This is a genomic window from Paenibacillus sp. JNUCC 35 (genome assembly GCF_058269095.1).
Window position 1 is genome coordinate 172079 of record NZ_CM177771.1, and the last position, 115343, is coordinate 287421.

Sequence of the window (115343 nt, forward strand, 5' to 3'; positions counted from 1 at the left end):
CAAATAAAGGCAGCCCCGAATCCTTATGAGAAGCTTACCCTATCGAATAATGATGTATGGATTGATGCCTCTAGCGCCCATTTTATTCGGACAATAGAAGATATCAAACATCAATATCTCAAGCAGGGTGAAAATCTCTTTATTGCTCCGCATACTCCTGCATTGTACCCCATACTGAATCTTAAGTCCCCATTATGGGATATTTATTTGCTGTTCCCTGAAACCGAAGATAAGCAGCGCAAACAGATTGAAGAGTTAAAGGAGAAAAACGCAGCCTTGGTTATTCTCGGGGATATTGCTCTGGATGGAAGGGACGACATGCGTTTCCGAAATACTCACCCCATCCTGTGGCAATACCTGATTAGCCATTATAAACCAATATCCGCTGAAGAGATGCCGCCGAATTATACCGCAATGCGCCGTTTAGATAGATAATGAGATGAACGGAGATACATTTAATGATCCCATTTAACAAACCCTTAATCACAGGACAAGAAGATTCATACATCCGTAAAGCGATAGAATCAGGGAAATTTGCAGGAGATGGACCTTTGACCCGACAATGCAGTAAGTGGTTAGAAGATACTTTAGCCTGCGACAGGGCGCTTCTCACCACATCTTGCACGCACGCGCTTGAGATGGCGGCCATGTTGTTGGATATTGCCGAAGGTGATGAAATTATTGTTCCATCCTTTACGTTTGTCTCCACCACCAATGCTTTTGTCCTTCGAGGAGCCAAACTGGTATTCGTAGATATTAGACCGGATACATTGAATATGAATGAGCAGTTGATTGAGAAAGCCATTACCGATAAAACCAAGGCGATTGTCCCTGTCCATTATGCCGGCGTATCCTGTGAAATGGACACAATCATGAAGCTTGCAAATCAATACAATCTTGTTGTTATAGAAGATGCAGCCCATGCATTAATGAGCCGTTATCGAGGCAAATACTTGGGTACGATCGGTCATTTAGGTTGTTTCAGTTTTCATGAATCGAAAAATTACCAGTGCGGAGAAGGTGGAGCACTGATTATAAATGATAAAAGATTTATGGAAAGAGCAGAGGTAATCAGGGAGAAAGGAACAAACCGAACCCAATATTTGCAAGGAGAAATAGATAAATACACGTGGGTCGATATCGGTTCCTCGTACTTACTAAGTGAATTAAATGCCGCGTTTTTGTTTCCTCAACTGTTATTGGCCGATCATATAAATGCAGACCGATCTAGAAGTTGGCAAACCTATTACGATGCATTAGAAGAGCTAGTGGTTGACGACAAACTTATGCTGCCGGTTACTCCTAGGGGCGTTAAGCATAACAGCCATATCTTTTATGTGAAAGTCAGCAATCAAGTAGTTAGAAACGAATTAATGACCTATCTCAAACATAATGGGGTTTCTACCGCTTCCCACTACATTCCTCTGCATAGTTCCGACATGGGGAAAAGGTACGGATTCTTTCATGGAGAGGATATTCATACGACCAGCGAAAGCGAAAAAATATTGAGGTTGCCTATGTTTTACGGTTTGAAACAAGAAGATATTCATTATACGGTGAGTTTAATTAAACAATACTTTAAAGTACCAGGAGAAGCGCGAATAGAAAATAAAGGTCAAGGAGTCATGCGATGAGAAAGATAGACGCCTATTGGGAAAAGCGGAATTTCGATAAAAAGGTATTGGAAATTGAATGGGATGCAAACGATTCAACCGATCGTCTGGCTGAACTCGACGAGGATGAATATTCAAACTATGAGTACATTGTCGCAAAAGTGCCCAAGCGCAGAATGGACCTCGTACATGGCCTTGAGGAAGCCGGGTTTCGCTTTATGGAAACTCAAATGGAAATGACCATGAATTTAACGAAGCTCTCAGAACCATCCCGATTCACGAAAGCGATTTCCAATCACATTCAATTTCAAACGGTAGATACAATAGAACGTTTGGAAGAGCTGCTATCGCGTATCGATGAAGATCTTTTTGTAACCGACAGAGTGTCGCTTGATCCTGTATTAGGTATTAATTTGGCGCACAAACGTTATGTTAATTGGATCAGGGATGGATTTCTCGGTGGAGATGCTTTAATTATCGAAGCGATATTAAAATCAAAAAAGATAGGGTTTTTTTATTTTACTAATAGAAATGATAAAACCATCCACGCGGTATTAGTTAGCGTGTACAATAACTCCAGAAGAAGAGGTGTTGGGTTAAGTTTCTTGGAGGAAATTCGTAGCTGGCTGGCTGAGGCAGGGTATACTAAAGCTATGACAAGGGTTTCATCTAACAACATTGAAGCGCTAAGAGCTAATTTATTTGTCGGTTTTGAGATCAAGGAGATCTATTATATATTAAGAAAAGTAACAAATTAGATACGTGGGAAATAGATCAAAAATGGACCCTATCGAATTATCTGTAGTTATCCCCGTTTATAATTCAGAAGATACAATCGGGATTGTAGTGGAATCGATTCTTTGCTTATACAATGCTTTATTTTCATTAGAGATCATTCTTGTTAACGATGGGAGCAAAGATGCCAGTCATCAAGAATGCGAGAACCTAAGTGATCAGTATGCGAATGTTGTTGTTATTCATCAGGAGACAAACGGCGGCCAACAGCTTGCACTGATGACGGGACTTAGACGTTGCCAGGGGAACCTTGTGGTTCTAATGGACGACGATATGCAAAATCCACCGAGCGAAGTCATCAAGCTAATCCATAAGATTAACGAGGGTTACGATGTTGTAATTGGCCAAAGGAAGGTCTATAATCAATCTTTGCTTCGAAAACTTGTATCCAATCTGAACCAATTTTTTGTGTTCATGAGTACGAAACGGAGGATTTCGTTCACTAACTTCTTAATCATGAGAAGAGCTATCGTTACGATGATTATTAAGGATGAATCGCCTAAACCTGTTATTCAGGGGCTAATACTAAGAAGTACAACTAATATTGCAAACACATTAACGGAACACCATCAGAGGAAGAACGGAAAATCGAATTATAATCTAATAAAACTATTTAAACATTGGTTAACTATAGTACGTTATTACATGCCCCCGTTTGTGAAGTACTTCCTTTTCATGTTGATAGTCATTGTGGTCTTAGGGGTAGCAACTGGCGTATATTTCACAATAAATAATTATTTTAAGAATTAATTTCGTTCTACAATTTGCGAGCAGCGAAACCGCTTTGGTTTGCTTTCCGATTCGCTCGCTGCCGGTGCTGTCGAATGTAAGAGTTCAATGAATGTTATTTATTAGGGGCCAGTATCCTGAGTCTATATTTGGCGGTGAGATAAATGGATCGATTGAAGCACAGCGGATTTTATAAGCTAAAATTCTTTGTAACACCAGAGGAATTTAAGGGCGTCTTGGAACTCTTTGAGCCAAAACATGCACAATTCCATCTTACTAATCATGCCCGGACAAAACATGATCAACATCAAGTGGTTGAGGCTTACAAAACGTTTTATCAGTATTTTACAGCACAAGAAAAGCCGAATTACTCCCCTTTCTTCGTATACTCTATTTCTTTTGCCGCGGGCAATGAAAGCTCCGGATTCTTTGCAAGAAATGAAGGGATCAGCTTTCCCTATCACGGACAGTGGGCAGAAGATGAATTACCGTATGTCATGCTGTCCCTTCCCAAAGGCTTTCAAATTAATTTAGAGGATGAAAAAGGAGAATATTATATATACGAGGATATCCGGGAACATCAGCCGTTAACTTATGCGTTTTTTGATGAAATAGCGAACGGTATGAAAAAAATCACAAAGCCGCTTCGTTTCTCGGCCTACGCGGCAGATGCTTTGCAAGAGCAGAAACCGTCTGTTCGTATAAGCACAAATGCGGCGAATGATATGACGAACTCTTGGATTTTCAAGAAATATAAACTCGTTATGAAGGGCAAGCAATAGACATCTTCTACAAAAGCCTTTCTAAAAAAGCCGCGTTACGCGGCTTTGAATAAGATGCCGTCGGCCGTTTTAAGCGGCGGCATCCGGCGTTTATTTTCCGGCGTCTATAGCCGCTCCGACAGAATCCGAACCACATTTTCCATATGTTTAGTCCAGTCCGAATCTCCATCCCTCAGTTCATACAGCTCGCGATCTCCGCCTTTATTATCGAGCACCTGCTGAACCAATTGCTTCAACTCGCGCAGATCCTCTGTCTCCCAGACAATTTCCTTTAAACCACTTAAGTTCTCGTACTTTGTTTTGCCGTTTTCGATGTAGGCGCATACAATTTCAGCCAGAGCAATGGCTGTGTTATCGTAAAGGAAATCCTCCTCTTCCGGATCCTTCGAAAGTAATCCGATCTCCCTGAAATGAGTGATTAGATCCTTCAACTTGACCGATTTGCGGTCCGCCGTATATTCGGTTAACGCATGAAGAACGTCCAATCCTTCGTCACTTTCCAGTGATGTTATTCCCCAAGCTCCCATCGTATTTCTCACCTTTCATTGTGTATTTCTGCATGCAATCCCTTGCTTAACGGAGATATACCTACTGCCTCGAATTTTTGCTCATTGTCTATCGTCATATCCCTTATTCAGAAATGGAAAAATGACCCTGTATAGTAAGATTAATTTAATCAAGAAAATAAGTCTATATTTTTGCCCTAAAACTTGCCGTTACAGACAACGCGCAGAGCCTTATCACAAGGTGACGCAAATTTTCCGTCCAGGATATAGGTACCTCCTTTTTGCGGTACTTTTACCTTCTCTTTGGTATTCTAAAGTTAAGATTCTGCGCTGCTAGACTACAGCGGAAACTAGAAGTACTCACAAAAAACAGCAACCAAACTCCTTAATTCTGCATAAACTGAGTTAAGGACTTGGTTTTTTTTGTTTTTATGGCTTTTGGAAGTACTTAATGGTAGATATTTTAGTGTAAAAATAATTATAATAGAGTAGATAGGGTTATAGTGGAGACAGAATCGGTTTGTTCTTAGGTGAGGCCTTGCTTTTTTTTACTATTTAAGCAGGCGTGCCTGCTCTTTTTTTATAAATATAGAGGATAAGGAAGGTTATCATGAAAACAGACGTTATCTTAATCGGTGCCGGGGTCATGAGCGCGACTCTGGGATCGTTATTGAAAGAGCTAGTGCCGGAATGGGAAATCAAAGTGTTCGAAAAACTCGCAAAGGCAGGAGAAGAAAGCTCTAACGAATGGAACAATGCGGGTACGGGGCATTCCGCCTTGTGCGAGCTTAACTATACTTCCGAAAAACCGGACGGGTCTGTAGATATCAGCAAAGCGATACAAATTAACGAACAGTTTCAGCTTTCCAGACAGTTCTGGTCTTATCTTGTAAACAGCCAGCTGATTCGCAATCCGCAGGACTTTATTATGCCGATCCCTCATATGAGTATGGTGCAGGGGCAAGAAAATGTAACGTTTTTGAAAAAGCGGTTTGAAGCGATGTCTAATAACCCTTTGTTCCAAGGGATGGAATTTTCCGATGAGCCTGAGAAATTGAAGGAATGGATTCCGCTTATCATGGAAGGCCGTACATCGAGTGAACCGATCGCGGCTACAAAAATCGACTCTGGGACGGACGTCAACTTTGGCGCTTTAACGCGTATGCTTTTTGACTACCTGCAGACCCAGAACGTGGAGATGCATTACAAACATAGCGTGGATGCTATTAAACGTGCCGCCGACGGATCGTGGGAATTGAAGGTGCGCAACCTCGATAACGGCAGCGTCGAACGCCATACGGCGAAATTCGTCTTTATCGGCGGCGGCGGCGGAAGCCTGCATTTGCTGCAAAAGTCCGGTATTCCCGAAGGAAAGCATATTGGCGGATTCCCGGTAAGCGGGCTCTTTATGGTATGCAACAATCCGGAAGTTATCGAACAGCACCATGCCAAAGTATACGGCAAAGCCAAAGTCGGAGCTCCGCCTATGTCGGTTCCGCATCTGGATACACGCTATATCGACAACAAAAAATCGCTGCTGTTCGGGCCTTTTGCCGGCTTCTCGCCTAAGTTTTTAAAAACGGGTTCCATGTTTGATTTAATCACGTCGGTGAAACCGGATAATGTCTTGACGATGTTAGCGGCCGGCGTCAAAGAGATGTCCTTGACTAAATACCTGATCCAGCAGGTACTGTTATCGAATGAAAAGCGCGTGGAAGAATTGCGCGAGTTTATCCCGAACGCCAAAGGCGAAGACTGGGATATCGTCGTAGCGGGCCAGCGTGTGCAGGTGATCAAGGATACGGAAGCCGGCGGCAAAGGCACCCTTCAATTCGGTACGGAAGTTATTACGGCCGCTGACGGCTCGATTGCCGCGCTGCTCGGCGCTTCTCCGGGGGCTTCTACTGCCGTTCACGTGATGCTGGAGATCTTGGCAAGATGCTTCCCGCAGCATATGAAAGAGTGGGAACCGAAAATCAAAGAAATGATTCCTTCTTACGGTGTGTCACTCTTGAACAATCCCGAGCTTTTCCAAGAAATTCTCACGTCAACGGCTCAGACGCTAGGTCTGGTCGAAAAAGAACTGGTTTATAGCTGATTACCTATAAGGAACCTTTGATCCGTCCTTGGATCGAAGGTTTTTTTTGCATTTGCGGCAGGAGAAATAGGAATCGGATGGACTCGCCTTTTCAAGTCGTATACGTAAGGGGAGGTGGTAGAAGCAATTCCCATATGTAGTATAATGGAGCCAGACTGCATTGAATCTAAGTTGAAAAGTTGTGACACAGGGGGGAAGATGCATGTATCTGGTATCTCGGCCAAAGCCGCTGTCTGACGGCATCAATCAAGCGTTTGCAAAAGAAGAGGCCGTTTCTTTTCCACCGGGCTATCTCCGGTTTTTGCGGTCCTTCGGCGAAGGGACCTATAGCGGATGGATGAATGTGCAGCTGCCGGACCCGGAGGTGCTTAAGCCTTTTGCCGAGTACGGGTTATGGGAGCATGACGCGGACAGCCCGATTACCGAGCGGCAGATCGGAGAGTGTGTCGCTATAGGCACGACGGTGGACGGCGATTTTCTGGCGGTGCATCCCCGGACGGCTCAGCTGCTCTGGCTGCCGCGGCATGGGGAACAAGTGACGGCGATTCCCCTCCAGGCACGGGAGCGGGAAGATGAAGCGACGTACGCTTCGGTGCTGGACGAAATCTATCGTGAGGTGTACGGATGCGGCCGGGAGGGAGCCGTTTATTACGAACCGTGGACGGGGTCCCGGGACCATCTCTTTTTGCGGCTGCTGCCGGGACAGGATCAGCTTTCGCTGCCGGAACTGGCCGGAATGTGCCGAGCGGCTTTTTCGCCGGATCTGTCGCTTGAAACCGACTATTCTTGTTACCTCTTCTATCAGACACTGGGCGGTTATGTGAGATTTAATTATGCCAACAAGCAAGAGGTGGCCGTCATGTATGAACAGGACGCAATACAGGCGTTCGCCGCTATAAAGCAGTGGCTCGTGTCAAAAGGATGCGAACCGTATCCGGAGAATAAATAAAACTTGCAAACGGCAGCAAGAGGAGGTCTCCATGGAACTATCCTTTTATTTAGATACACATGGAACGTGTGTGAGTCAATTGAGAGATGAACTGTTGCCGTTAGAAGAAGCGGCGAAAACATGGGAATTTCCGTATGCCATCGTTGTTGTATTTCGTGTTTTACCCGAAAGCTATGAACGAAGGACATTCAGACGTTTTGACAGCGGAGACAACTTGCTGGGATTAGATATCAGCCTAATTTATGAGCAGTATCTGCGAATGTCTAAAAACGAACAGCGTGAGGCTTTGGGTATTTATTTCTATAACTATTTGTCGGAGTCTGTTGCTAAATACAAGAAGCACGCGGATAAGGACACTCAGAATCGCTTCTTGGCCCAGGTGAAGAGTTGGATGCTGGAGAACAACTGGCTACATGGAAAAATAAATAAAGCGCGGGAGCTTCTTGCACAGGACAGGGGACTTTATGAAGTCAGCCAAGAATTGAAAATGCCCTTAGAAGAAATTGAGTATATCTTGCTGCGTATGAATGACTACGAGCCTGCAGACGTTCACCCGGACAACAGGAACATCATGGCTGAATAGAGTGACAGCCGACTTTGGAGAATCTGTATCGGGAAATCGACGCCTTCACTTAGCTTAATTTTAGACTACGCACGTCAATAGGGGGATTCAAAAAGGTATGGTTGAGAAAAAAGTCACCTGGTTGGAGCTTTTTTATGATCTTCTTTTTGTCGCGGCAGTCTCAAAAGCAACTCATGTCTTACTGCATGCAGATCACGGAGTCATTCCCATTGAGTATTTAGTTAAATTTGTACTGATTTTTATCCCGATCTGGTGGGGGTGGGTAGGACAAACCCTCTTTGTAAACAGATTCGGTCAAGACATCTTTATACACAGAATATTAAGCATTCTGCAGCTCTTTTTTATTTTAATTATGACAGCGAGCTTATCTCCTGATTTTGATCAATACTATATTCCCTTCTTTATAGGATATATAGGTTCGAGAGTACTGACCGCCATTCAATATCTGTTGGTGCATAGGTCCAAAGCCGCTCATCAACAATCGACGGCTTCTTATTTGGGGACCCACTTTTTGATCGGAATATTGATATCCGCTTGTTCGCTTTTCTTTGACTCATGGATCCGGTATGCCGTTTTGTATATGGGAATTGCCGTCGATATTGTACTTCCCCTAATCGGGCGAAAACACCTGGTAAAAACACCTATACATACCCCTCACTTATTTGAACGTTTTGCCTTATTTACGCTCATCCTTTTGGGCGAATCCGTGGTCAGTATTCTAGCCGTGCTGCAGTTCAACAGCTGGGATCTGTCATCCGTTTTGTTTGTCGCGTTTACAAGCGCGTTAGTGATTTCCATATGGTGGCAGTACTTTGATAATGTTGAAACCAAAGTGAGTAAGGAAATACAAACGGCCGGCCAAACGATTATTTATGGACACTTATTCATTTACTTATCCATGAGCATGATCGCCGCTGCTATTCAGTTGTTGTATCAAGAGAAGCTAAATTATTCTTTCATGTTGGTTTTTGTATTCGGGTCCGTTCTTCTTTATTTTTTCTCCACCTCTTTGGTTTTCCACCTGTACAGACCCAAACATCTGCGTTTGAGGCCCAATCATTTGGCCGTATTATTGGGAATATTGGGCTGCTGTATGGCATTTGACTTGATTTATCATGTACCTAATTATGCGATCGTCGGGGAGATTATGGTCTTCTTTATCGCGTATGCGAAACTGACAACTTGATTTATGGAACTATCAGGAATCCCTCAAAAAGGTAAACCATCCCGGAATAGTTAAATTCGCGGGATGGTTTTTTTTACAGCGGAGGTCAACTTTCTTGCGCGTTGCATCGCCTTACCGTGGCAAAATAAAGCAGGGCAGCGACGGGGAAAGCTATTCCAATCCATAACGCGGCACTCCAGCCCCCCGTGGCGTATATCCATCCCCCGATTGCGGATCCGATGGCACCGCCAAAAAAGAAAATAGCCATAAAAAGCCCATTCAGACGACTGCGAATTTCCGGACTCAGTGAGAAGAGCGTGCGTTGCTCCTTGGACCGAATATAAGAGCAACATTTCAAAATTTATCTTGTGCTATATTCTTATTGAATTCGGACAAGGAGATGAGAGCATGAGGAAATTGGAAGGTAAAGTCGCTTTGGTAACCGGAGCAAGCAGGGGAATCGGCCGCGGCATCGCACTGCGTCTGGCCCAAGAGGGGGCGTTCGTCGCCGTGCACTATGGACAAAGACGGAATGAAGCGGAGGCAGTGGTTCAGCAGATCGGTCAAAGCGGAGGGAATGCGTGCGCGATCGGTGCCGATCTGAGCACTCTCGGCGGCATTGAGCACTTATTTACAGCGCTGGATGAGGCGATCCGGGAACATACGGGCGGCAGCGGGTTCGATATTCTGGTCAATAATGCCGGGATCGGGCAAATTCTCGGTCTGGAAGAGACGACGGAAGAGTCTTTTGACGAAGTGATGAAGATTAACGTCAAAGCTCCACTTTTTGTTACCCAGCATGCTTTGCCGCGTATGAAAGAAAACGGGCGCATTATTAACGTTTCTTCTTTCGTAACGCGCGTAGCCTCTCCAAGTGTGTTTACCTACAGCATGTCGAAGGGGGCTATCGACACATTTACTCTTCTTCTGGCCAAACAGTTGGGGAACCGCAAGATTACGGTAAACGCCATCCAGCCGGGCATCATTAACACGGAGATGAATGCCGGGACGCTGCAGGATCCGAACGGGCAAAAAAATGCGGCCGGCCTTTCCGTCTTCGACAGATGGGGAGAACCCGATGACATAGCGGATGTTGCCGCTTTTCTCGCTTCGCAGGACAGCCGCTGGGTAACCGGCCAGTTGATCGACGCAAGCGGCGGATCGCACCTGTAAGTAAACAGGTGCGACGGGAATGGGCATCCGGCTTTGCGGCCGGGCCCTCATTCCGCTGGAAGGTTTGGCAGCGAAGAGGCGCTGCATTCGCTTGCCAAACGCATTTTCCATGAAGGTTCGTCCAAATTTTAAAGAACGGTTTGCCCCATATCCCGCAACACCATCTCCAGAATTAGCCTCGTATCCCGTTTAAGTTCGCTTTTCAGCTGCTCCCGGATAAAGGGGACAGCGGGTCCGCCGAGCCCGAGCAGCTGCTCGTACGCTTCGTAGTCGGTTTTCCAGAAGCTATAAGGGCTGCCCTCGGCGCTGAAGGCGTACGCAGCAGGCGCATCCAACGAATAAGCCTCTCGCTTCCCGGACTAATGGCCCCAACCGTGCCCATGGCAGAGTCCCCGTTGTTTTTTGCCAATTACTTTTCTATATTTAACATAAGACTTTGGGTAGGAGAGGGTAATGGATGATCCAACTGAAAGATATCGGGAAATTCGAGAAGCTGCCGGAAATCGCGATGCACATTTACCAAGGAAATATGCCGGCTTTGGGGGAGGCCATTGCAGCAGGTTGGGATATCGAAGAGGGCATCGAACTGAGCAAGTATACCACGCTGAGTCCGCTCGACTTGGCGCTTATATCGGGGAGACTGGACGTTGTAAAGCTGCTGGTTGAGAACGGCGTCAACCTGAATGTCCCTCATAATCCGGCCTTTCTGCGGGCTGTCCGCTATTGCAAGGAAGACATCGTCCGCTACATTGCAGGGCAAGGCGCTAAGACGGACAAGCTCAATCATATCAAGTCAGGTGCATATTCTCAGGCCTATTATGGAAACAAAAACAATATTCCGCTCCTCCATGAGCTGGGATTGGATATAAAGAAGCACGGCAGCGCCGTATTGCGCCAGGCCGTGTCGAACCATGATCTTAAGACACTCGCGTATTTACTCGATCATGGGGCGGACATTAATTACAATAAGGCGGACCAAGTTTATCCTTACCAAGCGACTCCTTTAACCGTTGCCGCGCGAATGGGCAATGCGGCGATGGTCAAGTATTTGATTGAACGCGGCGCGGACGTTACGATAACGGAAAAGGACGGCGACCGGGCGTATACGATTGCGGTCGAAAATAAGGATGCCGCTTTGGCCGACTATTTGAAATCCCTGGAGCCGGCAGAGCTTCATGATAGAGAGAACAAGAAATATGAGCTGAAAAAGTATAAGCTGACCGATGAACTGGTCACCTTTCTAACCGGGGATAAGCTGCGCCTGGAGCTGGCGCCAAATGACTATGACATCGGGTATATCGACTTTTTCACCTTGACCGATACGATTGAAATGAAAGTCGGCCGGCAAAAGCTGCTTCGTCTGTCGGCCGATATCGACAATTATTCGGATCTGCAGCTTGTGTGGAATTCGAAGAAAAAAGGCTCTATCGGCTGTTATGACGTGGAGCATCAGGAGTATGCGGATTTGTGCGGCTTTACAGAATTCCTCGCGCAGCCTGAAACTTACCTCATCCAATTTCTTGAGGGAGAGCTGCAATAATGGACCGCTATTGGCACCACCTGCAGCGGAGCATGTGTATGTAGGGAGCTTTTTTTGTGCCCTGATCGCGGACATGATCCGCCGGAAAACCTCACCAATCAGCGACTGCCGCGCCCTGCGGACGTCGCTTTTTTTTATATTCGAATAAGGCCTGTGTTGTTTATCTTTTCCAAGTCGTAATACTTTCGCCCTGTTTGCATGCCGGGAAGTATGGGATGATGGATTCATCAAAGGTTCGGAGTCACGGACTGTGAACCTTGAACTTCAGGCTATTGCGATCCTTCCTTCTACTTCATTGGGCGAATTAGGGTCGCAGCTTCCCTGAAGGATTTCTATCGCGAGAGGAGGCGTCCAGGCTATCATATTCCTTCCTTCTAAGGGTTCTTCCAATGACAGTAGGGATGTGGCTTTCCTGGACTCTTTTTATGAACATAAATAACATCTATTTACGCAGAGCGGGCAAAGTGATTGTGGAGCAGAGAGAAGGCGAGGACCGTCTTTCTAAGGCTTATTTGGCTGCTGCCGTGAAAAATATCGAATCTCTTGGATTTACGTTCTCCTATCGCTTGATGCGTGCCGTGTGCACCTTATCCAAGGAGCAATTTGAAGCGTTCTATCGCAGGCTGATCGGCGATCTGAAACGGCTGGTCGGCGCCCATGTGGAGTATAAGCCGATGTATCCCGGCTTTCCGGCGCAGGTGATGGAGGAATATGATGCGGAGCTTTATTTGAACGCCGTTTATCATTATCTAACGCTGGAATTGCCTGAGTATGAGACGGCGGGAAGACCTCCACTGCGGGATGAGGCAGACCTGAAAGTAATTGATCTTGGCAGCAAAGCGGAGTTTCATGTCATGATAAGCCGGCTGATTCAAGCCAAGACATCCATCTCCGAGACGGACAAGGAAGATATTGACGCGGCTATAGAGTGCGCGGACCCGGATGAACTGGACGCAATTCTTCCGTCCGAGATCCCTTTCAAAGAGAATGCGGCCTTCGTGGCGGCTTCCTTATTAAAGCATGATAAAGCCGGCTTGGAGCGGGTCGGGCGATACTTTAAAACCGCAACGGATATCCTTCGTCTGGCCGCGGCCTGGTCGGATGGCGATGTCAGTCTCGCCGAGCCCGCGCGTTTCCGCAAATTTAAGCGCAGCGAGAGACGGCTGCTGCTAGGATTGCTGGAACGCTGTCACTCCATTACGGAAGATATGCTGAGATACAAGGATCGCTGGATCCGGCTGGGAGAAATCCTGCATCCTTCCGAGTATAAGAACCGTTTTACGCGTTGTAAGGAGGCTTTCGGAGTTTTACGCAATAACAAGCCCTTTGCGACCTTCGGCGGGAGCGTGGAACTTGCCTTCCGGTATGGGCAGGTGTGGACTTTGATCGATCTGCTCATGCAGCGCCCGGGTGAATTTGCAAGAAGGCTCGATCAGCTGCTGCGGTCCACCGAACACACGGAGTATGTCGTGCTGGCATTCGGCGAAGTGGCCGATCAGGTATCGACGCCCGTGCTGCTGCAGGTGAAGAATCATTTTGCCCGCCGCCATGAGCGTCCCGAGCTGCGCGTCTTCTTCCCCAAAGGCAATGCGGCCAAAGCGTTTGCGATTCCCCATACGCTCCCGGAAATCAACGAAACGGCATGCCAAGCCATCGTTGAATTGTGCGAAAAAACGCTTATTCAGCGATTTGCCGATCTGCCTCCCTTAGGGAAGACCCATGTCGATAAACGTTTGAAGGACTATCCTGTGCCGTTCTCCCAAAGATCCGCAAGCAAAGCTCTGCGTACGATTGTTCGGGGAAGCCGTGTGCCGATGGCGGAGGGGGACACGATCCGTTTCTTCAACTGGTGGAAAGAAGGAATCGTGGACGGCAAGCCTACGGGCCGGGTGGATATCGACTTGTCCGCAGTCATGTATGACCGCAACTGGGAGTATGTGGAGCACATTTCGTATACGAATCTGCGATCCTCCAAGTACCAGGCTGTCCACAGCGGAGACATCGTGTCGGCTCCTCAAGGAGCCTGCGAGTTCATTGACCTGCACATTCCTTCCATCGTCGATTACGGCGGACGTTATATTGTGGCTTCCCTGCATTCCTTTACGGAACAGCCGTATTGCGATTTGCCGGAGTGCTTCGCAGGCTGGATGATGCGCAAGAAACCCGGTTCCGGGGAAATCTTCGAGCCTTCGACGGTGGTCAACAAAATCGACGTCACCGCCGACACGCGAATCGCCATTCCCGTCATCCTGGATTTGGTGGAACGTACGGTCATCTGGACGGACTTGTCCCTGACGAAACAACCTCACTACTTTAACAATGTGGAGGGAAATCAGAAGGGAATGGTCTTGATAGGCAAAGCCATGACAACTTTACGAAAGCCGGATTTGTACGATTTATTCACCCTCCATGCAAAAGCAAGAGGGGAAGCAGTTGATACTGCGGACCAGGCAGAGGCGATATTTTCGGTGGATGGCGGGGTCACTCCGTACGATATCGAGCAGATAATGGCGGAATATATAGGTTGAGTCGAAGCGCTAACGCCGAGGAAGCCGCATGATGGATTAGAAAAAGGATGTAAAAGGGGAGCAAACGCTCCTCTTTTTGCGTTTTTGAGGCCGGTTTGCAAGGACAGGAATCCAAATCTTGAATTTATAATGAACTTTTCCATTGTTCTCCGTTGCAGGCGGGCTTGTGGAATTAATCAGCCAGTGAATTCATCATCCGGAGAAATGAGGGACCTGTACATGAAATTACAAGGTAAAGTCGCCATCATCACAGGCAGTGCCTCGGGAATCGGCCGCGGCATTGAGCTTGCCATGGCTAAAGAAGGCGCACATGTCGCCATTGTCGACGTGAACGAGCAGAAGGGGCAAGAAACCCTTGCGGAAGTCAATCAACACACGGAGGGATGCCTGTTTATCAAGGATATTTCCGTCAAAGAAAATGCCAATGCAATTGTGGAAGAAGTGGTCACAACATTCGGCAAGCTGGACATTCTCGTTAATAATGCGCATGCTTCCAGACAGGCTTCTTTCGTAGAGACGACGCAGGAGCTATTGGATCTATCTTTCGGAACCGGCTTCTACCCGACGTTTCATTTCATGCAGGCCGCTTACCCTGAGTTGAAAAAAACGAAGGGCAAGGTCATCAACTTCGCTTCGGGCGCGGGTCTTGACGGACAAGTGACGCAAACCTCTTACGCGGCCGCCAAGGAAGCGATTCGCGCCATTTCCCGCGTTGCCGCGAACGAATGGGGTCCGGACGGCATCAACGTCAACCTGATCTCGCCGATCGCACTGACGCCGGGCGTGGAGCAATGGCGTGAGAGCGCCCCGCACCTGTACGAGGCGATGATCGAGCGTATTCCGCTTCGCCGTCTCGGCGATCCGGAGCAGGATATCGGCCGTGTCGCCCTATTCCTGGCAAGTGACGACTCGAATTATATTACCGGCCAAACCATTATGGTGGACGGCGGTTCAATCAAACTACGTTAGGAGCCATGCAAAATGGGACAATTGGATAACAAAGTAGCGATCATTACCGGAGGAGCTTCGGGCATCGGCGAACGCATGGTGGATCTTTTCGCACAGGAAGGCGCTATCGTTATCGCAGCGGACATCAATGAAGAGGCGCTTGAGAGAGCCAGCCGGAAGCAGAATGTACACGGTATGAAACTGAACGTGGCTTCGGATGAAGACTGGGCGGCGCTTGCGAAAGAAGTAAACGACCGCTTCGGCAAAATCGATATCCTCGTTAACAACGCGGGCGTCTCTTCGGAAAAACCTTTCCAAGAAATCGACGCGCAGGATTGGCAGAAAATGCTCTCCATTAACGGCTTCGGTCCGTTTGCCGGTATGAAACATGTTACTCCGTACATGGCTGAACAGAAGCAAGGCTCCATCGTCAACATTTCTTCGTACACGGCTATGATCGGCCAAGGCTTCAACCACTACTCCGCATCCAAGGGTGCGGTACGCGCTCTGTCCAAAGCGGCTGCCGCAGCATTCGGCCGTCAAGGCATCCGCGTGAACGCTCTGTTCCCGGGGATCATTGAAACTCCGATGACTCAAGCTCTGAGCACTTCCAAGGATCTGCTGGGGCGTTTGATTCAAATGACGCCTCTGCAGCGCCTGGGACAGCCGGACGACATCGCCAAGGCGGCTTTGTTCCTGGCCTCCGACGCTTCTTCGTATATTACAGGTTCCGAGTTAGTGATTGATGGTGGATACTCGGCTCAATAGCGTGTAAGATTATGACAGTCCTTAATTTTCATTAGGGGCTGTCGTTTCTTTTATCAAGGAGGATTTTATGGAAGAGCAAACGGTTTTCGAACTTATACATAACATGGACAAATTCACCAACGGTCTGATTATCCAGTGGAACAAAACATTCAATGAGGATCTCGGGGTTTCTCATGTTCTTGTGCTCGGTCATCTCAAGCAAAACGGGAAAAGCCGGCCTTCGGACATTGCGAAAATATTGGGCCTTACTCCGCCCACGCTCAGTTATTTATCGGAAAAGCTCGTCGCGAAGAAATTAGCCGTCCGAATGGTGGATGAGTCCGATCGCCGCATTATTTATTTGGGCATTACCGACACAGGCGCCGAAGTCCTTAGGCGGGCCACTTTGGAGGGAGAAAGACTGCGCAGAAATTTATTCGAAAAATTAACCGACGAGGAGAGGGCGGAACTGGCGAATCTATTTAAAAAGCTGAACAGCTAAGATTACATCGCGGTAAGCCTTAACATAAGCAGGGATAAGCGGCAAGGGAAAATTGTCCGCTGCGTGGTCCGGAAACATAAGTTCGCTAGGCAATGGAGCTTTATGACTTAGTCTTGGATGGTGACAGAACAGCAGCTATGAAACAACTATTGCTCAAGTATTTAACCCGATATACGTCGCTTAACGAAGAAGAAAAACAGGCTGTCCTTGATGAGATTCTTATTAAAGAATATAAAAAAGGAACCGTGCTCCTTAGACAAGGAGATGTTCCCACGGCCTGTTATTTCGTGTTGAAGGGATGCGTAAGGCAGTTTTCGGTGGATGAAGAGGGAAGAGAGATGACCTCGAACTTTTATACGGAAGAACAAGCCGTCGCGATTTTCAACCATCATAAACCGGATAAATCATCCGAGTATACCTTTACGTGTCTGGAAGACTGCGTTGCGGTTGTCGGCGAGCTGAATATCGAACAAGACATGTACGCCAAATACACCCAGTTGCAATCCATGACACGCAGGATGATCGAGGAAAATTTCGGTCACATGCAAGAAGAATTCGCCGCATTTATCGCTTCTACACCGGAAGAACGTTTCAAAACGTTGGCAGTGAAACGTCCTCATTTGATCAATCGTGTGCCCCAACATCAATTGGCAAGTTATCTCGGCATTACCCCGGAATCCTTAAGCAGGATTAAGAGGCGGGTGCATCACGATAAGAGTTAAGAAGAGTTCACACCTTACACAGAGCCTTTTCCCCCTTTTGCCAGAAGCCATACTCCAAAGCCCAATTCCCCTGCAACCATAGGGATCATAAATACAACATTAAGCAGCATCGTAAGCGTCTCGTTGTCCGGAAGTAACAGGTTGCACAGGTGAGTGGCCATATAGCCTAGGGAAGCAATCAACAATAAGATGCCGATGACTTTAGGTATCCGGTCAGATTTGAAAGCCAGAATGCCTACAATCAGCAGATGCCCGCCGAAAATAATCAAACCCATAGACCAGATCAGCCCGAACGCTTCCAAGTACATCATCACATAGGCTTGAAGCTGCTCGGTATTAACTAAGGATAAGTAGCCGGCACGGCCGGAAAGCAGCAGCACAACGATTAAATTCAGCAGGGCGGTCCCCAAAACAGCCGTGTAGGCAAGACGGAACCATGCACCGAGCAAGGATAGATTTTTATGAACAGGCTTAAGGAAGATGTAGAAAGCCCAGGCGACCGCAATGTCACAGATCAGAATGATGACCCAACCCAAAATTTCCGCTTTGAAAAGGTTTCTCGATGATGTGACGGCTTGAAAGGTGAGGCTTGCATCGCCTTGCGCCACAAGGCTTTCATGGACAAAGCCATAGGAAAAAAATGCGGCAAGCGTCATAACGATCAGTGCGATGCCGGCAGTCAGAGCGGCTGTTCGCTGTTCCTTTAGCTCTATTCTTGAAGGAACCATCCCATAACCTCCTTTAGTTTGCTGTATGGATTTCATTGTAATAGGCCGGATGGGAAGGTTCATTGACTTAAATCAAGGGTTCTTCTCCTTTCGCCCAAAAAATTTTGCGGTTGAACGATTATTTCGCTTGCAGCTTACGCAGCGTAAGCTTTTATAATACAACTACCGGTATGTAGCTAGCGCTAAAGAAGCGGAGATGATGCATGAAGAGGCATTGGAAAGTAGGAGACCTCGCCAAGTTGACGGGTCTTACCGTACGTACGCTGCGTTATTACGATCAAATCGGTTTATTCTCTCCATCCGCCCAGACGGAATCCGGCCACAGGCTGTACAGCGAGTCGGACTTGTCGCGCTTGCACCAGATCTTATCGCTTAAGGAGCTGGGCTTATCTCTGGAGGAGATTAAGTCGGTCCTAACCGGCGGGCAAATCGGCCCGCTTGAGATCGTCCATCTGCAGATGGACCGAATCAAAGAGCAGATCAGGCGGCAGCAGAAGCTATTGGAGCAGCTCGGGCATGTATCCAAGCTTATGCAGGGAAAGGCGCAAGTAACGGTAGAGGATTTCACAGACCTTCTGCAAGCGATGCAAATGGGGTTTGAAAAGCCTATCATTGAGCGGCAAACGAGCTGGGAACGACATTTGGACCGGTTGGGAGACTTCCTTGCCGGGGAGAGCGGAATGCCGAAACTTGAGGAGGACAAACAATGAACGAACGATTCGTCAAACATGCGACCTTCGTCGTCGAGAGAGTTTATGCCGCTTCGCCGAAGCGGGTTTATCACGCCTGGTCCGACCCGGACGCCAAAGCGAAATGGTTTTCGAAGCCGGACGTCTTCGACTTTCGGATCGGCGGACGCGAGTACAGCAGCGGCGGACCGCCGGAAGGTCCGGTCTTTACCTTCGATGCGAACTACCAGGAGCTTGTTCCGGACTGGCGCATTGTCTATACGTACACTCTGGATTCGGGGGACACGCGCATCTCCGTCTCGATCACAACGATCGAGCTGATTGCGGTGGAGGGCGGCACGAAGCTTATTTTCACGGAGCAGGCCGCGTTCTTTGACGGACACGATACGCCGGAGGTGCGGGAACACGGTACAAATGCGATGCTGGACTCACTGGGCAAGGTACTGGAAGGGGAGGAATGAGCATGGTGATCGGCGAAAATGAACTTGTTACCACGCGCGAGTTCGATGTACCCCAGGAGCTTGTTTTTCGGGCATGGACAACCCCCGAACTGTTAGCCCGGTGGTGGGGACCGAAGGGCTTCACGAATACGTTTCACGAGTGCGACATCAGGCCGGGCGGCACGTGGACCCTCACCATGCATGGACCGGACGGCACGGACTATCCCAATCAGAGCGTCTTTGTTGAGATTGTGCCGTTCGAGCGGGTCGTGCTGGATCATTTATCCGGCCACGAATTCCGGTTAACGGGAAGCTTCGAGGATCTGGACGGACGCACCAAAGTTACCTTCCGCCAGCGTTTCAAGCTAAAAGAGGACTTCGAAAAGGCCAAGCCTTACTGTGTGGAAGCCAATGAACAGAACCTCGACAGAATGGGCGAGGTGCTGGCGGAATTGGCCGGTTAGTTTTGCAAAGGTATGTCGGTATATACCAGAATACAGAACCGGCACATATGCGATGACTTTAAAATTGTCGCCGTTCACGCTCCCTGTTGGGCCGCGGGCGGCGATTTTTATTTCAGTAACTGGGAGCCGGAGGTGGAAATCTGACAGCCTATCAAGGCGAATTTTTCGCGAATAGACCCGTTAAGATGAACCATGTGACCCCAATGTTGATTTTACTCATTCCGCATTACTTAAGCAGTGTAAGTGTCACCTCTACCGAATTATCAACAAATGATCGCTCTGGACGAGACTTAATCAGTACGGTTAGTCCAATTAAAGATACGAGTAGTGCCTGCGATAGGGCCTTCGCATTTACCCCGATTTCGAGCTCACCTGATTGTATACCTCGTTCTATGGTTTCTTCAAATATGACAGCTAGGTACATTTGATGTTCCCTTGTAAGAATTTCAAATTTCTCATCATGAGGCGCAAGTTCGACCATAGTATTGATGCAAAAGCATCCTTTTCTAGGGTTTTCTGCATACTCCTCAACAATCACATCTTCAAAAAAAGTGCGAAATCCTTCTTTTACCGATGGATTGCTTTGAAGTTTGGCTCGGATAAGAGAAGCGCGGGTCATCGTGTATTTGCGCAGCGCGGCTTCGAACAATTCTTTTTTGCCTCCAAATGCTGAGTATATACTGGGGCGTTGAATTCCCATTCTGGAAGTTAAATCGCTCAAGGAGGTAGCTTCATATCCCTTTTCCCAAAATAGCTGCATAGCTGCATCTAACACTTTATCTTCGTCAAATTCGCGGATTCGTCCCATAATTAGTCCCTTTCGTTACTCTTGTTTTTTTCTTAATTGCACAATAATTCTGGTCATAATGCAGCTGTTAACGGCCTTTATTTACGTACCATACAGTATGATATTATTTTATAATTTTCCGTTTGTATTGTCAAACGAACGTTAGTTTATGTTAACAAGAGAAAATAAAAAATGAGGTTTGGTAAAGTGAATATAAATATATTTGTTGACAACATTCATTTTCAAGAGTTATATTTACTGGGAATTATATCGTACCGATAAGTATGATATTTTTCGATGGTTAAAAATTAAGGGAAATAGGATGTGTACAGAATGGAGGCTGAAGTAAAAGTAGTAGTTAATGCGGATTTAAAGGCGAATTCGTCACAGGAGACGATTGTCACATCTGATTCAGTTCAGGGTTCTTACATGCCTCGTTATGTGGCTCTATTGTTTGCGGCTGCCTGCGGGTTGTCTGCCGCCAATATCTACTTCGCACAACCGGTACTCGATAAATTATCGAGTGAGTTCAGTATTGACTATTCAACCATTGGGATTCTCATTACCATCACTCAGATCTTTTATGCAGCGGGACTGCTGCTGCTGGTACCGCTTGGGGATTTACTGAACCAACGCCGACTGATTATCGGGCAGATGCTATTATCCATGGTAGCTCTGCTGATAGTTGGCACTGCCTCCTCCAGCACAGCACTATTCGCAGGGTTGGCATTAGTCGGACTGCTTGCCGTTGTGACCCAGACAATTGTGGCATTCGCGGCTACAATGGCTTGTCCTGCCGAACAAGGACGCGTCGTTGGCGTAGTAACAAGCGGAATTGTGATTGGCATTCTTCTTGCTCGAACCATTTCAGGAATATTAACAGATATTGCGGGTTGGCGTTCCATATATTTGGTCTCTGCTGCGTTGATGTTCCTTATGGTTTGTGCATTATTTAGGGTGATGCCAAATGTTGAGCGTGGAGTCAAATCACTGTCCTATCTCCAACTGCTTAGGTCAGTGTTTGTGTTGTTCGCACAAGAACGAATATTACGCATCCGCGCTATTTTGGCTCTGCTGATTTTTGCTGATTTCAGCATTTTGTGGACTTCGCTAGTACTGCCTCTTAGTGCGCCGCCACTATCTCTTTCGCACACTGCAATCGGGGCGTTTGGTCTCGCGGGAGTTGCCGGAGCGTTGGCTGCAGCACATGCGGGGAAATTGGCCGATCGAGGTTACGGACAAAGAACGACAGGCACAGCTCTCATTCTATTGTTGGTGTCATGGCTGCTAATCTGCTACGCAGAAAGGTCGCTGTTCGCATTGGCCATTGGTATTATTCTTCTTGACTTGGCGGTTCAGGCCGTTCATGTCACTAATCAAAGTATGATCTTGGCACTGCGTACGGAGGCGCGCAGTCGGCTCACTGCCGGGTACATGGTTTTCTATTCCATCGGCGGTGCCATCGGCTCTGTCAGTTCGACCCATATATATGCCCGCTATGGCTGGGACGGAGTATGCTTGCTTGGAGCCTCTGTTAGTGCTTTAGCTCTTCTGTTCTGGGCAATGACCCGCCGAGCTGCGGCTGCCGCATTAAAATAAAGCTTGTGTGTTTTTTTGTATTTACATATTCAAATATACCGATATGATGATTTGAATCATTTAGCTTTACATCCCTTACTTGAAAAAGACCGGGATAAGGGATCGCAATCTCAAAGTTATGGACAGAGAAAACTATTCGAATAGGAGAGATTGACCGTGGAGATTGGGATTACTTCGTTTGTAGAAACAAAGCCGGACATTCAGACCGGTGAGGTGATGAGTCACGCACAGCGATTGCGTGAAGTTGTTGAGGAAATTGTCCTTGCTGATCAAGTGGGACTTGATGTGTTTGGCATAGGTGAGCATCATCGGCAGGATTATGCGGCATCTTCACCGGCACTTGTGCTGTCTGCGGCTGCATCACAGACGAAACGGATTCGGCTGACCAGTGCTGTGACGGTGCTTTCTTCAGCTGATCCGGTGCGCGTTTTTCAGGATTTTGCTACGCTGGACGGCATTTCAAATGGACGTGCGGAGATTATAGCGGGCCGAGGTTCCTTTATTGAATCTTTTCCACTGTTTGGCTATGACTTGAATGACTATGATGAGCTGTTTGAAGAACATCTGGCATTGCTCCTTAAAATACGAGAGTCCGAAAAAGTAACCTGGAAAGGCAAGCATCGGCCAGCAATTAACAATTTGGGCGTGTATCCACGGCCCGTCCAGAATTCTTTACCGGTTTGGATTGGCAGCGGGGGCAGACAGGAGTCTGCTATCCGTGCAGGTCTGTTAGGACTGCCCTTGATGCTGGCGATAATTGGTGGAAGACCGACGGATTTTGCACCGCTTGTGCAGCTTTATAAGAAGGCAGCGGCGCACGCCGGTCATGACGAATCGCAGCTTAGGGTCGGGTCGCACTCGATAGGATTTGTTGGAGAGAGTACTGAACGTGCTGCAGATACATTTTTTCCTTCTACGATGGCAGGTATGAATAGATTAGGCAAGGAGCGGGGCTGGGCGCATTATGATCGTTCCAGCTACGATGCCGCGCGCAGCTTTGAAGGTGCACTGTATGTCGGCGATCCCGAGACGGTTGCCCAGAAGATCATTCATCTTCGCAAACATGTAGGCGTTACACGCTTTATGCTGTATGTTCCATTAAGCACGATGCCGCATGCCGAGGTGATGAGAGCCATTGAGCTGCTAGGAACCGAGGTAGCCCCCCGAGTTCGGGAGGAAATAACCAAGTGGGAAGCTGAGACGGAAAAAAGATCAACATTCAATTATAGGAGTGATTCGAATGGATTTTGAAAGTCGGGTATTGCCAGAGTTAAGGCCGATAGTAGCCGAATTTCCTGGATTTCAACTGGAGGAAAATTTAGAACTGAGCAGAAGTTATTTGTCGAGTCCTCCCACCCAGAAGTCGGAGCACGTACGCACGACAAGCCGGATGATTCCGAGCATAGCAGGCGAGATGCTGGTCAAAATCTATGAACCTTCCCAGCGAACTGGCGCAAAGCTTCCGGCCATGCTGTGGATTCACGGGGGAGGCTATGTGATGGGTCATCCGGATATGGACGACGCTTTGTGCGAACGCTTCGTGCAGGAGGCTGAATGCGTCGTCGTATCGGTTGATTATCGACTTGCTCCCGAGCACCCTTACCCGGCTGCCATCGATGATTGTTACACCGCATTGACATGGATGACGGACGAAGCTGAGCTGCTGGGCATCGACTTGGAGCGTGTTGCGATTGCCGGTGCAAGCGGGGGCGGCGGTCTGACCGCAGCGCTTGCTTTAATGGTTCGCGACAAAGGAGGGCCGTCCCTCATCTTCCAAATGCCGCTGTATCCGATGATCGACGACCGCAACATTACGGCTTCAAGTCTTGAAATTACGGCTGATAACGCAACCTGGAACCGGGCGAACAATTTGGCGGCCTGGAACATGTACTTGGGCGATCGTACCGAAGACAGCGAGGTGTCCTCACATGCGGTGCCGTCGAGAGCGGAAAGCTTGGCGGGGCTACCGCCGGCCTACACTTGCATAGGCCAGCTCGATCTGTTCCGAGATGAGACGATTGAATATGTCACGCGCCTGGCGCAAGCGGGTGTAGACGTCGAATTTCATCTATATCCCGGCACATTCCACAGCTTTGAAGTGATGGTTCCGCAAGCGGAAGTAAGCCAACGCGCCAGCAGAAGTTATGTGGACGCGATTGCAAGAGCGCTCAATCCTTAACGGAGTAAGCTTCGTACAGCCGGCAACAGAATGAAGCTGGTGAAGAATATGTTCAAGAAACTGACGGGAAAAGAGAATGACGAATCCGATCTAAATAAAACCGTCGAATTGGATTAGGGTTATACAGAAACAGGCTCCTCACAATACGGATAGCATCCCTTTTAAGTAAAAAGTGCTTAACTAGCACTTTACCGTTTACTTAGAGGGGATTTTTTATGGGGAAATTAAGATGACCTATTACAGAAACAACGGTTGAATCTCCAGTTACAGGAGGATTTATACTTTGAGCTGCAAGCAGCCAAAACTGTAAATGGAGGGTTTTCTCTTATGAGGTCTTTTGAAATGCTGATTACCGTCTTTAATATCTTATTGCTCGGTTGGTCAATAATGGCCAAGAACAAGCCGCGGCGCGTGCTGCTTATTGGTTCCGGAATTTCCGCCCTATTGGCGCTGACGCAGGGGCTTACCGAGGGCATGCGTTGGCAAATGATCCCGGTCTATGCGATGACCTTAATCCCAGTCGCGATTTTTGCTGTAAGGTACAGGATCAAACCGAAGGAAGAGGAAAAGAAGGCAGCCCGAACCCGCCGGATCATCCTGATTACGGCGATTGCCGCGCTTTATTCTGCCGCAGCCGTGGCACTGCCCGTCCTGCTCCCGGTATTCACGTTCGAGAAACCGTCCGGCCCGTACAAAATCGGAACCGTCTCCTATCATTGGAAAGACGATAGGCGAGAGGAGACCCATACTCCCGATTCCGGCGATAAGAGAGAATTGATGGTACAGATTTGGTATCCGGCGAACATGAACGCAAAGGGAAAAACGGCTTCTTATGTGTCTCATGCGGATATTTTTGCAGATGGATACGGCAAAGCGCTTCATCTGCCTAAGCTGTTATTTACGAGCATCGGATTGGTTAAAACTCATGCGATTGAAAAAGCGGAACTCTCCGATAAGGAAAAGGCCTATCCCGTGCTCGTGTTTTCGCATTCCTTAAACGGAACCAAAAATCAAAATACGTTCGAGGTCGAACAATTGGCCAGTCAGGGTTATATCGTGGTAGGCATTGATCATACTTACCGTAGTACAACATCGGTTTTCCCCGATGGCCGCGTTGTAAATTTTGTCCCTCAAGAAGGGAATACGGTCGCCTATTTAGATAAAATAAACGAGGAATGGGTGGAGGACGCAAAGTTTGTGGTCGATCAAATCGAGCGGCTTGCCAAGAACGATCCGGACAATCGTTTTACCAACCGAATGGATCTGGAGAACATGGGCATGTTCGGTCATTCCTTCGGCGGAGCGACAGCCGTCCAAATGCTGATGGCGGATTCCCGGATTAAAGCGGCGATCAATATGGACGGCGGATTATACGGCGAGCTGCGGATTCCGGCGGAAGGACTGAGAAAGCCGTTTCTGATGTTTAGCGCAGACGACACGCTTTCCGGTACGAAGAATATGAGCGATGAGAATATCACTTCTCAGGGCACGACAAGAGAGGAACTGACTAAGTTTTTTGACGAAACATTAGCGCGGTATAAATATATAACCACTGGCGGAAATTACTGGATCAAAATGAATGCCATGAAACATATGGGCTTCTCCGATATGTATCTGATTTCGCCGATGTTTGAAAAGATGGAAGGGGTGGAGGTACGAAAGGCGCACCGGCTGATTAACGAATACTCGCTTGATTTCTTTAACCATTATTTAAAGCAAAAGCCGTTTAATCTACTGGAACAGACTATCGGCGAACATCCGGGGTTCACGCTGGAGAAAGGCTGAGCCTGAATTTCCGCCGCGGTTAGCGAACGGATGAGGGCGAATAGCCCTCGTCTTCTCGTTAAAGGGCTACATCTGTTCAAGCCTCCACTTTATACCTTGAAGCAATAAGAGATTTCCTTGAGAAAACAAGCGGAATTTAGGGCTCAAGAGGGAGCATAGCGTATTGAAGCGTTCGATGCGCTCCGATCGGGTTCTCTGTGAATATTCGGCAAAGTAGCGAAAAAATTCTTCTTGATCAACCGATTGCTCCGAGTTCGCATACAGCATGGCCGTATCCTCTACAATGGCCTGTACAAAAGGACTTTCGGCAGATAATTTGCGCTTCAAAGCCGTATTTAACCGGGTGTGTATTCCCTCAAGGCTCTTGACCCATGCGTCCGCACCCAATCGAGGTTGATGGACCATATTAAAAAACAGAAACTCATCTTGTCTAAGGTCCGAAATAAACTCAGGATCGTTAATAAGCTTCTGTAACTCGTTCCAAGCAACGGTTTGTTTGGCTGATGTTTTCGTCTGATTTACAATGTACTTGTTAAAGTTATAAAGAAGCGAACTTCTCCATTCCGCAGGAATGCCCTCTAAAAATTTGGATTCTTCCACTCTTTTTGCGATGAAACGGCTTCGCTTCTCGTTATTGATGACCCGTTCACGGACCAGATCATAGACATACTGTAGGGAATCCCCTTCATTCTCCTTCGCCAAGCGCAAAATCGAAATCATATTCGACAGCGTGCTTACCTGTAATTCCAAGGACTCGATCTGCCAGTCCAGCGCTTTATCAACGGGTGTTTCCCGGGAGATGATCTGCCTTATTTCATCAATTCCAAAATCCAAGTAACGCAGAGTTATCGTCAGCTCTAAACGCCATATATCTTGCGTCGTGTATAACCGGTGCCCTCCCTCTGTGTAGGTAGCGGGCTTTACTAATCCGACCTCATCGTAGTAACGCACGGTTTTGATTGTGGATCCGATTATTCTGGCCACGTCCCCGATCGAATAAGTCCGCTCTTGGTCTGTAGAATCAGAAGCTTGTTGCTTCTGCGAATCCGTGCCGTTTTTGGAATGCAAGCCACTCACCTCCGAAAAGTTAGTTTACTATCTCCTGTAACTGGAGATTCAATGGAAGTATACGGGTCTTGTTAAAATAAACCGTTCCTTAAGATTATAACCGAACAGAAGGTTGTTGCTCTGCTGAGGGGAATGCAGTTCCTCGCCATTAGGTCCCTTATTGGGACACGCGCTGTTTTGTGGTTTAATGGAGGTGACGCCTAGGCGTTTGCACAATAGGGAGGGATTTTCCCGGATGAACAAGATCATGATCGTCGAAGACGATCCCAAAATAGCGGAATTGTTGAAGTCGCATATTCAAAAATACGGGGACGAAGCGATCGTGGTGGATGATTTCCAGCGCGTGATGGAATCGTTTGAGGAGCAGCTCCCGCAGGTCGTACTGCTGGACGTCAACCTGCCGAGCTACGACGGTTACTACTGGTGCCGCCAAATCCGGACGGTGTCCACGTGTCCGATTATTTTCATTTCCGCCCGGAACGGGGAAATGGATCAGGTGATGGCGCTGGAGAGCGGGGCGGACGATTATATCACGAAGCCGTTCCATTACGAAATCGTGATGGCCAAGATCCGCAGCCAGATCAGGCGCGTCTACGGTGATTATGCGACCAAGGAACGCATTGTGGAACGGGACGGGCTGGTGTTGTATCCCGAGCGGATGGAGCTGCGGCTGAAGGAGCAGTCCACGCTTTTGACGCGCAAGGAATCGCTGCTGATGGAGACGCTGATGCATCATTGTCCCCGGATTGCCAGCCGGGAGACTATTCTCGACAAGCTGTGGGACGATTACAGCTATGTCGACGATAACGCGCTCAGCGTCAACATCACGCGGCTGCGCAAGAAGCTGGCGGAACTCGGCATTGACGATGCCATCGAAACGCTGCGCGGCGTCGGGTACCGGCTGCACCTCACATGGAAGGGCGAAACGAAGCGATGAGGTTGTTTGTACGGGACCATGTGCCGCTTATCGGGTTCAGCCTAGTGCAGATGCTGGTCATTCTGCTTATTTGCTGGCTGGACGGGTACAACCATCTAGGGACCGCTTTGTACGCGCTGTTTCTCGGCCTTTGCGTGCTGCTTGTTTATCTGATGTACCGCTATGTCCGGCTTCGGGCGTTTTACCGGTACATCTCCGATCCGAGCGACGTCCTGCCGCGGGAGCTTAAGGTAAGCCGTGCGCCGCTTGCGGCGTCTTTAACGAAGATTCTGGACGACCAGTACCGCGCGAATAAACAGCGGGAGCACGTGTGGGAAGAAAAACAGCGGCAGCACCTGACGTTCATGAATCAATGGGTTCACCAAATGAAGACCCCGCTATCGGTCATCCAGCTCATCACGCAGAACGGCGACGACGAGCGGTTTGCCAGTATCGCGGAGGAGTCCGACCGGCTGCGTCACGGGCTCGAAATGGTGCTTTATATGGCACGGAGGGAGACGTTCGCCCAGGACTTCCATATTTACCGGGTGCAGCTGAGAGAGCTTGTGAACGAGGTCATTCAGGATAACCGGCGGTCGTTCATTCGGCATTATGTGCATCCGGAGCTTCTGATTGACGAGAGCGTCACGGTCGAGAGTGACGCCAAGTGGCTCCGGTTTATCGTCCAGCAGCTGATCTCGAACGCCATTACTTATTCGGCCGGCAGCAGGACGAAGGTTGCCTTCAAGGCGCATGCGCAGGATAAAGCCGTCATTCTAAGCGTCACGGATCGCGGCGTCGGTATACCCCCATCCGATTTGAAGCGAGTGTTCGATCCGTTTTTTACAGGCGAAAACGGGCGGAAGTTTAAAGAATCGACAGGCATGGGCCTGTATCTGGTGAAGGAAGTGGCGGACCGCTTGCATCACCGGGTGGAGATCGAGTCCGAGACCGGCAAAGGGACGACCGTCCGCATCATTTTTCCGTATGCGACCGAATAGGGCGAATAGTGAGCGATCACTCTTCGCCTTTTTGTGTACAGACCGGTGTGTATGCTTCGCGGAGTCTTACATCCCTGTAAGATTGGCGCAAGATAGCGATATAGGAGCGGCGGATCGCTTGGGGTATGCTAGAAGCAAGAAGGGACGTGTTTCGCTTGGATATTTTGAAAGTGACGAACTTATGCAAAATTTACAATGAAAAGATGCCGTTTGAGGCGCTGTCCGATATTAACCTGACGATTGAGAAGGGGGAGTTCATCGGCATCATGGGACCTTCCGGAAGCGGCAAAACGACGCTGCTCAATCTGGTGTCGACCATCGACGAACCGACGTCCGGGGAGGTTTGCGTGGACGGCAACTATCCGCACCGGATGAACGCGGACGAGCTGGCGCTGTTTCGCAGACGCAAGCTGGGCTTTATTTTTCAATCGTTCAATTTGCTGCCTACACTGACCGTGAAGGAAAATATTTTACTGCCGCTTACGCTCGAAGGAGTGGCGCTGGATCAAATGAAAAGTCTGCTGGAGCCGATCGCGGAGCAGCTTGGCATTACGCCGGTCCTGGATAAGCGGACCTATGAGATTTCCGGCGGACAGGCCCAGCGGACGGCCATCGCGCGCGCGTTGATTCATTCGCCGAAGCTGGTGCTTGCCGACGAACCGACAGGCAATCTGGACTCCAAATCGGCCCGCGATGTCATGGAACTGCTGACGACGATGAACAAGCGGCAGGAAGCGACGATGATGCTGGTCACGCACGATGCGATGGCGGCAAGCTACTGCGACCGCGTGGTATTTATCAAGGACGGCAGGTTTCATAATGAGATCACGCAGGGAGGAAACCGCGAAGTCTTTTACCAGAAGATCATCAACGCCCTTTCGCTGCTAGGAGGCTACAGACATGACTTTCCGACAGTTCGCGTTTAATAACGTCATCCGCAACAAACGGGTCTATCTGGCGCACTTCTTAAGCAGCTCGTTTTCCGTCCTTGTTTTTTTCGTCTATGCCCTGCTGCTGTTTCACCCCGATTTGCAGGGAGAGCTGAAATCGACGAGCAGAACGATCAGTGCACTCGCGACCAACGGCATGCGCCTCTCGCAAGTGATCATCTTCATTTTTTCGTTTTTCTTCTGCCTGTATTCGGCCGGCACTTTTCTGCAAACCCGCAAGCGGGAATTCGGCATTCTGATGATGCACGGCATGTCCCCGCGGCAGCTGCGCCGGCTCGTTTTCATCGAGAACTTGTTTATCGGCGGAGCCTCGATTGTAACGGGTATTGCCGTGGGGCTTATTTTCACAAAGATGATCCTGCTCGCCATTGCCAAGCTGCTCGTCATCAAGGTGGGCTTGACCTTCTACATGCCGGTGCTGGCCATTGTTACGACCGCTGCCGCATTCGTTCTGCTGTTTGGCGTTGTCGCGCTGGTTACCTCCCGGATCGTGAAAGCCGGCCGGCTCGCGGATTTGTTCCAGTCGGATGAAAAGCCGAAGCCCGAGCCTGCGCCTTCACGGCTGCTGTCGGTCTTGGCGATTGTCCTGATCCTGGCCGGATACGGCGTTGTGATGTTTTACGTTTACAGGTACTTTCACTCGTTTTGGCTGCTCTTTGCCGGCGTCGGCTTGGTGGTCGCAGGCACATACTTCCTGTTTACGCAGCTCAGCGTGTACGCGCTCCGGAGCTTGAAGCGGAAGGACCGCGTGTTCTTCAAAGGGACGAACCTGCTGGTTTTATCGCAGCTGGCGTACCGTATGAAGGACAATGCGACGATGTTTTTCATGATCACGATCGTTTCGGCGATTGCCTTTACCGGAATCGGTACAGTGCTCGCCATGAGTCATCCCGGACTGAAAGAGATGGAGAATCCCTATGCCTTCACGTACAAAACGGACCTAAGTGTCCAAAAGGAAAAAGAAGTTGTTCCACGGATCAAGAAACAACTCGATGACCACGGCTTCGCTTACGACTTAAACGTTGTCCATGCTAAGCGGCTGTGGGGGCGCCTGGTCCTCGTCAAGCAGAGCGAATTCAATGCTCTGGCCAAAACCTTGGGACTGCGCGATACGGAGGAACTGGCGGAAGGGGAAAGCCTGCTGCTGCCGGGCAGCCTCTTTCTGGCTACTCAAATTAAAGAGAAGAAGGAAATCGTACCGGACTCAATCGACCTTGCAATAAGTGAAACCTGGCGAAAGAACGTAATGGTAAAGCAGTACGTGCCGACGGTCATCCTGCCGGATGGCCACTACACCGTTGTCGTTTCCGATCAAGTCTTTGATACCGCGCCGGAGATTGAAGACACGCAGCTGCATTTTAACTTTTTCTACGTGGCCGATTGGCAGAATACCCGGGATGTCGCGAGCGTGTTGACAGAAGAGATCGGCAAGGATGAACTCGGCCGGTTCGAATTCGATGCGTTAGTGCTGGACTGGCTGTCCGATAAGCAGACCAACGGACTGCTGTTCATTATCAGCGCGATGGTAGGCGTCGTATTTTTCACCTTTGCCGCTAGTTTCCTGTACTTCCGGCTGTACGCCGATATGGAACGGGACCGGGAGCAATACCGGATGATCGCGAAAATGGGCTTGCTGAACAAGGAGCTGCGGCGGATTGTGACGAGGCAGCTGCTGCTCATGTTTTTCCTGCCGATCGTCATGGCGCTTGTACACAGCGGGGTAGCGTTTATCGCTCTGCAGCATCTGGTGGATTTCTCCGTCTGGACGAATTCGGTGCTCATTTTCTTGTCCTTCATCGGGATTCAGGTTGTTTATTTCTTGCTTATCCGCTGGCGCTATTTGCAGCATATGTATCCGAAAAACGGATGAAAGTCAGGCAGCTCCGCATCATGCGGGGCTGTTTTTTGTAGGAAAGATCTCTTTGCCGGACACCTGTCCCGAATCTATCGGATATTCTTCTCAAATTCAGAACCTTTTCAAAGGTAGTTTCATATAAAAAAGATTTGAAATTTTGTCCCGGATGAGAGAATAATGAAGTAAGCCTCTTCCAGCTTGAGGCGGAAACAGAGACAAGCACAACGTTCACGCCCGCAAGGTACACAGGGTTACATAGAGACGGCTCACTTCAGCCCATAGGCGGCAGGGAGTGATTCGGGTACAGAAAGGGTAATATACGTTTATAAAAGGACAGGACTTTACGAGGAGGCGCAGCCTTGTGCAGAGGCGTGCTCCTATCTGCCAACCCGTTAAGCGATCCAACTAAATGATCGAGAACAGAAGGAGATAAGATGACGGATAAAAAAGCAGGACCGGAAACCGGTTGGAATTTTGACAATAGTTATGCCCGTCTGCCGGAAATATTTTTTACCAAGACGAATCCGACTCCAGCAGCTTCGCCGGATTTAGTCATTTTTAACGATGCCCTGGCGGCATCTCTGGGGTTGAACGGTCAAGCGCTTAGAAGTAACGAGGGGACCGAAGTGTTTGCCGGCAACCGGATTCCCGAAGGCGCGGAACCGCTGGCCCAAGCTTACGCAGGGCATCAATTCGGGCACTTTACGATGCTGGGCGACGGGCGTGCCGTGCTGCTCGGAGAGCAGATCACTCCCGGCGGCGGGCGGGTGGACATCCAGCTCAAGGGGCCGGGCCGGACGCCGTATTCCCGCCGGGGCGACGGCCGGGCGGCTCTCGGGCCGATGCTGCGCGAGTACATCATCAGCGAGGCCATGCACGGGCTCGGCATTCCCACTACGCGCAGCCTGGCTGTGGTGACCACCGGCGAGCCGGTCTACCGCGAAACGGAGCTGCCCGGTGCGGTTCTGACCCGCGTGGCCGCGAGCCATCTGCGCGTCGGGACCTTCCAGTTCGCCGCAAAATGGGGCTCTGCCGAAGATCTGCGGGCGCTGGCCGATTACACCCTGCAGAGACACTACCCGGAAGCAGCCGCCGCAGGCAGCGGGAACCACTACCTGTCGCTGCTTCAGGCCGTCATCCAGCGCCAAGCGGCGCTGATTGCCAAGTGGCAGCTTGTCGGCTTTATCCACGGAGTGATGAACACCGATAACATGGCCCTCAGCGGGGAGACCATTGATTACGGTCCCTGCGCCTTCATGGACGTCTATGACCCCGAGACGGTGTTCAGCTCCATCGACACGTACGGGCGCTACGCTTACGGCAATCAGCCGCACATAGCGGCCTGGAACCTTGCCCGGTTCGCCGAAACGCTTCTGCCGCTGATTCATGCCGATCAGGAGCAGGCCATCAAGCTGGCCGAGGAGGCAATCGCGCAGTTTGGCGTGCTGCATAACCGGGGCTACCTTGCCGGCATGAGGGCGAAGCTCGGCCTCTTTAACGAGGAGGAGGGAGATGAGTCCCTCATAGAGGATCTCCTCGGTTTGATGCGGAAGCAGGGGGCCGACTACACCAACACGTTCCTTGCCTTAACGTTCGGCAAGCTTGAAGACACGACTTTGTCCGGGGCTGAAGAGTTCACCCGTTGGCACGAGTCGTGGCAGGCGAGACGGGGCAGGCAGCCGGAAGCGGAAGCCTCCTCGCATGAGCTGATGCGGAGCAGCAACCCTGCCGTAATTCCCCGTAACCACCGGGTGGAAGAGGCGCTGGAAGCCGCGGTGGAACAGGGGGATTACAGCGTAATGGAGCGGCTGCTTGGCGTTCTGGCGAACCCCTTCGCGCATTCGCCCGAACAGGCCGCTTACTCCACGCTGCCGGAGGCTTGCGACAGCCCTTACCGGACGTTCTGCGGCACGTGACCGCTGACGGGGTAAGGCTTGTGCGGCCCGTTGTTTAAACAATCGGGCCATAGAAGGCCGTAAAAAGCATCGTTCTTTCGAACGGTGCTTTTTTGTATGCCGTCGTACGGATGGAGGCACCACCGGAAAACTCTCGGCTGCCGTCTTCTTATCGCCGTAAGCTTAAGAATCCAAACTCCGGCGGCTTACGAATTAGAATCAATGAGCTGCGAAAAATGGTAAATGGAGAGCATAAAGAAGACGCCGGGCCGCCGGCGTCTTCTTCCTGATTCATCTTCTCGAAATTATCATTAGCCGGACTCAACGCGCTTTCTCGGAAGCCTGCTTGGCCTTGCTCTGGTCGATCGTGAACTCCGCTTTCCAGCTTCCTTTCGTGGCGCCGATACGGTCGATACTCACGTTCAAGCGGATAGATTCAGGCAGCTTGGCTCCGCTCGTGACGAAAGCAAGTACGCCCTCCGGCTGGTCTTTCTCGGCGATGCCCGTATTGATCACTTTTCCGGCCGCGTCCGTCAAGGTGAACGGAAGCCGGTCCTTTTTACCTGTGCCGATAAAGCTGAGGACCGTAAAACCGTCCAATCCGTTCTCCTGGTAGGTCGGATTCTCGACCTGCTTGCCGTTCTTCTTGCCGTCATAGAGGACATTCAGGCCGCGGGTATCGAATTCGTAAGGAACGAGCTTCCCGTCTTCTCCGGTGATCTTATAGTGCACGAGCACTTTGCTATCCTCTACGTATACTTCGGAGAACTGGACGGTGAGGCCGTGATCGGTAATTTTCTCGTTCAGCGGAACGGATAAGCCTTCGGAAAGGGCACGCTTGGTGCCTTCGTTGACCAGCCCGTTGATGTTGGCGGATTCTTTGAAGAAGTAAGATGATCCGCCCAAGGAGGCGAATACACTCGTAGGAATAAGGATAGCGGCGGCGATACTGAAAGCGACAAGTCTTTTTTTCATGGGTTTGGACTCCTTTTTCTTATGAAATTCGAGGAAAGACTGGCGGACGCGCCGATCCACTTCTTGCGGAACTTCGGCGTTTTCGATCTGATCTTTCAGCGCTTTTTTAATGTTTTCTGGAATAGACATTCGGATAAGCCTCCCCGTCCAATTGAGTGTCGAATTTGGCGCGCAGTCGCTTTAAGGCCAGATGAACTCTGGATTTTACCGTGCCGGGCGGAATCGCCAGCAGTTCGGCAATCTCATCGTACGTATACTCGTAGAAGTAGCGGTATATAATGACCACCCTGAGTTTATAAGGCAGCCTGTTAATGGCATCCCGCACATCCTGCCGGAGTTCGTTACCGGCCAGAGCTTCATCCGGCGTTTCCACATGCGGCTCTTCGCTCAGACGGGAAGTTTTGTCGGTCAGACGGAATCGTCTCCAGAGCTGCCGGCGCCAGCTGTTGACCTGCCGGATGACAATCCCGTTCAGCCAGAAATGAAAAGGGCGGTTTCGGTCATAGCCCGGCAAAGCGCGCCAAAGCTGGCAGTAAATTTCACTCACGATATCGTTAACGTCTTCTTTATTGGAGACGAGCACGGCGACGGTTCCGTAAACTTTGCGCCGGGTCATGCGATAGATCTCTTCCATCGCTTCCTGATCCCCGCCCGCCAGCCGGTCGAGCCAATGTTCGAGCTGTTCATCATTCATTCGAGGGCCCCCTGAACTTGTATACATGAGAGATTGGCTCTTCGGACCGAAAAGGTTCACTGATTTTAGAAAAATTTTTGCGAAAGGGTAAAAAGGTTGGCCGTAGGGGGCCATTGATGGGGATGCAGACTTGCCGGAACCCTAATAAATAAACAATATATACTTACCATTTAATAGTATAATTACAAATAATCTGGATGTATGTTGGTTAAGGGAATAGATGTGTTTAAGCAACTGCGCCCAGAGGAGGATAAACGATGAAACACTTGCTTTTTACCGGCCTTCTTCTAGTTTCACTTGCTGCATGTTCCGAAAAAGTGATTTTGGACAAAGAAACGAAGGAATCCGTTGCCGAAATGTCTGCAGACAATCATACGCTCATTAATCCATTAAGTGACGCCATGGATCGCGGACAGCATGAATTAGAGAAGAATGTGATGGTAGATGTCTCCGCTTATAAAGACGAGGCTGTGAAAAGAGGAGACATCGTTTACTACGGAGATAAAAATATATCCAGGGTGATCGCACTTCCAAATGAAAAAATAAAAATAACGAACGGACAGGTTTATATTAAGGGGGTCAAGCTGGATACGTTTTACGGAGCTGCCCGTATACGGGGGTATGATTATAAAGCGTTCCAAAATAGTGACATGGAGGAGCCGGCCAAACAAAATTTGATCGATGAAATCTTTAAGAAACAGGCAGAAGAAATCACGCTTAACGGAGATGAAGTATTCGTCATCGGGGATGATTGGTCCAGGAGCAACACCTCCACTTTCCGCAGTATAGCCCTGAAAGATTTAAAGGGCAAGGTTATTGGAGTTTGTACAAAGTGCGGCACTCCTTAACGTATAGTTAGACTGAAATACCCCACTATTAAATGAGGAACCGATAACCGTAATGAAAAAACAACCGCTTCCCGGGAGCAACCAAATGATCATCGCTCACAGTTTCCCTAACGAGGTTAGCTTGGATCGAATGGCGAAGAATTCGAATTGCCGATAAAATGAATCACTTATTCCAGCCCTTTACGCAGATTGATGCCACCATTAGCCGAAAATTCGGCGGCACGGGCCTTGGCTTGTCGATCTGCAAAACACTGGTTAATTTGATGGGCGGAACTATTTATGCCCGGTCGAACGTCGAAAAAGGAGCGGTCTTCGTGTTCACCATCCAGACCGGCATCCCTGCGGGCACGTTAAACAACCCGCAACATTAAAAGCACCCCTTACAAGTTCACGGTTCTCCCCGGAAAGGGAACGATCCGTGATCGGGTAAGGGGTGCTGTCTTTTTCGGAGAGTAATCGGGGCAAGTCAGTTCCGGGCGGAATTACTCCTGCCGGAATGCGCCTGGAGACACGGGGTTCGGAATTCGGGCTTGCTCCAGGAATTGAAGCAGCTCCTCGTTGAATTTCTCCGGCTCGTCGAACATCATGGCATGCCCGCTGCCCTCGAAATGCACGATGCGGGATTGCGGAATACCCTGGCGGGTAAGCTCGGCCAGCTCGGGCTCGCAGATTTTGTCCTTCTGCCCGTGGAAGATAACCGTAGGTACCCGGATATGCAGCAGATCCTCTCTCAAGTCCTCGTCGCGCAGCGAAGCGGCGGCATGGACAGTGCCGTGATGGGAAGCCTGGAAGCACAGGGATTCCAGCCATATCATCATGGCGGCTTTTGTCTTCGTGTGCGTAAACTTCAGCCCGAATTTGCTCAGCATTTTGGGACGATCCTCGTGCGTGGCGTCGATCATCTGCTCGGTCACATCGGCCGGAGACCGATCGGCAAACTCCGGAATTATGGAGGGGGTAGATATGGAAGCTATTTAGTTATTTTTAAGGCTTTCCTTAAAGGTCCCTAGGGCCATTTTGTACGCATACATACCCCGCAATCAACCCTTCAACCGCTTCTCCAAGCTCATCTTCATGCCCGGGAATCAGCCCATGCTCGGGAACGATCAGATAGCTGCGGGCGCTTCCTTGCAGAAAACTGTACAGGATCTGCGCTTCGTCAATATCGTGGCGGCTGATTTTGGGGCGGGGGGCCGCCGGATCTGCCGGACGGAAGGTGCCCAGGATGGCCGAACGTACCAGGGTGTGGAGCTTATGCGGCGCTGCCGGCCCGTTCCGGTCCGTGTCCGGAGCCTCCACTTTGGTATCCCGCACAATCCGGTTCCCTTTAACGAGGATGAGTTTAGCCTCACGGCCGTTAACGGGTTCCAGAATGACGATGTTCCGGCCTTCTTCGGCGAATCCGATCACTTTCTCTTTGTGGATCAGGGAACCGAGGGTTTTCATCAGGTCCCGGTATTTGGCTGCGGCTTCGAAGTTATGCTTCTCCGCCGCTTCTGTCATTCGCTGCTCAAGGTCTTCCAGTACAGCCGGATGGTTCCCGTTCAGGGAAGTGATGATTTTATCGAGCACGGAGTTGTAGGCTCTTAGAGCGTCTTCGCTGCCGGTACACATTCCCAGACACAAGCCGAGAGAATGATTGAGGCAGGGCGAGTGCTTGGCATAAGGACTGCTGCAATGGATCCGATAGCTTTCCTGCAGCCCTTGGACGGCTTTTTCCACCGTGCTTCTGCTCGTATAGGGACCGAAAAAGAGGTCCCCCTCCTGTCCGGCGGGGTCATTCGTAATATCGATCCGACGGCGGCCTTCACGGCTGTAGCGAATGACGAGATACGTATACGCCAGCGGATTTTTCATTTTTTTATTATACAGAGGCTTCAACTGCTTGATTAACCGGCATTCCAGCATGAAGGCCTCGAATTCCGTATCGGTCAGACGGACCTCGAAATCGCGGATATTGCTTATGAGTCGTTTGACTTTGGGAGAATGGGATTTGGAATGCTGAAAATAGGTTTGGACTCTCTTTTTGAGAGATTTGGCTTTGCCCACATATATAATATGGCCCAGACGGTCTTTCATCAGGTAGACGCCGGGAGTTAAGGGAAGGGCTTTTACTTTTTCCGCGAGATTCATAGAGATTCCTCCATTGCTCTTGCTCGGCCCTGTCATTATATCAAATGGCTGTATGGACAGAAAGCGAGGCGGACACGGGAGAGCGAACTTCAAGCTGCAAGACGGAAGGAAATTAATCTGCCCCAAATAAACTGTTAATATTTACCAAACATTTCTTTGCTAGGATGAAGTGATTTCATTCTTGTTTGAAGGGGTGTGTATGATGTACAAATTCAGCAAGTCCAAGTGGCTCGTCGTACCGATGGCTGTTTTCATGGCGGTGTCCGCCGTTTTGCCGGGAGCAGGCGCCGGAGCTCTAGGAAGCTCCGCAGCGGCCGCGGCAGGCTCCAAAGCTCCAACGGCTTTGGCGCTGACGTTCAACGGGGATGCCAAAACCTCGCAGGGCTTTGCGTGGTACACCGATCCCGCCGTTACCGGCACGAAGCTGCAGGTGGTGGAATCGTCCCTCGTTACCGGTGGCGTCTGGCCGTCGAGCGGCACCATCTCCTTCGAGGGGAGCTCCGCGCCGATCCAGGTTTATCAGTCGAGCTCGGACAAGAGTGCGGGCAAGAAGACCGCTTACGCCGATCATAAGGTTACGGCGACGGGCTTAAAGCCGGGCACCGAGTACACGTACCGGGCCGGAGACGGCCAGGAGGGGAACTGGAGCGAGACCGGCACGTTCAAGACCGAGGAACAGAGCGGCGGGGCGTTCACGTTCCTCTATACGACGGACCCGCAGGGTACGACCGAGCGGGAGTACGCGACCTGGAACCACACGCTGGAGGAAGCGGTCAAGAAGTTTCCCGCGTCCCGTTTTATCACCGTCACCGGGGATCTGGTAGACAACGGGGACATTGAGAATCAATGGTTTTGGCTGCTGGGCAAGCCGCAGGCCATTCTGAAGAAGACGCCTCTCGTGCCTGCGCTCGGCAACCATGAGAGCAAGTCCAACAACAACTTCTGGTATCATTTCAACCTGCCGAACACCTCCAATACGGGAGCGAAGCCGGACGGGTCGGTGTACGCCTTCGATTACGGCTCAGCCCGTTTCCTGGTCATCAATACCGAGTACAACGAGGCGAAAGGAACCGACGCCGTGTACCGGAAGCAGGAAGAGTGGCTGAGAGCGGAAGCGGCCAAGACGGACAAGAAGTGGAAGATCGTCTTGTTCCACAAGTCGCCTTATTCCGTAGCGAATCATTCCTCCGACAGCGATGTTCTCTTCTTCCGCAAGAAGCTTGCGGCTCTGTTCGATGAAATCGGCGTTGACGTCGTGCTGAGCGGTCACGATCATACGTATACGCGCACCTATCCGATGTACAATAACGTGCCGCAGAAGGACACGGCGGTGGACAAAGACGGCAACCTGATTAATCCGAAGGGAACCCTTTATCTGGTCAGCAACGCCGCCGGAGGCAAAAGGTACACGCCGAAGTCCGGGCCGTTCCCTTATGCGTTTAAATACGGCCAACCGGGCAAGGAAATGTTTACGGGCGTTACCGTGGCAAACGATAAAATCACGTTCCAGGTCTATACGACCACGGAAACGGGCCCGACCGCTCTGTACGACCAGTTCGGCATCGCCAAATCGGACACGAAACCGAGTCCGGTCCGGTAAGCGAAGCTTAGTCCAATTCGGCAGGGGAGGCCGTGTTAGCCTGACAGGCGCTGGAAGAGCGCAGCAGACCATGTTAACGGCAGGGTGTCGTAAAATAGAGACTGGAAATAGCCGATAGCTCCCCGTCGAATCCGATTCGAACGGGGCTTTTTCTTTATTGCGCTTTTTTCCCGAAGACGCTTGTTCCTTCCGGATAACGACCGCCGATATCACTTGAATCGGTTAAAGGATCGAAACGCGAGGGCCGTTTATACGGCGGTTATTTGGCTCTATTTCAAAAGAATAGCGGCTCCCCGGCTCCCCGTTGAATCACTTTAAGGCGGGCGAACCGTGGAATGGTTTGTCAGGACGATGAGAGTGTGGCAGAATATAGGGATAGAAGGTACCGACCAGCGAATGGAGAACACGAACCTATGTCAAATTTGCCAAACTGTCCGGCATGCAATTCCGAATATACCTATGAGGATGGAAACCTTCTGGTTTGCCCGGAATGTGCCCATGAATGGAATGTAGATGCCGAACCCGGGAACGGGGAAGAAGAAAAGGTCGTCAAAGACGCCAACGGCAACATCTTAAAGGATGGCGATTCCGTATCCGTCATCAAAGATTTGAAGGTTAAAGGAAGCTCTTCTGTTCTGAAAATAGGCACCAAGGTAAAGAACATCCGTCTCGTTGACGGAGACCATGATATCGATTGTAAAATCGACGGCTTCGGAGCCATGAAATTAAAGTCGGAGTTCGTCAAGAAAATTTAATGCGGGATAGAATAAAAACGAACCTGTATCAGGAAGCCCTCTGACTTGGAGGGCTTTATTTTTGCATCGCCGTGTGGGCAGGCCTCCGGTGGGACAGGCGAGGCTCGGTAACTTCGGTAACTATAGAAAAAAATCTTAATTTTAAGATACAAGGGACATATCGAAAGGAAGGATATGTATGAACAAGGAGCAGTTTGATGAAGTATTTGAATTAATGGAGGCCTCTTTTCCCGATACGGAAATAAGGACTTGTGAAGGGCAGCGGGCGCTGCTCGCTCATCCGGCTTACCGGCTTAACGTGAGCCGGAACGAGGACGGGGAAATCCTGGCTTTTATGGGGGTCTGGGAATTCAAAGCGTTTCGTTTCGTGGAACATATCGCGGTCAATCCGGAACAGCGGGGCGGAGGAATAGGCAAAAAGCTGATGACGGTTTATACGAGCGGTTCTTCGACTCCCGTCGTACTGGAGGTAGAGCCCGCGAACGATACGGATTCCAAGCGGAGAATCGAGTTTTACGAGCGCCTCGGCTTTCATTTGAACGCCTTCGACTATTTTCAGCCGCCCCTCAGAGAAGGGCAGCCGGAGCTTGCTCTGCAAATCATGAGTTATCCCGATCCGATAAGCGAAGAAGAATTTCAGCCGTACAAAAAACTACTGATGGCCGAGGTCTATAAACAGGCCTGACCCCGGCCGCCAGAGCCAACTTCGTAAAGACCATTTTAATCAGGAGGCTGCAAAATGGAGATAGGGATAAGCACGTTTGTGGAAACGACGCCGGACGTTCATACCGGCGAGGTGATCAGCCACGCGCAAAGGCTGCGTGAGGTTGTGGAAGAGATCGTACTCGCCGATCGGGTGGGGCTGGACGTGTACGGGGTAGGGGAGCATCACCGCAAGGATTATGCGGCGTCTTCTCCCGCAATCGTACTCGCCGCGGCTGCGCCGCAGACGAGCCGTATCCGGCTGACCAGCGCGGTCACGGTGCTCTCTTCGGCGGACCCCGTACGCGTGTTCCAGGATTTCGCCACGCTGGACGGCATATCGGGCGGCCGCGCGGAAATCATGGCGGGCCGGGGCTCTTTCATCGAGTCATTCCCGCTGTTCGGCTACGATCTGGACCATTACAACGAGCTGTTCGACGAGAAGCTGGAACTCCTTCTGAAGATCCGGGCGTCCGAGAAAGTGACCTGGCAAGGCGGCCACCGGCCCGCTATCGACAACCTGGGCGTGTATCCGCGTCCGGTTCAGGATCCCCTGCCGGTCTGGATCGGCAGCGGAGGCAACCAGGAATCCGTGGTACGCGCGGGACTGCTTGGCCTGCCGCTTGTTCTGGCCATTATCGGGGGCAGCCCGGTGCAGTTCGCGCCGCTCGTGCAGCTTTACAAGAAAGCGGCCGCCCACGCAGGGCATGACGCCTCGAAGCTGCCGGTCGCCTCGCATTCGCACGGCTTCATCGCCGAGACTACGGAGCTTGCGGCCGACAAGTTTTTCCCGTCTACCCAGGCCGTCATGAACGTGCTGGGGCGGGAGCGGGGCTGGGGGCGTTACGACCGTTCCAGCTTCGATTCCGCGCGGAGCTTTGACGGAGCCTTGTACGTAGGAGACCCGGAAACGGTCGCGCGCAAGATCGTTCATCTCCGCAAGAACGTAGGCATCACCCGGTTTCTGCTGCATGTGCCGGTCGGCACAATGCCTCATGACGAAGTCATGCGAGCCATCGAGCTGCTGGGGACCGAAGTGGCGCCGCGGGTGCGCGAGGAAGTTGCCGCATGGGAAGCGGAAGGCGCAGAGAGAGCTTAGCCGGCCGTTCGGCTGTATATTAGCGTAAGAAGAATGCTTCTGCATAGGACAGACCCGCAAGCCTGTTTGGCTGCCGGTCGCAAAGCTCTAATTGGAATAGAAAAGGCCCGGTTAGCTGGTTTTAGAAGCTAAGACGGGCCTTTTTTTGTTCGGCATCGGACAACTAGCCGGAATGCTTGGGCTGCATTCGCCTTTGCCAGCCACTTCTCGCCTAACAATACGCTGCAGGGACGGTTTCGTGGAACGAAGCCGGGACGAACGCCTATATACAGGGGAGTCGAGCGGGAGTATGATAAGTTTGTGGAAATTTATGGAAAAAGGGGTTGAGCATCTTTATGGGCAGTCGGAAGTCGGTAGAACCGGAACCGGATAGTAGCATGGAGGAAGTCATGTCCAGACCTCGTGCGATGAAGATTTGGCTGCCTCGGGTATTCAACTCTTCCCAAACATAGGTTTTTATGTGACTTTCTCGCATTCGTGAGGAGGTTGGCGGCATGGAGAAGAAGCCTTATTTTCAATGGAAAAAAGAGCCCGAAGACGCTTCGAAAATTCAAGGGTTCGATATCGAACTTAACCGGGAAAGCACCAGACGGATCGATCGGCTGGTGGATCATTACGAAAAAAGCATTCTTTCTCATTTGGACGAGGAGTATGTCAAAAAGACGAGATGGTCGGACCGCATTGCGGACCGGATCGTGTTCTTCGGCGGCAGCTGGAAATTTATCATTTATTTCGCTCTATTTCTGGCGGTCTGGATTACCTGGAACACGCTTCCGTTTACGCCTTTGCATTTTGACCAGGCTCCGTATATTTTACTGAATTTATGCTTATCCTTTGTTGCCGCTTTTCAAGCCCCGGTCATTATGATGAGTCAGAACCGGCAGGCCGCAAGAGACAAGCATGAATCCGTCATTGATTTTGCCATCAATTATAAAGCGGAGCAGGAAATCGACGCCATGCAGGGCCACCTGCACCGGATTGAAAACGAGCTGATCGAAGTCAAACAACTTCTGACCGCCCTTGCCTCGCAGAAAGATAACGGGAATGGCATAGAATAACCGCAAAAAAGGAGCCGCTGTCAGCGGCTCCTTGCTGCGTCTTCCTGCTTACTCTCTCCAGCCTCTATTTGACCTGAACCCAGGCATCCCCTAACCACGTATGGATGTGGTACCAGTCCTCCATCTGCTCAAAAGCCGTTACCGTCTGGGGGGAAAGCTCCGACAGAATGCCGGAAGATTGACGGGGTTCACGGTACATGCGGGTGTCTTCGGTCAATTCGACCTTCGATTCTTTGACTTCGATCTTCCCCAGCAAGGGCTTGTTCACATGAACCCACGATTTGCCGAGCCAGGTATTGACGCGGAACCAGTTGCCGAGGCGCGCGTCCGCTTTTAACGGCTGCGCCGTCAGGGAAGCGCCGGTTTTATTCCGGCTGTCCGCTTCCGAATAAAGGGGAAGGGGCTCCGTCAGAATAAGATCGAAGGTTTTGTACTCGACGGGAATCCGTTCCTTCCAAAGCTCGAATCCTTGCTGGGCGACAAACAAGCCCAAATCCCTGTTTTCGTTCCAAATGCGCGGGAATTCCGACAGGGGCAGGCTTCCTTCCCCGGCATATCTGCCGATTTCAGGCGTCAATCCGGGACGGCCGAGGGATTGGATAAACCAGTCGGTAAAGCCTCCGCCTGACGGGTTGGACTCCGGTTTTACGGGTGTATACCCGGTCATGGCGGCAACCTGGGACATGATTTTACGGTCTCTTTCCAAATTTTTGTCCAGGGTATGGAAATTCCAGTACAGGATGCTTCCGGAGGAGTGGTAGGACAGCTCCATATCCGGATCGACTTCTTTGGTGAAGGCGACCATAGCCTTCGTTTCCGCGGTCTGGAGCGGCTCGTCCCCTTTGAAATTCTTATAATACGGCCGGCCGGAATCATTGCGGATAGATTTCCATTCCGCCGGATATTGACGGTTCAGGTCAATGCCTTCCGCGTTCGCCTTCCACCGCGAAAAGTCGGAACTTTTCTCATTCATAGCGAGAAGGCCTGCGCGGGCTTCGCTCGGAAAAGCGGATACGCCCTTCTGCTGGAGCGTGACGCCGTCGGGGTTGACCATGGGCACGAACCAGATGGACGTGTTGTTCAGAACGGATTGAAGAGCCCGGCCATTCATAGCCCCGTTGCGGACATGAAGCTGGGCATATTGGTCGATCATGTTCATGACCAGGTTGGTGGTCATCCATTCCCTGGCATGATGCGAAGCGTTAATCAGCACTTTCGCGTCGCCCGTTCCGAGCCGGACGGCCCAGATATCGCGTCCGTAGCGCGTTTTGCCGATGGATTTATATTCGATAAGTTCGGGATAAGACTTGGCAAGCTGGCGGATATCTTCTGTCATTTGTTCATAGGTATACGTCTGATTGGGGTTAACGATATCGGTCGTTTCCGCATGGGCGGCTGCTGCGAATAGGAAAGGAACAAGGGCAAAGACAACAAGCAGCATTCCCCGCATTTTTTTTGGCATGGCACGGCACTTCCCTTTGGATAGATTCAGGTGGTAAAAAGCAACGATCAGACTTCGGGGAGCAGGCTGATGGCCTGCCGGCCCATTTGTTCCCAAGCCTCTTTAAAAGGCTGCTTGGCCACGCGGCCTGTTTTGTTATGCGGGTCGCGGATGTAGATGTAATCTTCATCGTACCCGACCATAACGACGGAATGTTCCTTCTTCGTCAGCCAGATCGGCCCGTCCGGAGTCATCCACGTCTGGAAGTAATAAGGTTCCAGCTCACGGAACGTTACGTTGGAAATGATCCATACCGGAGTGCCCGTTCCCACGAAATGCAAAACATCTTCGAACTCCGTACCGGTAAGGTCGACAACCCGCCCGGGCAAATAGCGTTCCGCGAGCTCGTACACCGGACCGTGATAAACCCCGAAGCCGGGATTATTAAACGAGTACATGTCACCGACGAATCCGCGGTGCGGGCTTCCGAAGGAAATGACGCCGTTTTTCTCGCTGTAGGGAGTCGGGTCTTTGCGGATTTCAGCCGCCAGCGTCATTTTGTCAACCGGCACCCCGGCGAACTGGAGCAGCGAAGCGAGCGCCGTCACTTCGCAGCCGCGGGGCAGCTCCGGAAGTTGACGGATAAGCGGGACGTTGATATAAACGGGCTGCTTGGAAGGACCGCCGAATGTCCAGACGGGCTTCGCGGCCGTTTTATAGGCGACGAAGCTGTTTGCATATTTCTTGGCGTGGCTGACCGCATCGGCATAGCTGTCATAGTAGGCCAGAAACTTATCGCTCTGGTAGACCCGGTAAGGAGGGAAACTGTCCCATACGACGGCATCCTTGCGGTTTTTGACGGTTGCGTTCGCGTACTGCTTCGCAAAGGATACGGCTTCCTGCTGGGTATCGAAACCGTCCAGGAAGTTGGCATGCTGATAAACCCGGTAAGACATGCCCTCCTTCAACGCGGTATTCTTGTCGATAGGAGCATCCGGGACCGGGCCGGAGCTTGATGCGGGCGTCTGTCTGCCGGAGATGCGGATGAATCCGTCTTCATAGTCGACATGGCTGCCGAGAGATTCGGTGATGCTTCTCAGCGGCACGAACGTCACGTTGTTTCGCAGAATGGAATGAACGGAAAGCGGATGATCCTTCCCGTTGACGGTTATTTGCCTGCTGCCTACGGCGAACATGATCTGGCGGTCGTAGGTGGCCATCGTCACCGTCTGTGTCGCCTGTTCCCACTCCACCTTGGCACCCAGCGCTTCCGATACGAAGCGGAGGGGGACGAAAGTCGTTTCCTGCTCCAGAAACGGCACGGCTGTGGCGTCCTCCAGACTGATAGGAACAAGCTCCCGGTCTATGGAGGCCAGGCTGCTGTCTATTCTCAGCACGATTTCTTTTTCACTTTTGGCGGCAAAAAGCGGTTGAATAGGCAATAAGACCTGTACGGAAACCGATAAGAGCAGGACCCATCCAATGCGCTTGCTGCCTTTTCGGGGGCGGGTATGTTTTCTCTGTTTTCTCATCGCAGTCGTCCTTTTTCGTTGAAATGCTTGGGTTTACAGCGCTTAGCGCCTGATAATTCTCGTAAAATACAGGTGTCCCACTCGTAAACAGCATGGATAAAGGCACAAAAACTCCCTTTATGGTAACAAAGTGAGGGTTACAGCAAGGTTACAAAAAACCGGAAATATTCGACAAAAACCGGAAAATTCTGTTGCCTGCAAGGATACACAGCCTTTAAAATAGGAAAAAAGACCTGCGTTACGAGTTTGGGGGAATAAGATGCAGATGCATGTTGAAGACGGGGTAACCGTTCATGACAACAAATATCCGCCGGAAGAAGGGAACGGCCAGACCCTCGTTTTCCTGCATGGGCTCGGCTTGGACAGGACGATATGGAACGGGCTGATTCCTTATTTCGCCGCTCATTACCGCATTGTGCTTTATGACCTTCCGGGACATGGGCTCAACACGGAGTTAGAGGAAAGCAGCTTAGACTGGGATTTTGTGACCGCCGATTTGCGAAGAATTTTGAAAGCGCTTGAAATTACGTCGGTTCATCTCGTAGGACATGGGATAGGGGCAAGCGCAGCGGTCCAGTTCTGCCGTTCCTATCCTGAGTGCGTTGATCGTCTTGTGCTGATTTCACTTCCTGTTAAAATACCGGCGGATCTTATCCGCAGAAAGATATCGGAGCGTAAACGGCTCATAAAAGAGGGGGTAGATGGTTTAGCGGCTGAACTGGCTGCCTTTAAAACTTCGCTCCCTGTTCATACCTCCGCATTTCAGGTAGTCAGGGAGGCTTACCGGCGGATGAATCCGGATGTGTATGTCGGCTTTATGGAGCTTTTTATGGAAGGAGACGGCTGGAAGGAATTAAAATTCATCGCCCACCGTACCCTCGTTCTGGCGGGGGAGTACGATCCTATTTATGTAACGGCGGCTTCGCTGGCGGTCGGGACTCTACCCAGCGCGTCCTTTCTGATCGTGCCTGGTGCGGCGAATATGCCCTTTGTGGAACAGCCGGGTACGACGGCGCTGTGGATCGAACGATTTTTGCATCGAAAAGACAGCCGGCCTTTAGCGGATGAGCCGCTGGTCAGGGAACTGCGGGATACGCTTCAGCTTTTCCTGGACGAAGGAGAGAAGCAGGCGGCGCTTGCACAGGTGCTTAAGATCGACTTGCTCGGGTCTTTCCGGGTCTTTTTGAATGGAAGGGAGATGGTGGACGGATGGAACCGGCGCTATGCGAAGAGTCTGCTGGTGTACATGATCTTCCATCCGACTGCAACGCGGGAGGAACTGTGCGACGCTCTGTTCCCGCAAATTTCCGGCAAAGCGGCTCTGCGGAATCTCAAGGTCTATTTGAATCATTTCAAAAATATGCTGCAAAGTTTCGAAGGAGGGGCTTCCATCGTTTCCGTCGATCGGGAATATGTCAGACTGCTTTGTCTCCTGCGTTGCGATTTGCTGGACTTTTTAAAGGAACTGGAAGAGATCCGCACCATCGACGAGAATCGCCGGTATGAACCGGCCGGCCGCCTGCTCGCCAGGCTGCCGGACCCTTTGCTGCCGGGTCTGTACGATGAGTGGTTTGTCGAAAAGAAGAATTGGCTGGAGATGGAGGTTGCCGACCTGGCCTCCTGGATGGCGGAGAAGGAGGAGCTGCGCGGCAGCCGCCAGCGTGCGGAGGCATACCGGCAAATGGCGGCAAGGTTCCTCTTTGATCGGGAACCTGAATACAGAGAGGGTGCGGCGGTGAACGGGAGACGGGGAAAAACAGTAGAGGAGCGCAGATGGAAGAACGGGTAAAAAGCCGGTTCTAAGGGTGTGTTTTCGGTTGAGCGCTCCGCACCGGATCAGGCTGGACGCGGCGTCGCTTTTCCAGATAAAAGCTGAGGCCCAGCAGGACTACGGCGCCCGCGCAAAGCCATACGTTGATTTCAAAAACCGAACTCAACGCGCCGAGAAGCCGGTCCGGTTCCGAAGAAGCGGACTGAGCCGCCCCTTGGACGACTCCGAGCCCCAAAGCCGCTCCGACGACCATGCCCAAGTTGCGGGTTAGCGCGATCATTCCTCCTATAGAGCCTACGTGCTCTTTTGGCGCATGATGGAGAATGGTGCTGTTGTTCGGCGAAGTAATCAAGCCCATGCCCAGGCCGACCAGTGCCAGAAGGGCAACCAATCCCGCCATAGGCAGCACACCGAGGCCGAGGGAGAAAACAGCCGCACCGCCGCCCATGGCAAGCAGTCCGAGAAGGACGAGCAAACCCGAACCGAAGCGGTCCGATAAATGACCCGCGAACGGACCGGTAACGGCGAGCAGAATCGGATAGGCCGTCATGACTGCTCCGGCGGCTGACGGGGACATCCCGGTTACGCCGGACAAGTAGAACGGGAGAGTCACCAGGAAGCTGTTGGCGAGCACGAATGCCACGCAGCTGATGATCAGGCCGGCGGACAGCGCGGGAATCCGGAAAGCCCGTACGGGGATAAACGGATTCGCCTGCCTCCGCTCCCAAATCAGGAAGACGGCCAGCAGGAGCGCCGCCGAAGCCAGCACGGCCGCCGTTACCGGAGACAGCCATCCCCGTGAGGAGCCGCCGGATATCGTCCATATGACGGAGCTGATGATCGCCATGAACATCAAGCCTCCCATGGTATCGAAAGGAGCGGATGGCTGCCTGTCCATAGCGGGAGCGGGCGGAATGAAGCGGAAGGCCAACAGGGTAGCGAGGGCCGCCACGGGCACGTGGATCAGGAACAGCCAGTGCCAGTTGAGCCACTCCGCAACCACTCCGCCGGCGATAGGTCCGCTCATGGCGCCGAGAGCGACGGCGGTATTGACCGTGCCCAGCGCACGCCCCCTGTTTTGCTTGGGCAGGTGAAGGGTGATCAGGGCCATATTGGTCGCCTGGAACATGGCTGCGCCGACAGCCTGCACGATTCTGAAGCCGAGTAGCGCCCCTATGTTGGGGGAGAAGGCCACCAGGACCGAGCTGATGCCGAACAGGATATACCCGAGATTATGGATGAGGCGGAAGCCGTAGCGGTCTCCCAGCTTGCCCATGACGGGCAGCAAAGAGGCGATAACGAGCAGATATCCGGTTGTGATCCACTGGGCCGTACCGAGCGTAGTGCCGAAGATAGCGGCGAATTGGGGCAGAGAGACATTCACGATCCCGGCCGTAAAATGCGAAATAAAAGCGCCTAGGCAAATAGCCGTTACCATGAGCGAAGGACGCAGTTCCTTAGTCCGTGATCCTACTGTTTGCACAATCGGTCACCTCCGATAATTGGTATAGTTACTAAACTAATTGGACAAAAAAATAATGCTCCGTCCTGAAGATTCTTTGAATTTTTATTTTTTTAAAAAAGTGATCAATTTCTCGATACAGGTATCGAATACTTCGATTTCCTGCTCGGTCAGCTGCTCCTGGAGCTGATTGTAGAAGGCGCGATGCACTTCTTCGTGGGCCGCATGCGCGTCCTTCCCTTTACCGGTAAGCGAAATCAGCGTGCCCCGGGAATCTTCCGGGTGCGGTGAACGCACCACCAGGTCCTTGGCCTCCAGACGCACAATAAGCTGTGTCACCGCTCCCTTTGTGATTTCCAGCCTTCCGGCCAGTTCGCTCATAAGAATGCCGCCCTCGGTTCCGATCGCCTCGATCGTATGGATTTCGCTGGGAGTGAGCGGCCCTGCGCTTCCGAAAGTCTGAGGCCGCCGTTCAAGCCGGCGGAGCTGCAGGATCAGACGGCCGAGGCTGCGGCCGCCGCTATTGTCGCCCGTTCTGTTGTTAGTCTGAGAAGTTCTATTCTTTTCCATAAAATTAGTATAGTTCCTAAACCATCTGCTGTCAAAGATAATCTGCTATAATTGGTGAGAAGGGCTTACGCTTCTTCCATATAACCGGCAAGGGGAACTGCGGACCATGAGTATCCAATTCATTCGCTATCGTTAATGAAAGGTACAGCTAAGCCAAACTCTCCCGTTTTTTCGCGAATGGGTCAGAGTTTGTTTATCTGTGCCTTTTTCATTCAACTATTCGAATGAACGGGGTGTTTTTGGCATGTCCACTCAAAGAAACAGAAACGAGGCTGCTCAGCTCTTGGCGGCCCATGAAACGATATTCAGTTGTCCGGTTTGTGCCGGGCAGATGACGATAATAGAGGGAAAAAGCCTGCGCTGCGGCGTGGGGCACAATTTCGATCTCGCGAGAGAAGGATACCTGAATCTGCTGCCGCAAGCCGTTAAGACCAAATACGGCAAAAATCTTTTCACGGCCCGGAAAACCGTCAACGAAAACGGGCTTTTCGATCCGGTACGCGATCATATCGGCGAACGGATAACGGAGGCCGTGTTACCGGATAAACGGCACCGTAAAATCCGGCTATTGGATGCCGGCTGCGGGGAGGGTTCGCTTTTATCCGGCATAAGAAGGCGGCTGAGCGGCCGGACGGGCGCCGATTTATTGGCGGTCGGCATGGATTTGGCGAAGGAGGGGGGTCCGGCTGGCGTCCAAAGGAGATGCGGGTGCGCTGTGGTGCGCCGCAGATCTTGCGAACGCGCCCTTTAAGACGGCCGGATTCGACGTGATTCTGAACATCCTGTCGCCTTCCAATTATGCGGAGTTCCGCAGACTGCTGGACGAAGACGGGCTTCTGATCAAGGTAATCCCGGAAGAAAACTATCTGCGTGAAATCCGTCAAATGTTATACGCCGGCACGGACCGGGAGTTTTTCACGAGCGGTCCCGCCGTTGAACGGTTCCGGGAGCGCTTCAGGATACTGGACAGCCGGCGCCTCCGGTATTCCTGGCAGTTTGGCTCCGAATTGCTGGAGCCTCTGCTGAGCATGACGCCTTTAGCCTGGGGAGCCCGGGATGAACGGCTGCGGGAAGCTTCGGCCATGGCGATAGATGAAGTCACGGTGGACGTAACCGTTCTCTGGGGCAAACCCTTATAACCCGGATGTAATTCCGCCGGAATCCGGTAAAATCCAAGCAGCTCTGCACTCGTGCAGGCTGCTTTTTTTGCAGAGAAGGGAATAATACGGACACCCCAATCACATTCGAATACCGGAGGTTTTTATGAGAAAAATGGTGTTGACCTGGCTGCTGTTCACGCTATTTCTGGCCGACGAATCGGCGGAAGCGAAGATGAACGTCTACTCGCCTCGGCAGGTATGCAATGATTCGGATACACGTTCAAGCAAATAACGCCTTTGTACCCACACTTGTGTCCATGCAGCCGCTAATTTCCAAAATCTGAAACCGACCCTAAGAGCCTACCTCAACGGGTGAAAACTTGATATACTTAAAAAGTTTTTTATCATACTGTGCAAAAAAATAACCAACAAGCGAGGTACACCATGATTGATTTTTTACAAAGTATGATTAATCTGTTGAACGACCTTCTGTGGTCCAAATTGTTGATTGTCCTGTTGATCGGCATCGGTCTTTATTTTACGTACAGATCGAAATTTATGCAGTTTCGCATGATCCGGGAAATGCTGCGGGTGCTGTTCGAGTCCAAAAGCGGCTCCGGCGACAACATTTCGCCTTTCCAAGCGTTCTGCATCAGTATGGCAGCCCGCGTAGGAACCGGGAACATTACCGGGGTGGCCATCGCCGTCGCTTTGGGGGGACCCGGCGCGGTATTCTGGATGTGGGTCATCGCGCTTATCGGTTCGGCTTCCAGCTTCGTCGAAAGCACGCTGGCGCAGGTTTACAAAATCAAGGATAAGAACGGCTTCCGCGGAGGACCGGCTTATTATATGCAGACGGGGTTGAAGAAGCGCTGGATGGGAGCGTTGTTCGCCGTCCTGATTACGATTTCTTTCGGTCTGGTGTTTAATGCGGTCCAGTCCAATACGATTACGATCGCGTTCGAAAATTCCTTCGGCACGGACCGTCTGACGGTCGGCATCATTATGACGCTGATTCTCGGAGCGATTATTTTCGGCGGTATCAAACGGATTGCGAAGATGTCCGAGTACATCGTTATTGTGCTGGCGGTCCTGTATATCGGGGTCGCTGTGTTCGTGGTGCTGATGAATATAACGAAAATGCCCGAAGTCCTCGCTTTGATCGTGAAAAACGCCTTCGGTATCGAGCAGATAGCGGGCGGCTCGCTCGGAGCTGCGCTGCTCCAGGGAGTGAAGCGCGGCCTGTTCTCCAACGAAGCGGGGATGGGAAGCGCGCCGAACGCCGCGGCGACGGCAACGACGTCCCATCCGGCGAAGCAGGGGCTGATCCAGTCTTTCGGCGTGTTGACCGATACGCTGATCATCTGTACGAGCACGGCTTTTATCGTGCTGCTTTCCGGAGCGTACACCGATCCGAGCCTCAACGGCATCGAGCTTACGCAGGCCGCCTTGAGCATCCATATCGGGTCGTGGGCGTCCGGCTTCCTCGCGATCATGGTGTTTCTTTTCGCGTTCAGTACGCTGCTGGGCAACTATTACTACGGGGAAACGAACATCGAATTCCTCCATTCCAATAAAGCTTGGGTCCGGCTTTACCGGATCGCGGTTTTGGCCATGGTTATTTTCGGCTCCGTCGCCAAGGTCCAGGTCGTCTGGGATCTGGCCGACTTGTTTATGGGCCTGATGGTCGTGGTCAATCTGATTGCGATCACCTGGCTATCCAAAATCGCTTTTGCGGTATTAAACGACTATGTGAAACAGAAAAAAGCGGGCAAAGATCCGGTCTTCACGAAAGACCGCGTACCCGGTCTGGAAGAGATCGAATGCTGGGAATCGGCCCCGGCTGCGTCCGGTTCGGATCAAGTGCGTTCGTAAAAGCGTCCGACAGGCTCCGGCCCTGTTAATCCAAACATCCTAGTAAGGCGTCTGGCATTTATGCCCGGCGTCTTTTTTACGTTAAAAAGGTGCGCAGCCCCTTTGACTGTTTCGTTCGCGAGGTTCTTTAACGAGATACTATTTACTAATAAATTATTAGATGTTAAAATATATGCATGGGAGATGAATATTATCATGCCTGAAAAATTACAAGGCAAAATCGCCATAATAACAGGCGGAGCTTCCGGAATCGGCAAAGGTATGGCTATGGCCTTCGTTAAAGAAGGAACAGCCGGCATACTATGAGGCGATGCTGTCCAAAATCCCGATGAGAAGACTCGGCGAGCTTGAAAACGACATTGGCCGTGTGGCCGTATTCCTGGCCAGCGAAGATTCGGCTTATATTACGGGACAGACCATCATGGTTGACGGTGGGGCGACGAAGCTGAGATAATCGGCGAAGCCATCCTAACCTGACCCGATGAAGCAGCCCTGCTTGTATGACTACCCTCTATCAAGGAGGCTACTTTGGATAAAAACGATATTTTTAAGCTGATTCATACAGTCGAGCTGTTCACGAACGAAGCGATCATCCGCTGGACTAAATCTTTTGAGCCGAACATTGGGATTTCTCCCATTATCACTCTGTCCGAGCTCAAGCAGAACGGCCCTCAGAAGCAGAGCGTGCTGGCAAGCAAGCTGGGATACACGCCAGGAGCCATGACCAACATTGCGGGCAGGCTCACAAAGCTGGGACTCGCGGAGCGGCGCTATAACGAGAACGACCGGCGCAACGTGTTCCTGGCGATTACGGACCAGGGAATTACCGTCCTCCGGGAAGCTCAGCAGAAAGGCAAGGAACTCCGAATCGAGTTGTTCCAAGTGCTGAACGAGGAAGAGATTCAACAGTTCCTATCCATTTACGAGAAGCTGCTTAAGAACATCAAGGAGCATGAATAACTAACTACAGGGGGTCAACAAAATGGGAAGAGTACAAGGTAAAGTGGCTTTAGTGACAGGCGGGGCATCCGGCATTGGTCTATCCGCGGCAGCACTGCTTGCGAGAGAAGGGGCTAAAGTCGTCATCGGTGATTTTAACGCCGAAGGCGCGAGAGAAGCGGCCGAGACGATCAAGAGCGAGGGCGGCGAAGCGGCAGGCGTCTTCCTGGATGCTTCCAACGAACAGTCGATCCGCGATGCCGTTGATTTTACCGTCGAGCAGTACGGGGCTCTGAACGTTCTTTTTAACAACGTGGGCCTGACCAATTTAAAAAAAGACGTCGACGTCGTAAACATGGATCTCGAAGAGTGGGACCGGCTTATGAACGTGAATACAAAAAGCGTCCTGCTGGGCAGCCGGTTCGCGATTCCGCATATGATCAAAGCCGGGGGCGGCTCGATCATCAATACGGCTTCGATGGCGGCTTTCGCCTCGGATGCCGTACGTTCGGCGTACGGAGCCTCCAAGGCGGCCGTAGTGAATCTGACCCGGTATATCGCGACCCAGTACGGCAAGGACAACATCCGCTGCAACGGAGTCGCGCCGGGTCTGATTTTGACGCCTGCCGCGAAGAACAACATGCCGCAGCCGGTGCTGGATATTTTCGCCAAGTACAATGCCCTGCCGTACCACGGTGAAGCGGACGATATCGGCTACACCGTGCTGTTCCTGGCCTCGGACGAGTCGAAGTTTATCACCGGCCAGACGATCCAGGTAGAGGGCGGGCACTATTTGGCGAATCCGACCGTTCCGGATTTTAAAGCGTTTATGGCCCAGGCCACAGGAGCGCCTCAGTCCTAAGCGGCCGCAGCGGCATCGTGCCGGGGCCATGCGGCCGGTGCCGTTTTGGCGGGCTGAGCGTGTTGATGTAACGCGTTGGCGCTGAATAAAAAATAAAAAAGCTGGCACTGCTGAATTGGCGGCGTCAGCTTTTTTTATTTGGAAAACTAAAGAATCTCTTTAATTAAATATAGATAAAATGCGATCTCTTACCTAAAGTTGCTCCTTTGGTTAAACCAGAACACCAAGATGCTGCTTCGCGTCGTATTCCTCCAGCGGTTCGCCGTTCTTCAAGCGGTGAATAAAGTCCGGATTGGAAAGGAGGGGACGGCCGAAAGCGGCCAGATCAATCGTTCCCTCGGCTAAAGCCTGCTCCGCCGTTTGGGAGTCCAGCGTTCCGACTCCGACGATAACGCCGTCCCAATATTTGCGCACGAGCTGGTGCATCGTCTTTCCGTCCGCAAGTACCCGGGTGAACTGCATGGTGGAAGGATGGATCATGGTCGCGCCCGCTTCCCGAAACGCCTCCGTTAAGGTACGGATGGCGCTGTCCGGATCCGGCCACATATAATTCGGGTCATCGACTTTGAGGGCGGAAAAGCGGATCAGCGTTCTGTCCGAACCGATCGCGTCGATAACCGCCTTCAGCACTTCTTTCGTCAGCGTTAACCGCTGCGCAAGGTCGCCGCCGTACCGGTCTGTCCGGCGGTTGCTTGCATCCGAATTGAACTGGTCGATGAGATATCCGTGCGCACCGTGGATTTCGACGCCATCGAAGCCGGCTTCAATCGCGTTTCGGGCCGCCTGTGCGAATTGGCCTACCAGCTCTTGAATGTCCGTGAGGGTCATCTCTTCGGGAGTGTCATAAGGCTTGCGCAGCCGGGCTACATTTCCTTCCGCCCGAATGGCGGACGGGGCCTGAGGCGGCAAATCGCCGGTAAGCTCATGATGAGACAAGCGGCCCACGTGCCAGATCTGGGCGATAATCGTGCCGCCCTCCGCATGTACGCCCTCGGTTACTTTCCTCCACCCTTCGATCTGCTCCCGGGTGTAGAGGCCGGGTACCCCGGGATTCCCTTTGCCGCGGGGGCTGACCACAATGCCTTCGGAAATGATCAGACCGACTCCGTCCGCAGCCCGTTTCCGGTAATACCGCGCCACGTCGTCTCCGACGACGCCTGTCTTGTCATCCGCGAAACAGCGGGTCATCGGGGCCATGGCCGTGCGGGTTTGAAGGCTCCAGGCTCCGATTTTCGCCGGTTCGAACAGCTTGCTCTCCGGACCGTCCTGCAATTTCCCCCAAGTGCTTATGCCGGTTGCTTCAAAGATTTCTTTGTCTTCAGCCATCGTAACTCTCCTCCGTTTTTTTGATAATTTTATATTTTTGCAAATACCGAAATAAAAAGTAAAATGGTTTACTCGTGGAGCAGATAAGGCGCGTACCGTTCAAGAACGTGCCTCTGTACGTGGTAGTAACGGAACGTTCCCTCCTTACGGACGGCAATCACGCCGCATTCGAGCAGCGGCTTCAAGTGATGCGTCAATGTGGAGGCGGCCGTGATCCTTAACTGTGCGGCCATCTCCTGACATGCGAGCTCGCGCCGCTTAACCAGCGTCTTGACGATCTGCAGACGCGTGATTTCACCGAGAGCTTTGTAGACTTTAACCGCACAATCATCGGTCACTGCGTAAAACCCGCTTTCAGGAAGTCGTTGTATTTTAGTATTTCTGGAAATAGCGTAATTCAAGAGGAATTAAATGTAAATAGTTCTCCGGTACTGGTAAATGGAAAATTGCAGGAAAAGGTTGTGAAACGATAGTGGTTAATGCGGCGGGACAAAGTGAGTTTGGGGAGGATTCCGGACTGGCGCTTATAATCTCCGAAAAAATAAAAAACCTCCGGTTTGGACCGGAGGTTCGCCGCAAAATCTTATTTTACACCCTTCATGTAGCCTTGAATTTTCGGAGACAGCACGTAGAGCAGCAGGCTGAGCACAATGGCGGCTCCGCCGATGACGCCGAAATAAAGCATCTCCGTCTCGGGCGTATAGAACTTGACGATCTGCGCGTTGATCGCCTGGGCCGCCGCGTTGGACAGGAACCACAGGCTCATCGTCTGGGCCGTAAAGGCCGCAGGCGCAAGCTTCGTCGTAGCGGACAGGCCGACCGGCGACAAGCACAGTTCGCCGACTACGACGATGAAGTAGCTGAGCACCAGCCACAGCGGATTCACCAGAGCGTCACCGCCGAAATAGGCCGGAAGCAGGATGACGAGGAAGGACAAGCCGGCGAACAGCAGGCCGAGCGAGAACTTCTTCGGAATCGTCGGCTGGCGGTCGCCGAGCCGCATCCACAGCCACGCGAAGACGGGCGCGAACACGATAATGAACAGCGGGTTGAGCGACTGGAACCAGGCCGGCGAAATGTTCAGGCCCATGAACTCCAGCTGGGTCCGTTTATCCGCGTAGTTGGCCAGAATCGTGGAGCCCTGCTCCTGAATGGCCCAGAACATGATCGACGCGATAAACAGCGGGATATAAGCCAAGAGCCGCGAGCGTTCTACGGCAGTGGTTTTGGGGCTTCTGTACATAACGATGAAGTATATCGTCGGAATCAGAAGACCGAGCACCCCGATCAGCTTGATAAACGTGGAGAAGGTTAGCAGGCCCGCCGGGATGGCGATGGCAACCAGGATGGCCACGACGACGATTCCGATTCCCATAATTGTGAAGACTTTCTTCTTCTCGGCCGGCGACATCGGGTTGGCCACAATGGTTCCGGCAAGCCCGAGGTTCTTTTTCTTGGTCAGAACGAACAAGACCAGCCCGAGGAACATCCCGATAGCCGCCAGGCCGAATCCGAGGTGGAAGTTCTTCATTCCCACCGTTCCCACGATAAGCGGAGAGAGGAAGCCGCCCAGATTAATTCCCATATAGAAAATACTGAAGCCGGAATCGCGGCGGGTATCCTGTTCGCTGTAGATTTCACCTACGATACTGGATACGTTAGGCTTGAGCAGCCCGGTGCCGAGCACGATCAGCACCATCGAGACGAAGAAGAGAGCGACGTTCCCCGGCACGGCCAGCACGAGATGCCCGAACATGATCAGAATTCCGCCGTAGAACACGGCCCGTGAATTCCCGAGCAGCCGGTCGGCGAGCCAGCCTCCTATAATCCCCGACATATACACGAGGGAACCGTAAATGGAGACAATGGCCAGTGCGGTTCCTTCCGGGAAGCCGAGACCGCCGCGGGTCACTTCGTAATACATGTAGAAAACAAGGATGGCTTTCATTCCGTAATAGGAAAACCGCTCCCAAAACTCGGTAAAAAATAAGGTGAACAGTCCCTTGGGATGTCCGAAAAACCCCTTTTGGGGTACACTTTCTACGATTTTTTGCTTGTCTATAGCCGGCATATACCAATCTCCCCTGTTTAAACGTTTCTCTTTTTGGGCGGAGCCAAGTAAGTTTTTCCCACAAGATATAATACCCAGGTGTCATAAGTTACAATCTCGGAGGGCAAAGAATGCTTATAATGACGTGATGGGTGCAAGAGGGCACTCTATCAGATTACTAAAAAAATGCTATTCAAGTCAAAAATGTAAATTATGGAAGTGAAAATTAGACCAATACAAGTAAAAATCTTGCACGTGTGAGGATGCATAATTCCGTATGATGGAAAAGATAACGCTTTCATTAAGTTTTGATAAAATGGTGGAGGTATGCCCATGTACCGTCTGACAAAAACATCTTATCTTGCCGTGATCCTCTGTTTTTCCCTTGTATTCACGCTGCTCGGCGCAGGCGCGCGCCAGGTCCGGGCGGAGGACCCTTATGACGGCATGCGTTTGAAGCTGCTGCATTTGATTCTGGGGGACGATCAATACTCCCTTCCCGTTTCGGACCCCATGCTCCGCAGCAAGCTCGCCAAAATGGACAGCGCCGTCTCTTCGTGTGCGGCGGCTTCGGCTCCCTGTTCCAGCGGTAAAGGAGTTTGGGATATCCTGAACCGCGGTGCGGATCGGACTTATTTGTGGGTCGACCTCCCTTTTACCAGCACGGACAGTTATACAAAATCGGGCGATATCACCAATTCGTACAACCGCCTGCTTTCCATGATTACGGTTTACTACACGTCGGGTTCTTCCTTTTACGGAAATACGGCTCTGAAAAATGACGTGCTGAGCGCGCTCGACTGGCTTTATACGCAGAAGTACAACACGACCGTGGCTCCTTACGGCAACTGGTACCACTGGCAGATCGGCGTGCCCCAGGCGCTGACCAAGATCGGCATCCTGATGCGGGACGATTTAACCGCTGCCCAGCTAACGAATTATATGAGCGCGGTGAACCGGTTTATTCCTGACTCGGCGGCAAGAACGGTGAGCGGAAGTCCGGTTATGACCGGAGCCAATCTGCTCGACCAGGCCATTTCAGTCGCTTACCGGGGTATTCTGGTGAAGGATGCCGCGAAAATAACGAACGCGAGGGACGCGCTCGGCAGCACCGGCTCCCGGGCACAACCGTCGACACGCAGTTCCGTACGAACAGCAGTAATACCGTTCAAGTCTCTCTTTTGAATAAAAGAAGAGCTGCCCCGTGGTCATCGGACCTATCGGGGCAGCTTTTTATTTTAGGGGCCAGTCGTTTCTTCTAGTCATTTGTCAGGTTGACCCGTACGATCGGGCGGAACATATCGGACAGAGCACACAAGGATGTTGAAACGATTACGGCGTGCCCTTACGGTCCCGACGACTGCACCGATTACTTGGAATCGAGCTTAATTTCTTGGACAGCCCCTCTAGCCTCTGTACCGCCGTCCACTGACGAGATGATCGTGCTGAAAAGGGAAGCCTTCTCGGCGGCCGCAAACAATCCGTTCTTTTTCACAAATTCAATGGCTTCTTCGACAGATTGTCCGTTTGCCTTGGCGATGGCATCCAGGGTTCCGTCCTCTTTCAATTGGGCGATCAGTTCGTCGACGGTCAAGCCTTGCGCCTTGGCGAATTCCTCGAAGCTCAAGCTTGGAGGGAGCGTGATATCCTCTACGGTATCGGCTTTTTGGCCGTTGCCGTTTGTCACGGTTTTTTCTAAAAGCACGGCTTTGATGGTGTTCCTTGCAGTGCCGTCCGTTTTTCCGTCTCCCTTCTCCGCAGGGGAAAAAGTGCTGATGGCCAGAGCGTCACGGCTTGCTGCGAATAGTCCGTTTTTCTTTAAAAACTCGGCGGCCTCTTCAACGGTTTGTCCCTTTGCTTCGGCCAAATGGTCAAGCGTGCCGTCCTTTTTCAATTTTTCGATGAGCTGTTCGGCGGTCAGGCCTTGCTTTTTGGCAAATTCCTCGAAGCTGACGCCCTGAGGTAATTTAACCTCCTTGAAGACAGCTGTGCCGCCCTTTACTGCGGAGATCGAAGTGGTCGCTTTTGTGAATGCAGGGGTAGAAGCCTCAGGCTGCGCCGCATAAGCGGAGCCCGCCATTGCAAAAACCGCCAAAGCCATCGTTCCCATTGCCAACTTCTTTTTCATAGTGATTCCTCCCTAGTTTGGATCGCATAGCGATCGGATTGACCGGCTCTCTATCTGTGGATGTCGACTGTCAGGGCCGGCTACAAGTAAGACTATACAGGCCCATTGTGTTGGGAATATGGCAGCGGAGAAAGATTGCGGTAACGAACAGAACGCCCGGAAATGGGCCGGATCCTCAGGGTTTTAAAAATCCCCAAACTTCCAAGGAAAAAAGCCGTTCCGGCTTCGGGAAGCGGAACGGCTTGGTCGGGACGGGTATGAGAAGGAGGATCAGACGGCAGGCAGGGTGAGCTTGAAAACCGTTCCTTTGGGCGATGTCTCCTGAAGGGCCAGCTCCCCGCCGTTGGCCTGGGCGAGCAGCCTGCTGAGGGGGAGGCCCAGACCGAGCCCCTGCTTCTTCTTCCTCCGGCTGTCGCCCCGGTAATATCTCTCGAAAATATGCGGCACTTCGGATTCCCTGATTCCGCTGCCGTTGTCTTTTACATCCACGTGGATCATGGAACCGAGGGGATAGGCGTGGACGGTGATCGAGGTTGAACCCGCCGCCGTACTGTTCATAATCAAATTCATGAGCATTTGTTTAAGCTGCCCTTGATCCGCAAGCAGCCGGATTGTCTCCGCAGGGAGGACCGTCTCGACGCGAACATTGGCGCAGGCGGGCAGGGAGTTTAGCTGCTGCACAAGATGAGTCACGAGCCGGGAGAGATCCACTGTTGTCCTCTCGGAGTGGACAGCTCCCGCTTCCAGGGACGAGAACTCCAGCATATCGTCGATCATTTTCTGCATCCGCTTAGTTTCTTCGAGAGAAATCTCCAGAAATTCATTCGCTTCGCCTCCGGTGACCACTTTGCCGTGGACGGCCTGGACCATCCCGCGGATGGAAGTGAGCGGGGTGCGCAGCTCGTGCGACACTCCGGCGAGGAGATCGGTCCGCATCTGTTCCAGCTGCCGGAGCCGGGAGGTCATTTCGTTAAAGGAAGTAAATAGCTGCATAAGCTCCCTTTCTTTCATGGGGGCGACCGGCAGGACAGGGGCATAGTGCCCGTCGGCTACCTGAAGAGCGGCATTGGCTAGCTGCCGGAGCGGTCTCGTGAGCTTGCGGAGCAGCAGGTAAATGGCGGTCCAGCCACCCAGCGCAAGACCGAGTGTAATCAGAACGGCGATCACGTAAGTCTGCCGGGTCTGTTCCGCATTGTCGGGTGTGGGCGTGCTCAGATACAGAGCGCCTATTACACTGCCGCGATCCATTAGCGGCACGCCTACCCGCAGCCAGGTCCGGTCGTTCAGGGAGAAGCTTTCGCGGTCGGTCTGCCCTTTCAGCACCGCGGCGTATCCGCCGGGGCGTTCCGCGTTGTCGTACTGGGCACCGCTGCTGCTGTACGTATCGAGGTTACCCTGCCTGTTAACGATCTGCATCATTTCATCGCCCAGAGGCCGTGCCACTTCAATCGGGCTGATGATATTAACGGAAGTGGTGGAGGGGGAGACTTTGACGGCCGGGTCCGCGCGCACTTCGGCGCGAATGCTTCCCTGAGTCTGAGCAGGGGCGCTTAATTCATAAAGCGTCATCACCCGGGCGTAGGAATCGGCGAGCTGCTCCGCTCTGGCCTGGAGCACCTCGTAACTTTGCCGGTTCGCGTTGCTTGTGATCCAGACGCCCGCAATAAGACTGACGATGAGCAGGGTGATAAACAGAATCAGCGCATAGCGCCAGGTCCAGAAACGCAGCATGGGCATCGTTTGCGGTTGTGTTTGCGGTTTAGTGAACATGCAGCGAGTACCCCAATCCCCGTATGGTAAGAATTTCCCCTTCGGAAGGAGGCCAGTCCTGGAGGCACTGACGAAGCCGTTTGATCGTTGTGTCCACGGCGCGGTCGCCTCCTTCGTAGTCCATGCCCCACACCCGGTCGAGCAGCTGCTCGCGGCTGAAGCATTGGTTGGGATGCTTGATCAGAAAGGCGAGCAGGCTCCAGTCGCGCGGATACAGAGGCAGCAGCTTGTCATACAAATAAACCGTGCACGCCGTAAAATCGACGACCAAGCTGCCCAGCCGGACAGTCCGGCTGTCCGCCATATAGGCGGAGCGTCGGAGCACCGCCTGCACCCGGGCGATCACCTCGTCGGGATCGAACGGCTTGGGGATGTAATCGTCCGCTCCCTGCTGGAGCCCTTGAAGCCGGTCCGGTACGGAACCGCGGGCTGTCAGGATAATGACCGGACAGCTTCCGTGCTGCCGGATCTGTTTCAGGACGTCCAGTCCGTCGAGGTCGGGCAGCATCAAATCCAGGAGAACCAGGTCCGGCTTCCAGGTCAGGAACAAGTCCAGCATGCCGCCGTCTCCGGGATTCCATTTTACGCTATAGGGTTCACGCTCCAGATAAGCCTGCAAAATGCGGGCAATCGGCGCTTCATCTTCGATAATCAGCACTTTTTTCATAGTCGGTCCGCTTCCTTTCTATCACCGTTAGTATATCAGCGGGAGAAGGCGGACGCCCTGGTAATAACTATACGGCGCTTCCTGCTCTCTAAACCCCCAGTTTAGAGATCTATTGTGTCAGAAAGATGGCAAATGTCCGCTAAATATTTTTGCGAGCTGTATACTTTTCTTCATTTCGATAGTTTAATAAGTGCAAATTTAATTGGTTTTTCTGGTAGGGCAGGTGAACTATGGAAGATGAATTGGTACGGATGTTTTACGTCAAAGGAAGAGTGATTTTAAAGATTTTAATGAAAATGGGCGCAGGAAAGGAGGATGCGGAAGACATTTTGCAGGATACGGTGCTCAAAGCTTTCACCTATATCGATTCCATTCCGGAAGAGCAGATGACGGCTTGGTTATACCGCGTGGCCGTTAACAGCTACTATACTTTACATACCAAAAACAAGCGGCATATGACCTTTGCTGCACAGCAGTTTACCGAATGTTTGGCAGGAGAGGAGAAGGTGGAGCAGCATATTCTGCGGAATGAACACCGGCAGGAAATTATAAGCATATTAGATTCCCTAAAAGAGACGCATCGAACTCTCCTCGTTATGAAATATGGAATGGATCTGACGTACCGGGAGATTTCCGAGCTTTTGTTTTTATCCGAGCACCAGGTAAGAACCTACATGTATAGAGCCAGAAATCAATTTAAAGAAAGATGGGAGCTGAGCCATGAATACGACGGAGAAAGATGAAAACGAGACTTTGGTTGAAAAGCGATTGAATGAAGGGTTTAAACAGACTTTAAGGAAAGCAAAAAAACGGACCTTGCTGAGAACCGTTTTCGTCAGTTTTTGTACAGCTCTTGTCCTATTGGTTTCTGCGGTATTTTTTGTCGTCCCGTATGCTAAAGAGCAGGTCGATAGGAATGGCCGAAAGCTGCTTGATCAATTAAAAGCACGGTATCTGGTCAAAGGGGCAAATCAGTTTATGGATTCATTCAGATGGCAGAATGGAGTATTTAACGGAGAAATGGAATTTTATACCTTCAAATACGTAAACGGCAAAAGGGTGCACACCGGTACTTGGCGTTATATGTACGGCATGTACACGCCCGGCGATACGTCGGGAGAAATAGCGGGACAAAAATTTTCTTCGGGAGGAGGTAACTCGTTAGAATACACTGCAATGACTCAAGAGCAAGAAAATTACCGGCCCAGCTATAACCATGCGGGATTAAAACAAATGGAATTTTATGATCCTGCCGTGGATTACAACCATCATTACAAGGATGACCTCAAACTTCTGGATCAGATAGGAAAGGACAAGTATGTGGAGATGGCGCTGTCGTTTGATAAATCCTATTCCTTGGACGAAGTCCGAACGATGATGTCCGCAGGCCCTAATCCTGTCTGGTATTGGGCAAATTCCCAGAAGGAAGAAGCCAGAAAAGCGAATGCTTATCAGCGGTACACAGAGAAGGGGAAAAATGGAGAAACCGTTGTTACGGAGAACTTTCCATCTCCTATTTATGAGGATGACGCGATCGGCTTCCATGCGGTTAATCATTACGGGGAGCAGCTCCCTGACCCTGAACAATTTTTTATTCCGGCCTTAAAGAAAGCCAGAATGCAATCCACTTACGATATAATGGCCGGTTCAGACAACCTATTGACTAAGGAGGACATCCGTATTTTAGGAGTCGTGGTGACAGGAGACCCGGAAACTTTAAAGGTTCTTCGGAACCGGGCCTTTATTAAAGCGGCTTCCCTTGGTGTGGTAACCGATAAATACTAGATGCCGATACTAGCAAACTGCAGGCCCACTGCATTCCGGCATTCCCGAGCCGGGATGTTTTTGTGCCGCCTTGAAAACATTTTCTTTTAACCTAATCAATTATTTGAATACGGCTGGAGAAGGACAATCCGGCGGCTTGTAGAACGTAGTATCTGGGTAAAAAAAACGGTTACACGCAACCGCTCTGTGGAGGTGACGTCCGGGGGACGGTCTTCAATGAGGGAAGTTAGCCGTTAGTCTGAAACCACGCTTTTTCCGGAGTTCATGAAGCTGCTGACTCGATGAAACGGTGTAAAGAGCTTTCAGTCATCGTAAGATTCGGTCTTTATGCCTATACAAAAAAGAGACCGGCCAAGCCGGGAACAGGAAAACAATTGGGGAGGAAACCGCTAATGAAATTGCATTTCGAAGGAGATTTGACAGGTCTGCAACCGGGTCTTCAGGTGTTGCTGCAGGAGCTTTCCGTCACGGAAGCGGAAGAAGGGTTGAAAGTTGCCGTCGGGCCGTCTTCCGGCGATTTGGAAGTGGGCCTGGAGCAGGGATCGGCTTACATCCGTTACGGACAAAAGCATCAGTTTTACCGCGCGCTCGGCCTTCTTGTACAGCACGGACGCGGCGGAGAGTCGTTCAGCATCCGGGAGAAGCAGCATCTAGACGTTGTCGGGCCTATGTTCGACTTGTCCCGCAACGGAGTACTGACGCTCGAAAGCTTTAAATTCATGATTCGCAAAATGGCGCTGATGGGCATGAATACGGTCATGCTGTATCTTGAGGATACGTATGAGATCGAAGGACAGCCTTATTTCGGATATATGCGCGGTCGCTACACGCAAGCGGAGCTGAAAGAGATCGACGATTATGCGGATCAGTTCGGAATCGAAGCGTTTCCGAGCATCCAGACGCTTGCCCACCTGGAAGAGTTCCTGAAGTGGGAGCCCGTCAAGGAATATAAAGACACGAAGGGTGCCCTGCTTGTCGGCTACGACAAAACGGACGAGCTCGTCGAGAAGATGATCGAAGCGGCCAGCGCGCCGTTCCGCAGCCATAAAATCCACATCGGCATGGACGAGGCGGAAGAGCTGGGCCGCGGCAAATATTTGGACAAGAACGGGTTTACGAGCCGTTTTGACATTATGGTCACGCACCTGGATAAGGTGCTGGAAATAACGCGCCGCCGCGGGCTGAAAGCGATGATGTGGAGCGATATGTTCCTCAAGCTGGCTTCCGGCACGGGCAGCGAGCATTACAACAAAGACACGCAAATTCCGGCTGAGATGGCCGCTCGTATTCCCAAAGACGTCGACCTGGTGTATTGGGATTACGTCCATACCGAAGAAGAAGACTACGAAAACCAGATTGCCCAGCACGCTCCGCTCGGCTGCAATCTCGTATACGCAGGCGGCGTTTGGGTGTTCAATACGTTCGGCGTGAACTACGGCTTGTCGCTGAAGGCGACAGACGCCGCGCTGCGGGTGAACAAGAAGCACGGCATCCGCGAAGCCTACGCGACCATGTGGGGCGACGACGGGATGGAGAGCAACCCGTACATCGCGCTGCTCGGCCTGCAGTTTTACGCGGAGCACGCGTATACGGAGGGCTCCCCGGACTGGGCCGTGCTCGCCGAGCGTGTGAAATTCTGCACCGGCCTTGAGGCGGACGCCTATCTCCAGATGAAGTACCTGGACGAAACGCCGGGTTCGGAGCCGGACAACCGCAAACAGAGCAACCCGTCGAAGTTCCTGCTGTACCAGGACGTGCTGCTCGGCTTGTTCGACAAGCAGATCGAGGGGCTGGAGATGTCCGCCCACTACGCGAAGGTGGAGCAGGACATCCGCAGCAGGCGCGACCCTGCTGCGGCGCTCGACTACATCTTCGACGTGCCGGAGAAGCTGGCCGGCGTGCTGAAGCGCAAGAGCGAGATCGGCATCGAGCTCAAGCGCGCTTATGATGCGGGCGATAAAAGTACGCTGAAGCGTATCGCGGAAGACGTGCTTCCGGAGATTGCGGAAGCGGTACGCGCCTTGCGGGCGGCCCACAGGACCCAGTGGCTGAGCATGTTCAAGCCGTTCGGATGGGAAATCATCGACATCCGGTACGGCGGGGTGCTGAGCCGTCTGGACACTGCGTCCGTGCGGCTGCTGGACTACGCGGAAGGCCGGATCGGCCGGATCGAGGAGCTGGAGCAGGAGCGCCTGCTGTACAGCACGTCGAACCGGTTCACGAACAAAGGCGTCGGCTGGTGCAGCTTCTACTACCGGATGGCGTCGCCAAACGTCTTTTTCCATGTCATGAATCCGTTCTAAGCCGGAATCTAGAATCGCCAAGATGCAAGGAAGGAAGTAAAGGAAGATCCGTCCTCGTCACGAGGGGGTCTTCCTTTTTTTGTGGGAAACCCTCAGAGGAATTCCTTATCTCGTAAGAGCCGTACAAGCCGGGAGACCGCGTTTGCGGCTTTTCTTAATGTCGCCTTATGTCAAATTTAATGGAACGGGCATTGCTTTGATTTGCGACTTTGTGGCAGTATTAAGGAGGTAGAATATTTTGGCAGGAAAAGCGGATTTTGAGCTTAAACATAGATAACGGTGATTTAATGAGATTCGGAATAAAGGAAGTGACGGCTTGAAGAAAGGAACCGTGATCATGCTCGGTGTCGTATTGTGTCTGGCTTTGTTCCTGGTCGTCAACCGGAAAACAGAAGATGCTTCTCCGATGCCGGCCCCTTCCGGGGAACCGGCCGGGCAGAATGGAAAAATCATCAACGTGCAGAATGAACGGCAGGCGTTGTATGCTTTTATAAAGACCCGCATGACGGGTCCATTCGGCGTGTTTACGAACCTCAAAGAAACGGACGAAACCAAGGAAGCGGCCACCGGCCACGAAGTGCTCAGCGAATCCGCTTCGCTTCAAATGAGGGAAGACGCACGATCCAAGCGGAAAGAAGAATTCGCACAGCACTGGGCGCTTGCCAGACAGACGTTTGATCTGAAGCAGGGCTTCAGCTACCGGTACAGCCCCATACAGCAGAAGAAATACCCGCTCAACGCGGCGGTAGACGATCTGCGGATGATCCGGGCTCTGACCGAGGCGGCCAAGGCCTTCGACGAACCGGCTTACGCCAAGGAAGCGGAGAAATACGGCAAGCGGTTCTACGAAACGAACGTGAAGGACGGCAGGCTTTACGACTTTTACGATGAAACGTACGGGATCACGAACAAGTTCGTGACGCTTTGTTATATCGACCTGCGGACGCTTGGCATGCTGCCTGTGCCCGATGCTTCCAAGCAAGCGCTTTTGGATAATATGAAAAGCCTTATCGCAAAGGGATATTTGTCGGACGCGTTCCCTTTTTACGAGACGCGGTTTGATTACGAGAAGAACGCCTACACCTCAGAGGGGATCAATATGGTGGAATCCCTGCTCACGGTGCTGCATTTGGCGGAAGCGGGTGAACCGGCTCCGGCCAGCATCCGTTACATCAAGGAACATGTAAAAGCGGGGACCCTGTACGGCCGCTATACGAAAGAAGGCACGCCCGCCACTCAGGTGCAATCTACGGCGATCTACGCGATTACGGCGATGATCGGATCGGAGATCGGCGATGCATCGCTCTATCAGGACAGCATTCAGAGAATGAACGTCTATCAGGTGAAAGACGAAGGCAGCCCGCTTAACGGAGGCTTCGGCGATGTTGCATCCGGCCAAGCGTATTCCTTCGATAATCTTATGGCTCTGCTGGCTTATACTTACTAACTTACACAAAGGAAGGTGATCCGGATGAGGACGGAAAAATCCATCAAAGAGCGGCTCCGTCTAGGTTTTATGCTGGCGGGACGTTACGTTTCCCCGGCTCTGCTGGCCGCTTTGGGTGTTCTGCTGATCACCGGCTTCGCCTTGTTTGTTCCTCCTTATATCGGAGTAGCCGATAACGGGGACTTTTTCCGCAGCATCTACAGTGAGGGCCTCTACTTCAATCTGCCGGATTACGACAGCCAGCGCTTCGGCTATTTCGTCAAGCAGTACGGCATTTACCAGTACTTTAACGAAAACGGCACGACCATAGTGTCATCCCAGTCGCTCTTCATTAAAGCGGCGCTCCTGCTAAACCAGCTTCTGTTCAGCTCGGTTGTGTTCGACATCCGCTTTCAAGCGCTGCTCTTTACGCTGCTGCTGACGGCTGCCGTGTATTTGCTGGTGGAAGCTTTGACCTGGAAAATAGCCAGGAAACACGGCTACCTGATCGCACTCCTGGCCATTTTTATGTTCGGAGACACGGGGTACACCGCCTACTTCAGTTCCTTCTTCGGGGAAAGCATCGTGTACGTCATGATGCTGTTCGTCTTCGCGTCCTGGCTGCTTATGTACCGCAAAAGATACAACGATTACGCGCTGCTGGCACTGTTCGTAATAAGCACGCTTATCCTGACGACCTCCAAGCAGCAGAACGCCCCGGTCGGCATTATCGTCGCCTGCATGGCCGTGGTTCTCCTGTGGGTCCGCAAAGAGAAGCTCTTCCGGCTGCTTACGGCGGGATCGCTGGTGCTGCTGTTCGTATCGGGGGTGGCGACTTACGCCATGATTTCCAAGGAATTCGTGAACATCAACCAGTATCACGCCATGACGCGCGGGGTTCTGATGCAGTCCGCGAATCCCGAGGATACGCTGAAATCGTTCGAGATCGACAAGCAGTACGCGATCCTGAAAGGCAGCATCTTTTACGAGCCTTACGCTACCGTGGACGTGAATTCACCCATGCTTGAAAAAGATTTTTACAGCCGCTACGGATTCGCTTCCATTCTGACTTACTATGTCACTCACCCGGACAAGCTGAGTTCCATGCTGAATGTGGCGGCCAAGGACGCTTTTACGATCCGGCCTACCGCGATGGGGAACTATGAAGCCTCCGCAGGCAAACCGTTCGGGACGCATGCGGGTTTCTTCTCCGGCTACAGTGTGATGAAGAAAGGATTGTCGCCGAAGACATACGGATTCATCGTGATCTGGATAGTCGCGCTCGTGGGTCTGTACATGCCTTCGTTTCTCGCCGCTTTCCGCGCCCGTGACCCCCGTCTCGCCCAGCGCCTGATTCTGATCGTCACGATGATTTTTATCGGCTTGGCGGGGATACTCGTCTCGATCATCGGGGCGGGGGACGCGGATCTCGCGAAGCACGAATTTCTGTTCACGGTCGCGTTCGATCTCGTTACCTTTATGGCGGTATCGGATATTTTAAGCCGCCGCCTGATGCGTAATCACGAGTACGCGGCGGATGAAGCGGATAAGATCCGCACCGGAACCGGGAAAGGTGGGAACGCGCTTGCGCAGCATCCAAGCCTATAAAATCAGCCTGCCGTTTCTGCTCCTGCTCGTTCTGCTGCTGATTCCTTTGCCTCACGCGTCCGCTGCCGGGTCCCAGCCCGTCAAGGTGCTGCTGCTCTACGACAGCCTGGCCAAAGGGACGCCGCGCGAGGGTAATGTGACGGTACTCCAGCAGCAGCTGGCCTCCTACCGTACGCAGGTTACCCTGTCGAGTATCGACCGGTACAAGCAGGGGACGATGCAGGCTTACGCCAATGTCATTACCGTCGTCAACGACGGGGATCTCCGGATAAGCAACCAGGCGTATCTCGACGATTTGTCCGCTTATCCGGGAGCTTACCTCCATGCGGGCTATCAGCTGCCCGACAAGGTCCGCGGCAAGCTCTCCGCCGCAACGGAAAAAGTCAGCCGCGACACCGCCGAGATCGCCGTGGACAAGCGGACGCAGGCGAACATCCCGCTCCGCGATATCGAGGTGCTGACGCAGACGGGCGGAAGCACGTATGGCACGATTACGCTCAGCGGAAGCGGGCGCAAGGCGCCCTTTAGCGCCGTGGCGGGCGGAACGGCGTATGTCCCTTATTTTCAGAAAGGGAATTTGAGCGAGCTTGCCATGGCCTCCGTGTTGAAGAAGTGGCTAGGTATAGAGGAGGACGGCCAAGCCTATGTGGTCCTCAAAGAAATATATCCCTTCTCCGATCTGGATCTGCTGGAGGAGACGGCGGACAGGCTGTACGGAGCGGGAATTCCCTTTACGATCAGCATCCGGCCCGTATTCGGCAACACCGACTACCCGGCTATGCAGCGGTATGCGGAAGCGCTGAAATACGTGCAGACCCGCAACGGAAGCATTCTGGTCAACGCTCCGGTCGTGCTGGACGGAGTGAGCCGGGAGGGCGGCACCCTGCGGGAGAAGATGAACGGGTTTATTTCCGTTCTGGCGAAGGACGGGGTGGCTCCGCTCGGCGTCGGCACGGAGATGTACTGGGCGTACGACAAGGAGTACGCGAAGTCGGGTCTCGGCTTCTTCGATTCTGCGGTTCTTTTCCCGGACGTAAAGACGCTGTACATCGATCCGTCCGATACGTCGAAGCCTTTCGCGTCCGCTCCGTACAGTATGCCGATGAGCTTTCTCCGGCAGTTCGGCGCCGCGGACCGGTCGGTACCCACCTTCCCGATGGATACCGCCGTCGTATATGACTTTTTCGGGAGCAAAGAAGAGATGGAAGAGGCTGTCGGAACGCTGGGCTCTTCCGGAATCCCGTTCGCGGATTATAAATCCGGAAGCCATGAGGTGAAGGCGGGAGATACCGTCGTCGCTTCGTCCCGCGGAACCGTTACGATCAACGGCAGTCCGGTCAATACGGAATACACGCCCAAAAAAATCAGCGCCGATTATGAATACGAGAAGAAACAGCAGCAGAGCCTGGCAGGGGCATTCAGCGTTCAGAACCGCATTTTTATCATCATTATTATGGTGTCCCTGGTTGTCTTCGGAGGTTTGATCGTGGTCGGATATCGTCTGTACCGCAAAAAATATTTGAAATAAGGAGCTCTCCATGACTATCTCAGACTACCTGATGTTGATAGCGGTCTTGAGCATCTGGTCCCTTCTTCTTGTCAACGTCCTGCTCATTATCGCGGGCTACTTCTATTACGTGCAAACCGAGAGAGAGCCTATGCCGGACATTCCGGCGGGAGAAGAGCCTTTCGTCACGATCATGGTACCGGCTCACAACGAGGGTAAAGTGATCAGCCAGACGGTGGAAGCGCTGCTGGCATTCGATTACCCCCACGACCGGTATGAAATTATCGTGATCAACGATAATTCCTCGGACAACAGCGCGGAATTGCTGGCGGGCATCCAGGCGAGGAATCCCCGGCGTAATCTCATCATTATCAATACCGATTCCGTAACGGGAGGCAAGGGAAAATCCAACGCGCTCAACCTGGGATTCGCACAGAGCAAGGGCGAGCTGATCGCCATTTATGACGCCGACAACACGCCGGAAAGAAAAGCGCTTCGTTACCTGGTGGCGGAAATCACTAATGACGCTTCCCTCGGGGCCGTCATCGGCAAGTTCCGCACCCGCAACCGGGACGTGAATCTGCTTACGCGCTTCATCAACATCGAGACGCTGTCGTTCCAGTGGATGGCGCAAGCCGGCAGGTGGAAGCTGTTCAAGCTGTGCACCATACCCGGCACCAACTTTATTATGCGGCGGCATATCGTGGAGAGCATCGGGGGCTGGGATGTGAAGGCGATCGCCGAGGATACCGAGATCAGCTTCCGGATCTACATGATGGGCTACCGGATCAAGTTCCAGCCGAAGGCCGTCACGTGGGAACAGGAGCCGCAGACCGTCAAGGTGTGGTTCAAACAGCGGACCCGCTGGGCCAAGGGCAACATTTATGTGATCGTGAAGAATTGCAAGCTGCTCTTTCGCCCCGAAGCGAAGAGGATCCGGTTCGATATCCTCTACCTGCTGTCGATCTATTTCCTCCTGGTGACGGCGCTCGTGACCTCCGATGTTCTGCTTGTGCTCAATGCGCTGGGTTATGTACATACGACCATCGCAAGCTTCAGTACGTTTTTATGGCTGCTGGCGGTCACGCTCTTTGTAGTAGGCACTTATGTCACGTTAACTACCGAAAAAGGTGAGATGAACCTCTCCAATGTCTGGATCATCATGCTCATGTACATATCCTATTGCCAGATGTGGATGGCGGTCGCCGTTTACGGCCTTTATAACTATTTCAAGGATCAACTTTTCGGCCGGGAAGTAAAATGGTATAAAACCGAACGCTATTAAGGCGCTTAGGAAGATTTCAACGAAAAATAGAGTACAGGAGAATTTCATGATGACTATGAAAAAATGGCTGGTGTTCATCTGCCTCTTATCGATATTCGCGGCCCAGTTCGGCCAGGGCGCCGCGGCTGCTCCCGCGAATGGGGAAGCGCGAACTTATCAGACTGCATTCACCGAAAGCGAAGCATCCTTGTCGGGTGCCGTAAGCTCCAAGCAGAAATATTTTGAACTGATGGATTACTGGAATGTGGAGACGGTCAAAATCAATCTGGACTATCAGGCCACGCAGCTGGCTAAAGAACTGATATCCAGTGTCACTTTATCCGTAAACGGTCACGCGTTTCATTCCTTCCGCCCTGTGGCCGCCGATAACGGGCGCCAGCGGTTGTCGGTATCCGTGCCGAAAGAATGGCTCAAGAAGGGCAGCAACATGCTGGAGATAACCGGCTACATCCGTACGATCGATAACGAAGTGTGCGCGCCGGACGATGCTCCCGATCACTGGCTCAGCCTGTTTACGACATCGAGCATCGATGTGGCCTACACGAACGCCGAGCTGAAAGCGGCCATCAACGATTTCAGTCACCGTTTCGCGGGACTGGATACGGTCGGCGCCGGACAGAGCGTTCTGACGGTACCGGATAACGGCGACCCCGCCGAACTGGAGACGGCCGTATACGCGCTCTCCGGCTTCGCCAAGGTCAAGAAAAACGCGGATAAGGATATTCCGCTGCTGCCTTACCGGGCCGATGTGCTGGGGGACAAGCAGGCGGTTGTCCTCGTCGGGCTGTATGACCGGCTTCCGGAAGGAATCAAGGGGCTGCTGAGCAAGCAGGATTACAACACGAAGGCCGTCGTCCAACTGGTGAACAAGGACACGCAGCCGACGCTGGTCGTGACCTCCCAGAATCCGAAGCTGCTCGTTCAGGCCGGCCGCTTCGTCGCCAATCCGTCCCTGATGGAGCAGATGGACAGCGACCTGAAGGTCGTCGAGGAGAGCACCGATGTAGCGACTCCTCCCGTTGCTTACAGCACCCAGGTGACGTTTACCGAGACGGGCGACGAAGTGAGAGGGCCGGGCCATCAGGAGAAGACTTATTTCGTATCTCTGCCGACGAACCGGTCCATCGCGGATGCCGGGCAGATCACGCTCGATTTCCGGTATGCCCAGAATCTCGACTTTAACCGTTCCCTGGTAACGGTCTCCATTAACGGAATTCCGATCGGCAGCAAAAAGCTGACGAAAGAAATGGCGAACGGAGACAAAGCGGTTTTCGCGATTCCGTCCAACGCCGCGGTATCCGGGAACTTCTCCGTGACGGCCGCTTTTGACCTGCAGATGGTCAGTGCCGCCTGTACGCAGAACGGCAATAAGACGCCATGGGCCTTCCTTACGAAGGATTCCATGATCAATTTCAAAACCAAGGACCGGACGGATATGCTGTTCAACAACTATCCGTATCCGTTCCTGCGTGACGGAGTGTACAACCGCGTAGCGGTCGTGCTTCCCGAGGCGAAGGATGACTACACGTACCGTTCCGTCTCGAATGTGTTCAACCTGCTGGGCCAATATGCCAGCGGCAACACGGGGGACGTCCGTTTTTACAAGGATACGGCAGGCTCGGACCAGCTGAAAGATTCCAACATTATCGCCATCGGGACCTTTATCGACAACAAACTCATTCAGGAAAACAACAAGAATCTATACTTCAAGTACGATCCCAAGGGCGAAGGCATTCTGTCCAACGAAAAAATAAGCATAGAAACCGAGTACGGAAAGCGGTTGGGAACGCTCCAGCTTCTTGCGTCGCCTTTCCAGGCGGGCAACGGTTTTCTAGCCGTAACGGGAGCCCGTGCCGAAAACTATTACCTGGCTTCCAAGCTGATCGCTAACGAGAACGCCAAGTGGAAAGTATACGGCGACGGCGTCATCACCGATAAGGACGGTAGCGTCAGCGCCTACCGCTTCAAGAAAGAAGCGGGCGAGGGAGACCAGTCCCTGGTGAAGGACGTGCTGCAGCGCGGCGACGTTCTCGGCTTCCTGGTCGCTTTCGTGCTGGTCGCCGCTCTTGCGGTTCTCTCGCTGATCCTGCTGTTCCGCAAACACTTGAAGAAGAGAGGTGGCCGCGATGAAAGTTAATCGTAGTTCGCTTCTATCCGATATCGCTTTTCTGGCGCTGCTGGTGTTGTGCAACGTTTGCGTCGCTTTCACCGCCGGGGACCCGAACAGGTACGTGGAAAATCTGATTTTCCTCAATCTCGCTTTCTTCTTTGTGGTAGTCACTTACTTCACCACAATTACAGCCGGGCTCATTCTGAACATCGTGTTCATTTTCGGGTACGGGACCTACATTCTGTATGAGACGGTAACCCGCGGAGAGACCATCGGCGTATCGACTTACTTCTGGCTGATCATGACGCCGGTCCTGACGGTGGTTATCTGGCTCTTCACGACGGCGACAAGGCAGCTCCAGGCCGAGAACGACGATCTGCAGAAGCAGAAGGCCCGGCTGGCGACGCTGGACGAGCGGACGGACCTCAAGAACAGCATCGCGTTCCGGAAGGATGCGAGTGTGTTCGCGGGGATCTCGACCCGGTATAACATTCCGCTGACGCTGCTCGTCATCAAGGTGAAATACTGGAACGAAATCCGCCCGCTCATCGGCGATGAACAGCTTGCGGAAGCCATTATCGACGTCTCCAAAATCAGCCAGGCCAGCATCCGGACCAACGATGCCCTGTACTTGCTGGACAAGGAAGACGCCACATGGGGGCTGCTGCTGTTCACGGACCGTGACGGGGTCAAAGTCGTAATGGAACGGATCAAGCAGAGCCTGGAAGAGTTCAACACCCGGGATTTTGCCCAGAAATACAAGGTCGACCTCAGTCTGAAAATGGGCGCGGTCCAGTACCAGGCGGACACGATCGATTCGCCGATCGACTTTATCGTCCAGGCGAAGAAACAGCTGGAGTATGACGTTTAGGGGATTGATAATAAAAACACGGCATGCTGAACGACTCAGCGTGCCGTGTTTTTGTATAGAGGCCGGGCTTCGGGCAGAGATTGACTCTTATCGCCTGGAGCCTGGAATGGGGAAGTATTTAACTCAAAGCATTTTCCCGAAGAGCTGTTCTGCCTTCAAGCAGCAAGCTCCAGCCGGTCAGAACAACGGCGGCCACGACCATGATGCCGCCCACCCACGTGGTATGGATCAAGCCCATCCGTTCGGTAACGATCCCACCCAGGTAAGCGCCGATGGCGATCCCGGCATTGAACGCCGCGATATTGATCGCGGATGCGACATCAACCGCTGCGGGAACATAGCGCTTGGCGAGCGTCAGGACGAACACCTGAAGCCCGGCCACGCTCATAAAGGCGAACAGCCCCATCAGAATGACGGTGATCAGTCCGGCTGCCTTGTACGGGGCCGTGAAGGCAAACGCGAACAGGACAACCGCCTGTAGGAGGAACGTGACAAGCAGGGCAGGCAGAGGCTTGCGGTTCGCGGCTTTGCCGCCGATCACGTTGCCCACGGCAATAGCGATTCCGTAAACGAGGAGCAGCAGGGTGACGGTATTCTCCGCGAAGCCGGTGACGGTATGGAGCAGCGGAGACAGGAACGTGAACACGACGAAGGTGCCGCCGTAGCCCAGCGCCGTAATGACGAACATCAGGAGCAGCCTGCCGTTCGTCACGAGCTTCAGCTGATCGCGGAACGTGGTGCGGACTCCCTTCGGCAGTGTGGAAGGGATGAGCATGCTGTTCGCGATGAAGGCGACGACGCCCACAACGACGATGGCCGCAAAAGCGAGCCGCCATCCCCACTGCTGGCCGATGAAGGTGCCGATCGGCACGCCGGTAATGGTCGCCACGGTCAGCCCCGTGAACATGATGGAAATCGCGCTGGCGCGGCGGTGTTGGGGGACGAGATCGGCCGCAATCGTCGAGCCGATGGACATGAAAACCCCGTGGGCCAGCGAAGAGACAATGCGGGCGGCGAGCAGGACGCCTATGGTCGTCGCGCCAGCTGCCAGGCTGTTGCCGATGATGAAGACGACCATAATCCACAGGAGCAGCGTTTTCCGCGTCATCGTGGAGGTCAGGGACGTCAGGATCGGGGCGCCGAGCGTGACTCCGAGCGCATACATGGAGACGGTAAGTCCCGCTGTCGTCAAGGAGGTCTGCAAGTCCTCCGCAATCAGAGGCAGCAGCCCTACGCTAATAAACTCGGTGGTGCCTATGGCAAATGCGCTAATGGCCAGGGCCAGTAGAGCGAGCGTGCTTTTTTGTGAATCGGCAATCATGGTTCCCTCTCCTATCGGTTCAGAATTCCGGGTATAATTGGAAGTCTGTTATTTGAACGAACGGTATGGTGCATACCGGCCGGTGAATGCTATTATGGGGGATAGAGTCTCACATGAAAAGAACGTACTTTTAAGTACTATAGGTACCTCGGAGTACCGTAGTATCTTTGGGGAAACCTATAAAGGGAGGTCCGTAACATGACGACAAAGAAGAAATACAATATACCGGTCGAAGCGACTTTGGAGATTATCGGGGGAAAGTGGAAGTGTGTGATCCTTTGCCATTTGACGTACGGGAAAAAGCGCACCAGCGAGCTGAAGCGCCTTATGCCGGCGATTACGCAAAAAATGCTCACCCAGCAGCTGCGCGAGCTGGAAGAAGACGGCGTCATTAAAAGAACCATTCACCAGGAAATTCCGCCGCGCGTGGATTACGAGCTCAGCGAATACGGGTGGGGGCTGCAAAAAATCCTCGATTCTCTATGCGCCTGGGGCGAGAAACACATCATTAAAGTATACGGGGACAAGTCAACCGTCCTGGAAGACAGCTTTTTAAACGAGAAAAGCCTTGATAAGGAAGAAGAGTCACCGGCAAGTTGACATAACATAGGAGGACATCTAAAATAGTTCTATGACTATCGAACAATTAACTGTGGAAGACGAGCGGCGGGTCAAGATTTTTAAGGCGTTGGCCGAAGTGAAGCGAATCGAAATGATCCGGTATCTTCATCGTCATGACCGCAGCAATACGTGCGGGGAGATTGGCGAGTCCGTAGGCATGGACAAATCGAACGTATCGTATCATCTGAAGATTTTGTATGAAGCCGGCCTCATAAAAGTGATCCGCAGCGGCCAGAATAAAACGAGTGAACTGCGGAGAGACGTGTTTCATCAGTTTTTGCCGGGTTTCTTGGACAGTTTATAAATTGTCGGGAAGCCTGTATTTTTTGGTCCAATAGTTTTAAAGTTTTAAAACTATCAAAATCGGGTAAAAGCAGGTCACGCCTGCTTTGGTGCAGCTAGTTTGTGCGATAGCCTTATTTTTTATTAACCATTGTTCAATAAAACTAACGAGAAATGAGTGAATTCATGTGCCGATAAATAAACAAATCGTACTCCGTTCGCGTCCCGAGGGGATGCCGACCGTTGATCATTTCGAATTCCGGGAAGTTCCCGTATCCGATCCTGCCGAGGGCCAGGTTGTTGTGCGTTCGCTGTACTTGTCCGTAGACCCGTATATGAGAGGCAGAATGAACGACTCCAAATCTTACGTGCCGCCTTACAAGCTGGGCGAGCCGATCAGCGGCGGGATTGTCGGAGAGGTTGTATCGTCCCGTTCGGAGCAATTCGAAACCGGGGACAAAGTGCTGGGGATGCTCGGCTGGCAGCTGTACAACACGGTAGACGCTTCCTCCGTCCGCAAAGTGGACGAAGGCCTCGCCCCGTTGTCCGCTTATTTGAGCGTACTCGGACTAACGGGAATGACGGCCTACTTCGGTCTGCTGGATATCGGCAAGCCGAAAGAAGGCGAGACCGTCGTCGTGTCCGGCGCGGCCGGAGCCGTGGGCATGATGGTCGGGCAGATCGCGAAGCTGAAAGGAGCGCGCGTCGTCGGTATCGCGGGCTCGGACGAGAAAACCGCGTACCTGGAGAAGGAGCTTGGCTTCGATGCCGCGGTTAACTATAAAACGGCGGATAACCTGGATGAAGCGATCGCAAAAGCTTGTCCCGACGGAGTCGACGTTTACTACGACAACGTGGGCGGACAAATTTCGGACGCCGTGATGAAACAGCTGAACGACCATGCGCGCATCCCTCTTTGCGGCGCCATCTCCTCCTACAACAGCACGGACGGCGACCTGGGTCCCCGGATTCAGCCTCAGCTGATCAAGACCCGCTCTCTGATCCAGGGCTTTGTTCTGAGCGATTACGCCGCCCGTTTTCATGAAGCCGGAGCTGATCTGGGCAAGTGGCTGTCCGAAGGCAAGCTGAAGTACGAAGAAACGATTGTGGAAGGCTTCGACAACGTTCCTAAAGCGTTCTTGGAACTTTTTAAAGGAACCAATCTGGGAAAAATGCTTGTAAAAGTAAGCGAGGCGGATGGAAATTAACCGAAAATCGGCGGCCGCGCAGCGAGATGGAAGCAGAGCTAACGAACAAGCTGTATGAAATAAAGGTTAAGTGACGAAGGGTGGGGGGACGTGTGCTGTCCTCTTCTTTTCGTTAGACGGAAATATAGAAAAGGAAGTGTTCTGAGATAACGAAACGCTGGCGCACTTGACTTCGCCTTTCCTGCCCTTCGGCGGGATAGGAAAAACCTCCAGTCCCGCAAGCTGCGGTTCCGGAGGTTTTTGCGTTTTTGTCGGCTTACAACCGCTCGTTAGGGAACGGATTGCTCGTTTTGGACGTGATGATTTCACGCTGCGAGCCGTCTTTCTTAACACGGCCGAGAGAAAAAACGATATCTGCGTAACGGTGCGTTGTGGAACTCTTTGTTTCATAAGTCATGAAATAGATCCAATCACCGATCACGTTTAACTTAACGAGCGTGTTGTTTATCCGGAGTTTTTCCGCGCCGCCCTGCAGATCGGTCAGATAGACTTTCCGGTCAAGGAAGCTCAGCGCCTTTTCCAGAACGAGATAATCGGGTCCTACATAATAACGGCTCAAGGGCACGTTGTCCACAGCTACAGATTCCTCGCCGGTCTGTATGGACATTTTCAGAAGCTGGTTAGCGTCCTTATGATAGTAGATAAAGCCGTTGGCCGCGCGCAGTTCATGGACGAATTCCTTTGTGTAGGTTTTGCGGTTTCGGCCGTCAAGGTCCAGGGAATAGAGACCTCCGGTGCTCCGCTTGTAATAGATGCGTCCTTGATAAGGGACGAAATCCATGACGTCCTCGTCTTTTTGCGAAAGCTCTTGTTTGCCGCTTCCGTCAAGCTTTATCTTGAAAAGAGGGCCTGAGCCGAAACCCGCCGTAACGTTGTAGTAAATCCAGTCCCCGGTTACATAGACTTGTCCGGCTTTTTCTTTGCTGAGCTTCGTGCGTTCGGTGCCGTCGGGCCGGATCCGGTACACTTCTCCCGCGTCGGTCCGTTCTCCCTGAGTAAGAAGCCGATAGTACACCCAGCCCCCGGTCACTTGGATCTGAGCGGCGGGGTCGTCCGTGATTTTTACAGACTCGGCCCCGTCTTCTTTCATCCGGTACAGCTTGCTTTCATCGCCCACGTTCTGATAATACACCCACCCGTTCGATTGGGTGACGAATGCTTGATTCAGAATGTTCTGGACGTCGTTTCCTTCCCCCGGAGCAAACACGGAGGCAGGTGCCGGCGTATCGCCCAGGGTTACCGTATGTGTATCGGCATTCCAAGCGATCGCAATGCCGAGTGCCTCGGCAATGAAGCGGACAGGCACCATGACCCGGCCGTTTTCTTGCTCCGCGGAGGACTCCAATGCGGCCTCCCGCCCGTCAATGTGCGCCAGAGTGCTCCCGACCGTCAGGTCGATAAGGGTGGCGCCTTTGCGCACGGTGGCGGTCTTCGTCGACTGGGACCATTCGACTTCCGTGCCAAACGCCTCCGACAGCGACCTCAGCGGTACGTAAGTCAAGCCGGATTCCGCTTGAATATAGGCGCGGGAGTCGGGAAACAGTTCGGCGCCGTTGACGACGACCGACACATCCTGCCCCAGTGATGCGGATGCGGAGGAGATCCCTGCGGAGAAGTCGAACAGAGAGAGTCCGATCAGCGCGGGAACAAGGCGCAAGAGCCGGCCTGCTTTACTTTTGAAGCGTGAAGAATTACCGTTCTTGCCGTTCCTAGTATGTAAGCCTGAAGAGAAGAATACGTTCATTCTGGATGCAACCGACCTTTCCAAAGAAGATAGTTCCTATATCGGATGATAACGACAATCCTTGCAGACTTTTCTCTAGGCCCGGATATACAGCGTAAATTCCTGGCCGTCTCTAACGGGCTCCTGGGCCATCGTATAGCCGTGCTTCACCACTTCTTCCGGTACGTTGCGGAAGGCGGCCGGGCAGTCTGCAATTACCTGCAGAAGCTGCCCTTTTTTCATATCGCGAAGGGTTTCCAACGTATAAATGACGGGATAAGGGCAGGATTCGCCCCTGATATCGAGTGTGTAATCAACGGACATGAGTTGTGTCCCCTTTCTTGAATCCGGTTCCGAACCGGTAATTTTTCTGCCAATAAGCGGCCACGGCGAATCCGGCGGCCAGCAGCGCGAGCGTAGCGAACAGGGCGCCGTAAGGGCCCATTAGCGGGATGAGGTTAATCTTCGAGCCGCTCTTGGCGAGCAGGTTAAAGACGCCGAGATGATCCCAAGCGTAAGCGAGTGCGGTCGCTCCGATAATGTTGCCGATAAAGACCGGCAGAAAGACGACCTGGCCTTCCATCAGCCGGTACATCATGCCGGTTTCGCAGCCCCCCGCAAGCACGATGCCGAGGCCGAACAAAATTCCGCCGACCAGTGTGCTGGGTGCGGCGATTTTGGTGATGGGCTCCAGCCCGTACACGAGGATGATGATCAGCGTGGCCACGGAGCTTATCGCCATGCCTGCGGTAATGGCCTTGGTCATGGCGGCGCGGCCGCTGATCCAGAGATCCCGGAACGCCGAGGTGAAGCAGATCTGTCCGCGCTCGATCAGAATGCCGAAGGCTGCGCCGAAAATCGCGGCGGCGCCCAGCATGGTTTTGCCTGAGGCGAAGAAATAAACGATCAGCGCCGCGTAAGCGAGGGCAATCCCCGCCCCCACGTAGGGCTGTACGATCCGTTTCTTCGCGGATGACGGGGATGCGGCCGTATTGCCCTTGCTCAGCACGGGCTTGCCTTTCCACCAGGCCATGTTCACGACCTTCACGCCGAGATAAGTGCCGATCGCGGTAGCCGCGATGAAGATCCAGGAGTGCAGCGAGAATTGCGGCACACCCGTGAAGAAGGCGGCCAGGTTGCACCCCAAGGCCAGCCTTGCGCCGAATCCGGCGATAATTCCTCCGACGAACCCCTGCACAAGCCGGCGTTTTTGCTTCGGAATGCGGATTTTAAAATTGTTGCTGAGCAGAATCATAACGAGGGCGCCGATAAACATCCCCCAGACAATCCATCCGTCGGTGCGGGTCAGCGTCGTCCCGTTCATGCCGACCAGTTTGAAATAAGCCCAGTCCGACACATCCACGCCGAAGAGCTGGAGAATGTGCCCGCCCAGACGGGTGAATTCCCCGGTTACCGCCCAGACGGTTTTCGTGATGCCGAAGTACAGAGCGCTTAAGACGCCGGCTAAACCCATGGCGATATAAGGACTCCAGTAGTGAGTGAAAATTTTCTTGATGGTCCCCTGCATACTTCTTCTAGCCCCTTACTCTAAGTAGTCAATCTTATCCATTGTTCAGTCTACTCAACCCATTCTACTACAACCTCCGGAACAATGGGGGAACCCGCTTTATAAAAAATTCCAGACAAAACAAAAAATCAGGGCAAAAGTTTTCTTTTGCACCTGATCCGAATTGTGACTTTATCCGTTCCATGAGGGGAACCCGTTATAGGCTTCCGTTTTAACGAAGTCAAGCAGCTTCACAAGCCATTCCGACTCCAGCTTCATCCGGTTATGGACATAGTCCTGAATGAGATGAACGCTCGGCTGCGTTTTGTCCTTGAAGGACTCCCAATCCTGATTCTGCTGCTCGCTTCGGTTTCTCATCTTGTCTATAACTTCCTCGATCAGAAAAATAAGCTTGTTCTTATCGGCATGCTGCAGAAAAAGGGTAGACGAATAGAGCGATTCGACTCCAGTGAAATTCCGGAAGCTCGCGTAGATTTCCTGTTCCAGAAACTCGCGGCCTTTCGGTGTAATTCCGTAGGTCGTTTTTTCGGGGCGGTTGTCCTCGCGGATAACTTCGCGTTTTTCGATGTAGCCCTTTTTTAACAGGACGTCAAAATTGTAATAAAGGGTTCCGTCGTTGATCTTGTAAACGTCCTCTATGTTGTTCTTCTTGAACATTTTCTTTATATCGTAAGGGTGGTGATTGCCTTCGCATAAGATTCCCAGAATAAAAATCTGCAGTGACATCGGAAAGTCTCCCCTTTGAACCATCATGTTGAAAAACCGGGGGTCCGCCGGACCCCCGAGCCTTCTTATTGTACACGAAGAGGGCTCAAGAAGCATCCGTCAGCGCTTTTTTCTTGAATCCGGGAGAAACGAACAGATAGGCCAACTGTCCGACCACAAGCGACGCAATGGCCATACCGGCGAGACCGAGAAGATTTTCCCCGATCTTGCCTCCGCCGAAGAGCAGGCTGAAATCGGTTTGTACGGTGTAGTACATGATGGAGATGTGGCTTATCCATCTGAACAGAGCCGGCATCATATCCTGCGTCATGACGGCGCCGCTGCTGATGGTCTGGAACAGCATAAGCGTCAGGTTCGCGAAAATCGCGGCGTCTTTGAGCAGGTAGCAGAAAATAGACATAAATTCGATCGCCGCGAACAGCTCCAGCGCATGAACGAGCCATACCTGAAAGAAGACGCCGGCTTCGTAACCGCCTTGAATCAGGAAGTAAATCGTCAGGCCGATCAGCGGAGAGAAGAAGGCGACAAGCGCGTTTACTCCCTGTGCGTACCAGAAAGCCTTGGCGCGGCCGAGGATAGGGGTATAGGCCCGGGTTGCGCCCGTAACCATCATGGAGAAAACCATGGCTCCCACATAGCTGACCATCGCCAGGAAGAAAGGCGCCATCTGATTATGCATCCCCGCCGGCACTTTATTGATATTGATCATGTTGGGCGCAAGCTTAGTCGGGATCTCGGCCGCGAGCTGCTTGGCCTGCTCTTCCGGCATGTTCAGTTTTTGCAAAATGCCCTGGGTGTTTTGTACGGCGAACTGCTGGTTCAGACTGCCGGTAATTTGCGTAACGACCGACTGCATCGTACTGGTAACCGTCGCCGGGTTAGACTGGTTGATCATAAAATCCATCGGAGCTTTCTGGTTCTGCTGGGAAAGCTTCTCCGTAAAGTCCGCGGGGATATGGATGACCATATGAACGTCACGGTCGTTCAGCTCTTCCCGGGCCTGCTCCAAAGAAGCGCCCATAGTAACGTGGAAGGGCAGCTCTTTCTGCAAGCTGGCGGCGATTTCCTTGCCGGCCTGCGTATCTTCGTTGACGATCGCGATCTTAAGCTCGTTGATATTCTTGGGAATCGCGCTGTATCCCGACATAAAAATGGCGATAAACGCGACCTGGTAAAACAGGATCATCGTTAACCCGCCGATCACGGCTTTGCTTTTCATAAAATTTAAAAATCCGTTCACGTGCGCTCACTCCTAGAGAAATTATATTCTAATCAAAGTACTCTAATTAGAGTAATATATTTTTGTAATTCTACGCTTGGGAGTCTGGCTTGTCAAATATATAAATGATGAACGGACCCTTATCGTGAAAATAAGTCAAAAGACTTAAATTTAACGAAAACTTTATCAAAAAAAGTCAAAAACAACATGTTTTAAAATCGTAATTTCAGGTTTAATAGGAGTTAAGACCTAAATACTACATAAAAATGAGGAATCTTATGAAGTTCAAACAAAAGCTTGCGCTCAGCTTTGCAGCGGTATTGCTGCTGACCTTCGTAGTTGGGGCCATTGGTTTATACCAACTTACTTCGGTGAACAAGGTTTATCAGAGTCTCATTAACGACCGGGTAGAGAAAATTCTGATTATCAAGGACTTGGGAACAACCGCGGCCGAAGAAACCAAAAACGTACGGGGTTATCTCCTGACGGGCAATGAAGAACATTTTAAAAGTTACGAGCAGGACAGACAGACGTTTAAAGCGGATTTGAGCAAGCTGCAGGCTAACATACATCAGGACAAGTCGAAAGAACTGGCCGCCCGTTTAAGCATCCTGGAAGAACAGTATGCGGGCATCGTGGCCGAAACAGCGGCATACAAAAAAGTGGAAGATATCCGGAATTACACCCGGCTGGTAGAAGAAAAGTGCGTGCCCATGGCCCGCCAACTGGCGGATACGGCCGCGGAGCTGGAAGAATTTCAGCAGTCGCAGCTGAACCAGTCCGTGCAGGAGACTTCACAGAAGGTAAGTGACATCAAGACGCTTCTATGGGCCACGGTTCTTGTGGCGCTTGTCGCAGGCGTCGTTCTCGCCTATCTGATCACCCGAATGATCGCACGTCCCGTGGCGCTTGTGGCCCAGGCGGCCAAGCGGATCGCGAACGGCGATTTGACGGGCGACGATGTGCGGCTCAAGCAGAAAGATGAAATCGGCCAACTGGCGGGGGCTTTTAATGAGATGAAAGCGAACCTGAGGACGCTGCTCGCCAAAATCAACCGGAACGCCGTTGAAGTGGCTGCCGCTTCCAAGGAGCTGTCGGACGGCTCCGAACAGGCGGTCACGGGCGCGCAGCAGGTGGCCGAATCGATGCAGGATATTTCCGGGACGGCCGACCGGCAGGTGAATCAGCTGCGTGAAAACAAACAGGCGATCGAAGAAAGCGCTCAGAGTATCCAGCGCATTGCCGAGTCGGCTTCGATCACGGTGGAGTCATCGGAACAAGCGGCGCTTCAGGCGGAAGAGGGTAGGAAGCTTCTCGGGGAAACCGTCGTCCAGATGAAACAGATCCGGACCACGATAGAAGAATCCGCCGCGGTTATTCATGACCTGGGCGAACAGTCCAGAAACATTGAGAAGATCACGGCCTTCATCAAAGATATCGCCCAGCAGACGAATCTCTTGTCGCTTAATGCGAGCATCGAGGCCGCGAGGGCCGGAGAACACGGCAAAGGTTTCGCTGTCGTGGCGGGAGAAGTGAAGAAGCTGGCGGAGCAGACGGGGGAAGCTTCAGAGCAAATCGCGAAGGGTATTCAGCGGATGGTGCAGACGGTTGCTCAATCCGTAACCGCCATGAACAGGGGATCTGCCGAGGTCGAGGCCGGAACGCGTGTCATGAACCGCACCGGGGAAGCGTTCAACGACATTTACCGGGCGATCGGGACCGTAACCGGCCAGGTGCAGGAAGTCTCGGCCGCAACCGAAGAGCTGTCGGCCGCTACGGAACAGCTGCTTAAGGCGGAGGAACAGCTTGCCGGCTTGTCCGGGGATATTTCCGGCCATTCCCAGAGCGTAGCGGCTGTCTGTGAGGAGCAGCTCGCTTCCATGGAGGAGATTTCCGCGTCTTCCGACGCGCTCAGCCACATGGCGAAGGAGCTGCAGGACGAAATTCAGAAATTCAAATTCGAGGGCGATGAACCGGGGGCGGCAAGCCAGCCGAACGTTCATTACCGAGGACACGGGGAGCACGCAGCGGCTTCCTAAAGCGTTCCCGCCTGCCCGCAATAAGAACAGCCGTCAGCCTCGGAGGAAACCTCCGCGGCCGGCGGCTTTTTGGCGTATCGGCAGAAGCAAGGGAAGAGCGGCAGCCCATCGTTCACGGCATCAGCGTAAGATGTACCCGCCGTCCGGGAAAAGAGTGCTTCCGGTCGTGTAGCCGTTCGTCATCAAGTACACGACCGTGTGCGCCACTTCGTCCGCGTTTCCGGTTCGGCCGAGCAGGCACATGTCGTTGTACGCGTTGTACGACTCCTCCCGTTTCTCCCGAGAGGCGCCCTCCCAATTGAAATTGGTCACAATTGTGCCTGGGGAGACCACGTTGACGCGTACGGGGGCCAGCTCGACCGCAAGCGCTTTGCCGAGGCTTTCGATGGCTCCGTTGCAGGCTGCATAGGAAGCCCCGTCGCCAAGCGGGCGCTGGCTGAAAGCCCCTGACATCAGCACGACGGAGCCGCTGCGGGACAGATAAGGCACCGCATATTTGACGGCGTTATACTGCGGCCAGAATTTCCCCTCGAAGCAGCTGTGCGCGGTCTCCGCGTCCGAGGTGATCGGTCCCCGCACATAAGAAGCGCCCGGGGTGAACAGATGATCGAAAGCTCCGACCCGGTCGAAGAACGATTGCAGCTCGTCTTCGTTCCGGTTGTTCAGCCGGAAGGTCCGCACACGCCCGGCCGGTTGAATATCCTCATGCGACGAGACACCGCGCGCTGGAAGCTGGATCGCTTCTTCGGCCTGTTTCAGCCTTTCCGCGGAACGTCCCACGATAATCACTTCCGCTCCCTGTCCGACAGCCTGCCGGGCTGCCGCCAGCCCGATTCCGGAGCTTCCTCCGATAATCACGACACGCTGGTCTCTTAACGTTGACATCGCATCCATCTCCTCGTTTCGTAGTTAAAGCTGAGGGCAAACGCGCTTGATTTTCCGGGATTGTCCGTAGCGGATCGCCAGATCCAACCGGAACCGGATATCCGGATCATGGATATCCGTCCGCAGCAGCTCCCGGATTCTCTCCAGCCGGTACAAGACGGAATTGCGGTGGATGAACAGCTCTTCGGCCACCTGTTTCGTGCTGCCCGACTTCAGGTAAGCCTCGAGCGTCGGCAGCAGCTCCGTCCCGGCTTCGCCGTCGTAATCCAGCAGCGGCTGTATCAGCTCCCCATGAAGCTGTTCCAGGAGCGGGTGGCCGGCGACGTCCATGAGCAGATGCTCTACCAGCCTATCATGGAAATGGAGCACTTCCGGCTGATCCGCCGCCTGCTCTCCGAAAGCCAGCGCCTGCCGGGCTTCCAGGCAGCTCGCGTGCAGGTCCGCGTATTGGCCGCGGACAGCGCCGATGCCGCACCGGACGATCATGGCGGCTGCGTCCGCTCCAACGATCCGGGAAGCTCTGGCCTCCAGCTCCGCCTTGTACTTGCGGGCGGTTTCCAGCTGCTTCCCGGTCTCCGGCCGGTCTGCCGCGCAGATAAGGAGCAGGCGGTCGTTGATCTCGACGGCCAGCCGTCTATGCCCGCCGCTGTCGCGGTTCACTTCTTCGGCCAGGCGGGAGTGGAGGGTCTTAACCGTCTCGGAATCCGTATCCGCGGGACAGGAGGCCCGGAGCGCCATGACGTAAACGAAACCGCCGTAAGGGATGCCCAGGTGCTTGGCCCTGTGCCGGAGCAGGTCTTCCTGGCGGGAAACCCCGCCCGAGAGAAGCTCCGCCGCAAAAAGCTCCTGCTCCCGCGACCGGTGAAGCTGCTGGGCCTGCCGGATCGTAAATTCGATGGCGAGAGCCATCACGGCATGATCCAGGCACATTTTTTCGAAATGGTCCCCGTCTTCCAACTTCCGCGTAAGCGACAGCGTTCCGAATATCCGGTTTCCCGTAAAAACGGGGCGGTTTTCCACACCGGCTGCCGCGTTATAGTCCGCTGTGCTGCTCTCCACTTCGCCTTCCCGATTGAGAATGGCCACTTCACAACGCAGCAGCTTCCCGATAAGAATCACAAGCTCCGAAAATTTGCGGTTCAGGACCATGCCGGTGAACTGCTGGTTCACTTCGTGGACCTCTTTAAGCAGATAAGCCTGCCGCTGCAAAATCTGGTCCATAATGGAGCGCGTCATGTCCATGAAAGGCACGTCCAGCGGAATATCGAACAGCGGAATGCCGTAGCGGTTGCTCAGCTCGATCGCTTCGGGATGCACTTCCTGCAAATATCGTTTCGTTTTGATGCCGACGGCAGAGCCTCCGACCCGGTGCATTTCATCGAGAAGCCTGCACAGCATGGACGGCTCGAACCGGAAGGAGTAGCCCGTGGTCAGGATAAGCTCATTGGGCCGCAGCCAGCCCGTGAGATCCGGCGTTTCCATGCAGTCTACATAAAAAATTTCGTTGGACAGCCCTTGTGCCCCCGCCAAAACCTCGGCTCCCCGGAAGAGCGGCATATCGAGCAAATTTTTAACCGTAAAAGACGTCGTCATCGACTCACCTCGCAGATAGATCATGGCTTGATCGTACCACAATCTCCCGGAATGCAGGCAAGAAGCCCGCCCTCTTGCGATTAACTATACCAGAGGCTTTTCGCGCTTCGTATGGGCCGCAAACTAAAAAAAGTCCGGGGTGTTTGGGCGGCTGCACAAAGGAAAAAACGTTTTTTTTCTATATGATGGCCTAAGAGGGAATGGTCCCGAAGCCTCGCTTCATGCTTCAACTTTTGTGCAAAAGGGATTCGGGAGGTTAGCAGCGAACGTAATTTCATAAAAAGCTTCTGAAACCAGATAGATTTTATAAAGCCGTGGTGTCTGTATAAAGGAAAGGAAGAAGTGCTCCGGGGAGCGGGAAAAGGAGAAGGACATGGAGATAACGGAACACGGGGGAAGCAAAAGGGTAACCGGACAGCCGGATAAGGGAGAGACTCGGGAGATGTCCCCTGTAGACGCCGTACCGGGTCTGTTTGTCCGGCGCAGGGAGATGATGCCGATACCGGATGAAGGACGGCCGGAACCGGAGGCGCCGGAAGAGCACGAGCTGATTGACCGTGCCCGCCGGGGCGACCAGGAGGCGTTCAACGAGCTTGTCCGCAGGCACAGGGCCCAGGCGCTCGGACTAGCCAACCGCCTCGTGGAAGACCACTCTCTCGCAGAAGATGTCGTGCAGGACGCGCTTTTCCGCGCTTTCCTGCACTTGGGCACGCTTGCCGATGCGGGCAAGTTCGGCCCCTGGCTGCGCCGGATCGTGCGCAATCAGGCGCTGTTGAAGCTGCGCCGGGGCGGGCCCTTCGGCCGGGAGCGGCCTTTCTCCAGCTTGCCGGCACCGTCCGCCGTCCGCCATTCGGCCGCCTCGGCCGGTGCCGGCTGGGACGATGTCGACGCGATCCTGTTCCGGCTGGAGAACGCGGCCGCTGTGGAGGCGCGGCACCGCGCCGATCCGACCGAGAGCCTGATGCGCAAGGCGATGCTGGAAGGCCTGCGGTCGCTGCTGCACGGCCTGAGCCCGCGGGAGCGCGGCATCTTCGAAGCGCATTTCTTCGGCGAACTGCCGCCCGCGGAAATAGCCCGGCTGCTCGGCACAGCGACGGCGAACGTGTATAACTCGCTGTCCCGTTCCCGCGCCAAGGTGCGCAGGGAGCGCATCCGTGTCTCGCTCCAGGACTACGTGCGGAAGCGTGCGCAGCTTGGATTGCCCGCCCGCCATATACTGGCTCCCCCTCCCTGAGAGAGTATCGATTAACGATTAGCAGGAGGCGTTGGAATGACGAAGACATTCGAGAAGGATTGGTCGAAAACGTTGACCTCGGCCGCGAAGGCCGTTCATGGAGCCGTGAGCTACACGGATAAGAAACATCTCACTCTTGTAGACGTTATGGGATTGACGGGGCACGCGTTTCGTATGAACATAGACCCCGTCAAAGTCGGGATCGAGTCGCCCACTTCATTTCCCGGAGGTTACATTCTCCGCCGGAATTTGTGCAATTTAGGGTTTATCAGCTCCATGGGAGAGGCTGCGGCTCCGATTACTCCGGAGAAACTGGAACAAACCATTGCCCTCGTCCAGGAATCCGTGGATAAAGGGTATCCTGCCATCGCATTTGATTTGTTTGTTCCTGAGTTCGGACTTATTTACGGTTATGACGACGAAAAACAACTTTTTTACGCCAAAGATGCGGAGCGGGAAGGAACCGTTACCTACGCCAAGTTCGGGGAGCCTAAAATCGGTCTTCTGTTCCTCGTGACCATCAGCGAGAGCCTGCCCCATTCCAAGTACGAAATGCTGCGGATGGCACTGGATATGATTGTCGATCATACCCGCGGCCGGGAATGGAATCATATTTTCAAAGACCGCTTTGTGACGGGGCTGGCGGGTTACGACTGCTGGATCGACGCGATCAAGGAAAGGAGAGCCGATGAGCTGGGCCATGCTTATAATACGGCCGTCATCGCCGATGCGCGAGAATATGCGGCCCGGTTTCTGAGAGAGCTGACGGTTAAATGGAATGCGGGTAATTCCGTCGAACGGTATGTGCGCGAAGCCGCTGCCGAAGCCGCAGCGCACTACGGGGCGGTAGCGGACGCGTTCTCCTCCCTCCGGGAGATGTTTCCGTTTCCGCAGGGAGGGGCGCTCAGGGATGGCGATATGGCCGGACGTGCCGTGACTTTACTGCTGAAAGCGAAGGAAGAGGAAGCGAAAGGCATTGCCGTACTGGAAAAGCTGCTGAGTTTCATGAAAGCTTATCATTCGGAGAAGTGGGTGCACTGAGCGGGTCCCCGTATGAAAACCGTCCTTGGGAAAGGGCGGCTTTTTGCCGTTCCGGCTGAGATGGATTATTTTCAAAAAGATATTTCCCGATTCCAAAGAAAAAGCATTGACGCCATATACTTATCGTTATAATATTTATCGTAATAAATAAATGCAGGAAAGGAATGCCATGAAACTTACCGATTATTGCGTCAAGGTGGGCGAGCTGCTGCGGGTGATCGATACGAAACACACTAAAATCGTCAACCAGCACTATTCTCCGCATAATCTTACGGCTCCGTCGATCAACATTTTGCTTCTTCTCGATAAGGAAGGGGCTATGCGGGTCAGCGATATCGGGTCGGCGCTCAATATGGTCGACAGCAATGTTTCGGCCATTTGTTCGCGGTTGGAGAATATGAACCTGATCGAGCGCTTCAGGACGAAGGAAGATCAGCGTGTGGTGAAGATTCAACTGTCCCCGGAAGCGGAGGACAAGATGAAGGATATTATCGCCAACGTGCATGAGTTTCAGGAGCTTTTCGTTAAAAACTCGTCGCAGGAGGAGCTTGAAGCTATCGTCCGGGGACTTTCCCTGCTGGAACGGCTGCTGGATAACGTTTTGAAAGAAAAGATGAAATAAGATGCTCAAGCTTCCGAAGATGCCCTGGTGGGCATCAAAGATGCGGCGTCGGTTGCGGATTGGGGTAATGGCTCGGCAAGCGTCATGAAGGCCAAGGAAACATCGAAGGCGATGGTGACCTGCTCAAGTAACCCAGGCCGGGTGTTCCGCTATCGTTTATCCGACTAAACAGATGGGTTTAGATGTAAACAAAAAGTTCGCCGGAATTCCGGGATTTCATTCTTTATCAGGAGGGATTTTTATGAAATGGTCCAAAAGTTTAACCGCTGTCCTCATGTCCGTCATTCTTCTATCGGCAAGCGCATGCAGCGGAACGGGAAGCCCGGAAGGGGCGGAGAGCTCGTCCGCTTCGAAAACCGGCGGCAGCCTTATCGTGGCGATCAAGGACGATCCGAAAACATTCAATCCGCTGTACGCCGGGGACCGCATGTCCCTTACGATCGGCAAGTCGCTGTTTGCGCCGCTTTTCAGCATCAATGACGGCAAGAAAACGTTCGTGCTTGCGGAGAGCCTGACGCCGTCCGCAGACCTCAAGTCATACGTGCTGAAGCTGCGCAGCGGCCTGACGTGGCATGACGGGGAGAAGCTGACGGCCGACGACGTCGTGTTCTCCTTCGAGCAGGTGCTGGACGAAAAGCAGCACAGCTATTTCCGCAGCCTGTTCGTGCTGGACGGCAAGCCTATCCAGGCGAAGAAAATCGACGACCTGACAGTGGAGTTCACGCTTCCGCAGACAACGGCCGCATTCGAGGGCGCGCTGGTACAGCTGATCCCCGTTCCGAAGCATATTTTCGCCGGAGAAAGCGACCTGGAGAAAAGCTCCAAGAACAACCAACCGGTCGGCTCCGGGCCTTTCAAATTCAAGGAGTACCGTCCGGGAGAATATGTGACGCTGGAACGGTCCGACTCTTATTTTGCCGGGAAAGCGAAGCTGGACAGCATCACTTACCGCGTGGCTAAGGACAGCAGTGCGGCAGTACTTGCCCTCCAAAACGGGGAAATCAATATGATGCTGATCGAGCCCCAGGACTACAACAAAGTGAAGGGCACCGGGCAGGCGAACGTCATTACGTTCCCTTCGGGCGGAGTCACGACGATGGTGTTCAATACGAACATCGAAATTATGAATAAGAAGGAAGTCCGTCAGGCTATCGTGCACGGCCTCGATAAGAAGGAACTGATTACGACAGGCTTTTCGTCACAAGAGTTTGCGGAGCCGGCTTCTTCCATTTTTTCGCCGGATACTTTGTACCAGCAGAAAGATCTGAAGGGGTACGAATATAACCCTGAAAAAGCGAAGGAACTGCTTAAAGCGGCCGGAGCTGAAGGGCTGAAAATCCGCTTCGCGTACTTCAACGGCAGCAAGGCGGAGGAGAACATGTCGCTTTACTTGCAGCAGAAGCTGAAAGCCATCGGCGTCACCGTAGAGCTGATTCCCCTGGACGGAGCGGCGCTCGGCAAGAAAGCCCTGAACAAAGACAACAAGGAATACGATATGTCCTTCGGCGGCTACAGCATGGGCTTCGAACCCGATGCCTACAAACCGCTCTATCTCAGCAGCGGATCGTACAATTATTCGCATTACAAAAACAGCGACTTCGACGCGCTGTGGACGAAAGCCGCCGTGGAGACGGATCCGGCCAAACGCGCGAAGCTCTACCAGTCGATCCAAGAGCTTTCCGCCGAGGAAGTCACGACGTATCCGATCGCTTACGGCAAGTCGATCGTGGCGGTAGACGCGAGATTCGCGGGTCTCGAAGAGGCTGTGCCGAAACAGGTTGTGCTGTTTGACGATTACTCGAAAATCTACATGAAATGAAGCCGGTAGTCCGGACGGAATCGACGACAACCAGGCGTCATTGACGGAGGAATTTCTTTTGGGAAAATACGTGCTGCACCGCATCCTGCAGTTGATACCTATCCTGCTCTTTATTTCGATTGTCTCGTTCGCGCTGATCCGGCTGGCGCCCGGAGATCCCGTTCTGTCTTTTGTAACGCCGAATATGAGCCCGGAAGATGTGGAACGGATTCGGCAGAACATGGGGCTTGATCAGCCCCTCTATATTCAGTACTTGCTCTGGTTGAAAAATGTGCTGGTGGGCAATTTCGGGTACTCGCTGAACAATCACAGGCCCGTGCTGACCCTGATCGTGGAACGCCTTCCCGCAACAATCGGGCTGATGGGCTCCGCATTCCTGCTCTCGCTGCTTGTCGCGGTTGTGCTGGGGCTGATCTCGGCCGTGTATAAAAACAAGCTGGCGGACCGTGTGCTCAGCCTTCTGTCGTACATCGGCATTTCTCTGCCGGGCTTATGGTTTGCGCTGATTCTGATCTATGTCTTCACCGTTAAGCTGCACTGGCTTCCGAGTATGGGGATGCGGACGATCGGTGTCCAATCCGCCTGGGATGTCATCAAGCACGGCATCATGCCTTGTCTGGTCCTGTGCATCACCCATGTCTCCGTGTTTATGCGCTATATCCGGTCGAGTACGATCAGCCAGCTGGAGGAGGATTACGTCCAGATCCAGTACGCCTACGGCTCGACCAGACGTACGGTACTTTTCCGCCATATTCTGAGGAATGTGCTGCTGCCCGTGATTACGCTGTTCGGCTTGTCCTTTGCGGAGATTATCACCGGCGCTTTTATTGTGGAAAGTATTTTCTCATGGCCCGGCATGGGCTCGCTCGGCATCAACGCGGTCTTCGGTCTGGATTATCCGCTCATTATGGGCATGACGATGATGTCGTCTTTCCTGCTCATTTTCGGTAATTTGCTGGCCGATGTGCTGTACGGCCTGGCAGATCCCCGAATAAAAACGATGAGGTGAGGACGAATGAACTCCATGAGATGGCGCCTGCTTAAGGCGCAGCTGCTCCGGCAGAAGTCGGGCCTCGCGGCGCTGATCTTGCTCGCGCTGTACGCGCTGGCGGCAATATTCGCTTTCGCCGTCCCGTACGACCCCAATGCCATTCATCTGACGGAGCGTTTGCAGCCTCCGAGTGCGGAGCATTGGTTCGGGACGGATGACAACGGCCGCGATTATTTCGCGCGCGCTTTGTACGGCGGCCGGGTTTCGCTCAGCGTAGGCTTCCTGGCGATGATCTTGTCCGTCGTTATCGGGACGGCCGTAGGCACGGTCAGCGGGTATTTCGGCGGCAAAACGGACAGTTTTATTATGCGCGGCGTCGATATTCTGCTGTCCATTCCGTCCTTTTTCCTGATGCTTATTCTGAACGCCTATTTAAAGCCGAGTATTCTGACCATCATTCTGATTATCGGCCTGCTCAGCTGGATGTACATCTCCCGGATTGTGCGCGCGGAGACCATTTCCGTCAAGGAAAGGGAATATGTGCTGTATGCCCGTGTGTCCGGGCAGAGCACCTTCCGGATTATCGCCCGGCATATTATTCCGAGCATTGTCCCGACAATTATCGTGGCCGCCACGATTTCGATAGCGGGTACGATTATGATGGAGTCCGCTTTGAGCTTTCTCGGGCTCGGCGTAAGACCGCCGTATGCCTCCTGGGGCAGCATGCTAAACAACGCCAAGGGCTATTTGGGTGAAAACCCCTATCTGGCCTTGTTTCCCGGTTTATTCATTCTGACGACAGTTCTTAGCTTCAATTACCTGGGTGATGTGTTCCGTTCGGCGTTCGAACCGAAGGTGAACCGGCGCTAATTTTTCAGCAACGGAGTGGAGATGAATGGCTTCCTTATTATCGGTTCGTGATTTAAAAACCTCGTTCTTCACCCGGGAAGGCGAGGTGCAGTCTGTCCGGGGCGTGAGCTTTACGGTAGAGAAAGGCGAGATGGTCGGCATTGTAGGCGAATCGGGAAGCGGCAAAAGCGTGGCGGCCAAGTCCCTGATCCGTCTGATTCAGCCCCCGGGCAAGATTGTCGGCGGCGAGGTGACGCTTCAGGGGACGGATACGCTGCGGCTGCCGGAAGAAGAGCTGAGGAAGCTCCGCGGCAACCGGGTGGCGATGATTTTCCAGGACCCGATGACCTCGCTCAATCCCGTTGTTAAAGTCGGGGCGCAGCTTACCGAAGTGATCCGCCGCCATCAGAAGCTCGGCCGCAAGGCGGCCCGCCTACGGGCGATAGAACTGCTCCGGGAGGTCGGTATTCCGTCGCCGGAGAAGAGAATCGACCAGTACCCGCACGAATTCAGCGGGGGGATGCGGCAGCGTGTGATGATCGCGATGGCGATTTCCTGCCGGCCCGAGCTGCTGATCGCCGATGAGCCGACCACTGCGCTGGACGTCACAATCCAGGCTCAGATTCTGGATTTAATGAAGAATCTGTGCGATACGACAGGGACGTCCGTTCTGCTCATTACTCACGATCTGGGCGTGGTCGCGCAGGTCTGCACCCGGGTCGTTGTCATGTACGGCGGGCTCGTGATGGAAGAGGGACCTGTGGAAGCCATTTTCGAGACTCCGCAGCATCCGTACACGCAGGGTTTGCTGCGGTCCATCCCGAAGACGGGTGGCGGTTCCCGGGAGAAGCTCGTGCCTATCGAGGGCACGCCGCCGAATCTGCTCGATCCGCCCCCGGGCTGCCCGTTCATGGAGCGCTGTCCCCATGCGATGGAGAAGTGCCTGCGGCTCCCGCCGTATTACGAAGCGCAGCCGGGACACCGTTCGCTGTGCTGGCTGGCGGAAATGCCCGGCAGCCGCGATAGCGGGAGCGTGCCGCAGGCGGCCGACACGAAGCGAAAGGAGGGAGACTCGTGAGCCAAGAGCGCGATACAACGGCCCCTGATGCGAGTCTTGCTGCGTTGAAGGGCACGGACCCGGGTGATGCAACCGGCTCCCCGGACAAAAACCGGGACGTGCTGATCGACGTCCGGGGGCTCAAGAAATATTTCCCGGCGTCCCGATCTTTGTTCGGGCGTACCACCCGAGAACTGAGAGCGGTCGACGACGTCAGCTTCCGCATTCACCGCGGCGAAACGTTCGGGCTCGTCGGAGAATCCGGCTGCGGCAAGTCCACGACAGGCCGCAGCATCATCCGGCTGCACGACGTCACTTCCGGCGAGATCCGCTACGACGGCCGCGATATGGCCGCTATGACCGAGAAGGAGCTAAAGCCTTACCGGAAGCGGATGCAGGCCATTTTCCAGGACCCGTATTCCTCGCTGAATCCGGGGATGAACGTCCTCCAGCTGATTTCCGAACCGCTGGAGATCCACAGCGCCTTTTCACGCGCGGAGCGGCGTGAGCGTGTGCTTGAGCTGCTGGCCAAGGTCGGCCTGAAGAGCGAGCATGCCGACCGCTACCCTCACGAATTCAGCGGAGGCCAGCGGCAGCGGATCAGCATCGCCAGATCGCTGGCGGCCAGCCCGGAATTTGTGCTGTGCGATGAGCCGATTTCGGCGCTTGACGTGTCGGTGCAGGCACAGGTGGTCAATATGCTGGAAGAGCTTCAGGATGAGCTCGGGCTGACCTATTTGTTCATCGCCCATGATTTATCGATGGTGCGGCATATTTCCACCCGCATCGGCGTGATGTACCTGGGCAAGCTGGTGGAGGTCGCCCCGAGCGAGGAACTGTATACGAGCCCGGCCCATCCTTATACGGAGGCGCTGCTCTCCGCGATACCGGTTCCCGATCCGAAGGCTGCTCCGGCAGGCGGCCGCATTCTTCAGGGGGATCTGCCGAGTCCTCTGGAGTCGATAACGGGATGCAAATTCCGCTCCCGCTGTCCGTTTGCGATAGGCCGCTGCGCGGTGCAGGAGCCGGAGCTGCGGGAGATCGCCCCCGGGCATTATGCGGCCTGCCACTTGCATGAGTAGCGGAATTTTCTATAAACTGAGATAAGAATAGACCATGATGCGGCAGGCAGAAACAGCGACAGCTTACGAATAGAGGTGTTTCTTATGGAGAAACAGGGAAGATTTTCGCAAAAAACGGCTATATTACTGGAGCGTGTGCGCCGGTTAGGCCTTTCCGACGAGGTGCTGCTGGCCAGTGCGGCGTCCGGAGATGTAAAGCCTTTGCAGGAAATATCCGGAAATGATTCCGATTACGAAGATTTTTTCGTTTATGGAGAGGCGCACGGAGAACAGATTGCCGAAGGCATCCGAAACGGCTACCGGATGAAATTCAATACCATCGGCGGGCTCCAGGCGTGGCTCAAAGAACGGCTCGGCCGGGAAGCCGAAACGGATTTCACCGCGTCCGTAGGCCGGATCGACGGACTCTCGCTGACGGTGGACGAGGCGGAGCTGCTCCGCGGTTCTCTGGCTTCAAACTGGCTCCTGCGGGAGGTGCCGCTACAGGCGGAAGGGCAGGCGGACCAGACATCGGCGAGTGGGGAGGCTCCGGCACTCTCCGCTCCGGGACAAAACGGCACTTATTCGCTTCTTCTTAAATTTTTGCTCGAGAGGGACTGACACACAAGTAAAGGCTGGAACCGTGCTTTATGCGGGGTTCCAGCCTTTTATTCATGCGAGCGGGCGCAAAAGAGCAAAGCGTACGGAGAAGGCAGAAGCGTTACATTGCTTATCCGAAACAAGCGGCTCGAACCTTTCCCTCTTAGAGTCACAGGTTTTCCGTGGCATAAACAAGCAATACCCGTAGAAAACCGTGCGTAAAGCCGAAATAACGTAACGGGCCGATCGGGCCGATTCACCGTAAAGGGCGGATCACGTAAAGTCCGGATCACCGAAAAGGGGAATCGCGTAACATTCGGTTCACCCCAATAGAAAGGAGGCCAGCCTGACATGCTGCCGACAAGCGAGTTCCATACGTACAAGCCCGCTATTCTTTCACTGCCGGCGGACCGCCCGCTTACCAAAGAAGACCTGCTCACGGACGACTTTCTGATGAAGAGAAGCGGCCGGCTGGGCATGTATTACGCGCCTCACAACGAATTTGTCCGTCCGGCCGCCCAAGTCGTGATCGTGGGGATTACGCCGGGCTGGACCCAAATGAAAACGGCCTTCGAAACGGCAAGGGCCGGTCTGCTCCAAGGACTGCCGGACAACGAAATCGTCCGAAAGGCGAAGGAAGCGGCAAGGTTTTCGGGGAGCATGCGGCGCAACCTGATTTCGATGCTGGCCGGGCTTGAGCTGCACCGATATCTGGGATTGGCTTCGAGCGAGGAGCTGTTCACGCAAGGCATCGGCTCCGTGCTGCATACGACTTCTCTGCTGCGGTACCCCGTTTTCGTACAGGGAAAAAACTACACGGGCGCGCAGCCGCCTCTTCTGTCCAATGAATTTCTGCGGGAAACGGCCTTCGCCTTCACGAAGGAAGAATTGGAGCGGCAGCCCGGGGCGCTGATTATTCCGCTTGGAAAGACGGTAGAAGGCCTGCTGCAGCGGATGGAAGAGGAAGGACTGCTTGGGGAGTGCGGCATTCTGCACGGGTTTCCGCATCCTTCCGGGGCGAACGGTCACCGCCACAAGCAGTTCGCCGAACACCGGGAAGCCATGATGCTGCGGCTGGAGGAGAAGTTCGGACGCGCGTAGATTACCAGTTCCGGTAAGCGTCGATAAACGACCGGGACGCCCGCGAAAGCCACCCGTCCCTTAGGCCGATCAAGGCTGATTGCGCCGGAAGGATGTCGCCTTCGAGGGGAATATACCGAAGGAGCGGGCCCGGATGCAGCTTCGGCACGGTTTCCGGCACGATTCCGGCTCCGAGTCCCGAAGAAACGAGCTGGAGCAGGGTGGACATGTCGGAACATTCGCACACGATGTCGGGTTCGAGCCGCCTTTTCGCGAATTCTTCGTGGATCATATGATGGAGCCCCAGCCCCTCCGTACTCGGAACAATCAGCGGATACTCGCGGATCTGCTCGAACGTGATGGGGCTTTGCGCCTGCATGTCGTCGGCCGCCGTTACGAAGCAGTAACGCTCCGAACGCACATAATGCATCGTAAAATCCTGCAGCGGCAGGGGAAGCGGCATGCGAACAATGGCCAAATCGATGGCCTGTTCTTTGAGCAGCCGGCAGAGGAGCGACGATTCGTTCTGATGGATTTTGAACGTAAACCGGGGATAGTTCTGCCTGAATTCGCCCAGTATATGGGGGAGCAGATCGTCGGACAGTGTATTGACTCCGATGCAGAGCTTGCCCGACCAGCCGCTCCGGACCGCATGAATCTCTTCCTGCGCTTCTTCCATGGAAGCGATGATTTTGACCGCGTGTTTGTACAGGGTCCGGCCTTCTTCGGTGAGCAGCATTCTTCGGCCCTCTCTGCGGAATAAAGCGGCGCCGAGCGTTTCTTCCATCGCTTTCAGCTGCTGGCTGAGCGGCGGCTGGGCGATATGAAGTTTTTTGGCGGCGGCCGTAATCTGTCCTTCTTCCGCGATGGCTTTGAAATAATGAAGTTGTTTCAGATCCAACCCAATCGGCTCCTTTTTCCATACGAAAATCATATAGGAAACAAATTATATTGATATTATTTATATACTTCCCATCATGATACCATGGAACTGCTGCATTAAATCCGAATCATGGAAAGAAGGAACTACCCGATGGATTCTACTGATGTTTTTATAAAGCGGGCCGTAGAGCTTGCATGCACGAATACCCGTGAAAAAAAGGGCAAGCCGTTCGGGGCCGTTATTGTAAAAGACGGCCGGATTATCGCCGAAGGCGTGAACGATGTGCTGGAAACGCACGATCCTACCGCACATGCCGAAATCCAGGCCATACGGGAAGCGAGCCGTGTGCTCCGGCAGCCGGATTTATCCGACTGTGAGCTGTATGCCAGCGGCGAGCCCTGCCCGATGTGCCTGTCCGCCGTCTACTGGGCCAAATTCAAGGCCGTCTATTATGCGTATACGGAAGAGGAAGCTTCGCGAATCGGAATGAGTACGAAATTCGTTTACGATCAACTGGCGCTTGCTCCCGAGAAAAGAGTCGTCCAGCTTGTCCGCGTGGAGCCGGATTGTCCGGATCATCCCTACGCGGTCTGGAAAGAAAGCCAGGCGTGAACATGCGAGCGACATTAACGCCCAAGATCGGTCTGGCGGGTCTTCAATGGATGTTTTTCATCCTGATGAACACGATTGTGGTACCGCTCACACTGGGGCACGTCTTCCAGCTGCCGCCAGGTCAGATCGCCTTCTCCCTGCAGGTGTCCTTTGTGCTGACCGGTGCCGCCTGCATGCTCCAAGCGTACTGGGGCCACCGGTTCGCCCTGATGGACGGTCCGGCCGGCGTCTGGTGGGGCTTCACGCTCAGCATCGCCACATCGGCCGTCGCAAGCGGCGCGGATATGAAGGCGGTCGGCGGGGGACTTGCCGCCGGGTACCTTCTGTCCGGCCTGATGATGGCTGTCCTCGGGCTGCTCGGTTTCGCGCGTATTATGCGCAGGCTGTTTAACCCGGTCGTCATCAGCGTCTCTCTGTTCCTTCTGTCCGCCCAGCTTATGGCCAGCTTCTTCAGAGGCATGCTCGGCGTCGGAGAGGACGGGCGGATGAATCCGCCGGTAGCCCTTCTGTCGGTGCTGATCGCGCTATTTGTCGCGGTGCTTTATTTGAAGGGGCGCGGATGGGTGAGCAACTTTGCCATGCTCTTCGGCATTCTGCTGGGCTGGGCCGCTTACGGGCTCACCTTCCCGGCTCCCGGCAGTATGCCGGACCACGCTGCGGCCGTACAGGGGCTTTTTCCATGGGGGAGTCTCCGGGTGGATGCCGGGATCATGGCGGCTTCTTTCATCGTCGGTTTCATCAACATGTCCAACACGGTGACGTCTTTGAAAGCCGCCGAAAAGCTGTACGGCGAAGCCGCCACGGAGAGCCAGTACCGCCGCTCGTTCCTGATCACCGGCCTGATGACCCTGCTGACGCCGGTATTCGGCCTGATCCCGTTCGGCACTTTCACCTCTTCGATGGGGCTGCTGGAGAGCATGAAGATCCTGCACCGCCAGGCTCTCGCTATCGGCGGCGGGCTTTTTCTCGTGCTAGGGCTTATCCCGCCTCTCGGAGGATGGTTTTCCGGTCTGCCGGTCAGTGTCGGGAGCGCCGTTCTTTTCGTCGCTTATCTGCAAATGTTCGGTACGGCCGTCCGTTCGGTGGAGGGAACAAGATTCAATTCCAAAACCATTTACCGGCTGGCCTTGCCTATTCTGCTCGGTGTCAGCATTATGAACACGCCCTCCGTTGTATTCTCGGCGCTGCCCGTTTATATCCGTCCGCTTGCGGGCAACGGTCTGGTGGTGGGGATCTTGATGTCTCTGATCCTGGAAACTTGCGTAAACTGGACAAAGCTGGATATCGCGAAGGAAAAGGGGTACGATTGAAAGATCCTGCATAAGCTGGAGATCAAACGACCGCAATCGGGTAATAGATAACAAACGGACAGGGCGGTCTTATAGTTGAAAGACACGGCAGGGAGTGAGAATATGGTTCAATTCGATTACTTGTTGAGGGTGCTTGTCGCCGGGATATGCGGAGCGCTTATCGGCTACGAGCGGAAAAGCCGCTCCAAGGAAGCGGGGATCCGGACTCATTTTGTTGTGGCCGTGGGTGCGGCGCTTATGATGACGATTTCCAAATACGGCTTCCAGGACCAGCTGGACTGGCCCAATCTCGGGTTAGACCCTTCCCGTGTGGCTGCGCAGGTGGTCAGCGGAGTCGGCTTCCTGGGTGCCGGCATGATCTTCATGCAGAAGCAGACGGTGAAGGGGCTTACGACCGCTGCCGGCATCTGGGCTACGGCCGGTGTGGGGATGGCCGTCGGTTCCGGCATGTACGGGCTCGGAATCGGTGTCACGCTGCTGATCCTGGCTGCGCAGAAGGTGCTGCACGGCCGGTTCAACTGGCTTGCGGCTCCGAAAAGCGAGCACTTGTTTATGCGTCTGGCCAACGAGCCGGATGCTTTGGAGAACATGCTGGCGGCCATCCGAGGCAGGGGCATCAAGGTGCTCAGCTTCACGATGGACAATGCAACCAAGGAAACGGACGAAATAGTTCTGGAGATCACCGTAAGGCTGCCCGAAACGTACCGCGTGGAGGAACTGCTGGGCCTGACTCGCGAGGTTCCGGCCCTTCTTACCATCGAGGTTCAGTAAGAACGCTGTTAGCAAATACCGTCCCCCGTCATGGAGGGCGGTATTTGCTTTGAACGCGGAAAGCCTGCGCTGCATATACTGTATAACCGGAGCAGAAGCACCGGAAAGTTTTGCAACCGTTCGCAGAATGGATATTCAAACTTTTTTCGCCGAGGTGAGGCTGGTGGGAACCCGATTATTAGCCGAGCAGTTGATTCAGCAGCGCTATCCTCATTTGAGATATGTCCGTGTTCATACAGACGGTAAAAATACGGCGGTCATCTACGCGTGGAACGAAGAACTGCTTCTGACCGCCGAAGATATGGCCAATCTGAAAGAATTCGCTTCGAGTTATTTGCTTCCTCATGTTTGTTTTAAAGTAAAACCTTACGACCAGCTCAAGACGGACAGTATTCCCCAGGCCCGCATCCAGGAACTGCCGGAGAGGATCTGGAAAGCGGCGGTGGCCCGGGAATCCAACCAGTACCGCATTGCGGCGGCGCTGAATGATTTGTTCACGATGAGCATCCGCTTTACGTTCAGCCGGTACGACTCTGTCACGGGCACCGTCCATTTTGTGGCCCGGGCTTCGATTCCCGTCACCGATGCGGTCAAAGAGAGGGTTCAGCGTTACCTCTATGAAATGATTCCGCTCGGGACCCGGAGCGAGGTTACTTACTATTGAGAGGCCTTCGGTAAAAACAAATTACCCCTGTACGGAGCGGTTGCGCTTCGGCACAGGGGTGATTTATTTCCGGATCAGCCGCCCTATTCCGGGTGAAAGCGGGCTTGCTGGACGGATGAACGGGGTTGGTTTGCGAAGCGATCTCCCGGGGAACAACCTCTACCGTGATTACGGAATTCGGGGTGAAAAAGGCAGAGAGCGAACCGGAAGAAAACGGAGCGCTCTCCCGGAGCCCGCAGGAGCCCGTCAGTGCCGCCGAAACAGGCGAAACATCCGGGAAGATGCAGCAGGGGTGTGTCGGGCCGCCAGAGGCCCCTGCAGCCCCTCTGGCAGCCGATTCCGGCGCGCCGGTCGCCGGCAGAGGGGCTTCTGCCGCCGGGGGGACCCGTGTTCCCGGAAAATCAACAAGACGTTGAAAAGCATACTGACGATGGTGGTCCTATTCGCGGAGACGGCGGGACTGCTGTGGCTGTTGAAGCAGTAGATTCCGGCCTCTTTGCCGGTTTGGGGCCGCAAGGCGCTGATATGATGGGCGGCCAGATTGTTTTGTTATGAAAAAAAGCCCCACCGGCCTTAGAGGCGGTGAGGCTTTTCGTGTATATATCCGGGCGTATGGAAGATTAAATGATGCCTTGGGCGATCATGGCGTCGGCCACTTTCTTGAAGCCCGCGATATTCGCGCCCACGACAAGGTTGTCCGCATGGTCGTACTCGGCGGCCGCCTGAATCGAAGCCTGGTAAATGTTCTTCATAATCTGATGGAGCTTCGCATCCACCTCTTCGAACGTCCAGGATTGGCGCATGCTGTTCTGCGACATTTCCAGCGCGGAAACCGCCACGCCTCCGGCGTTGGCCGCTTTGGCCGGGCCGAAGAGAACGCCTGCCTGCAGGAACGCGTCGATGGCGTCAAGCGTCGTCGGCATATTCGCGCCTTCGCCGATAGCTTTTACCCCGTTGCCGATAAGAGTCTTGGCGGACGTGATGTCGATTTCGTTCTGCGTCGCGCATGGGAGGGCGATATCGCATGGAATCGTCCAGATCTTGTCGCAGCCTTCATGATAGAAAGAGCCGGGATGGAGAAGGGTATACTCGCTGATCCGTTTTCTTTCGACTTCCTTCAGCTGGCGGACCGTCTCCACATTGATTCCGTTCGGATCATAGATATAGCCGCCGGAATCGCTGCAGGCCACCACTTTCGCGCCGAACTGCTGGGCTTTCTGCATGGCGTAGATCGCCACGTTGCCGGAGCCGGATACGACGACAGTGCTTCCCTCAAAGCTCAGGCCCTTGGCCTGCAGCATCTCGTGCACGAAGTAGACGGTGCCGTAGCCGGTTGCTTCCGGACGGGCCAAGCTGCCGCCGTAAACGACGCCTTTGCCGGTCAGGACGCCCGCTTCGAAGCCGCCGCGGATCCGCTTGTACTGTCCGAACATGTACCCGATTTCGCGGGCTCCGACACCGATATCTCCGGCCGGAACGTCCGTATCCTGACCGATATATCTAGAAAGCTCCGTCATGAAGCTTTGCGTGAAGCGCATGACTTCCCCGTCGGATTTGCCTTTGGGATCGAAATCCGATCCGCCTTTACCGCCGCCGATCGGCAGACCGGTCAGGGAATTTTTGAAAATTTGTTCGAAGCCGAGAAATTTGATGATGCTCTCGTTTACGGAAGGATGGAACCGGAGTCCGCCTTTGTAAGGCCCGATGGCGCTGTTGAACTGGACGCGGAAACCGCGGTTTACCCGAACATTGCCTTGGTCGTCCACCCAGGGAACACGGAACGAAACGAGCCTCTCCGGCTCGACCAGTCTTTCGAGAATGCCGGCTTTCATGTAATGCGGGTTTTTAGCAAAAACGGGAACGAGCGATTCCACGATTTCCTTAACGGCTTGCTGGAATTCATATTGATTCGAATTACGCTGTAAAACAGTCTGATAAACTTCTTCAATATACGTTTTTGCCGCCACTTCGTTTACGGCCTTGCCTCCAAGCGATACTCCCATTCACTTCACCAACCTTGTTTAGGTGTAATTTTCTAATACTATTACATGTTTTTAATGGGAGAGCAACCATATTTCCATAAAAAATGCTTTATAGGGCGATAAAAAAGGTCGATGGCAAAATCCGAATTTTAATTGACCACTGGATGTTTAATGTACGATTTTAGCGTCGGATATGCTCTGCCGAGGGCTGCGGAAGGGCCGGAACAGAGGCCGGATTCTGCGCGGGCCGAGCTTTCGGGGCCTGTTTTTTTTGGACAAGCGAGCGTCCTTTTCCGGTCAGGGCCTTACCGAAGGAGGCCCGCAGCATAATGATGCCGAGAACGAGTAAAATTGTGAACAAATTTTGATAAGCTCCGAGAAGTGCCGATTTTTTTCACCTCTGCGAGAAGAGTGGAAGCCGCTGATTTTTTCGCTTCCGCGGGGGAAAGACGGTCTCCCGACCAGAGGAACGGCCGGACAAGCCTGATTGAAATTACTCCCCGCGGCAGGGAAGTTTTCAGAAATGTCCGTAAAGCGCGCATCGGGGCGTATTCGGAAATTTTGGGGAGCTGGCCCGAAGCGGAGCTTTCCCAGCTGGAAGAAACATTGAGAAACTGAATCATTCTCTCGCGGACTGGGAAAAGAAGTGATTCAAAAGGCTTCCTCTTCCTATCCGCTAAACCTGCTATAATAGAGCCGGAAGAAACTGCCGGCCCGCGAACAAACGGCCGGATCGATAAACGAATAGATCCGATGAGTCCCTTCTTAAGACATGGTGCTGACCGGAAGGTTGCATACGCGCCGTCAGGAGGGATTTTTTTTGTGCTGCATTCATCGGATTTGAACCCGGAGCCGTTCGCTTACGACTATAGTGTAGCGCGCTTAATACGGAGTATGAGAGGTTAGCATGGGAATGAAAAATATAGTTTTGGCAGCCTGCGGCATTTTTTTCGGGGTTCTTCTGATTTTTACGCTTGGATGGGACCCGAATGGAAGGGAGAATGCGGCAGGGCCGGTCTACTACGAGAATAAAGCCATCGTCCTGCTGTACCATGATATCCGCAAAACGGCCGGCAGCCGTCAGGATCATCCTTCAACCGTGACTCCCGAGCAATTTGAAGAGCATATGGAGATGCTGAGGGACCGGGGATTTCATATCGTTCCGATGGAACAGTTTGTACAGTTTATGCGGGAAGGCGGGAAATTGCCGCCCAATGCCGTTGTTCTGACCTTCGACGACGGGTACGAATCCTTTTATACCGAGGCCCTGCCGATTTTGAAAAAACACGGCGTGACGGCTTCCAATTTTATCGTTGGAATTTCATCGGACCTGTTTAATCCAAACGCCGACCCGCATTTGAACTGGAATCAGATCCGTGAACTGAAAGAAGCGGGCATGGGCATCTATAATCACACCTACGATCTTCACCGGAAAATTCCGGAAGATGAAACGGACATGATGACCCCGGCGCTAACCGCCCGGATGTTCTTGGAACAGAGGAAGCGTAACGAGATTGACGGAGAATATCGGAAAAGGATTCGAAGCGACATCGCTTATCTGGAAAAGAGACTGGATGACGAAACGGGCAAGCACCGCCGTTTGCTGGCCTTCCCTTACGGGGCTTATACGGACGCTGTCGCGGTAGAGGGCCGGCGGGCGGGGATCGAGCTCTTTTTCTCGATTGAGGACGGGATTAATCAGCCGGGCAGCGAGATTGTCCGCCGAATAAACGCCGGAGAGCCTTATATAACGGCAGACACCTTGTGGAGCATGCTGAAAAAAGTTTTTTGAGCTTTTTTTGAACCGCAGCCGGACTTCTTACGCCAGTAGATAGAGAGAGTGTGGAAGGAGTGTCAGCATGGAACTGGAAACCGAGCAGCAGCAGCTGGAAGCCATGGCGCCGGTGGGACGAACCGTGTTCCCGCGTCTAGGCGACCGCATTGCAAAAGAAAGCCTTCGGAACCGCTTGGAGAAGGGGCTCCGAAGGCTTTCTTGGCGTTAAATGCTACAAAGCGGCATACTTGGCGATACCGCCGATAATGGCAGGCCAGTCGGGTCGCGGCAGCTCGTGTCCGGTACCCTCAAGCGTTAAAAGTTCCGCACCTGCAATGGAGTCGCGCAGCGCTTTCCCGTGTCCGTAAGGGATGATGGGGTCTTCTGTCCCGTGAATCACAAGGGCGGGCGCCTGGATCTCGGCACTCCGGCCCAGATAGGCTTCTCCGCCTGTCACATAGCTGTGATTGAAAGAGCTCGCGTAGTTAAGGGCCCTCGCAATATCTCTCTCGGCCAGGGCGGCTACCCTTTCCTCGTCAAACGGATGCTTGGACCCGGCAAGGATACGCCATTTGTCAACGGCGTTCCGAAGGAGCGTTTGCGGATCGGACCCATCCATCTCTCCCATGGAATTGAAGAAAGCTTCCACTTTCGCTTCCATCGGGGGCAGCTCTTCCCATCCCGGACCGAAATACATCGTGCTCAGAAGCGAGATGCCCTGCACGTGATGAGGATGCCTGAGGGCGATGATCTGGACGAGCATGCCTCCCATGGACATTCCTACGAAATGGGCTTTTTCCACCTCGTAGGCGTCCAGAACGGCGATGGCATCGTCCGCCATATCCTCGAACGTATAGCCGGGCTGGCCGGGTTCATAGCTTGCGGAGCGCCCGGTGTCGCGGTTATCGTAGCGGATCACGAAGAAGCCTTTCTCGGCCAGCAGCCTGCAGAAATCTTCTTCCCACCAAAGCATGGAAGCCGTTGCCCCCATAATGAGCAGGACTGCCGGATGTGCGGGATTGCCGAAACTTTCCGTGCACAATTCAACATCTTTGACGCGTATCATTCGTTCACTCATGTTATAAACCCTCCGATTCATGTTAAAAAAATAAAAACACAGGCGCTGCCTGTGTTCGGGTGACCGGAAAGGAACGCGAGTGCCCCGCATGTCCATGCACGTGTATGCGTAATTCCCCCTCGCTATAGAACGAACAGCTTGTCACGCCGCAGGAGGCTCCCGCTCCACCCGGTCAAAAATCGCGGGGGCAGAAGCGGGTCTTGCAGTGAAAGCGTTCAGCGAACGAACGATGCGAGGGCACGAAATATGCGGCGGATAAGTCGTTCCGTTACCGGAGCATCGAAGGGGTGCCGAATGCAAGCCATAGCGGGCTTGCATTCGGCGGAGGGCATAGAAAAAGAGGGCGGATAAGTCCCGCCCTCTTTAGCCTACGGCTAATTGGGGTTATGAAGCAGGCAGACCAATCCCGATCACCCTGCACAGGGCAGGGCCTTTAAGCGCTATTTAGTTAGCTGCGTAAAGTCGATCGAAATTAACTGTTCCCACACATAACCCTCCGTTCTTTATAAGATAAGCATATTTTACCAGAACTTCAGGGTGAGAGCAATAAGAGCGGCACACCGGGCGGGCAAGAAGGGCGGGCGGAATACAAAGTTGAAAAGCTGTAAGGTGCCTATCACTCTCATCATTTACGCAGGCCGGACAAGTCGCCGTCCCTCCGGCTGCTTACTCTTCGACAACGACAGGCAGCGAATTCAGATTATGGTTGTTCGGAGGCAAATGGTCCTGCGGCCGGAAGTCGTCCGGTATCGAGTAATCCGAGAACCGTTCCACGAATGTTTCCAGCGCCTTTACCGCTTCCATCCTTGCGAGCGGAGCCCCCAGGCAGAAATGCTGGCCGCTGCCGAACGTAAGGTGCTTGATGTCCTTACGCTGCACGTCGAACGACTCGCCGTCCGGAAACCGGTTCTCGTCCCGGTTGGCGGACGAAACCCAGGCGATGATCAACTGGTCCTTCTTCATCTTCGGACCGAACACGTCCGTGTCCTCCCCGATTCTCCGGTCCAGCGAAACTGCGAACCGGTAGCGCAGGGTCTCTTCAACCGCCTGCGGCACCAGACTGCGGTCTTTGCGCAGCTGCCCGTAAGCACCGGGCTGGTCTTTGACCAGGCTGTAGAACATGTTCGTCAGCAGCGTGGTCGTGGTCTCGTTCCCGGCACCCAGCAGGCCCATCGCGGTTTGAGCGACCTCGGCGTCCGTGAAAGAGGCCCCTTCGTATTCCGCAAGAATCATATCCGAGATGATATCGTCTTGGAGATGCGTGCGTTTTTGCCCGACAATGGGAAGCAGATATTCGACGAACTCTTTGCTGGCGCGGGCTTTGGCGGCCTGCATCTCCTCGATATGCTGAAAATCGTGGGGCATGAACAAAATGTCCGACCAGTTTTTAATCTGCCGCCAATCTTTCGAAGGCACTCCCAGCAGGTCGGCGATGACCGTGACGGGCAGAGGAACAGCCAGCTCTTGAACAAGATCGACCGATCTCTTCTCCGCCACGTTGGCTACAAGCTCGTTCACGATGTTCTGAATCCGCGGTTTCCAGTCTTCCAGACTGTGTGGAGTAAAGGCTTTGGAGAGAAGCCCTCTGCGTTTGCGGTGATCCGGCGGATCGGAAAAAATCAGATTCACCTTGTTGTCGCTAAGGGGAACCGGAATCAGGCTCCGGTCTCTTTTGCTGGGAAAAAGTTTGTAGTCGCTCAGAACTTGCTTGGCATGGTCATAAAGAAACACATTCCACGTATCCTGCCGCTCGTCGTAAAATACCGGCGATTCTTCACGCATCTTCTTGTACCAGGGGTAGGGATTCCAGAACTCGTCCTTCGTTCTAAAACCGGTAATTTCATGAATGAACAGCTGTTCTTTAACCGCCATAAAATAAGCCTCCCTCATAAGAATGAATGGTATGGTGTACAGGCCATCTGGATTTTCACCCTTTTTTGGTTAAAAGGAAACAATTGTTAATTAATATGAGAGAGACAAGCGGATTATCCTTGTTCCACGTGAAAAAAACCGCCGGCCCGGAAAGGGCACAGCGGTTTGGGTGTTGCGGCTGCGTAACGCCGCAGGCGGCGGGTTTTGTGGGACCGGCGGCTCGAAAAAGTGCCAACCGGGTGCGCTAGTCGGTGTCTGTGCGGCGCACAATGCGGGGGATGTCCGGTTTATTGTTCCCCGGTCGCCTCGGCCAGAAGCTCATAGGAGCGCAGACGCGCCCCGTGATCGTAGATCTGCGAGGTGACGATGAGCTCGTCCGCCTGCGTCTCCGACAGCAGGTAGTCGAGTCTCTCCCGCACGGTTTCTTTCGTTCCGGCGGCCGTGATGCTGAGCTGCTTCCGGACGATGGCTTTCTCGTGCGGGCTCCACAGCTCATCCATGTTGTCCACCGGCGGATTGAGCAGGCCGGTCTGTCCGCGGATGAGCTTCAGGAACTGCTGCTCGTGGGAGGTCGCCAGCCTGCGCGCCTCCTCCTCGGTATCGGCGGCGAAGACGTTGACGCCGATCATGACATAAGGCTCCTTCAGCGCCTCGGACGGGCGGAAGGAGCTGCGGTACAGCTCCAGCGCCGCGATCAGGTAATCCGGCGCGAAGTGGCTGGCGAAGGCGAACGGAAGGCCTAGCTCGCCGGCCAGCTGCGCGCTGAAGCCGCTGGAACCGAGCAGCCAGACCGGGATGTTCAGCCCTTCGCCGGGCACGGCTCTTACACGGCCCGGGGAAGCGCCGGGTCCGGGGTTCAAATAGCCCCGCAGCTCTTCGAGCTGCTGCGGGAAGTGCTGGCCGTCGCTTTCGGGACCGCGGCGCAAAGCCCGGGCCGTCAGCTGGTCGGAGCCGGGCGCCCGTCCGAGGCCCATGTCGATGCGGCCCGGATAGAGCGACTCCAGCGTGCCGAACTGCTCGGCGATGATCAGCGGCGCGTGGTTGGGCAGCATGATGCCGCCCGAACCGACGCGGATTTTCTTCGTGCCGCCGGCGACGTGGCCGATTACGATCGAAGTCGCCGAGCTTGCGATGCCCGGCATATTGTGGTGCTCGGCCAGCCAGTAGCGGTGATACCCCCACTGTTCGGCGTGCTGGGCAAGGTCGAGTGTATTTTTTAACGAATCGGCCGGTGTTGCCCCGAGGACGACCGGAGCCAGATCCAGAATGGAGAGCGGGATACGAGTGATGTTTTTTGCCGGTTGATTGGTGTCAGCCATCGGAATCAGCCTCCTGTTTAAATGGTGTCGGAACAAGTGATCTTATCGGGCCGGATAAGGAACCCCCGCCTTTTGTCCAAGGTAGGGGGTACCGTCGATGTCCGGTTTTTGCGAAAGTCATCTATTTCTGCTGCCCGGTTTCCAGATCGGAGCCTCGGGAACGGGATTGGGATCGGGATGGAGAAAATGAAATTGTTAAAGAATAAACCGACTGTACCTGTTATTATGAAAGAGCATATAACCCGATGCAAGTACCTACTTTTAAGTGATATAGGTGCTTTAAGGATACTAAAGGAGCCAGGCCAATGGGAGATCAGCTTTTTAAACAGTCTGTGGAATTGACGCTGAAAGTAGTCGGGGGCAAATGGAAGCCGGTCATTCTCTGCCATTTGACGGAAGGTACACACCGTTTCGGGGAGTTAAAGCGGGAAATGCCGGACATTACCCAGAAAATGCTTACCCAGCAGCTGCGTGAGCTTGAACAGGACGAGATTATTCACCGCAAGGTGTACAAACAGGTTCCGCCCAAAGTGGAGTATTCACTCACACCCTACGGGCTGACCATCAAGCAAGTATTGAACGTGATGTCGGAGTGGGGAGCGAATCATCAGAAGAAGATGCATTCGGCTCCGGCCGGGCCGCCGCATACAGAAGCGACCGAGCTTTGACTCTTATTCGTTTGGGCCGCCGATGCCGGGCCGGGCTGGTACGAGCGCCGGAATCCGATTTTTCAACTGTCCCGAACGATTTATATGGCGGATCAGCCTATTGACGGCGGACGGCTCCTCTTCGGAGGGGCTTTTTTTGCGTTGCGCGGAAACGAATCATGGCGGGTTTTACTGCTCATTAGTATCCTTTTGGTTACTACGTTCCCTAATAGTGCGTACTTTCTTTTCCGCTGCCGAGGACCTAGAATAAGCGCATGGCAATCAACAAGTTCTAACTGACATCCTAGGAGGAATCATACATGGAATTGCAATTGGCGCTGGATCTCGTAAACATCCCGGAAGGGATTGAGCTGGTTAAAGAATTGGAGCCTTACATCGATATCGTTGAGATCGGAACACCGGTCATCATCAATGAAGGCTTAAGAGCCGTGAAGGAAATGAAACAGGCTTTCCCTAATCTGAAAGTTCTTGCCGATCTCAAAATCATGGACGCGGCGGGCTATGAGGTCATGAAAGCATCCGAAGCGGGCGCCGACATCATTACGATTCTGGGCGCGGCGGAAGATATGAGCATCAAAGGGGCCGTTGAGGAAGCAAGAAAGCAGAATAAAAAAGTTCTGGTCGATATGATCAGCGTAAAAAACCTGGAAGAGCGCGCAAAAGAAGTCGATGCGTTCGGTGTCGATTACATCTGCGTTCATACCGGATATGATCTGCAGGCTGTCGGCAAAAATTCGTTCGAAGATCTTCAAACGATCAAACGGGCCGTTAAGCGGGCAAAAACGGCAATCGCCGGCGGCATCAAGCTCAGCACGCTGCCGGAAGTGATTAAGGCGCAGCCGGATCTCGTTATCGTAGGCGGGGGCATTACCGGACAGGACGACCGTAAAGCGGCCGCGGCCGAAATGCAGAAGCTGATCAAGCAGGGGTAATCTCTTATGCAGACGACTCAATATCTGTCCGAGATTCAGGAGGAGCTCCACCGCACAGCCGAAGCTGTCGTGAGCCGCGAAGCGGAGGAACTGGCGGATGCCATTCTGAATGCCGGCAAAATTTTCGCGGCCGGAGCGGGCCGCTCCGGACTGATGATGAAAGCTTTTGCCATGCGCATGATGCACCTCGGTTTCGACGCATACGTCGTCGGCGAAACCGTCACGCCGAATCTGACCAAGGACGATGTGTTCATCGTCGGCTCGGGTTCAGGCGAGACGAAGAGCCTCGTCTCGATGGCGGAGAAAGCGAAAAATCTGGGCGCTTCCGTCGCCGCCATCACGATTTTTCCGGAATCGGCTCTCGGCCGGTTGTCGGATATCGCGGTTAAGCTGCCGGGCTCGCCGAAAGACAAGTCGGACAACCCGTATCCGACGATTCAGCCGATGGGTTCCCTTTTCGAGCAGACGCTGCTGCTGTTCTGCGATGCGATTATTCTCCGGCTGATGGAGAAGAAGGGGTATACGTCCGAGACGATGTTCGGGCGTCATGCCAATCTGGAATAGGCTGAAGCGGAGCGGGCCTGTTCCTGAAGCGGCTAAACTTTAAAACGGAAAGCTGTTACGTTTCCTCCGGGAAGCGCAGCGGCTTTTTTTGCTTGTCTGCGAGGGGCTGCTGGTTTAAAGGGAGCCGCTTTTTTACATCTTGTCCGATGCTGTAAGCCTGAAGTTTAGCTGTCGGCCGGATTCCCGGCCTGGGTCCGTTCTTTCCGGTGCCCGGCTTTTCCTTCCCCGAGGTTCTAGGTACAATGACTATATAACCTTTGCAAAAAAAAGCGAGTAGGATGGGGCGGTGCGCGAATATGCGGGTAGATCGGCTGCTTTCCATGCTTCTGATTTTATCGAAGAAGGGCCGGGTTACCGGAAAGGAGCTCGCGGAGCATTTTGAGGTGTCTCTCAGAACGATTTACCGCGATATCGACAAACTGGCGGAAGCGGGCGTTCCTGTGGCTGCAATGGGCGGAGCCGGCGGAGGATATTATCTGATGGACGGCTACTCGGTCGAAAAACTATTCCTCAACAAAGGGGAAGCGCAGACGTTCCTCACGGTTATGGATCAACTGGGCTTCCTTTTCGGGAAGAACAAGAGCTTTAACGAGCTTATCCTAAAGTTTGAAAGTGCATTCGGCAAAGTACCATCCGGCACGCGGCGCTTAAGAATGGAATTGTCTCCTTTCAGCCTGGAAAGGGAAGTTCAGGACCAACTGCTGCTTATGAATCAGGCTTTGGAAGAGAGCCGGCTGCTCCGTTTCGATTACAGCAACCGTCATCTGGAATCTTTCAGCAGAACGGTGGAACCGGTGCGCATTGAATTTACCGGCGGTCAGTGGTATTTGGCCGCTTTCTGCCGCAGCCGTAACGATTACCGCAGGTTCAAGCTGGTTCGGATCTCTCGGTTAGAGCTGGGAGATCCGTTTCCGGGGAGAGTGCTCACGACGGATGAGTTAGATACCCTCGCCGAACAAGGGTATCTGGCCGGCAGCATACGGGTGCTTTTGAAATTTTCAGCGGGGATGGGCCCTCAGTTAAAAGAGCATTTCGCCAAAGAATCGATTATGAAGACAGAAGATGCTTACCTAGTGAAGGATGATTTCCCTCATGAAGAAGGGCTGATGAAATTCATTCTGGGTTTCGGAAAAGAGTGTGAGGTGCTGGAACCGGGTTTTTTGAGGGAAGAGATTCAGAACTATCTTCTGGACATGCAGGTTCGCTATCAGAATGGCTGACATATAGATGTCAGGGATACCTTTGTATAGTAAATGGCAAGGAACGCTATACAAAGGGGGCTTCGCCAAATGTACAAGCAAGTATTGGAAAAGGAAATAATTCTTTATACGTTCAATCCGCACCCGAACCGTCATTACGGCTATAACATAACGGTTCTGCTTGATGGGAACAAGGCGGTTTTGATCGATACGGCTTACGAGGAGCAT

The 115343-nt window shown here is 53.0% G+C and carries 111 protein-coding genes and 2 pseudogenes (2 of these 113 running past the window's edge); 80 read left to right on the top strand and 33 right to left on the bottom strand.

The window, feature by feature from the left end:
- The 5 genes from AC2TF6_RS00855 to AC2TF6_RS00875 all read left to right on the top strand — a co-directional run.
- Window positions 1-435: the end of a hypothetical protein gene (locus AC2TF6_RS00855; RefSeq protein WP_491309567.1), read on the top strand. 1098 nt of this gene lie to the left of the window's left edge; 435 of the gene's 1533 nt are visible here — the last part of the coding sequence; its start codon lies beyond the left edge, outside the window; the stop codon is at window positions 433-435.
- A gap of 23 nt (window positions 436-458) precedes the next feature.
- Window positions 459-1634: a dTDP-4-amino-4,6-dideoxygalactose transaminase gene (rffA, locus tag AC2TF6_RS00860; protein WP_491309568.1), complete on the top strand. Its 1176-nt coding sequence runs from the start codon at window positions 459-461 to the stop codon at window positions 1632-1634.
- Window positions 1631-2371, top strand: a complete 741-nt coding sequence (locus AC2TF6_RS00865) for a GNAT family N-acetyltransferase (protein ID WP_491309569.1) — start codon at window positions 1631-1633, stop codon at window positions 2369-2371. Before rffA ends, AC2TF6_RS00865 begins: the two co-directional genes overlap by 4 nt.
- A 22-nt stretch (window positions 2372-2393) precedes the next feature.
- Window positions 2394-3158, top strand: coding sequence for a glycosyltransferase family 2 protein (locus AC2TF6_RS00870; RefSeq protein WP_491309570.1), 765 nt, complete (start codon window positions 2394-2396; stop codon window positions 3156-3158).
- Window positions 3159-3301: 143 nt separating this feature from the next.
- On the top strand, window positions 3302-3919 hold the full coding sequence (locus tag AC2TF6_RS00875) for a hypothetical protein (protein ID WP_491309571.1): 618 nt from the start codon (window positions 3302-3304) through the stop codon (window positions 3917-3919).
- A gap of 104 nt (window positions 3920-4023) precedes the next feature.
- Here AC2TF6_RS00875 and AC2TF6_RS00880 read toward each other — a convergent pair whose 3' ends face one another.
- Complete coding sequence (locus AC2TF6_RS00880; RefSeq protein ID WP_491309572.1) at window positions 4024-4446, bottom strand: DUF4259 domain-containing protein; 423 nt, start codon at window positions 4444-4446, stop codon at window positions 4024-4026.
- 589 nt (window positions 4447-5035) lie between these two features.
- Between AC2TF6_RS00880 and AC2TF6_RS00885 the strand changes: the two genes are divergently transcribed.
- The 4 genes from AC2TF6_RS00885 to AC2TF6_RS00900 all read left to right on the top strand — a co-directional run bounded on the left by AC2TF6_RS00885 (window position 5036) and on the right by AC2TF6_RS00900 (window position 9241).
- A complete protein-coding gene (locus AC2TF6_RS00885; RefSeq protein WP_491309573.1) occupies window positions 5036-6523 on the top strand; it encodes a malate:quinone oxidoreductase in 1488 nt (495 codons plus the stop codon).
- A gap of 202 nt (window positions 6524-6725) precedes the next feature.
- Entirely contained in the window at window positions 6726-7472 is a 747-nt protein-coding gene (locus tag AC2TF6_RS00890; RefSeq protein WP_491309574.1) for a hypothetical protein, read from the top strand.
- 31 nt (window positions 7473-7503) lie between these two features.
- Window positions 7504-8055, top strand: coding sequence for an Imm44 family immunity protein (locus tag AC2TF6_RS00895; protein WP_491309575.1), 552 nt, complete (start codon window positions 7504-7506; stop codon window positions 8053-8055).
- Window positions 8056-8152: 97 nt separating this feature from the next.
- Window positions 8153-9241 (top strand): low temperature requirement protein A, encoded by a 1089-nt coding sequence (locus AC2TF6_RS00900; RefSeq protein ID WP_491309576.1) that lies wholly within the window; start codon window positions 8153-8155, stop codon window positions 9239-9241.
- A gap of 85 nt (window positions 9242-9326) precedes the next feature.
- On the opposite strand, the pseudogene AC2TF6_RS00905 reads toward AC2TF6_RS00900, so the two are convergent.
- Window positions 9327-9545: pseudogene (locus tag AC2TF6_RS00905) on the bottom strand (MFS transporter); the annotation flags it as partial.
- 83 nt (window positions 9546-9628) lie between these two features.
- Between AC2TF6_RS00905 and AC2TF6_RS00910 the strand changes: the two are divergent.
- Complete coding sequence (locus AC2TF6_RS00910; protein ID WP_491309577.1) at window positions 9629-10393, top strand: SDR family oxidoreductase; 765 nt, start codon at window positions 9629-9631, stop codon at window positions 10391-10393.
- Window positions 10394-10521: 128 nt separating this feature from the next.
- On the opposite strand, the gene AC2TF6_RS00915 is transcribed toward AC2TF6_RS00910, so the two are convergent.
- Window positions 10522-10728, bottom strand: a complete 207-nt coding sequence (locus AC2TF6_RS00915; RefSeq protein WP_491309578.1) for a hypothetical protein — start codon at window positions 10726-10728, stop codon at window positions 10522-10524.
- A 122-nt stretch (window positions 10729-10850) separates the two neighbouring features.
- On the opposite strand from AC2TF6_RS00915, the gene AC2TF6_RS00920 reads away from it, so the two are divergent.
- The 6 genes from AC2TF6_RS00920 (at window position 10851) to AC2TF6_RS00945 (ending at window position 17380) form a co-directional block, all read left to right on the top strand.
- Window positions 10851-11933: an ankyrin repeat domain-containing protein gene (locus AC2TF6_RS00920; protein WP_491309579.1), complete on the top strand. Its 1083-nt coding sequence runs from the start codon at window positions 10851-10853 to the stop codon at window positions 11931-11933.
- A 425-nt stretch (window positions 11934-12358) separates the two neighbouring features.
- A complete protein-coding gene (locus AC2TF6_RS00925) occupies window positions 12359-14461 on the top strand; it encodes a TerD family protein (RefSeq protein ID WP_491311730.1) in 2103 nt (700 codons plus the stop codon).
- 219 nt (window positions 14462-14680) lie between these two features.
- Window positions 14681-15430 carry an SDR family NAD(P)-dependent oxidoreductase gene (locus tag AC2TF6_RS00930; RefSeq protein ID WP_491309580.1) on the top strand — a complete coding sequence of 250 codons (750 nt, stop codon included), beginning with the start codon at window positions 14681-14683 and terminating at the stop codon, window positions 15428-15430.
- A 12-nt stretch (window positions 15431-15442) separates the two neighbouring features.
- Window positions 15443-16177 (top strand): SDR family NAD(P)-dependent oxidoreductase, encoded by a 735-nt coding sequence (locus AC2TF6_RS00935; RefSeq protein ID WP_491309581.1) that lies wholly within the window; start codon window positions 15443-15445, stop codon window positions 16175-16177.
- 67 nt (window positions 16178-16244) lie between these two features.
- The gene (locus AC2TF6_RS00940) at window positions 16245-16658 is read left to right on the top strand and encodes a MarR family winged helix-turn-helix transcriptional regulator (protein WP_491309582.1); all 414 of its coding nucleotides are present in this window, start codon (window positions 16245-16247) and stop codon (window positions 16656-16658) included.
- Window positions 16659-16795: 137 nt separating this feature from the next.
- Complete coding sequence (locus tag AC2TF6_RS00945; protein ID WP_491311731.1) at window positions 16796-17380, top strand: Crp/Fnr family transcriptional regulator; 585 nt, start codon at window positions 16796-16798, stop codon at window positions 17378-17380.
- 14 nt (window positions 17381-17394) lie between these two features.
- Here AC2TF6_RS00945 and AC2TF6_RS00950 read toward each other — a convergent pair whose 3' ends face one another.
- Window positions 17395-18108, bottom strand: coding sequence for a DUF4386 domain-containing protein (locus AC2TF6_RS00950; protein WP_491309583.1), 714 nt, complete (start codon window positions 18106-18108; stop codon window positions 17395-17397).
- A gap of 203 nt (window positions 18109-18311) precedes the next feature.
- Between AC2TF6_RS00950 and AC2TF6_RS00955 the strand changes: the two genes are divergently transcribed.
- The 3 genes from AC2TF6_RS00955 to AC2TF6_RS00965 are packed head-to-tail and all read left to right on the top strand — an operon-like array spanning window position 18312 to window position 19701.
- Window positions 18312-18818, top strand: a complete 507-nt coding sequence (locus AC2TF6_RS00955) for a MerR family transcriptional regulator (RefSeq protein WP_491309584.1) — start codon at window positions 18312-18314, stop codon at window positions 18816-18818.
- Entirely contained in the window at window positions 18815-19258 is a 444-nt protein-coding gene (locus tag AC2TF6_RS00960; RefSeq protein ID WP_491309585.1) for an SRPBCC family protein, read from the top strand. Before AC2TF6_RS00955 ends, AC2TF6_RS00960 begins: the two co-directional genes overlap by 4 nt.
- A 2-nt stretch (window positions 19259-19260) precedes the next feature.
- Window positions 19261-19701 (top strand): SRPBCC family protein, encoded by a 441-nt coding sequence (locus AC2TF6_RS00965; RefSeq protein ID WP_491311732.1) that lies wholly within the window; start codon window positions 19261-19263, stop codon window positions 19699-19701.
- Window positions 19702-19927: 226 nt separating this feature from the next.
- Here AC2TF6_RS00965 and AC2TF6_RS00970 read toward each other — a convergent pair whose 3' ends face one another.
- Complete coding sequence (locus AC2TF6_RS00970; RefSeq protein WP_491309586.1) at window positions 19928-20509, bottom strand: TetR/AcrR family transcriptional regulator; 582 nt, start codon at window positions 20507-20509, stop codon at window positions 19928-19930.
- A gap of 408 nt (window positions 20510-20917) precedes the next feature.
- On the opposite strand from AC2TF6_RS00970, the gene AC2TF6_RS00975 reads away from it, so the two are divergent.
- From AC2TF6_RS00975 to AC2TF6_RS00990, 4 genes are all read left to right on the top strand, one after another.
- On the top strand, window positions 20918-22087 hold the full coding sequence (locus AC2TF6_RS00975; RefSeq protein ID WP_491311733.1) for an MFS transporter: 1170 nt from the start codon (window positions 20918-20920) through the stop codon (window positions 22085-22087).
- Window positions 22088-22243: 156 nt separating this feature from the next.
- Window positions 22244-23338 carry an LLM class flavin-dependent oxidoreductase gene (locus AC2TF6_RS00980; protein ID WP_491309587.1) on the top strand — a complete coding sequence of 365 codons (1095 nt, stop codon included), beginning with the start codon at window positions 22244-22246 and terminating at the stop codon, window positions 23336-23338.
- Window positions 23328-24266: an alpha/beta hydrolase gene (locus AC2TF6_RS00985; protein WP_491309588.1), complete on the top strand. Its 939-nt coding sequence runs from the start codon at window positions 23328-23330 to the stop codon at window positions 24264-24266. The genes AC2TF6_RS00980 and AC2TF6_RS00985 overlap by 11 nt, the downstream gene beginning before the upstream one ends.
- Window positions 24267-24593: 327 nt before the next feature.
- Window positions 24594-26051: an alpha/beta hydrolase family protein gene (locus AC2TF6_RS00990; RefSeq protein ID WP_491309589.1), complete on the top strand. Its 1458-nt coding sequence runs from the start codon at window positions 24594-24596 to the stop codon at window positions 26049-26051.
- Window positions 26052-26117: 66 nt separating this feature from the next.
- Here the strand turns inward: AC2TF6_RS00990 and AC2TF6_RS00995 are convergent, their stop codons facing one another.
- Window positions 26118-27128: a MerR family transcriptional regulator gene (locus tag AC2TF6_RS00995; protein WP_491309590.1), complete on the bottom strand. Its 1011-nt coding sequence runs from the start codon at window positions 27126-27128 to the stop codon at window positions 26118-26120.
- 226 nt (window positions 27129-27354) lie between these two features.
- Here AC2TF6_RS00995 and AC2TF6_RS01000 point away from each other — a divergent pair, with 226 nt between their 5' ends.
- The 5 genes from AC2TF6_RS01000 to AC2TF6_RS01020 all read left to right on the top strand — a co-directional run bounded on the left by AC2TF6_RS01000 (window position 27355) and on the right by AC2TF6_RS01020 (window position 33757).
- Window positions 27355-28056, top strand: a complete 702-nt coding sequence (locus AC2TF6_RS01000; RefSeq protein WP_491309591.1) for a response regulator transcription factor — start codon at window positions 27355-27357, stop codon at window positions 28054-28056.
- Window positions 28053-29036 (top strand): sensor histidine kinase, encoded by a 984-nt coding sequence (locus AC2TF6_RS01005; RefSeq protein WP_491309592.1) that lies wholly within the window; start codon window positions 28053-28055, stop codon window positions 29034-29036. The genes AC2TF6_RS01000 and AC2TF6_RS01005 overlap by 4 nt, the downstream gene beginning before the upstream one ends.
- Window positions 29037-29191: 155 nt before the next feature.
- On the top strand, window positions 29192-29962 hold the full coding sequence (locus AC2TF6_RS01010) for an ABC transporter ATP-binding protein (RefSeq protein WP_491309593.1): 771 nt from the start codon (window positions 29192-29194) through the stop codon (window positions 29960-29962).
- On the top strand, window positions 29937-31856 hold the full coding sequence (locus tag AC2TF6_RS01015) for an FtsX-like permease family protein (protein WP_491309594.1): 1920 nt from the start codon (window positions 29937-29939) through the stop codon (window positions 31854-31856). Before AC2TF6_RS01010 ends, AC2TF6_RS01015 begins: the two co-directional genes overlap by 26 nt.
- Window positions 31857-32275: 419 nt before the next feature.
- Window positions 32276-33757 (top strand): protein adenylyltransferase SelO, encoded by a 1482-nt coding sequence (locus AC2TF6_RS01020; protein ID WP_491309595.1) that lies wholly within the window; start codon window positions 32276-32278, stop codon window positions 33755-33757.
- 300 nt (window positions 33758-34057) lie between these two features.
- Here the strand turns inward: AC2TF6_RS01020 and AC2TF6_RS01025 are convergent, their stop codons facing one another.
- On the bottom strand, window positions 34058-34840 hold the full coding sequence (locus tag AC2TF6_RS01025; protein WP_491309596.1) for a DUF4179 domain-containing protein: 783 nt from the start codon (window positions 34838-34840) through the stop codon (window positions 34058-34060).
- Window positions 34818-35405, bottom strand: coding sequence for a sigma-70 family RNA polymerase sigma factor (locus AC2TF6_RS01030; RefSeq protein ID WP_491309597.1), 588 nt, complete (start codon window positions 35403-35405; stop codon window positions 34818-34820). Before AC2TF6_RS01030 ends, AC2TF6_RS01025 begins: the two co-directional genes overlap by 23 nt.
- Window positions 35406-35662: 257 nt before the next feature.
- Between AC2TF6_RS01030 and lepB the strand changes: the two genes are divergently transcribed.
- Both lepB and AC2TF6_RS01040 read left to right on the top strand, forming a co-directional pair.
- Entirely contained in the window at window positions 35663-36253 is a 591-nt protein-coding gene (lepB, locus tag AC2TF6_RS01035; RefSeq protein ID WP_491309598.1) for a signal peptidase I, read from the top strand.
- Window positions 36254-36411: 158 nt separating this feature from the next.
- Window positions 36412-36624 (top strand): ATP-binding protein, encoded by a 213-nt coding sequence (locus AC2TF6_RS01040; protein WP_491309599.1) that lies wholly within the window; start codon window positions 36412-36414, stop codon window positions 36622-36624.
- Window positions 36625-36735: 111 nt separating this feature from the next.
- On the opposite strand, the gene AC2TF6_RS01045 is transcribed toward AC2TF6_RS01040, so the two are convergent.
- Together AC2TF6_RS01045 and AC2TF6_RS01050 are read right to left on the bottom strand one after the other, a co-directional pair.
- Complete coding sequence (locus AC2TF6_RS01045; RefSeq protein ID WP_491309600.1) at window positions 36736-37155, bottom strand: alpha/beta fold hydrolase; 420 nt, start codon at window positions 37153-37155, stop codon at window positions 36736-36738.
- A gap of 94 nt (window positions 37156-37249) precedes the next feature.
- Entirely contained in the window at window positions 37250-38386 is a 1137-nt protein-coding gene (locus AC2TF6_RS01050) for a GIY-YIG nuclease family protein (protein ID WP_491309601.1), read from the bottom strand.
- Window positions 38387-38588: 202 nt separating this feature from the next.
- Here AC2TF6_RS01050 and AC2TF6_RS01055 point away from each other — a divergent pair, with 202 nt between their 5' ends.
- The 5 genes from AC2TF6_RS01055 to AC2TF6_RS01075 all read left to right on the top strand — a co-directional run bounded on the left by AC2TF6_RS01055 (window position 38589) and on the right by AC2TF6_RS01075 (window position 43600).
- Window positions 38589-39986 (top strand): metallophosphoesterase, encoded by a 1398-nt coding sequence (locus AC2TF6_RS01055; protein WP_491309602.1) that lies wholly within the window; start codon window positions 38589-38591, stop codon window positions 39984-39986.
- Between the two features lie 413 nt (window positions 39987-40399).
- Window positions 40400-40741 (top strand): zinc ribbon domain-containing protein YjdM, encoded by a 342-nt coding sequence (locus AC2TF6_RS01060; RefSeq protein WP_042231519.1) that lies wholly within the window; start codon window positions 40400-40402, stop codon window positions 40739-40741.
- A gap of 178 nt (window positions 40742-40919) precedes the next feature.
- Entirely contained in the window at window positions 40920-41426 is a 507-nt protein-coding gene (locus tag AC2TF6_RS01065) for a GNAT family N-acetyltransferase (RefSeq protein ID WP_491309603.1), read from the top strand.
- Between the two features lie 54 nt (window positions 41427-41480).
- Window positions 41481-42542 carry an LLM class flavin-dependent oxidoreductase gene (locus AC2TF6_RS01070; protein WP_491309604.1) on the top strand — a complete coding sequence of 354 codons (1062 nt, stop codon included), beginning with the start codon at window positions 41481-41483 and terminating at the stop codon, window positions 42540-42542.
- A 494-nt stretch (window positions 42543-43036) separates the two neighbouring features.
- Complete coding sequence (locus tag AC2TF6_RS01075) at window positions 43037-43600, top strand: DUF1003 domain-containing protein (protein WP_491309605.1); 564 nt, start codon at window positions 43037-43039, stop codon at window positions 43598-43600.
- A gap of 64 nt (window positions 43601-43664) precedes the next feature.
- On the opposite strand, the gene AC2TF6_RS01080 is transcribed toward AC2TF6_RS01075, so the two are convergent.
- Both AC2TF6_RS01080 and AC2TF6_RS01085 read right to left on the bottom strand, forming a co-directional pair.
- Window positions 43665-45062 carry a M14 family metallopeptidase gene (locus tag AC2TF6_RS01080; protein WP_491309606.1) on the bottom strand — a complete coding sequence of 466 codons (1398 nt, stop codon included), beginning with the start codon at window positions 45060-45062 and terminating at the stop codon, window positions 43665-43667.
- Window positions 45063-45109: 47 nt separating this feature from the next.
- Entirely contained in the window at window positions 45110-46573 is a 1464-nt protein-coding gene (locus AC2TF6_RS01085; RefSeq protein WP_491309607.1) for a C39 family peptidase, read from the bottom strand.
- Between the two features lie 259 nt (window positions 46574-46832).
- Between AC2TF6_RS01085 and AC2TF6_RS01090 the strand changes: the two genes are divergently transcribed.
- Window positions 46833-48362, top strand: a complete 1530-nt coding sequence (locus AC2TF6_RS01090; RefSeq protein ID WP_491309608.1) for an alpha/beta fold hydrolase — start codon at window positions 46833-46835, stop codon at window positions 48360-48362.
- Between the two features lie 10 nt (window positions 48363-48372).
- Here AC2TF6_RS01090 and AC2TF6_RS01095 read toward each other — a convergent pair whose 3' ends face one another.
- Window positions 48373-49827 (bottom strand): MFS transporter, encoded by a 1455-nt coding sequence (locus tag AC2TF6_RS01095; RefSeq protein WP_491309609.1) that lies wholly within the window; start codon window positions 49825-49827, stop codon window positions 48373-48375.
- Window positions 49828-49911: 84 nt separating this feature from the next.
- Entirely contained in the window at window positions 49912-50376 is a 465-nt protein-coding gene (locus AC2TF6_RS01100; protein WP_491309610.1) for a MarR family winged helix-turn-helix transcriptional regulator, read from the bottom strand.
- A gap of 244 nt (window positions 50377-50620) precedes the next feature.
- On the opposite strand from AC2TF6_RS01100, the gene AC2TF6_RS01105 reads away from it, so the two are divergent.
- From AC2TF6_RS01105 to AC2TF6_RS01140, 8 genes and pseudogenes are all read left to right on the top strand, one after another.
- Entirely contained in the window at window positions 50621-51127 is a 507-nt protein-coding gene (locus AC2TF6_RS01105) for a putative RNA methyltransferase (protein WP_491309611.1), read from the top strand.
- 16 nt (window positions 51128-51143) lie between these two features.
- Window positions 51144-51515 carry a hypothetical protein gene (locus AC2TF6_RS01110; protein WP_491309612.1) on the top strand — a complete coding sequence of 124 codons (372 nt, stop codon included), beginning with the start codon at window positions 51144-51146 and terminating at the stop codon, window positions 51513-51515.
- 124 nt (window positions 51516-51639) lie between these two features.
- Window positions 51640-51768 carry a hypothetical protein gene (locus AC2TF6_RS01115; protein ID WP_491309613.1) on the top strand — a complete coding sequence of 43 codons (129 nt, stop codon included), beginning with the start codon at window positions 51640-51642 and terminating at the stop codon, window positions 51766-51768.
- 152 nt (window positions 51769-51920) lie between these two features.
- A complete protein-coding gene (locus AC2TF6_RS01120; RefSeq protein WP_491309614.1) occupies window positions 51921-53351 on the top strand; it encodes an alanine/glycine:cation symporter family protein in 1431 nt (476 codons plus the stop codon).
- Between the two features lie 102 nt (window positions 53352-53453).
- Window positions 53454-53657, top strand: coding sequence for a hypothetical protein (locus AC2TF6_RS01125; RefSeq protein ID WP_491309615.1), 204 nt, complete (start codon window positions 53454-53456; stop codon window positions 53655-53657).
- A pseudogene (locus AC2TF6_RS01130) lies at window positions 53635-53805 on the top strand (SDR family oxidoreductase); the annotation flags it as partial. The gene AC2TF6_RS01125 and the pseudogene AC2TF6_RS01130, both read left to right, overlap by 23 nt.
- A gap of 74 nt (window positions 53806-53879) precedes the next feature.
- Window positions 53880-54311 (top strand): MarR family winged helix-turn-helix transcriptional regulator, encoded by a 432-nt coding sequence (locus AC2TF6_RS01135; RefSeq protein ID WP_326051324.1) that lies wholly within the window; start codon window positions 53880-53882, stop codon window positions 54309-54311.
- Window positions 54312-54333: 22 nt separating this feature from the next.
- On the top strand, window positions 54334-55152 hold the full coding sequence (locus tag AC2TF6_RS01140) for an SDR family NAD(P)-dependent oxidoreductase (RefSeq protein WP_491309616.1): 819 nt from the start codon (window positions 54334-54336) through the stop codon (window positions 55150-55152).
- Between the two features lie 210 nt (window positions 55153-55362).
- On the opposite strand, the gene AC2TF6_RS01145 is transcribed toward AC2TF6_RS01140, so the two are convergent.
- From AC2TF6_RS01145 to AC2TF6_RS01155, 3 genes are all read right to left on the bottom strand, one after another.
- Window positions 55363-56478 carry an alkene reductase gene (locus AC2TF6_RS01145; RefSeq protein ID WP_491309617.1) on the bottom strand — a complete coding sequence of 372 codons (1116 nt, stop codon included), beginning with the start codon at window positions 56476-56478 and terminating at the stop codon, window positions 55363-55365.
- A 68-nt stretch (window positions 56479-56546) separates the two neighbouring features.
- Window positions 56547-56816 carry an ArsR/SmtB family transcription factor gene (locus AC2TF6_RS01150; RefSeq protein WP_369997811.1) on the bottom strand — a complete coding sequence of 90 codons (270 nt, stop codon included), beginning with the start codon at window positions 56814-56816 and terminating at the stop codon, window positions 56547-56549.
- 245 nt (window positions 56817-57061) lie between these two features.
- Window positions 57062-58549, bottom strand: coding sequence for a peptide MFS transporter (locus AC2TF6_RS01155; RefSeq protein ID WP_491309618.1), 1488 nt, complete (start codon window positions 58547-58549; stop codon window positions 57062-57064).
- A gap of 312 nt (window positions 58550-58861) precedes the next feature.
- On the opposite strand from AC2TF6_RS01155, the gene AC2TF6_RS01160 reads away from it, so the two are divergent.
- Window positions 58862-59713, top strand: a complete 852-nt coding sequence (locus AC2TF6_RS01160) for a hypothetical protein (RefSeq protein ID WP_491309619.1) — start codon at window positions 58862-58864, stop codon at window positions 59711-59713.
- Between the two features lie 184 nt (window positions 59714-59897).
- Here the strand turns inward: AC2TF6_RS01160 and AC2TF6_RS01165 are convergent, their stop codons facing one another.
- The 3 genes from AC2TF6_RS01165 to AC2TF6_RS01175 all read right to left on the bottom strand — a co-directional run bounded on the left by AC2TF6_RS01165 (window position 59898) and on the right by AC2TF6_RS01175 (window position 63093).
- A complete protein-coding gene (locus AC2TF6_RS01165; RefSeq protein WP_491309620.1) occupies window positions 59898-60656 on the bottom strand; it encodes a hypothetical protein in 759 nt (252 codons plus the stop codon).
- 270 nt (window positions 60657-60926) lie between these two features.
- Window positions 60927-62426, bottom strand: a complete 1500-nt coding sequence (locus AC2TF6_RS01170; protein ID WP_491309621.1) for a sensor histidine kinase — start codon at window positions 62424-62426, stop codon at window positions 60927-60929.
- The gene (locus AC2TF6_RS01175; protein WP_491309622.1) at window positions 62416-63093 is read right to left on the bottom strand and encodes a response regulator transcription factor; all 678 of its coding nucleotides are present in this window, start codon (window positions 63091-63093) and stop codon (window positions 62416-62418) included. Before AC2TF6_RS01175 ends, AC2TF6_RS01170 begins: the two co-directional genes overlap by 11 nt.
- A 230-nt stretch (window positions 63094-63323) precedes the next feature.
- Between AC2TF6_RS01175 and AC2TF6_RS01180 the strand changes: the two genes are divergently transcribed.
- The 9 genes from AC2TF6_RS01180 (at window position 63324) to AC2TF6_RS01220 (ending at window position 75988) form a co-directional block, all read left to right on the top strand.
- Window positions 63324-63836 carry an RNA polymerase sigma factor gene (locus AC2TF6_RS01180; protein WP_491309623.1) on the top strand — a complete coding sequence of 171 codons (513 nt, stop codon included), beginning with the start codon at window positions 63324-63326 and terminating at the stop codon, window positions 63834-63836.
- Complete coding sequence (locus AC2TF6_RS01185) at window positions 63814-64878, top strand: anti sigma factor C-terminal domain-containing protein (protein WP_491309624.1); 1065 nt, start codon at window positions 63814-63816, stop codon at window positions 64876-64878. The genes AC2TF6_RS01180 and AC2TF6_RS01185 overlap by 23 nt, the downstream gene beginning before the upstream one ends.
- Before the next feature lie 392 nt (window positions 64879-65270).
- Window positions 65271-67181, top strand: a complete 1911-nt coding sequence (locus tag AC2TF6_RS01190; RefSeq protein WP_491309625.1) for a beta-N-acetylhexosaminidase — start codon at window positions 65271-65273, stop codon at window positions 67179-67181.
- Window positions 67182-67497: 316 nt separating this feature from the next.
- Complete coding sequence (locus AC2TF6_RS01195; protein WP_491309626.1) at window positions 67498-68628, top strand: hypothetical protein; 1131 nt, start codon at window positions 67498-67500, stop codon at window positions 68626-68628.
- A 24-nt stretch (window positions 68629-68652) separates the two neighbouring features.
- Window positions 68653-70215: a glycan biosynthesis hexose transferase WsfD gene (gene wsfD, locus AC2TF6_RS01200; protein ID WP_491309627.1), complete on the top strand. Its 1563-nt coding sequence runs from the start codon at window positions 68653-68655 to the stop codon at window positions 70213-70215.
- Window positions 70193-71743 carry a hypothetical protein gene (locus tag AC2TF6_RS01205; RefSeq protein ID WP_491309628.1) on the top strand — a complete coding sequence of 517 codons (1551 nt, stop codon included), beginning with the start codon at window positions 70193-70195 and terminating at the stop codon, window positions 71741-71743. Before wsfD ends, AC2TF6_RS01205 begins: the two co-directional genes overlap by 23 nt.
- A 10-nt stretch (window positions 71744-71753) precedes the next feature.
- Complete coding sequence (locus AC2TF6_RS01210) at window positions 71754-73007, top strand: glycosyltransferase family 2 protein (RefSeq protein ID WP_491309629.1); 1254 nt, start codon at window positions 71754-71756, stop codon at window positions 73005-73007.
- Window positions 73008-73056: 49 nt separating this feature from the next.
- Window positions 73057-75144 (top strand): cellulose biosynthesis cyclic di-GMP-binding regulatory protein BcsB, encoded by a 2088-nt coding sequence (locus AC2TF6_RS01215; protein WP_491309630.1) that lies wholly within the window; start codon window positions 73057-73059, stop codon window positions 75142-75144.
- Window positions 75134-75988, top strand: a complete 855-nt coding sequence (locus tag AC2TF6_RS01220; RefSeq protein ID WP_491309631.1) for a diguanylate cyclase domain-containing protein — start codon at window positions 75134-75136, stop codon at window positions 75986-75988. The genes AC2TF6_RS01215 and AC2TF6_RS01220 overlap by 11 nt, the downstream gene beginning before the upstream one ends.
- A 118-nt stretch (window positions 75989-76106) precedes the next feature.
- On the opposite strand, the gene AC2TF6_RS01225 is transcribed toward AC2TF6_RS01220, so the two are convergent.
- Window positions 76107-77309 (bottom strand): MFS transporter, encoded by a 1203-nt coding sequence (locus AC2TF6_RS01225; protein WP_491309632.1) that lies wholly within the window; start codon window positions 77307-77309, stop codon window positions 76107-76109.
- Between the two features lie 198 nt (window positions 77310-77507).
- Here AC2TF6_RS01225 and AC2TF6_RS01230 point away from each other — a divergent pair, with 198 nt between their 5' ends.
- The 3 genes from AC2TF6_RS01230 to AC2TF6_RS01240 all read left to right on the top strand — a co-directional run bounded on the left by AC2TF6_RS01230 (window position 77508) and on the right by AC2TF6_RS01240 (window position 79420).
- Window positions 77508-77909: a winged helix-turn-helix transcriptional regulator gene (locus AC2TF6_RS01230; protein WP_491309633.1), complete on the top strand. Its 402-nt coding sequence runs from the start codon at window positions 77508-77510 to the stop codon at window positions 77907-77909.
- 31 nt (window positions 77910-77940) lie between these two features.
- Window positions 77941-78234 (top strand): ArsR/SmtB family transcription factor, encoded by a 294-nt coding sequence (locus AC2TF6_RS01235; protein WP_009675772.1) that lies wholly within the window; start codon window positions 77941-77943, stop codon window positions 78232-78234.
- A gap of 166 nt (window positions 78235-78400) precedes the next feature.
- Window positions 78401-79420, top strand: coding sequence for an NADP-dependent oxidoreductase (locus AC2TF6_RS01240; RefSeq protein WP_491309634.1), 1020 nt, complete (start codon window positions 78401-78403; stop codon window positions 79418-79420).
- A gap of 256 nt (window positions 79421-79676) precedes the next feature.
- On the opposite strand, the gene AC2TF6_RS01245 is transcribed toward AC2TF6_RS01240, so the two are convergent.
- The 5 genes from AC2TF6_RS01245 to AC2TF6_RS01265 form a co-directional block, all read right to left on the bottom strand.
- Window positions 79677-81077, bottom strand: a complete 1401-nt coding sequence (locus AC2TF6_RS01245) for a DUF5050 domain-containing protein (protein ID WP_491309635.1) — start codon at window positions 81075-81077, stop codon at window positions 79677-79679.
- 162 nt (window positions 81078-81239) lie between these two features.
- Window positions 81240-81467: a sulfurtransferase-like selenium metabolism protein YedF gene (yedF, locus tag AC2TF6_RS01250; protein ID WP_009675875.1), complete on the bottom strand. Its 228-nt coding sequence runs from the start codon at window positions 81465-81467 to the stop codon at window positions 81240-81242.
- Window positions 81457-82671 (bottom strand): selenium metabolism membrane protein YedE/FdhT, encoded by a 1215-nt coding sequence (gene yedE, locus AC2TF6_RS01255; RefSeq protein WP_491309636.1) that lies wholly within the window; start codon window positions 82669-82671, stop codon window positions 81457-81459. Before yedE ends, yedF begins: the two co-directional genes overlap by 11 nt.
- Window positions 82672-82842: 171 nt before the next feature.
- Window positions 82843-83397, bottom strand: coding sequence for a PadR family transcriptional regulator (locus AC2TF6_RS01260; protein WP_491309637.1), 555 nt, complete (start codon window positions 83395-83397; stop codon window positions 82843-82845).
- Between the two features lie 85 nt (window positions 83398-83482).
- A complete protein-coding gene (locus AC2TF6_RS01265; RefSeq protein WP_491309638.1) occupies window positions 83483-84637 on the bottom strand; it encodes a YhgE/Pip domain-containing protein in 1155 nt (384 codons plus the stop codon).
- 257 nt (window positions 84638-84894) lie between these two features.
- Here AC2TF6_RS01265 and AC2TF6_RS01270 point away from each other — a divergent pair, with 257 nt between their 5' ends.
- The gene (locus tag AC2TF6_RS01270) at window positions 84895-86655 is read left to right on the top strand and encodes a methyl-accepting chemotaxis protein (protein ID WP_491309639.1); all 1761 of its coding nucleotides are present in this window, start codon (window positions 84895-84897) and stop codon (window positions 86653-86655) included.
- Window positions 86656-86775: 120 nt separating this feature from the next.
- Here the strand turns inward: AC2TF6_RS01270 and AC2TF6_RS01275 are convergent, their stop codons facing one another.
- A complete protein-coding gene (locus AC2TF6_RS01275; RefSeq protein ID WP_491309640.1) occupies window positions 86776-87549 on the bottom strand; it encodes an SDR family oxidoreductase in 774 nt (257 codons plus the stop codon).
- A 15-nt stretch (window positions 87550-87564) separates the two neighbouring features.
- Window positions 87565-89133, bottom strand: a complete 1569-nt coding sequence (locus AC2TF6_RS01280; protein WP_491309641.1) for a PucR family transcriptional regulator — start codon at window positions 89131-89133, stop codon at window positions 87565-87567.
- 373 nt (window positions 89134-89506) lie between these two features.
- Between AC2TF6_RS01280 and AC2TF6_RS01285 the strand changes: the two genes are divergently transcribed.
- The 10 genes from AC2TF6_RS01285 (at window position 89507) to AC2TF6_RS01330 (ending at window position 99508) form a co-directional block, all read left to right on the top strand.
- Window positions 89507-90367 carry an RNA polymerase sigma factor gene (locus tag AC2TF6_RS01285; RefSeq protein WP_491309642.1) on the top strand — a complete coding sequence of 287 codons (861 nt, stop codon included), beginning with the start codon at window positions 89507-89509 and terminating at the stop codon, window positions 90365-90367.
- 36 nt (window positions 90368-90403) lie between these two features.
- Window positions 90404-91408 carry a hypothetical protein gene (locus tag AC2TF6_RS01290; RefSeq protein ID WP_491309643.1) on the top strand — a complete coding sequence of 335 codons (1005 nt, stop codon included), beginning with the start codon at window positions 90404-90406 and terminating at the stop codon, window positions 91406-91408.
- A gap of 169 nt (window positions 91409-91577) precedes the next feature.
- Window positions 91578-92030 carry a MarR family winged helix-turn-helix transcriptional regulator gene (locus tag AC2TF6_RS01295; protein WP_218230582.1) on the top strand — a complete coding sequence of 151 codons (453 nt, stop codon included), beginning with the start codon at window positions 91578-91580 and terminating at the stop codon, window positions 92028-92030.
- 241 nt (window positions 92031-92271) lie between these two features.
- Window positions 92272-93849 (top strand): ABC transporter substrate-binding protein, encoded by a 1578-nt coding sequence (locus AC2TF6_RS01300; protein ID WP_491309644.1) that lies wholly within the window; start codon window positions 92272-92274, stop codon window positions 93847-93849.
- Between the two features lie 58 nt (window positions 93850-93907).
- Entirely contained in the window at window positions 93908-94858 is a 951-nt protein-coding gene (locus tag AC2TF6_RS01305) for an ABC transporter permease (protein ID WP_491309645.1), read from the top strand.
- A gap of 6 nt (window positions 94859-94864) precedes the next feature.
- Window positions 94865-95710: an ABC transporter permease gene (locus tag AC2TF6_RS01310; RefSeq protein ID WP_491309646.1), complete on the top strand. Its 846-nt coding sequence runs from the start codon at window positions 94865-94867 to the stop codon at window positions 95708-95710.
- A gap of 25 nt (window positions 95711-95735) precedes the next feature.
- Entirely contained in the window at window positions 95736-96767 is a 1032-nt protein-coding gene (locus AC2TF6_RS01315) for an ABC transporter ATP-binding protein (RefSeq protein ID WP_491309647.1), read from the top strand.
- Between the two features lie 44 nt (window positions 96768-96811).
- A complete protein-coding gene (locus tag AC2TF6_RS01320; RefSeq protein ID WP_491311734.1) occupies window positions 96812-97828 on the top strand; it encodes an ABC transporter ATP-binding protein in 1017 nt (338 codons plus the stop codon).
- An 84-nt stretch (window positions 97829-97912) separates the two neighbouring features.
- The gene (locus AC2TF6_RS01325) at window positions 97913-98428 is read left to right on the top strand and encodes a hypothetical protein (RefSeq protein WP_491309648.1); all 516 of its coding nucleotides are present in this window, start codon (window positions 97913-97915) and stop codon (window positions 98426-98428) included.
- A 330-nt stretch (window positions 98429-98758) separates the two neighbouring features.
- Window positions 98759-99508 carry a hypothetical protein gene (locus AC2TF6_RS01330; protein ID WP_491309649.1) on the top strand — a complete coding sequence of 250 codons (750 nt, stop codon included), beginning with the start codon at window positions 98759-98761 and terminating at the stop codon, window positions 99506-99508.
- 1 nt (window position 99509) lies between these two features.
- On the opposite strand, the gene AC2TF6_RS01335 is transcribed toward AC2TF6_RS01330, so the two are convergent.
- Window positions 99510-100388, bottom strand: coding sequence for a LysR family transcriptional regulator (locus AC2TF6_RS01335; protein ID WP_491309650.1), 879 nt, complete (start codon window positions 100386-100388; stop codon window positions 99510-99512).
- Between the two features lie 132 nt (window positions 100389-100520).
- Here AC2TF6_RS01335 and AC2TF6_RS01340 point away from each other — a divergent pair, with 132 nt between their 5' ends.
- The 5 genes from AC2TF6_RS01340 to AC2TF6_RS01360 all read left to right on the top strand — a co-directional run bounded on the left by AC2TF6_RS01340 (window position 100521) and on the right by AC2TF6_RS01360 (window position 104282).
- The gene (locus tag AC2TF6_RS01340; protein ID WP_009675820.1) at window positions 100521-100982 is read left to right on the top strand and encodes a nucleoside deaminase; all 462 of its coding nucleotides are present in this window, start codon (window positions 100521-100523) and stop codon (window positions 100980-100982) included.
- 2 nt (window positions 100983-100984) lie between these two features.
- The gene (locus AC2TF6_RS01345) at window positions 100985-102292 is read left to right on the top strand and encodes a uracil/xanthine transporter (RefSeq protein ID WP_491309651.1); all 1308 of its coding nucleotides are present in this window, start codon (window positions 100985-100987) and stop codon (window positions 102290-102292) included.
- Window positions 102293-102394: 102 nt separating this feature from the next.
- Complete coding sequence (locus AC2TF6_RS01350) at window positions 102395-103063, top strand: MgtC/SapB family protein (protein WP_491309652.1); 669 nt, start codon at window positions 102395-102397, stop codon at window positions 103061-103063.
- A 49-nt stretch (window positions 103064-103112) separates the two neighbouring features.
- Window positions 103113-103727 carry a hypothetical protein gene (locus AC2TF6_RS01355; RefSeq protein ID WP_491309653.1) on the top strand — a complete coding sequence of 205 codons (615 nt, stop codon included), beginning with the start codon at window positions 103113-103115 and terminating at the stop codon, window positions 103725-103727.
- A 387-nt stretch (window positions 103728-104114) separates the two neighbouring features.
- Window positions 104115-104282, top strand: a complete 168-nt coding sequence (locus AC2TF6_RS01360; RefSeq protein ID WP_491309654.1) for a hypothetical protein — start codon at window positions 104115-104117, stop codon at window positions 104280-104282.
- A 65-nt stretch (window positions 104283-104347) separates the two neighbouring features.
- On the opposite strand, the gene gdhA is transcribed toward AC2TF6_RS01360, so the two are convergent.
- The gene (gene gdhA / locus AC2TF6_RS01365; RefSeq protein ID WP_491309655.1) at window positions 104348-105730 is read right to left on the bottom strand and encodes an NADP-specific glutamate dehydrogenase; all 1383 of its coding nucleotides are present in this window, start codon (window positions 105728-105730) and stop codon (window positions 104348-104350) included.
- An 892-nt stretch (window positions 105731-106622) separates the two neighbouring features.
- On the opposite strand from gdhA, the gene AC2TF6_RS01370 reads away from it, so the two are divergent.
- On the top strand, window positions 106623-107501 hold the full coding sequence (locus AC2TF6_RS01370) for a polysaccharide deacetylase family protein (protein ID WP_491309656.1): 879 nt from the start codon (window positions 106623-106625) through the stop codon (window positions 107499-107501).
- A gap of 67 nt (window positions 107502-107568) precedes the next feature.
- A complete protein-coding gene (locus AC2TF6_RS01375) occupies window positions 107569-107712 on the top strand; it encodes a hypothetical protein (RefSeq protein WP_491309657.1) in 144 nt (47 codons plus the stop codon).
- 3 nt (window positions 107713-107715) lie between these two features.
- Here the strand turns inward: AC2TF6_RS01375 and AC2TF6_RS01380 are convergent, their stop codons facing one another.
- The 3 genes from AC2TF6_RS01380 to AC2TF6_RS01390 all read right to left on the bottom strand — a co-directional run bounded on the left by AC2TF6_RS01380 (window position 107716) and on the right by AC2TF6_RS01390 (window position 111752).
- The gene (locus AC2TF6_RS01380) at window positions 107716-108561 is read right to left on the bottom strand and encodes an alpha/beta fold hydrolase (protein WP_491309658.1); all 846 of its coding nucleotides are present in this window, start codon (window positions 108559-108561) and stop codon (window positions 107716-107718) included.
- Window positions 108562-109227: 666 nt separating this feature from the next.
- Window positions 109228-110433, bottom strand: coding sequence for a cytochrome P450 (locus AC2TF6_RS01385; protein WP_491309659.1), 1206 nt, complete (start codon window positions 110431-110433; stop codon window positions 109228-109230).
- A 287-nt stretch (window positions 110434-110720) separates the two neighbouring features.
- Complete coding sequence (locus AC2TF6_RS01390) at window positions 110721-111752, bottom strand: LLM class flavin-dependent oxidoreductase (RefSeq protein ID WP_491309660.1); 1032 nt, start codon at window positions 111750-111752, stop codon at window positions 110721-110723.
- Window positions 111753-112057: 305 nt separating this feature from the next.
- On the opposite strand from AC2TF6_RS01390, the gene AC2TF6_RS01395 reads away from it, so the two are divergent.
- The 5 genes from AC2TF6_RS01395 to AC2TF6_RS01415 all read left to right on the top strand — a co-directional run.
- Window positions 112058-112420: a winged helix-turn-helix transcriptional regulator gene (locus tag AC2TF6_RS01395; RefSeq protein ID WP_491309661.1), complete on the top strand. Its 363-nt coding sequence runs from the start codon at window positions 112058-112060 to the stop codon at window positions 112418-112420.
- Between the two features lie 299 nt (window positions 112421-112719).
- Entirely contained in the window at window positions 112720-113352 is a 633-nt protein-coding gene (hxlA, locus tag AC2TF6_RS01400; protein ID WP_326051390.1) for a 3-hexulose-6-phosphate synthase, read from the top strand.
- A 6-nt stretch (window positions 113353-113358) separates the two neighbouring features.
- Entirely contained in the window at window positions 113359-113916 is a 558-nt protein-coding gene (hxlB, locus tag AC2TF6_RS01405) for a 6-phospho-3-hexuloisomerase (protein WP_491309662.1), read from the top strand.
- A gap of 296 nt (window positions 113917-114212) precedes the next feature.
- Entirely contained in the window at window positions 114213-115136 is a 924-nt protein-coding gene (locus AC2TF6_RS01410) for a helix-turn-helix transcriptional regulator (protein ID WP_491309663.1), read from the top strand.
- A gap of 69 nt (window positions 115137-115205) precedes the next feature.
- Window positions 115206-115343 carry the beginning of an MBL fold metallo-hydrolase gene (locus AC2TF6_RS01415; RefSeq protein ID WP_491309664.1) on the top strand. The gene runs 615 nt beyond the window's last position, so only the first 138 of its 753 coding nucleotides appear in the window; the start codon lies at window positions 115206-115208; its stop codon lies off the right edge, out of view.

Coding starts and splice junctions, on each gene's coding strand:
- rffA (WP_491309568.1), top strand. CDS start 459: ATGATCCCATTTAACAAACCCTTAATCACAGGACAAGAAGATTCATAC.
- AC2TF6_RS00865 (WP_491309569.1), top strand. CDS start 1,631: ATGAGAAAGATAGACGCCTATTGGGAAAAGCGGAATTTCGATAAAAAG.
- AC2TF6_RS00870 (WP_491309570.1), top strand. CDS start 2,394: ATGGACCCTATCGAATTATCTGTAGTTATCCCCGTTTATAATTCAGAA.
- AC2TF6_RS00875 (WP_491309571.1), top strand. CDS start 3,302: ATGGATCGATTGAAGCACAGCGGATTTTATAAGCTAAAATTCTTTGTA.
- AC2TF6_RS00880 (WP_491309572.1), bottom strand. CDS start 4,446: ATGGGAGCTTGGGGAATAACATCACTGGAAAGTGACGAAGGATTGGAC.
- AC2TF6_RS00885 (WP_491309573.1), top strand. CDS start 5,036: ATGAAAACAGACGTTATCTTAATCGGTGCCGGGGTCATGAGCGCGACT.
- AC2TF6_RS00890 (WP_491309574.1), top strand. CDS start 6,726: ATGTATCTGGTATCTCGGCCAAAGCCGCTGTCTGACGGCATCAATCAA.
- AC2TF6_RS00895 (WP_491309575.1), top strand. CDS start 7,504: ATGGAACTATCCTTTTATTTAGATACACATGGAACGTGTGTGAGTCAA.
- AC2TF6_RS00900 (WP_491309576.1), top strand. CDS start 8,153: ATGGTTGAGAAAAAAGTCACCTGGTTGGAGCTTTTTTATGATCTTCTT.
- AC2TF6_RS00910 (WP_491309577.1), top strand. CDS start 9,629: ATGAGGAAATTGGAAGGTAAAGTCGCTTTGGTAACCGGAGCAAGCAGG.
- AC2TF6_RS00920 (WP_491309579.1), top strand. CDS start 10,851: ATGATCCAACTGAAAGATATCGGGAAATTCGAGAAGCTGCCGGAAATC.
- AC2TF6_RS00925 (WP_491311730.1), top strand. CDS start 12,359: ATGAACATAAATAACATCTATTTACGCAGAGCGGGCAAAGTGATTGTG.
- AC2TF6_RS00930 (WP_491309580.1), top strand. CDS start 14,681: ATGAAATTACAAGGTAAAGTCGCCATCATCACAGGCAGTGCCTCGGGA.
- AC2TF6_RS00935 (WP_491309581.1), top strand. CDS start 15,443: ATGGGACAATTGGATAACAAAGTAGCGATCATTACCGGAGGAGCTTCG.
- AC2TF6_RS00940 (WP_491309582.1), top strand. CDS start 16,245: ATGGAAGAGCAAACGGTTTTCGAACTTATACATAACATGGACAAATTC.
- AC2TF6_RS00945 (WP_491311731.1), top strand. CDS start 16,796: ATGAAACAACTATTGCTCAAGTATTTAACCCGATATACGTCGCTTAAC.
- AC2TF6_RS00950 (WP_491309583.1), bottom strand. CDS start 18,108: ATGGTTCCTTCAAGAATAGAGCTAAAGGAACAGCGAACAGCCGCTCTG.
- AC2TF6_RS00955 (WP_491309584.1), top strand. CDS start 18,312: ATGAAGAGGCATTGGAAAGTAGGAGACCTCGCCAAGTTGACGGGTCTT.
- AC2TF6_RS00960 (WP_491309585.1), top strand. CDS start 18,815: ATGAACGAACGATTCGTCAAACATGCGACCTTCGTCGTCGAGAGAGTT.
- AC2TF6_RS00965 (WP_491311732.1), top strand. CDS start 19,261: ATGGTGATCGGCGAAAATGAACTTGTTACCACGCGCGAGTTCGATGTA.
- AC2TF6_RS00970 (WP_491309586.1), bottom strand. CDS start 20,509: ATGGGACGAATCCGCGAATTTGACGAAGATAAAGTGTTAGATGCAGCT.
- AC2TF6_RS00975 (WP_491311733.1), top strand. CDS start 20,918: ATGCCTCGTTATGTGGCTCTATTGTTTGCGGCTGCCTGCGGGTTGTCT.
- AC2TF6_RS00985 (WP_491309588.1), top strand. CDS start 23,328: ATGGATTTTGAAAGTCGGGTATTGCCAGAGTTAAGGCCGATAGTAGCC.
- AC2TF6_RS00990 (WP_491309589.1), top strand. CDS start 24,594: ATGAGGTCTTTTGAAATGCTGATTACCGTCTTTAATATCTTATTGCTC.
- AC2TF6_RS01000 (WP_491309591.1), top strand. CDS start 27,355: ATGAACAAGATCATGATCGTCGAAGACGATCCCAAAATAGCGGAATTG.
- AC2TF6_RS01005 (WP_491309592.1), top strand. CDS start 28,053: ATGAGGTTGTTTGTACGGGACCATGTGCCGCTTATCGGGTTCAGCCTA.
- AC2TF6_RS01015 (WP_491309594.1), top strand. CDS start 29,937: ATGACTTTCCGACAGTTCGCGTTTAATAACGTCATCCGCAACAAACGG.
- AC2TF6_RS01020 (WP_491309595.1), top strand. CDS start 32,276: ATGACGGATAAAAAAGCAGGACCGGAAACCGGTTGGAATTTTGACAAT.
- AC2TF6_RS01025 (WP_491309596.1), bottom strand. CDS start 34,840: ATGTCTATTCCAGAAAACATTAAAAAAGCGCTGAAAGATCAGATCGAA.
- AC2TF6_RS01030 (WP_491309597.1), bottom strand. CDS start 35,405: ATGAATGATGAACAGCTCGAACATTGGCTCGACCGGCTGGCGGGCGGG.
- lepB (WP_491309598.1), top strand. CDS start 35,663: ATGAAACACTTGCTTTTTACCGGCCTTCTTCTAGTTTCACTTGCTGCA.
- AC2TF6_RS01040 (WP_491309599.1), top strand. CDS start 36,412: ATGAATCACTTATTCCAGCCCTTTACGCAGATTGATGCCACCATTAGC.
- AC2TF6_RS01045 (WP_491309600.1), bottom strand. CDS start 37,155: ATGATCGACGCCACGCACGAGGATCGTCCCAAAATGCTGAGCAAATTC.
- AC2TF6_RS01050 (WP_491309601.1), bottom strand. CDS start 38,386: ATGAATCTCGCGGAAAAAGTAAAAGCCCTTCCCTTAACTCCCGGCGTC.
- AC2TF6_RS01055 (WP_491309602.1), top strand. CDS start 38,589: ATGTACAAATTCAGCAAGTCCAAGTGGCTCGTCGTACCGATGGCTGTT.
- AC2TF6_RS01060 (WP_042231519.1), top strand. CDS start 40,400: ATGTCAAATTTGCCAAACTGTCCGGCATGCAATTCCGAATATACCTAT.
- AC2TF6_RS01065 (WP_491309603.1), top strand. CDS start 40,920: ATGAACAAGGAGCAGTTTGATGAAGTATTTGAATTAATGGAGGCCTCT.
- AC2TF6_RS01070 (WP_491309604.1), top strand. CDS start 41,481: ATGGAGATAGGGATAAGCACGTTTGTGGAAACGACGCCGGACGTTCAT.
- AC2TF6_RS01075 (WP_491309605.1), top strand. CDS start 43,037: ATGGAGAAGAAGCCTTATTTTCAATGGAAAAAAGAGCCCGAAGACGCT.
- AC2TF6_RS01080 (WP_491309606.1), bottom strand. CDS start 45,062: ATGCCAAAAAAAATGCGGGGAATGCTGCTTGTTGTCTTTGCCCTTGTT.
- AC2TF6_RS01085 (WP_491309607.1), bottom strand. CDS start 46,573: ATGAGAAAACAGAGAAAACATACCCGCCCCCGAAAAGGCAGCAAGCGC.
- AC2TF6_RS01090 (WP_491309608.1), top strand. CDS start 46,833: ATGCAGATGCATGTTGAAGACGGGGTAACCGTTCATGACAACAAATAT.
- AC2TF6_RS01100 (WP_491309610.1), bottom strand. CDS start 50,376: ATGGAAAAGAATAGAACTTCTCAGACTAACAACAGAACGGGCGACAAT.
- AC2TF6_RS01105 (WP_491309611.1), top strand. CDS start 50,621: ATGTCCACTCAAAGAAACAGAAACGAGGCTGCTCAGCTCTTGGCGGCC.
- AC2TF6_RS01115 (WP_491309613.1), top strand. CDS start 51,640: ATGAGAAAAATGGTGTTGACCTGGCTGCTGTTCACGCTATTTCTGGCC.
- AC2TF6_RS01120 (WP_491309614.1), top strand. CDS start 51,921: ATGATTGATTTTTTACAAAGTATGATTAATCTGTTGAACGACCTTCTG.
- AC2TF6_RS01140 (WP_491309616.1), top strand. CDS start 54,334: ATGGGAAGAGTACAAGGTAAAGTGGCTTTAGTGACAGGCGGGGCATCC.
- AC2TF6_RS01145 (WP_491309617.1), bottom strand. CDS start 56,478: ATGGCTGAAGACAAAGAAATCTTTGAAGCAACCGGCATAAGCACTTGG.
- AC2TF6_RS01155 (WP_491309618.1), bottom strand. CDS start 58,549: ATGCCGGCTATAGACAAGCAAAAAATCGTAGAAAGTGTACCCCAAAAG.
- AC2TF6_RS01160 (WP_491309619.1), top strand. CDS start 58,862: ATGTACCGTCTGACAAAAACATCTTATCTTGCCGTGATCCTCTGTTTT.
- AC2TF6_RS01165 (WP_491309620.1), bottom strand. CDS start 60,656: ATGAAAAAGAAGTTGGCAATGGGAACGATGGCTTTGGCGGTTTTTGCA.
- AC2TF6_RS01170 (WP_491309621.1), bottom strand. CDS start 62,426: ATGTTCACTAAACCGCAAACACAACCGCAAACGATGCCCATGCTGCGT.
- AC2TF6_RS01175 (WP_491309622.1), bottom strand. CDS start 63,093: ATGAAAAAAGTGCTGATTATCGAAGATGAAGCGCCGATTGCCCGCATT.
- AC2TF6_RS01180 (WP_491309623.1), top strand. CDS start 63,324: ATGGAAGATGAATTGGTACGGATGTTTTACGTCAAAGGAAGAGTGATT.
- AC2TF6_RS01185 (WP_491309624.1), top strand. CDS start 63,814: ATGAATACGACGGAGAAAGATGAAAACGAGACTTTGGTTGAAAAGCGA.
- AC2TF6_RS01190 (WP_491309625.1), top strand. CDS start 65,271: ATGAAATTGCATTTCGAAGGAGATTTGACAGGTCTGCAACCGGGTCTT.
- wsfD (WP_491309627.1), top strand. CDS start 68,653: ATGAGGACGGAAAAATCCATCAAAGAGCGGCTCCGTCTAGGTTTTATG.
- AC2TF6_RS01210 (WP_491309629.1), top strand. CDS start 71,754: ATGACTATCTCAGACTACCTGATGTTGATAGCGGTCTTGAGCATCTGG.
- AC2TF6_RS01215 (WP_491309630.1), top strand. CDS start 73,057: ATGACTATGAAAAAATGGCTGGTGTTCATCTGCCTCTTATCGATATTC.
- AC2TF6_RS01220 (WP_491309631.1), top strand. CDS start 75,134: ATGAAAGTTAATCGTAGTTCGCTTCTATCCGATATCGCTTTTCTGGCG.
- AC2TF6_RS01225 (WP_491309632.1), bottom strand. CDS start 77,309: ATGATTGCCGATTCACAAAAAAGCACGCTCGCTCTACTGGCCCTGGCC.
- AC2TF6_RS01230 (WP_491309633.1), top strand. CDS start 77,508: ATGACGACAAAGAAGAAATACAATATACCGGTCGAAGCGACTTTGGAG.
- AC2TF6_RS01235 (WP_009675772.1), top strand. CDS start 77,941: ATGACTATCGAACAATTAACTGTGGAAGACGAGCGGCGGGTCAAGATT.
- yedF (WP_009675875.1), bottom strand. CDS start 81,467: ATGTCCGTTGATTACACACTCGATATCAGGGGCGAATCCTGCCCTTAT.
- yedE (WP_491309636.1), bottom strand. CDS start 82,671: ATGCAGGGGACCATCAAGAAAATTTTCACTCACTACTGGAGTCCTTAT.
- AC2TF6_RS01260 (WP_491309637.1), bottom strand. CDS start 83,397: ATGTCACTGCAGATTTTTATTCTGGGAATCTTATGCGAAGGCAATCAC.
- AC2TF6_RS01270 (WP_491309639.1), top strand. CDS start 84,895: ATGAAGTTCAAACAAAAGCTTGCGCTCAGCTTTGCAGCGGTATTGCTG.
- AC2TF6_RS01275 (WP_491309640.1), bottom strand. CDS start 87,549: ATGGATGCGATGTCAACGTTAAGAGACCAGCGTGTCGTGATTATCGGA.
- AC2TF6_RS01280 (WP_491309641.1), bottom strand. CDS start 89,133: ATGACGACGTCTTTTACGGTTAAAAATTTGCTCGATATGCCGCTCTTC.
- AC2TF6_RS01285 (WP_491309642.1), top strand. CDS start 89,507: ATGGAGATAACGGAACACGGGGGAAGCAAAAGGGTAACCGGACAGCCG.
- AC2TF6_RS01290 (WP_491309643.1), top strand. CDS start 90,404: ATGACGAAGACATTCGAGAAGGATTGGTCGAAAACGTTGACCTCGGCC.
- AC2TF6_RS01295 (WP_218230582.1), top strand. CDS start 91,578: ATGAAACTTACCGATTATTGCGTCAAGGTGGGCGAGCTGCTGCGGGTG.
- AC2TF6_RS01300 (WP_491309644.1), top strand. CDS start 92,272: ATGAAATGGTCCAAAAGTTTAACCGCTGTCCTCATGTCCGTCATTCTT.
- AC2TF6_RS01310 (WP_491309646.1), top strand. CDS start 94,865: ATGAACTCCATGAGATGGCGCCTGCTTAAGGCGCAGCTGCTCCGGCAG.
- AC2TF6_RS01315 (WP_491309647.1), top strand. CDS start 95,736: ATGGCTTCCTTATTATCGGTTCGTGATTTAAAAACCTCGTTCTTCACC.
- AC2TF6_RS01325 (WP_491309648.1), top strand. CDS start 97,913: ATGGAGAAACAGGGAAGATTTTCGCAAAAAACGGCTATATTACTGGAG.
- AC2TF6_RS01330 (WP_491309649.1), top strand. CDS start 98,759: ATGCTGCCGACAAGCGAGTTCCATACGTACAAGCCCGCTATTCTTTCA.
- AC2TF6_RS01340 (WP_009675820.1), top strand. CDS start 100,521: ATGGATTCTACTGATGTTTTTATAAAGCGGGCCGTAGAGCTTGCATGC.
- AC2TF6_RS01345 (WP_491309651.1), top strand. CDS start 100,985: ATGCGAGCGACATTAACGCCCAAGATCGGTCTGGCGGGTCTTCAATGG.
- AC2TF6_RS01350 (WP_491309652.1), top strand. CDS start 102,395: ATGGTTCAATTCGATTACTTGTTGAGGGTGCTTGTCGCCGGGATATGC.
- gdhA (WP_491309655.1), bottom strand. CDS start 105,730: ATGGGAGTATCGCTTGGAGGCAAGGCCGTAAACGAAGTGGCGGCAAAA.
- AC2TF6_RS01370 (WP_491309656.1), top strand. CDS start 106,623: ATGAAAAATATAGTTTTGGCAGCCTGCGGCATTTTTTTCGGGGTTCTT.
- AC2TF6_RS01375 (WP_491309657.1), top strand. CDS start 107,569: ATGGAACTGGAAACCGAGCAGCAGCAGCTGGAAGCCATGGCGCCGGTG.
- AC2TF6_RS01380 (WP_491309658.1), bottom strand. CDS start 108,561: ATGAGTGAACGAATGATACGCGTCAAAGATGTTGAATTGTGCACGGAA.
- AC2TF6_RS01385 (WP_491309659.1), bottom strand. CDS start 110,433: ATGGCGGTTAAAGAACAGCTGTTCATTCATGAAATTACCGGTTTTAGA.
- AC2TF6_RS01390 (WP_491309660.1), bottom strand. CDS start 111,752: ATGGCTGACACCAATCAACCGGCAAAAAACATCACTCGTATCCCGCTC.
- AC2TF6_RS01395 (WP_491309661.1), top strand. CDS start 112,058: ATGGGAGATCAGCTTTTTAAACAGTCTGTGGAATTGACGCTGAAAGTA.
- hxlA (WP_326051390.1), top strand. CDS start 112,720: ATGGAATTGCAATTGGCGCTGGATCTCGTAAACATCCCGGAAGGGATT.
- hxlB (WP_491309662.1), top strand. CDS start 113,359: ATGCAGACGACTCAATATCTGTCCGAGATTCAGGAGGAGCTCCACCGC.
- AC2TF6_RS01410 (WP_491309663.1), top strand. CDS start 114,213: ATGCGGGTAGATCGGCTGCTTTCCATGCTTCTGATTTTATCGAAGAAG.